The 113,903-nt window shown below is 68.2% G+C and carries 106 protein-coding genes and 2 tRNA genes (1 of these 108 only partly in view); 51 read left to right on the forward strand and 57 right to left on the reverse strand.

The genetic code is table 11. From position 1 onward, the window contains the following. Together BLU81_RS32675 and BLU81_RS32680 are read right to left on the reverse strand one after the other, a co-directional pair. A protein-coding gene (locus tag BLU81_RS32675; RefSeq protein ID WP_092549987.1) for a hypothetical protein crosses the window boundary here: on the reverse strand, positions 1 to 299 show its start. Its footprint begins 430 nt before the window's first position; 299 of the gene's 729 nt are visible here — the first part of the coding sequence; its start codon is at positions 297 to 299; its stop codon lies beyond the left edge, outside the window. Positions 300 to 398: 99 nt separating this feature from the next. Next, positions 399 to 1,589: a hypothetical protein gene (locus BLU81_RS32680; RefSeq protein ID WP_157751867.1), complete on the reverse strand. Its 1,191-nt coding sequence runs from the start codon at positions 1,587 to 1,589 to the stop codon at positions 399 to 401. Positions 1,590 to 2,028: 439 nt separating this feature from the next. On the opposite strand from BLU81_RS32680, the gene BLU81_RS48715 reads away from it, so the two are divergent. Then, complete coding sequence (locus BLU81_RS48715; RefSeq protein WP_172890661.1) at positions 2,029 to 2,205, forward strand: hypothetical protein; 177 nt, start codon at positions 2,029 to 2,031, stop codon at positions 2,203 to 2,205. A gap of 46 nt (positions 2,206 to 2,251) precedes the next feature. Here the strand turns inward: BLU81_RS48715 and clpB are convergent, their stop codons facing one another. Then, positions 2,252 to 4,837, reverse strand: a complete 2,586-nt coding sequence (gene clpB / locus BLU81_RS32685) for an ATP-dependent chaperone ClpB (protein WP_092549993.1) — start codon at positions 4,835 to 4,837, stop codon at positions 2,252 to 2,254. A gap of 86 nt (positions 4,838 to 4,923) precedes the next feature. Here clpB and BLU81_RS32690 point away from each other — a divergent pair, with 86 nt between their 5' ends. The 4 genes from BLU81_RS32690 to BLU81_RS32705 all read left to right on the forward strand — a co-directional run bounded on the left by BLU81_RS32690 (position 4,924) and on the right by BLU81_RS32705 (position 8,490). Next, positions 4,924 to 6,150, forward strand: a complete 1,227-nt coding sequence (locus BLU81_RS32690) for a sugar efflux transporter (protein WP_231953614.1) — start codon at positions 4,924 to 4,926, stop codon at positions 6,148 to 6,150. A gap of 10 nt (positions 6,151 to 6,160) precedes the next feature. After that, positions 6,161 to 6,655: a cation:proton antiporter regulatory subunit gene (locus BLU81_RS32695; protein ID WP_092549996.1), complete on the forward strand. Its 495-nt coding sequence runs from the start codon at positions 6,161 to 6,163 to the stop codon at positions 6,653 to 6,655. Between the two features lie 65 nt (positions 6,656 to 6,720). Further along, a complete protein-coding gene (locus BLU81_RS32700) occupies positions 6,721 to 7,860 on the forward strand; it encodes a cation:proton antiporter (RefSeq protein ID WP_231954852.1) in 1,140 nt (379 codons plus the stop codon). A 183-nt stretch (positions 7,861 to 8,043) separates the two neighbouring features. Beyond that, the gene (locus tag BLU81_RS32705; RefSeq protein ID WP_092550002.1) at positions 8,044 to 8,490 is read left to right on the forward strand and encodes a hypothetical protein; all 447 of its coding nucleotides are present in this window, start codon (positions 8,044 to 8,046) and stop codon (positions 8,488 to 8,490) included. 73 nt (positions 8,491 to 8,563) lie between these two features. Here BLU81_RS32705 and BLU81_RS32710 read toward each other — a convergent pair whose 3' ends face one another. The 4 genes from BLU81_RS32710 to dnaK all read right to left on the reverse strand — a co-directional run bounded on the left by BLU81_RS32710 (position 8,564) and on the right by dnaK (position 12,773). Continuing rightward, complete coding sequence (locus tag BLU81_RS32710; RefSeq protein WP_092550005.1) at positions 8,564 to 9,004, reverse strand: heat shock protein transcriptional repressor HspR; 441 nt, start codon at positions 9,002 to 9,004, stop codon at positions 8,564 to 8,566. 20 nt (positions 9,005 to 9,024) lie between these two features. Continuing rightward, positions 9,025 to 10,221: a molecular chaperone DnaJ gene (gene dnaJ, locus BLU81_RS32715; RefSeq protein WP_092550008.1), complete on the reverse strand. Its 1,197-nt coding sequence runs from the start codon at positions 10,219 to 10,221 to the stop codon at positions 9,025 to 9,027. Between the two features lie 72 nt (positions 10,222 to 10,293). After that, entirely contained in the window at positions 10,294 to 10,920 is a 627-nt protein-coding gene (grpE, locus tag BLU81_RS32720; protein WP_092550011.1) for a nucleotide exchange factor GrpE, read from the reverse strand. Next, entirely contained in the window at positions 10,917 to 12,773 is a 1,857-nt protein-coding gene (gene dnaK, locus BLU81_RS32725; RefSeq protein ID WP_092550014.1) for a molecular chaperone DnaK, read from the reverse strand. Before dnaK ends, grpE begins: the two co-directional genes overlap by 4 nt. Before the next feature lie 213 nt (positions 12,774 to 12,986). Here dnaK and BLU81_RS32730 point away from each other — a divergent pair, with 213 nt between their 5' ends. The 3 genes from BLU81_RS32730 to BLU81_RS32740 are packed head-to-tail and all read left to right on the forward strand — an operon-like array spanning position 12,987 to position 17,743. Then, a complete protein-coding gene (locus BLU81_RS32730; RefSeq protein ID WP_373873313.1) occupies positions 12,987 to 14,846 on the forward strand; it encodes an ABC transporter in 1,860 nt (619 codons plus the stop codon). Continuing rightward, on the forward strand, positions 14,843 to 16,507 hold the full coding sequence (locus tag BLU81_RS32735; protein WP_092550017.1) for a GTPase: 1,665 nt from the start codon (positions 14,843 to 14,845) through the stop codon (positions 16,505 to 16,507). Before BLU81_RS32730 ends, BLU81_RS32735 begins: the two co-directional genes overlap by 4 nt. Before the next feature lie 33 nt (positions 16,508 to 16,540). Beyond that, positions 16,541 to 17,743 carry a hypothetical protein gene (locus BLU81_RS32740; protein ID WP_092550020.1) on the forward strand — a complete coding sequence of 401 codons (1,203 nt, stop codon included), beginning with the start codon at positions 16,541 to 16,543 and terminating at the stop codon, positions 17,741 to 17,743. A gap of 70 nt (positions 17,744 to 17,813) precedes the next feature. Here BLU81_RS32740 and BLU81_RS32745 read toward each other — a convergent pair whose 3' ends face one another. Next, positions 17,814 to 19,175 carry a hypothetical protein gene (locus BLU81_RS32745; RefSeq protein WP_092550023.1) on the reverse strand — a complete coding sequence of 454 codons (1,362 nt, stop codon included), beginning with the start codon at positions 19,173 to 19,175 and terminating at the stop codon, positions 17,814 to 17,816. Between the two features lie 400 nt (positions 19,176 to 19,575). Here BLU81_RS32745 and pdhA point away from each other — a divergent pair, with 400 nt between their 5' ends. The 8 genes from pdhA to BLU81_RS32790 all read left to right on the forward strand — a co-directional run bounded on the left by pdhA (position 19,576) and on the right by BLU81_RS32790 (position 31,294). After that, positions 19,576 to 20,715, forward strand: coding sequence for a pyruvate dehydrogenase (acetyl-transferring) E1 component subunit alpha (gene pdhA, locus BLU81_RS32750; RefSeq protein ID WP_092550026.1), 1,140 nt, complete (start codon positions 19,576 to 19,578; stop codon positions 20,713 to 20,715). Continuing rightward, the gene (locus BLU81_RS32755; RefSeq protein ID WP_092550029.1) at positions 20,715 to 21,686 is read left to right on the forward strand and encodes an alpha-ketoacid dehydrogenase subunit beta; all 972 of its coding nucleotides are present in this window, start codon (positions 20,715 to 20,717) and stop codon (positions 21,684 to 21,686) included. Before pdhA ends, BLU81_RS32755 begins: the two co-directional genes overlap by 1 nt. A 5-nt stretch (positions 21,687 to 21,691) precedes the next feature. Beyond that, the gene (locus BLU81_RS32760; protein WP_092557971.1) at positions 21,692 to 23,092 is read left to right on the forward strand and encodes a dihydrolipoamide acetyltransferase family protein; all 1,401 of its coding nucleotides are present in this window, start codon (positions 21,692 to 21,694) and stop codon (positions 23,090 to 23,092) included. 196 nt (positions 23,093 to 23,288) lie between these two features. Then, entirely contained in the window at positions 23,289 to 23,441 is a 153-nt protein-coding gene (locus BLU81_RS49325; protein WP_172890662.1) for a hypothetical protein, read from the forward strand. Positions 23,442 to 23,765: 324 nt separating this feature from the next. After that, positions 23,766 to 27,983, forward strand: a complete 4,218-nt coding sequence (locus tag BLU81_RS48720) for an LppU/SCO3897 family protein (protein ID WP_157751869.1) — start codon at positions 23,766 to 23,768, stop codon at positions 27,981 to 27,983. 89 nt (positions 27,984 to 28,072) lie between these two features. Continuing rightward, complete coding sequence (locus BLU81_RS32780) at positions 28,073 to 29,869, forward strand: NHL domain-containing thioredoxin family protein (protein WP_092550041.1); 1,797 nt, start codon at positions 28,073 to 28,075, stop codon at positions 29,867 to 29,869. 26 nt (positions 29,870 to 29,895) lie between these two features. Beyond that, positions 29,896 to 30,471, forward strand: coding sequence for an RNA polymerase sigma factor (locus tag BLU81_RS32785; protein ID WP_092550044.1), 576 nt, complete (start codon positions 29,896 to 29,898; stop codon positions 30,469 to 30,471). Further along, positions 30,464 to 31,294: a CU044_5270 family protein gene (locus tag BLU81_RS32790; RefSeq protein WP_092550047.1), complete on the forward strand. Its 831-nt coding sequence runs from the start codon at positions 30,464 to 30,466 to the stop codon at positions 31,292 to 31,294. The genes BLU81_RS32785 and BLU81_RS32790 overlap by 8 nt, the downstream gene beginning before the upstream one ends. Here the strand turns inward: BLU81_RS32790 and BLU81_RS32795 are convergent. Genes BLU81_RS32795 through BLU81_RS32805 form a run of 3 tightly spaced genes read right to left on the reverse strand, consistent with a single transcriptional unit; the run spans position 31,282 to position 33,459 of the window. After that, positions 31,282 to 32,025 carry a LamB/YcsF family protein gene (locus tag BLU81_RS32795; protein ID WP_092557973.1) on the reverse strand — a complete coding sequence of 248 codons (744 nt, stop codon included), beginning with the start codon at positions 32,023 to 32,025 and terminating at the stop codon, positions 31,282 to 31,284. The genes BLU81_RS32790 and BLU81_RS32795 overlap by 13 nt on opposite strands. After that, entirely contained in the window at positions 32,021 to 32,956 is a 936-nt protein-coding gene (locus BLU81_RS32800) for a 5-oxoprolinase subunit C family protein (RefSeq protein WP_092550050.1), read from the reverse strand. Before BLU81_RS32800 ends, BLU81_RS32795 begins: the two co-directional genes overlap by 5 nt. After that, on the reverse strand, positions 32,854 to 33,459 hold the full coding sequence (locus BLU81_RS32805; RefSeq protein ID WP_092550053.1) for a 5-oxoprolinase subunit B family protein: 606 nt from the start codon (positions 33,457 to 33,459) through the stop codon (positions 32,854 to 32,856). The genes BLU81_RS32800 and BLU81_RS32805 overlap by 103 nt, the downstream gene beginning before the upstream one ends. A gap of 78 nt (positions 33,460 to 33,537) precedes the next feature. Between BLU81_RS32805 and trhA the strand changes: the two genes are divergently transcribed. Continuing rightward, positions 33,538 to 34,215, forward strand: coding sequence for a PAQR family membrane homeostasis protein TrhA (trhA, locus tag BLU81_RS32810; protein WP_092550056.1), 678 nt, complete (start codon positions 33,538 to 33,540; stop codon positions 34,213 to 34,215). A gap of 57 nt (positions 34,216 to 34,272) precedes the next feature. Here the strand turns inward: trhA and BLU81_RS32815 are convergent, their stop codons facing one another. After that, positions 34,273 to 34,551 carry a DUF6458 family protein gene (locus BLU81_RS32815; RefSeq protein ID WP_092550059.1) on the reverse strand — a complete coding sequence of 93 codons (279 nt, stop codon included), beginning with the start codon at positions 34,549 to 34,551 and terminating at the stop codon, positions 34,273 to 34,275. 115 nt (positions 34,552 to 34,666) lie between these two features. Between BLU81_RS32815 and BLU81_RS32820 the strand changes: the two genes are divergently transcribed. Then, positions 34,667 to 35,185, forward strand: a complete 519-nt coding sequence (locus BLU81_RS32820; RefSeq protein WP_092550062.1) for a SixA phosphatase family protein — start codon at positions 34,667 to 34,669, stop codon at positions 35,183 to 35,185. Positions 35,186 to 35,301: 116 nt separating this feature from the next. Here BLU81_RS32820 and BLU81_RS32825 read toward each other — a convergent pair whose 3' ends face one another. Beyond that, positions 35,302 to 37,158: an acyl-CoA dehydrogenase gene (locus tag BLU81_RS32825; protein WP_092550065.1), complete on the reverse strand. Its 1,857-nt coding sequence runs from the start codon at positions 37,156 to 37,158 to the stop codon at positions 35,302 to 35,304. Positions 37,159 to 37,405: 247 nt separating this feature from the next. Between BLU81_RS32825 and BLU81_RS48725 the strand changes: the two genes are divergently transcribed. Continuing rightward, a complete protein-coding gene (locus tag BLU81_RS48725; RefSeq protein ID WP_157751870.1) occupies positions 37,406 to 37,570 on the forward strand; it encodes a hypothetical protein in 165 nt (54 codons plus the stop codon). Here BLU81_RS48725 and BLU81_RS32830 read toward each other — a convergent pair. Continuing rightward, positions 37,567 to 38,706, reverse strand: coding sequence for a PP2C family protein-serine/threonine phosphatase (locus BLU81_RS32830; protein ID WP_092550068.1), 1,140 nt, complete (start codon positions 38,704 to 38,706; stop codon positions 37,567 to 37,569). The two genes, BLU81_RS48725 and BLU81_RS32830, sit on opposite strands and share 4 nt — an antisense overlap. A 140-nt stretch (positions 38,707 to 38,846) precedes the next feature. On the opposite strand from BLU81_RS32830, the gene BLU81_RS32835 reads away from it, so the two are divergent. Continuing rightward, complete coding sequence (locus BLU81_RS32835; RefSeq protein ID WP_092550071.1) at positions 38,847 to 39,392, forward strand: phosphoribosyltransferase family protein; 546 nt, start codon at positions 38,847 to 38,849, stop codon at positions 39,390 to 39,392. Here the strand turns inward: BLU81_RS32835 and BLU81_RS32840 are convergent. Continuing rightward, positions 39,389 to 39,691, reverse strand: coding sequence for a YciI family protein (locus BLU81_RS32840; RefSeq protein WP_092550073.1), 303 nt, complete (start codon positions 39,689 to 39,691; stop codon positions 39,389 to 39,391). The genes BLU81_RS32835 and BLU81_RS32840 overlap by 4 nt on opposite strands. A gap of 260 nt (positions 39,692 to 39,951) precedes the next feature. Between BLU81_RS32840 and BLU81_RS32845 the strand changes: the two genes are divergently transcribed. Further along, positions 39,952 to 40,425 carry a YcxB family protein gene (locus BLU81_RS32845; RefSeq protein ID WP_092557975.1) on the forward strand — a complete coding sequence of 158 codons (474 nt, stop codon included), beginning with the start codon at positions 39,952 to 39,954 and terminating at the stop codon, positions 40,423 to 40,425. A gap of 36 nt (positions 40,426 to 40,461) precedes the next feature. Here the strand turns inward: BLU81_RS32845 and dcd are convergent, their stop codons facing one another. Beyond that, complete coding sequence (dcd, locus tag BLU81_RS32850; RefSeq protein WP_092550076.1) at positions 40,462 to 41,040, reverse strand: dCTP deaminase; 579 nt, start codon at positions 41,038 to 41,040, stop codon at positions 40,462 to 40,464. A gap of 86 nt (positions 41,041 to 41,126) precedes the next feature. Between dcd and BLU81_RS32855 the strand changes: the two genes are divergently transcribed. Then, positions 41,127 to 41,633 carry a pyridoxamine 5'-phosphate oxidase family protein gene (locus BLU81_RS32855; protein WP_157751871.1) on the forward strand — a complete coding sequence of 169 codons (507 nt, stop codon included), beginning with the start codon at positions 41,127 to 41,129 and terminating at the stop codon, positions 41,631 to 41,633. Between the two features lie 10 nt (positions 41,634 to 41,643). On the opposite strand, the gene BLU81_RS32860 is transcribed toward BLU81_RS32855, so the two are convergent. Beyond that, positions 41,644 to 42,855, reverse strand: coding sequence for a helix-turn-helix domain-containing protein (locus BLU81_RS32860; protein WP_092550079.1), 1,212 nt, complete (start codon positions 42,853 to 42,855; stop codon positions 41,644 to 41,646). Between the two features lie 250 nt (positions 42,856 to 43,105). On the opposite strand from BLU81_RS32860, the gene BLU81_RS32865 reads away from it, so the two are divergent. The 3 genes from BLU81_RS32865 (at position 43,106) to BLU81_RS32875 (ending at position 45,242) form a co-directional block, all read left to right on the forward strand. Next, on the forward strand, positions 43,106 to 43,441 hold the full coding sequence (locus BLU81_RS32865) for an excisionase family DNA-binding protein (RefSeq protein WP_231953616.1): 336 nt from the start codon (positions 43,106 to 43,108) through the stop codon (positions 43,439 to 43,441). A 4-nt stretch (positions 43,442 to 43,445) separates the two neighbouring features. Continuing rightward, positions 43,446 to 44,003 carry a PIN domain-containing protein gene (locus tag BLU81_RS32870; protein WP_092550082.1) on the forward strand — a complete coding sequence of 186 codons (558 nt, stop codon included), beginning with the start codon at positions 43,446 to 43,448 and terminating at the stop codon, positions 44,001 to 44,003. Positions 44,004 to 44,264: 261 nt separating this feature from the next. Then, a complete protein-coding gene (locus tag BLU81_RS32875; RefSeq protein ID WP_157751872.1) occupies positions 44,265 to 45,242 on the forward strand; it encodes a hypothetical protein in 978 nt (325 codons plus the stop codon). An 80-nt stretch (positions 45,243 to 45,322) separates the two neighbouring features. Here BLU81_RS32875 and BLU81_RS32880 read toward each other — a convergent pair. From BLU81_RS32880 to BLU81_RS32905, 6 genes are all read right to left on the reverse strand, one after another. Further along, positions 45,323 to 45,396, reverse strand: a tRNA-Gly gene (locus tag BLU81_RS32880). A gap of 171 nt (positions 45,397 to 45,567) precedes the next feature. Continuing rightward, positions 45,568 to 46,578: a LamG-like jellyroll fold domain-containing protein gene (locus tag BLU81_RS32885; RefSeq protein ID WP_092550088.1), complete on the reverse strand. Its 1,011-nt coding sequence runs from the start codon at positions 46,576 to 46,578 to the stop codon at positions 45,568 to 45,570. A 127-nt stretch (positions 46,579 to 46,705) separates the two neighbouring features. Continuing rightward, positions 46,706 to 47,737, reverse strand: coding sequence for a hemolysin family protein (locus tag BLU81_RS32890; RefSeq protein ID WP_092550091.1), 1,032 nt, complete (start codon positions 47,735 to 47,737; stop codon positions 46,706 to 46,708). After that, positions 47,730 to 49,064 (reverse strand): hemolysin family protein, encoded by a 1,335-nt coding sequence (locus BLU81_RS32895; protein ID WP_092550094.1) that lies wholly within the window; start codon positions 49,062 to 49,064, stop codon positions 47,730 to 47,732. The genes BLU81_RS32890 and BLU81_RS32895 overlap by 8 nt, the downstream gene beginning before the upstream one ends. Before the next feature lie 90 nt (positions 49,065 to 49,154). Beyond that, positions 49,155 to 51,299, reverse strand: a complete 2,145-nt coding sequence (locus BLU81_RS32900; protein ID WP_092550097.1) for a (Fe-S)-binding protein — start codon at positions 51,297 to 51,299, stop codon at positions 49,155 to 49,157. 145 nt (positions 51,300 to 51,444) lie between these two features. Beyond that, the gene (locus tag BLU81_RS32905; protein ID WP_092550100.1) at positions 51,445 to 51,708 is read right to left on the reverse strand and encodes a cell division protein CrgA; all 264 of its coding nucleotides are present in this window, start codon (positions 51,706 to 51,708) and stop codon (positions 51,445 to 51,447) included. A gap of 174 nt (positions 51,709 to 51,882) precedes the next feature. On the opposite strand from BLU81_RS32905, the gene BLU81_RS32910 reads away from it, so the two are divergent. The 4 genes from BLU81_RS32910 to BLU81_RS32930 all read left to right on the forward strand — a co-directional run bounded on the left by BLU81_RS32910 (position 51,883) and on the right by BLU81_RS32930 (position 55,446). Continuing rightward, positions 51,883 to 52,671: a DUF881 domain-containing protein gene (locus BLU81_RS32910; RefSeq protein ID WP_092550103.1), complete on the forward strand. Its 789-nt coding sequence runs from the start codon at positions 51,883 to 51,885 to the stop codon at positions 52,669 to 52,671. A gap of 1,099 nt (positions 52,672 to 53,770) precedes the next feature. Next, a complete protein-coding gene (locus tag BLU81_RS32920) occupies positions 53,771 to 54,523 on the forward strand; it encodes a class E sortase (RefSeq protein WP_092550110.1) in 753 nt (250 codons plus the stop codon). Between the two features lie 4 nt (positions 54,524 to 54,527). After that, a complete protein-coding gene (locus tag BLU81_RS32925; RefSeq protein ID WP_092550113.1) occupies positions 54,528 to 54,791 on the forward strand; it encodes a hypothetical protein in 264 nt (87 codons plus the stop codon). 4 nt (positions 54,792 to 54,795) lie between these two features. Further along, positions 54,796 to 55,446 carry an aminodeoxychorismate/anthranilate synthase component II gene (locus tag BLU81_RS32930; RefSeq protein ID WP_092550116.1) on the forward strand — a complete coding sequence of 217 codons (651 nt, stop codon included), beginning with the start codon at positions 54,796 to 54,798 and terminating at the stop codon, positions 55,444 to 55,446. Positions 55,447 to 55,500: 54 nt separating this feature from the next. Here BLU81_RS32930 and pknB read toward each other — a convergent pair whose 3' ends face one another. The 7 genes from pknB to BLU81_RS32965 are packed head-to-tail and all read right to left on the reverse strand — an operon-like array spanning position 55,501 to position 64,310. Beyond that, a complete protein-coding gene (gene pknB, locus BLU81_RS32935; protein ID WP_092550119.1) occupies positions 55,501 to 57,288 on the reverse strand; it encodes a Stk1 family PASTA domain-containing Ser/Thr kinase in 1,788 nt (595 codons plus the stop codon). Next, positions 57,285 to 58,637 (reverse strand): serine/threonine-protein kinase, encoded by a 1,353-nt coding sequence (locus BLU81_RS32940; protein ID WP_092550122.1) that lies wholly within the window; start codon positions 58,635 to 58,637, stop codon positions 57,285 to 57,287. Before BLU81_RS32940 ends, pknB begins: the two co-directional genes overlap by 4 nt. Before the next feature lies 1 nt (position 58,638). After that, entirely contained in the window at positions 58,639 to 60,135 is a 1,497-nt protein-coding gene (locus tag BLU81_RS32945; RefSeq protein WP_092550125.1) for a peptidoglycan D,D-transpeptidase FtsI family protein, read from the reverse strand. Next, entirely contained in the window at positions 60,132 to 61,640 is a 1,509-nt protein-coding gene (locus BLU81_RS32950; RefSeq protein ID WP_092550128.1) for an FtsW/RodA/SpoVE family cell cycle protein, read from the reverse strand. Before BLU81_RS32950 ends, BLU81_RS32945 begins: the two co-directional genes overlap by 4 nt. A 29-nt stretch (positions 61,641 to 61,669) precedes the next feature. Beyond that, entirely contained in the window at positions 61,670 to 63,037 is a 1,368-nt protein-coding gene (locus BLU81_RS32955; protein ID WP_092550131.1) for a PP2C family protein-serine/threonine phosphatase, read from the reverse strand. Further along, positions 63,034 to 63,516: an FHA domain-containing protein FhaB/FipA gene (locus BLU81_RS32960; RefSeq protein WP_092550134.1), complete on the reverse strand. Its 483-nt coding sequence runs from the start codon at positions 63,514 to 63,516 to the stop codon at positions 63,034 to 63,036. Before BLU81_RS32960 ends, BLU81_RS32955 begins: the two co-directional genes overlap by 4 nt. A 5-nt stretch (positions 63,517 to 63,521) precedes the next feature. Continuing rightward, the gene (locus BLU81_RS32965; protein ID WP_092557979.1) at positions 63,522 to 64,310 is read right to left on the reverse strand and encodes an FhaA domain-containing protein; all 789 of its coding nucleotides are present in this window, start codon (positions 64,308 to 64,310) and stop codon (positions 63,522 to 63,524) included. Positions 64,311 to 64,541: 231 nt separating this feature from the next. Here BLU81_RS32965 and BLU81_RS32970 point away from each other — a divergent pair. From BLU81_RS32970 to BLU81_RS32980, 3 genes are all read left to right on the forward strand, one after another. Continuing rightward, positions 64,542 to 64,624 (forward strand) — tRNA-Leu (locus BLU81_RS32970). 344 nt (positions 64,625 to 64,968) lie between these two features. Continuing rightward, the gene (locus tag BLU81_RS32975) at positions 64,969 to 65,793 is read left to right on the forward strand and encodes a WecB/TagA/CpsF family glycosyltransferase (protein ID WP_092550137.1); all 825 of its coding nucleotides are present in this window, start codon (positions 64,969 to 64,971) and stop codon (positions 65,791 to 65,793) included. 142 nt (positions 65,794 to 65,935) lie between these two features. Then, positions 65,936 to 66,550, forward strand: coding sequence for a hypothetical protein (locus BLU81_RS32980; RefSeq protein WP_092550140.1), 615 nt, complete (start codon positions 65,936 to 65,938; stop codon positions 66,548 to 66,550). 162 nt (positions 66,551 to 66,712) lie between these two features. Here BLU81_RS32980 and BLU81_RS32985 read toward each other — a convergent pair whose 3' ends face one another. The 3 genes from BLU81_RS32985 to BLU81_RS32995 all read right to left on the reverse strand — a co-directional run bounded on the left by BLU81_RS32985 (position 66,713) and on the right by BLU81_RS32995 (position 68,386). Beyond that, entirely contained in the window at positions 66,713 to 67,156 is a 444-nt protein-coding gene (locus tag BLU81_RS32985; RefSeq protein ID WP_092550143.1) for a hypothetical protein, read from the reverse strand. 163 nt (positions 67,157 to 67,319) lie between these two features. Continuing rightward, entirely contained in the window at positions 67,320 to 67,538 is a 219-nt protein-coding gene (locus BLU81_RS32990; RefSeq protein ID WP_373873314.1) for a DUF397 domain-containing protein, read from the reverse strand. Continuing rightward, positions 67,508 to 68,386, reverse strand: coding sequence for a helix-turn-helix domain-containing protein (locus tag BLU81_RS32995; protein WP_092550149.1), 879 nt, complete (start codon positions 68,384 to 68,386; stop codon positions 67,508 to 67,510). The genes BLU81_RS32990 and BLU81_RS32995 overlap by 31 nt, the downstream gene beginning before the upstream one ends. Positions 68,387 to 68,748: 362 nt before the next feature. On the opposite strand from BLU81_RS32995, the gene BLU81_RS33000 reads away from it, so the two are divergent. Then, positions 68,749 to 69,078: a hypothetical protein gene (locus tag BLU81_RS33000; RefSeq protein WP_092550152.1), complete on the forward strand. Its 330-nt coding sequence runs from the start codon at positions 68,749 to 68,751 to the stop codon at positions 69,076 to 69,078. 7 nt (positions 69,079 to 69,085) lie between these two features. On the opposite strand, the gene BLU81_RS33005 is transcribed toward BLU81_RS33000, so the two are convergent. Further along, the gene (locus BLU81_RS33005) at positions 69,086 to 69,757 is read right to left on the reverse strand and encodes a Stk1 family PASTA domain-containing Ser/Thr kinase (RefSeq protein ID WP_157751873.1); all 672 of its coding nucleotides are present in this window, start codon (positions 69,755 to 69,757) and stop codon (positions 69,086 to 69,088) included. A gap of 137 nt (positions 69,758 to 69,894) precedes the next feature. On the opposite strand from BLU81_RS33005, the gene BLU81_RS33010 reads away from it, so the two are divergent. Continuing rightward, entirely contained in the window at positions 69,895 to 71,160 is a 1,266-nt protein-coding gene (locus BLU81_RS33010) for a Hansenula MRAKII killer toxin-resistant protein 1 (protein WP_092550158.1), read from the forward strand. A 9-nt stretch (positions 71,161 to 71,169) separates the two neighbouring features. On the opposite strand, the gene BLU81_RS33015 is transcribed toward BLU81_RS33010, so the two are convergent. Both BLU81_RS33015 and BLU81_RS33020 read right to left on the reverse strand, forming a co-directional pair. After that, positions 71,170 to 72,642 carry a glutamate--cysteine ligase family protein gene (locus tag BLU81_RS33015; RefSeq protein ID WP_092550161.1) on the reverse strand — a complete coding sequence of 491 codons (1,473 nt, stop codon included), beginning with the start codon at positions 72,640 to 72,642 and terminating at the stop codon, positions 71,170 to 71,172. A 169-nt stretch (positions 72,643 to 72,811) separates the two neighbouring features. Further along, a complete protein-coding gene (locus BLU81_RS33020) occupies positions 72,812 to 73,384 on the reverse strand; it encodes a YceI family protein (protein ID WP_092550164.1) in 573 nt (190 codons plus the stop codon). Positions 73,385 to 73,486: 102 nt separating this feature from the next. On the opposite strand from BLU81_RS33020, the gene BLU81_RS33025 reads away from it, so the two are divergent. After that, entirely contained in the window at positions 73,487 to 73,972 is a 486-nt protein-coding gene (locus tag BLU81_RS33025; protein ID WP_172890663.1) for a MarR family winged helix-turn-helix transcriptional regulator, read from the forward strand. A 91-nt stretch (positions 73,973 to 74,063) separates the two neighbouring features. Here the strand turns inward: BLU81_RS33025 and BLU81_RS33030 are convergent, their stop codons facing one another. From BLU81_RS33030 to BLU81_RS33100, 14 genes are all read right to left on the reverse strand, one after another. Further along, complete coding sequence (locus BLU81_RS33030) at positions 74,064 to 75,221, reverse strand: acyl-CoA dehydrogenase family protein (protein ID WP_092550167.1); 1,158 nt, start codon at positions 75,219 to 75,221, stop codon at positions 74,064 to 74,066. A gap of 12 nt (positions 75,222 to 75,233) precedes the next feature. Then, positions 75,234 to 76,757: an acyl-CoA carboxylase subunit beta gene (locus BLU81_RS33035; protein WP_092550170.1), complete on the reverse strand. Its 1,524-nt coding sequence runs from the start codon at positions 76,755 to 76,757 to the stop codon at positions 75,234 to 75,236. A gap of 116 nt (positions 76,758 to 76,873) precedes the next feature. Further along, positions 76,874 to 78,223, reverse strand: a complete 1,350-nt coding sequence (locus tag BLU81_RS33040; RefSeq protein ID WP_092550173.1) for a hypothetical protein — start codon at positions 78,221 to 78,223, stop codon at positions 76,874 to 76,876. Positions 78,224 to 78,862: 639 nt separating this feature from the next. After that, a complete protein-coding gene (locus BLU81_RS33050; protein ID WP_092550180.1) occupies positions 78,863 to 79,738 on the reverse strand; it encodes a hydroxymethylglutaryl-CoA lyase in 876 nt (291 codons plus the stop codon). Continuing rightward, positions 79,735 to 81,063, reverse strand: a complete 1,329-nt coding sequence (locus tag BLU81_RS33055) for an acetyl-CoA carboxylase biotin carboxylase subunit (RefSeq protein ID WP_092550182.1) — start codon at positions 81,061 to 81,063, stop codon at positions 79,735 to 79,737. The genes BLU81_RS33050 and BLU81_RS33055 overlap by 4 nt, the downstream gene beginning before the upstream one ends. Positions 81,064 to 81,167: 104 nt before the next feature. Continuing rightward, positions 81,168 to 81,773: a TetR/AcrR family transcriptional regulator gene (locus BLU81_RS33060; RefSeq protein ID WP_092550185.1), complete on the reverse strand. Its 606-nt coding sequence runs from the start codon at positions 81,771 to 81,773 to the stop codon at positions 81,168 to 81,170. A gap of 32 nt (positions 81,774 to 81,805) precedes the next feature. Next, entirely contained in the window at positions 81,806 to 84,625 is a 2,820-nt protein-coding gene (locus BLU81_RS33065) for a tetratricopeptide repeat protein (RefSeq protein WP_092550188.1), read from the reverse strand. Then, entirely contained in the window at positions 84,622 to 86,376 is a 1,755-nt protein-coding gene (locus BLU81_RS33070) for an HSP90 family protein (RefSeq protein WP_092557983.1), read from the reverse strand. The genes BLU81_RS33065 and BLU81_RS33070 overlap by 4 nt, the downstream gene beginning before the upstream one ends. A 167-nt stretch (positions 86,377 to 86,543) precedes the next feature. Next, positions 86,544 to 87,200, reverse strand: a complete 657-nt coding sequence (locus BLU81_RS33075; RefSeq protein ID WP_157751874.1) for a hypothetical protein — start codon at positions 87,198 to 87,200, stop codon at positions 86,544 to 86,546. Further along, on the reverse strand, positions 87,197 to 88,672 hold the full coding sequence (locus tag BLU81_RS33080; protein ID WP_092550193.1) for a hypothetical protein: 1,476 nt from the start codon (positions 88,670 to 88,672) through the stop codon (positions 87,197 to 87,199). The genes BLU81_RS33075 and BLU81_RS33080 overlap by 4 nt, the downstream gene beginning before the upstream one ends. Then, positions 88,669 to 89,529, reverse strand: a complete 861-nt coding sequence (locus tag BLU81_RS33085) for an ABC transporter ATP-binding protein (RefSeq protein ID WP_092550196.1) — start codon at positions 89,527 to 89,529, stop codon at positions 88,669 to 88,671. The genes BLU81_RS33080 and BLU81_RS33085 overlap by 4 nt, the downstream gene beginning before the upstream one ends. Then, on the reverse strand, positions 89,526 to 90,362 hold the full coding sequence (locus tag BLU81_RS33090; protein ID WP_092550199.1) for a hypothetical protein: 837 nt from the start codon (positions 90,360 to 90,362) through the stop codon (positions 89,526 to 89,528). Before BLU81_RS33090 ends, BLU81_RS33085 begins: the two co-directional genes overlap by 4 nt. A gap of 43 nt (positions 90,363 to 90,405) precedes the next feature. Next, on the reverse strand, positions 90,406 to 90,960 hold the full coding sequence (locus tag BLU81_RS33095) for an RNA polymerase sigma factor (protein WP_197686010.1): 555 nt from the start codon (positions 90,958 to 90,960) through the stop codon (positions 90,406 to 90,408). A 104-nt stretch (positions 90,961 to 91,064) separates the two neighbouring features. After that, the gene (locus BLU81_RS33100; protein ID WP_092550205.1) at positions 91,065 to 91,964 is read right to left on the reverse strand and encodes a sulfurtransferase; all 900 of its coding nucleotides are present in this window, start codon (positions 91,962 to 91,964) and stop codon (positions 91,065 to 91,067) included. 109 nt (positions 91,965 to 92,073) lie between these two features. Between BLU81_RS33100 and BLU81_RS33105 the strand changes: the two genes are divergently transcribed. Genes BLU81_RS33105 through BLU81_RS33120 form a run of 4 tightly spaced genes read left to right on the forward strand, consistent with a single transcriptional unit; the run spans position 92,074 to position 95,382 of the window. After that, complete coding sequence (locus BLU81_RS33105) at positions 92,074 to 93,807, forward strand: proline--tRNA ligase (RefSeq protein ID WP_092550208.1); 1,734 nt, start codon at positions 92,074 to 92,076, stop codon at positions 93,805 to 93,807. Positions 93,808 to 93,840: 33 nt separating this feature from the next. After that, positions 93,841 to 94,233 carry a CBS domain-containing protein gene (locus BLU81_RS33110; protein ID WP_092550211.1) on the forward strand — a complete coding sequence of 131 codons (393 nt, stop codon included), beginning with the start codon at positions 93,841 to 93,843 and terminating at the stop codon, positions 94,231 to 94,233. 41 nt (positions 94,234 to 94,274) lie between these two features. Beyond that, on the forward strand, positions 94,275 to 94,706 hold the full coding sequence (locus BLU81_RS33115; RefSeq protein WP_092550214.1) for a SufE family protein: 432 nt from the start codon (positions 94,275 to 94,277) through the stop codon (positions 94,704 to 94,706). A 34-nt stretch (positions 94,707 to 94,740) separates the two neighbouring features. Next, positions 94,741 to 95,382, forward strand: coding sequence for a DsbA family oxidoreductase (locus tag BLU81_RS33120; protein ID WP_092550217.1), 642 nt, complete (start codon positions 94,741 to 94,743; stop codon positions 95,380 to 95,382). A gap of 29 nt (positions 95,383 to 95,411) precedes the next feature. On the opposite strand, the gene BLU81_RS33125 is transcribed toward BLU81_RS33120, so the two are convergent. Further along, positions 95,412 to 95,963 (reverse strand): YbaK/EbsC family protein, encoded by a 552-nt coding sequence (locus tag BLU81_RS33125; RefSeq protein WP_092557985.1) that lies wholly within the window; start codon positions 95,961 to 95,963, stop codon positions 95,412 to 95,414. A gap of 495 nt (positions 95,964 to 96,458) precedes the next feature. Between BLU81_RS33125 and BLU81_RS33130 the strand changes: the two genes are divergently transcribed. Next, on the forward strand, positions 96,459 to 96,998 hold the full coding sequence (locus BLU81_RS33130) for a hypothetical protein (RefSeq protein ID WP_092550220.1): 540 nt from the start codon (positions 96,459 to 96,461) through the stop codon (positions 96,996 to 96,998). 66 nt (positions 96,999 to 97,064) lie between these two features. On the opposite strand, the gene BLU81_RS50980 is transcribed toward BLU81_RS33130, so the two are convergent. Together BLU81_RS50980 and BLU81_RS33140 are read right to left on the reverse strand one after the other, a co-directional pair. Then, a complete protein-coding gene (locus BLU81_RS50980) occupies positions 97,065 to 97,814 on the reverse strand; it encodes an NUDIX domain-containing protein (RefSeq protein WP_231953617.1) in 750 nt (249 codons plus the stop codon). Between the two features lie 93 nt (positions 97,815 to 97,907). Next, a complete protein-coding gene (locus BLU81_RS33140; RefSeq protein ID WP_092550223.1) occupies positions 97,908 to 98,576 on the reverse strand; it encodes a DUF6461 domain-containing protein in 669 nt (222 codons plus the stop codon). A gap of 779 nt (positions 98,577 to 99,355) precedes the next feature. On the opposite strand from BLU81_RS33140, the gene BLU81_RS33145 reads away from it, so the two are divergent. Beyond that, positions 99,356 to 102,412, forward strand: coding sequence for a tetratricopeptide repeat protein (locus BLU81_RS33145; RefSeq protein ID WP_092550226.1), 3,057 nt, complete (start codon positions 99,356 to 99,358; stop codon positions 102,410 to 102,412). Between the two features lie 250 nt (positions 102,413 to 102,662). Here the strand turns inward: BLU81_RS33145 and BLU81_RS33150 are convergent, their stop codons facing one another. Continuing rightward, positions 102,663 to 102,962 (reverse strand): hypothetical protein, encoded by a 300-nt coding sequence (locus BLU81_RS33150; protein WP_092550229.1) that lies wholly within the window; start codon positions 102,960 to 102,962, stop codon positions 102,663 to 102,665. Positions 102,963 to 103,738: 776 nt separating this feature from the next. Between BLU81_RS33150 and BLU81_RS48730 the strand changes: the two genes are divergently transcribed. After that, positions 103,739 to 104,941 (forward strand): hypothetical protein, encoded by a 1,203-nt coding sequence (locus BLU81_RS48730; RefSeq protein ID WP_157751875.1) that lies wholly within the window; start codon positions 103,739 to 103,741, stop codon positions 104,939 to 104,941. 68 nt (positions 104,942 to 105,009) lie between these two features. Here the strand turns inward: BLU81_RS48730 and BLU81_RS33155 are convergent, their stop codons facing one another. From BLU81_RS33155 to BLU81_RS33165, 3 genes are read right to left on the reverse strand one after another with little or no spacing between them, the layout of a single operon-like run. Further along, the gene (locus BLU81_RS33155) at positions 105,010 to 105,834 is read right to left on the reverse strand and encodes a phosphotransferase (protein WP_092550232.1); all 825 of its coding nucleotides are present in this window, start codon (positions 105,832 to 105,834) and stop codon (positions 105,010 to 105,012) included. Continuing rightward, a complete protein-coding gene (locus tag BLU81_RS33160; RefSeq protein ID WP_092550236.1) occupies positions 105,831 to 106,535 on the reverse strand; it encodes an HAD family hydrolase in 705 nt (234 codons plus the stop codon). The genes BLU81_RS33155 and BLU81_RS33160 overlap by 4 nt, the downstream gene beginning before the upstream one ends. Beyond that, entirely contained in the window at positions 106,532 to 107,398 is an 867-nt protein-coding gene (locus BLU81_RS33165; protein ID WP_172890664.1) for a winged helix-turn-helix domain-containing protein, read from the reverse strand. Before BLU81_RS33165 ends, BLU81_RS33160 begins: the two co-directional genes overlap by 4 nt. 261 nt (positions 107,399 to 107,659) lie before the next feature. Between BLU81_RS33165 and BLU81_RS33170 the strand changes: the two genes are divergently transcribed. From BLU81_RS33170 to BLU81_RS33210, 9 genes are all read left to right on the forward strand, one after another. Next, complete coding sequence (locus tag BLU81_RS33170; RefSeq protein WP_092550239.1) at positions 107,660 to 107,917, forward strand: hypothetical protein; 258 nt, start codon at positions 107,660 to 107,662, stop codon at positions 107,915 to 107,917. A 19-nt stretch (positions 107,918 to 107,936) separates the two neighbouring features. Further along, positions 107,937 to 108,224 (forward strand): hypothetical protein, encoded by a 288-nt coding sequence (locus BLU81_RS33175; RefSeq protein ID WP_092550242.1) that lies wholly within the window; start codon positions 107,937 to 107,939, stop codon positions 108,222 to 108,224. A gap of 5 nt (positions 108,225 to 108,229) precedes the next feature. Continuing rightward, positions 108,230 to 108,964, forward strand: a complete 735-nt coding sequence (locus tag BLU81_RS33180) for a GntR family transcriptional regulator (RefSeq protein WP_157751876.1) — start codon at positions 108,230 to 108,232, stop codon at positions 108,962 to 108,964. 88 nt (positions 108,965 to 109,052) lie between these two features. Further along, complete coding sequence (locus BLU81_RS33185) at positions 109,053 to 109,484, forward strand: hypothetical protein (RefSeq protein WP_092550249.1); 432 nt, start codon at positions 109,053 to 109,055, stop codon at positions 109,482 to 109,484. Between the two features lie 94 nt (positions 109,485 to 109,578). Further along, on the forward strand, positions 109,579 to 109,899 hold the full coding sequence (locus BLU81_RS33190; protein WP_157751877.1) for a hypothetical protein: 321 nt from the start codon (positions 109,579 to 109,581) through the stop codon (positions 109,897 to 109,899). Positions 109,900 to 109,901: 2 nt separating this feature from the next. Next, entirely contained in the window at positions 109,902 to 111,332 is a 1,431-nt protein-coding gene (locus tag BLU81_RS33195) for an FtsK/SpoIIIE domain-containing protein (RefSeq protein ID WP_092550255.1), read from the forward strand. Further along, positions 111,329 to 111,838: a DUF2637 domain-containing protein gene (locus BLU81_RS33200; protein ID WP_231953618.1), complete on the forward strand. Its 510-nt coding sequence runs from the start codon at positions 111,329 to 111,331 to the stop codon at positions 111,836 to 111,838. Before BLU81_RS33195 ends, BLU81_RS33200 begins: the two co-directional genes overlap by 4 nt. Beyond that, a complete protein-coding gene (locus BLU81_RS33205; RefSeq protein ID WP_092550258.1) occupies positions 111,835 to 113,613 on the forward strand; it encodes a replication initiator in 1,779 nt (592 codons plus the stop codon). The genes BLU81_RS33200 and BLU81_RS33205 overlap by 4 nt, the downstream gene beginning before the upstream one ends. After that, a complete protein-coding gene (locus BLU81_RS33210) occupies positions 113,610 to 113,831 on the forward strand; it encodes a helix-turn-helix domain-containing protein (RefSeq protein WP_092550260.1) in 222 nt (73 codons plus the stop codon). Before BLU81_RS33205 ends, BLU81_RS33210 begins: the two co-directional genes overlap by 4 nt. Positions 113,832 to 113,903 lie beyond the last annotated feature (72 nt).

A 113,903-nucleotide genomic window follows, 5' to 3' on the forward strand; every position in this document is an offset into this window, starting at 1 on the left:
CTACCCCGGCGCAGCGCGGCGCCGAGCACCACGAAAAGGGCGACGAAGAGCAGGGCCAGCACCGGAGCCAACGCTCCGACCAGCCAGATCACGGTGATGTAGTTCTCCGCCGCGCTCGAACCCGAGGTGGCGTCACGAAACCGGCTCACCACACCGGGAGTGACCGCGATCATGCTGATCGCATAGGTCAGGCCGGCGGCGGCCATGGCCCAGAGCAGGGCGACCGCGGTCGTCACGGCAGCCGGGCGGCCGGCAGTGGACGGCACCGCGACAGGCGTCGGCTGGACGGCGTACGACATCGATGGCTCCCGCGGGTTCGGCTGGCAAGAACCTATCGCGTACCGACCGATGAGGTGGCCGGACCGGTCCACCTCATCGGTGGACCGGTCCGAAATCGATCAGGCAGAACGCCCCGGCTCCCCGTCAGCGGACGGCGAGGCCGGCGGAGCGGCAGGCGGCGAGGCCGGCGGAGCGGCGGGCGGTGAGCCGGGCGACGAATCCGGCGGGGTGGGCGACGGGGCCGCCCACGGGTCACTGGCCGGCTCTGGAGAGAACGGCGCGGCTGGAGAGGACGGCACAGCAGGCGGGGCCGAGGTCGGGGCCGGCGGGGCGAACGGCGACGGAGTAGCCGGGAACGGCTCCTGCGGAGACGCCCACGGGTCGCTGGTCTGCTCGGACGACGGTGCCCACGGGTCGCTGGTCGGCTCCGGCGAGGAGGTCCCGGAGGAGGCCCCGGGGACGGGAGTACCGGCCTGACCCGGGTAGTGCGGCAGTCCCGGCGCGGGCTCGCCCGGCCGGCCGTACTGCTCAGGCGTGCCGAGGTGACTTGGCTGGCCCGGGTACGGCGGCGGGTAGGTCGGCTGGCCATAGGGACTCGGGTAGCCGGCCTGAGGCGCCGGATGACCGGCCTGGGCCGGGTAACCGGGCTGCCCCGTCGGGTAACCGGGGTATCCGGCCTGAGGGGCGGAGTAACCAGGCTGTCCAGACTGAGGCGCCGGATAGCCGGGCTGTCCAGGCTGAGGCGCCGGGTAACCACCCTGCGGCGTCGGATAACCGGGCTGCATCGGGTAACCGGGCTGGCCGGGATACTGCGGGTAGGGCATCGCCGGGTTCCACGCCACCGGACGGCGGAACCACACGTTCGAGGCCGGCAGCGCCAGCAGGATGAGCGCGCCGACCAGAGCCAGGACGATCACCACGGAGATGCCGGTGCTGGCGGATTCGTACCAGCCGGGAAGGGAACTGGCGAGTTGCGCGTCGATCTGTTCCTGGCTGAGGCCACCGGAGTCGGCCCCGCCGGCCAGGGTCCCGGCCGCCGTGCCACCCAGGCCGATCGAGTTGCAGCACAGGCCGAGCCCACCGAAGACCCAGGTGGTGACCCGTGACCCGTTCTTGCCGAGGTTGTTGAAGACGGCCAGCACGACGAGCACGATCGCGATCAGCGCGTAGATGATCGCGGTACCGGCCAGCACGAAGCCGATGACCGATTCCAGATCGCTGCCGAGTTCTTCGGCGTCGGCCGATCCCTGGTACGCGTCGGCGACCGCGCCCCTGATCGACAGCACTGTCACCGCGCTCACGAGCTGCATGGCGGCGACCACGAATAACAAGATCGATGAGAAAGTCACCGTCATCGGCCGGCTCGGGGCCGAGTCGGGGACCTGATATGTCGGTACGGTCACAGTGCCCTCCATTGGATCAATTCACGGTATCCGCCGGACGCCAGATCCCGCGACCGAGCCTCACGGTCGGCGACGATGTGGAAACATCGGGCAGCGATGACCCCAAATGACCGCAAAACGTCGCCCGTTCGGGTGGCGCCACGCTGGACGGCGGCCCCTAAACTTCGATACGTGGCGCCTACCTGGAAGCAGCTAGCTCCAGAGGCACGCCGTGCCCGCACGAGTCGCCCGCCCCGCGCACACGGATCCGGGGCCGAGGCAGACCGGCAGACGGCGCCACTCCGATTGCGCAGGCCGCGTGACCACACCGCGGCCGCCACAGACCTGACAAGGACCGGTGAGTCCCATGCCCCACGCCGACACGCTCGACGTCTTGCACCATGACGACACCAGGACGCGCTTCACCGACGTCCGGTACGAACTCCACCGCAACGGCATCAGAATCTGGTCCGCGGAAGGCGAGCACGCTTTCACGGACGTCCTGATGACACAGGCTTACCTGCAGCGGGAGTCGGACAAGTAAGAAAAAAAAGGGGGGCCGAGAGGCCCCCCTTTTTCATGAGCGAAAGTCAGCGCCGGAAGACCGTCAGGCCGTCCTTGGTGTCCCGCAGGTCGGCCACCACCGTGTCGCCGTCCTGGATCTCACCGCCGAGCAGCGCCTTGGCCAGCAGGTCACCGATCGACGACTGGATCAGCCGGCGCAACGGCCGGGCGCCATAGATCGGGTCGTAACCGTGCTCGCCCAGCCACCCCACCGCGGCCGGGGCAACCTCCAGGACCAGCCGCCGCTCGGCGAGCCGGCTCCGCAGCCGGGCCAGCTGGATGTCGACGATCGCGGTCAGGTCGCCCTTGGTGAGAGCGTGGAAGACCACGATGTCGTCGAGCCGGTTCAGGAACTCGGGTTTGAAGTGCGCCCGGACCGCGGCCAGCACCTCGTCGTGACGCTCCTCGTCACTCATCGTGAAATCGGCGGTCGACGAGCCCAGGTTCGACGTGAGCACCAGGATCGCGTTCCGGAAGTCGACCGTCCGGCCCTGTCCGTCGGTGAGCCGCCCGTCGTCGAGCACCTGCAGCAGCACGTCGAAGACGTCCGGGTGGGCTTTCTCCACCTCGTCGAGAAGCACCACGCTGTACGGCCGGCGGCGCACCGCCTCGGTGAGCTGGCCGCCCTCCTCGTAGCCGACGTAACCGGGCGGGGCACCGACCAGGCGGGACACCGAGTGTTTCTCGCCGTACTCGCTCATGTCGATGCGGACCATCGCCCGCTCGTCGTCGAAGAGGAACCCGGCCAGGGCTTTCACTAGCTCGGTCTTGCCGACACCGGTCGGGCCGAGGAAGAGGAAGCTGCCGGTCGGCCGGTCCGGGTCGGCGATGCCCGCACGGGCCCGGCGGACCGCGCCGGAGACCGCGGCGATCGCCTCGCGCTGGCCGATCACCTTGGCCGCCAGGGATTCCTCCATGCGCAGCAGCTTGGTGGTCTCGCCCTCCATCATCCGGCCGGCCGGGATCCCGGTCCACGAGGAGACGACCTCGGCGATGTCGTCGGCGCCCACCTCTTCCTTGACCATCGGCGGCTCGGCGTGCTCCTCCTCGGTCTCGGAGGCTGCCTCGATCTCCTTCTCCAGCGCCGGGATCACCTCGTAGAGCAGGCGGGAGGCTTGAAGCAGGTCGCCGTCGCGCTGGGCCCGCTCCTGGCCCGCCCGCGCCTCGTCGAGCTGTTTCTTCAGCTCACCGACCCGGTTCAGCCCGCCGCGCTCGCGCTCCCATCGGGCGTTGAGCGCGGTCAGCTCCTCCTCGCGGTCGGCCAGGTCGGCGATCAGGCGCTCCAGCCGGGCCCGGGACGCCGGGTCGGTCTCCTTCTCCAGAGCGAGCCGCTCCACCCGCATCCGGTCGACCTGACGCTGGAGCTGGTCCAGCTCGACCGGGCGGGAGTCGATCTCCATGCGCAGCCGGGAGGCGGCCTCGTCGATCAGGTCGATCGCCTTGTCCGGCAGGAAACGGTCACTGATGTAGCGGTCGGAGAGACTGGCCGCCGCGACCAGCGCCGCGTCGGTGATCTGCACCCGGTGGTGGGCCTCGTAACGGCCCTTGAGCCCGCGCAGGATGCCGATGGTGTCCTCGACCGTCGGCTCGCCGACGACAACCGGCTGGAAACGCCGCTCCAGGGCCGGGTCCTTCTCGATGTGCTCGCGGTACTCGTCCAGCGTCGTCGCGCCGACCATCCGCAGCTCACCGCGGGCCAGCATCGGCTTGAGCATGTTGCCGGCGTCCATCGAGCCCTCGCCCTTGCCGGCGCCGACGACCGTGTGCAACTCGTCGAGGAACGTCACGACCTGCCCGTTGGAGCCGCGGATCTCCTCCAGCACGCTCTTGAGCCGCTCCTCGAACTGGCCGCGGTACTGTGCGCCGGCGACCATCGCGCCGAGGTCGAGCGAGACCAGTTTCTTGTCGCGCAGCGTCTCCGGCACGTCGCCGGCCACGATCCGCTGGGCCAGTCCTTCGACGATCGCGGTCTTGCCGACACCGGGTTCACCGATCAGGACCGGATTGTTCTTGGTACGCCGGGAGAGGACCTGCACCACGCGGCGGATCTCGGCGTCCCGTCCGATCACCGGGTCGATCTTGCCGTCCCGGGCCAGGGCGGTGAGGTCGACGCTGTACTTCTCCAGGGCCTTGTAGGTCTGCTCGGGATCGGCGTTGGTGACCCGCCGCTCCCCGCCGCGGACCTGCGGGAACGCGCCGACCAGCGCCTCCTCGGTGGCGCCGGCGTCGGTCAGCACCGCCGAGACCGCGCCGCCCACCCGGGCCAGGCCGGCCAGGAGGTGCTCGGTCGACACATACTCATCGCCGAGCGGCTTGGCGATGAGGTCGGCCGAGCCGATCGCGTTGACGAACTCGCGGGACAGACTCGGCTCGGCGGTGCTGGCGCCGCGTGCGGAGGGCAGTTGCTCGATCGCGCGGACCGCGGCGCGGCGGATGTCGGCCGGGTTGGCGCCGACCGCGCGCAGCAGCGCGGTGGCGGTGGAGCCGCCGGTGTCGAGCAGCGACTGAAGCATGTGCCAGGGCTCGACCGTGGCGTGCCCACGGCGGCCGGCGTCGGCGACCGCGGAGGTGATCACTTCGCGGCTCTTGGTGGTCAAGCGTTCGGTACTCATGGACTCCCCTGCAGCCAACCCGACAGACTTGAGCGTAGCGCGCTCAACTTTACCGCGTCGCGTCGAGCCGCCGTAACGTACGCATCGTGAAGGTGTTCTCCGCCTCGTCCCGTCGCCTTCTTCCTCTCAGCCTGGTCTTTCTCACCTCCGGTGTGGCGACCGCGGTGGTCGGGCCGTTCCTCGGGCTGTTCCTCAGCACCGCGGTGCACGCCGATCCGATCCAGACCACGGTCTTCATGGTCGTCGCGGCGCTCTCCGGTGTCACGGTGTCGTCGTACATCGGCCGGATCTCCGACCGCTGGCCGATCCGGCGCACGCTGCTGATCGCCGCCGCGCTGGCCGGCTTCGCGTCCAGCGGCCTGACCGCCGTCATCAGGGACTACTGGATCCTGCTCGCGGTCACCGCGACTGTCACCGCCGCCGCCGGAGCGCTTTACCCCCAATCTTTTGCGTACGCCCGGCAGGTCCTGCAACATGACGACCCGAAACGGGCGGCCATGGGGATCAGCACGCTGCGCACCGTCTTCTCGGTCGCCTGGGTGGGTGGCCCGTCGCTCGCGGCGTTCCTGCTGGACGTCGGCGACTTCCGCCACGTCTACGGCGCGGCCGCGATCCTCTACCTGGCCGCCGCCCTGGGTATCGCCCGGTTCCTGCCCGCGCTCGACACTCCGGCCGAGCCCCGGAAGACGCCCACCGCGGAGAAGGCGGAGCGGGTGCCCCAGGTCCTCTGGGTGATCCTGTCCGGCTTCGCCCTGCTCCAGACCACGATGAACCTGAATGGCCAGGCCCTGCCGCTGTACCTCGGCACCGAACTGAACGGCACGATCCGCGACGCCGGCCTGATCTTCGGGTTGTGCGCGTTCCTGGAGATCCCGCTGATGCTCGGCTTCGGCATGCTCTCCAGCCGGATCCCGCTGCGCCCGATCATCCTGGCCGGCACCGTCTGTTCGGTGGCCTACTACTCGGTCGCCGCCACCGCGTCCTCGGTGTGGGTGCTGGCCGTGGGCCAGATCCTCAACGCGATCTTCATCGCCGCGACGTCCGGCCTCGGCATCTCCTACGTGCAGGACATGATGCCGCGCTCGCCGGGCCGGGCCACCACGCTGTTCACCAACTGCTTCCCGATCGGGCTGGTGATGGCCGCCCCGCTCTTCGGGCTCGCCCAGGAGTACGGCTTCCGGCTCGCCTTCGCCATCAACCTGGGTCTCAGCGTGCTCGGCCTGCTGCTGTTGATCGTGGCCCGGCCCCGGGTGACGGCGCCGAATCCAGCACTTCGTCCGGTTGCCGACGTGACAGGACCGACTGAGGGCTAACGTAGAGATCGTGCGCGTACGGGTGGAACGAACTCCTCTGCCGGGTATCGGCGTCCGCCATGACCTGGTGACCTCGTCAGGCCGGACCGTCGGGGTGGTGTCCCATCGCAACGGCCGCCGTGACCTGGTGCTCTACGACGTGGACGACCCGGACTCCAGTCTGGCCTCCATCCCGCTCACCGACGACGAGGCGGAGGCCCTGGCCGACGTGCTCGGCGCCTCGCTGATGCTGGGACAGCTCGCGGGTCTGCGCCAGCAGGCGGCGGGGCTGCTGACCGAGCAGATCGCGCTGCCCGCTGGTTCCCCGTTCGTGGGCCGGCTTCTGGGCGACACCCAGGCACGCAGCCGCACCACGTCCTCCATCGTGGCCGTGCTCCGCGAGCGGGAGGTGATCGCGTCGCCTGGGCCGGAGTTCCGGTTCGACGCGAACGACGTGGTGGTGGCGGTCGGTACCCGCCAGGGCCTGGACGGCGTCACCGCCATCCTGGCCGGCGACGACGGCTGAGTGCCGTGCAACACCACACGACGATCCTGCTCATCGAGATCGGCGCGCTCCTGTTCGGCCTCGGCATGCTCGGTCGCCTGGGCCGGCGTTTCGGCCTGTCGCCGATCCCGCTCTATCTGCTGGCCGGCCTGGCGTTCGGTCAGGGCGGCCTGATCCCGCTGTCGGCCAGCGAGGAGTTCATCGCGATCGGCGCCCAGATCGGCGTGATCCTGCTCCTGGTGATGCTGGGCCTGGAGTACTCCGCTGACGAACTGGTCGGCAACCTGCGGGCGGCGGCTCCGGCCGGTCTCATCGACATGCTGCTCAACGCCTTGCCGGGGGCCGCGTTCGCGCTGCTGCTCGGCTGGGACTGGAAAGCCGCGCTGGTGCTGGCCGGCATCACCTGGGTGTCGTCGTCCGGGGTGATCGCGAAGGTGCTCGGCGACCTGGGCCGGGTCGGTAACCGGGAGACTCCGGTGATCCTGTCGGTGCTGGTCATCGAGGACCTGGCGATGGCCTTCTACCTGCCGCTGGTAACCGCGGTGCTGGCCGGGCTCGGGCTGGCCAGTGGGCTCAGCACGCTGAGCGTCGCGGTGGTCACGGTGGTCGCGGTCCTGGTCGTGGCGATCCGGTACGGCGGTGAGATCAGCCGGTTCATCTCGGTGAAGGACCCCGAGGCGCTGCTGCTCAGTGTGCTGGGCCTGACGTTGTTCATCGCCGGGGTGGCCGGTGAGCTGAAGGTCTCCGAGGCGGTCGGCGCGTTCCTGGTCGGCATCGCGATCTCCGGGCCGGTGGCGCATCACGCCACGCAGATCCTGTCCCCGCTGCGGGACCTCTTCGCCGCGGTGTTCTTCGTCTTCTTCGGACTCTCCACCAACCCGTCCGACATGGCGAAGGTCATCCTGCCGGCCCTCGCCCTGGCCGTGCTGACCATGTCGACCAAGGTGCTGACCGGCTATCTGGCGGCCCGCCGAGCGGGGATCGCGCTGCCCGGCCGGTGGCGGACCGGGCTGGCCCTGATGCCGCGTGGCGAGTTCTCCGTGGTCATCGCGGGCATCGCGGTGGCCTACGGAGTGGACGCCCGGCTGGCTCCGCTGGCCGCAGCCTACGTGCTGATCACGGTGGTCACCGGTCCGTTGCTGGCCCGTTTGACCGACTATGCCTGGTTCAAGAAACTGTTGCGGAAACGCATAGCGGCGCAGAAACCGCTAGCAGCCCTGGAGTGACCTGTGTCTCGGCCGAAAACGCCCTAAGTTACTGTCAAGTATCTGAATGTGAAGCCTTGACACTTCCGCCGCCGCACCCCGCACGCTAACGTTGCGCGGCGACGACTCTGAGTATTGGGACGTTCGACACCATGGCCGGCGGGTTACGCCAGCCGTGACGCGAACGGTGAGTGAGGCGGCGGCGTGAGCGTGCGTGAAGCTACATTCCTCGGTTTCGGTAATCCTGTCGATCCACGGCCTGACGAGCTTCAGGCCTGGGCATACAGCCCCGACACGGTGCCGATGAACAGCATGCCGAAAGACTGGGATCTGCTGATCTCCGGCGACGTGCTCGGCCCGACCTTGTTCGAACTGGCCATGGACCGGCAGTGCCCGGCCCGCCGGTTCGCGCAGCACTGCATGTACATCTATGCCGCGGACGGGGTGCGGCAGAACGCGAGTGGGCAGCGAAAGCGCCGGCTCAAGAAGTTCGTCGAGCGTGCCGAACAGGTCGGCGACGAACCGATGCAGATCTGGGCGCACAACTGCCGGGTTCTGATGACCCGGCCGGAGCTCCTCGAGCATCACGATTGGATGGAGGGCGGCCTGGTGCGTTACCCACGCAAACTGGGCCTGTTCAACCGGCGCTGATTGCTTTACGTAACCATAGGATCACTACAAGCAGTAACGGCGGCCCTTCCGAGAGAGGGGCCGCCGTTATTCTCTATCGTTCCGGGGGTCGCCGGGGACGCCAGACGACCAGAGCCGTCGAATGGTTCTCCTGACGGACCAGATCGCGACCCGAGTACGGGTTCATCGACTCGATCCGGGCGGCCCGGTCGTACGCCGCCTGTAGTTCTTGTTCCAGTTCGGCCACCCGCTGCTGCAGATCGCCGACCAACTGCTCCAGGCCGATGATGCGTTTGATCCCGGCCAGGTTGACACCGTCATCCTGGCTGAGTTTCTGCACCTCACGGAGCAACGCCACGTCACGCTCGCTGTACCTCCGGCCGCCGCCGCCGGCCCGGCCGGGCTGAACCAGCCCGAGCCGGTCGTACTGCCGGAGGGTCTGCGGATGCATCCCGGCGAGCCGTGCGGCCACCGAGATGATCAGAACCTTCGCGTCGGAGGCCTGCTCGACCGAGATGCTGATCTCTTCATACATGTGCCACCTCCCGTGAGGGTCTAACCAGCTCGGCGCAGACGCTCGTCGAGCCGGTCCCGCGCGGGCGGCGGGGTGAGCTTGGCGAAGTTCTCCAGAGCATCCTTGGCCTCGCCGGAGACCCCGCTGGGGATCTGCACCTCGACCGTGACGATCAGGTCGCCGGCCTGGCCTTCCTTACGGAGCACGCCCTTGCCCCGGGCCCGCAGTTTCCGGCCGCTCGGCGTGCCGGGTGGCACCCGCAGCGTGACCGGACCGTCCAGGGTGGGCACTTTCAGATCGGTGCCGAGCACAGCCTCGGCGATGGTGATCGGAACGACCAGGGTGAGATCGTCGCCGTTGCGCCCGAACAGTTCGTCGGGACGGACTTTGACCTGCACGTACAGGTCGCCGGCCGCACCACCGCGGTCACCCGGCTCGCCCCGGCCGCTGAGCCGGATCCGCTGCCCGTCGGCGACACCCGCCGGGAACCGGACGTTGATCGTGCGGGTCTTGGTGACCCCGCCGGACCCACGGCACTCCGGGCACTTCTCGTCCACGATGCTGCCCGAACCCTGACAGTCCCGGCACGGCTCGGAGAAGCTGAACGACCCCTGGTTGCTGGAGATCAGGCCGGTCCCGTGGCATTTCGAGCAGGACCGGGGTGTGGTCCCCGGCTTGGCCCCGCTGCCCCGGCAGGTGTCACAGGCACCGGGTGTCCGCAGGGTCAGCGGCAGGGTGGTGCCCTGCACGGCCTGCGAGAAGTCGAGAGTCACCTCGGTCTCCACGTCACGCCCACGCTGTGGCCCACGACGAGCCGGGCCACCACCGGGCTGGCCCTGGCCGCCGGAGAAGATCGAACTGAAGATGTCGGAGAAGCCGCTGCCGCCGAACCTCCGGTCGGCACCCGCCGCTCCGGCCGCCCCGGAGAACCCGCCGAAGAGGTCCGACGGGTCGAACTGGGTGCCGCCGGGCCCCCGGGCCCCGCGCCGGAACGCGCCGGAGCCGAACAGGGAGCGCATCTCGTCGTACTCTTTGCGCTTCTTGTCGTCGGCGAGCACGTCGTACGCCTCGGAAGCGGCCTTGAACTTCTCTTCCGCTTCCTTGTTGTCCGGGTTGCGGTCGGGATGCAGATCGCGGGCGAGCTTCCGGTACGCCTTCTTGATCTCGTCGGGGGTGGCAGACCTGTTCACACCGAGCAGGGCGTAGAAGTCCTTCTCGAGCCAGTCCTTCGAGCTCATCTCAGTCCACCTCCTCGACTTGGCGACGTCCCGCCCGCCGGCGAACCGGCGAGCGGGACACGATCACTGATTTCACTCCGGGTCGGCGACCGCGACCAACGCCGCGCGGAGCATCCGCTCGCCCAGCGTGTAGCCCCGGCGCATCACCTCGACGCAGGTCGGCTCGGTGACGTCCGCGGACGTCAGGTGCGCGACCGCCTCGTGCCGGTTCGGATCGAAGGGGTCACCCTTCTCGCCGAACGCCACCAGGCCCAGCTTGCCGGTCACCGCGGTGAGCTGCTCAGCCACCGAAGCGAACGGTCCGACCAGGTCACCGTGCTCACGGGCCCGATCGATGTCGTCCAGGACCGGGAGCAGGTCGGTGAGGACCTTGCCGGTCGTCTGCTCGGCCGCCGCACCCCGGTCGCGGTCGACCCGCTTGCGGTAGTTGGCGTACTCCGCGGACACCCGCTGGAGGTCGTGGGTCCGCTCGTTGAGCTCGCCCCGCAACGTCTCCAACTCGGCGCTGACGCCGGGCTTGGGCTCCTCAGCCGGTACGGCCTCGTCGGTCTCGTCCGGAGCGCGATGCGCACCGGCCCGTTTGGCCGCCTTCAGCTCCTGCTCGTCGGCGGTGGTCTCCTCGGCCGGCTCGTCGATCTCGCCCTGGATGACTTCCCGCTCGGCCGCCTGACCGTCGATCTCGTCGTCCTTGGCAGTCACTTCTTGTCGTCCTCCACGATCTCGGCGTCGACCACGTCGTCGCCGCCGGCCGCCGGGCCGGTGGTGCCGGCGCCGGTGGTGCCGCCGGGAGCGCCACCCGCGGCGGCCTGCGAGGCCTCACCCTGCGAGTAGAGCAGCGAACCGGCCTCCTGAGAGACCTGGGACAGCCGCTCGTGGGCCGACTTGATCTTCTCGATGTCGGTGCCGCCGAGCGCACCGCGCAGCTCGCCGAGCGCTTCACCGATCTTGGTCTTGTTCTCTTCGGGGAGCTTGTCGCCGCTCTCCGCCAGGAACTTCTCGGTCTGCCACTGGAGCTGCTCGGCCAGGTTGCGCGACTCGGCGTCCTCGCGGCGCTTCTTGTCGTCGTCCGCGTGGTCCTGGGCGTCGCGCATCATCCGCTCGATGTCGTCCTTCGGCAGCGCGGAGCCGCCGGTGATCGTCATCTTCTGCTCCTTGCCGGTGCCCAGGTCCTTGGCGGACACGTGCACGATGCCGTTCGCGTCGATGTCGAAGGAGACCTCGATCTGCGGAACGCCACGCGGGGCCGGCGCGATACCACTGAGCTCGAAGGTGCCGAGCTTCTTGTTGTTCGACGCCATCTCACGCTCGCCCTGGTACACCTGGATCAGCACGGACGGCTGGTTGTCGTCAGCCGTGGTGTAGACCTCGGAGCGGTGCGCCGGGATGGTGGTGTTGCGCTCCACCAGCTTGTGCATGATGCCGCCCTTGGTCTCGATGCCCAGCGACAGCGGGGTGACATCGAGCAGCAGGACGTCCTTGACCTCGCCCTTGAGCACGCCGGCCTGGAGCGCGGCGCCGACGGCGACGACCTCGTCCGGGTTGACGCCCTTGTTCGGCTCGCGGCCGATCAGGCTGTTCACCAGATCGGTGACGGCGGGCATCCGGGTCGAACCGCCGACCAGGATGACGTGGTCGATCGAGGCGAGCTTGACGTCGGCGTCGCGGATCGCGGCCTCGAACGGGCCCTTGCAACGGTCCAGCAGGTCCTGCGTCATCCGCTGGAACTCGGCGCGGCTCAGCGACGTGTCCAGGTGCAGCGGGCCGTTCGCCCCGGCGGTGATGTACGGCAGGTTGATGCTGGTGGTGGTCGCCGCGGACAGCTCGATCTTGGCCTTCTCGGCCGCCTCGCGCAGACGCTGGAGCGCCATCTTGTCCTGGGAGAGGTCGATGCCGTGCTCGCCGCGGAAGGTCTTGACCAGGTGGTCGATGATCCGCTGGTCCCAGTCGTCGCCGCCCAGGAGGTTGTCACCGGAGGTCGACTTGACCTCGATGACACCCTCGCCGAGCTCGAGCAGCGAGACGTCGAAGGTGCCGCCACCGAGGTCGAAGACCAGGACGGTCTGCTCCTTGGTGCCCTTGTCCAGGCCGTAGGCCAGGGCGGCCGCGGTGGGCTCGTTGACGATGCGCAGGACGTTCAGCCCGGCGATCTCACCGGCCTCCTTGGTCGCGGTGCGCTGCGCGTCGTTGAAGTACGCCGGGACGGTGATGACCGCGTCGGTGATCTGCTCGCCCAGGTACGCCTCGGCGTCCCGCTTGAGCTTCATCAGCACCCGCGCGGAGATCTCCTGCGGGGTGTACTGCTTACCGTCGATGTCGATGGACCAGCCGGTGCCGATCTCCCGCTTGACCGAACGGATCGTCCGGTCCGGGTTGGTCACCGCCTGTCGCTTGGCGACCTCGCCCACCAGCACCTCGCCGTTGCGGGCGAAGGCGACGATCGACGGGGTCGTCCGTGAGCCCTCCGCATTGGCGATTACGGTGGGCTCGCCTCCTTCCAGAACGCTGACGCAGGAGTTCGTGGTGCCGAGGTCGATGCCGACCGCACGTGCCATGGTGTTCCTCGCTTCTTTACTGCTTGGGTTCACATGATTACCAAGGTTGAGTGGAACCGACTCAATGATGCCACGGTGCCACGCATCGTCAAATCCAAGTTGAGTCAGACGGGCGCAAGTCGGCGCTCGGAAGCGGCACCGGCACATACCTGTCAGGTCACGGCATTCCCGGACCCGGTTGTCCTGGATGCATAGATCGTGCACGCTTGACCCGTGACGACGAACGGAGACGCGGTCGGTCCGTCGGCCCAATCCGCCGTCCCCGCCGCATCAGATGAGAAACAGCAGGTGAAGGCGGTCATAGACCCATCAGATCGTACGGGTGGCGGTCAGGTTCGTCCGGCGAACCTGGAAGTCCCGCCCCAGCTGGGACGCCTCGCGACCGGGCTCGATCGCCTGCGGGCGGCGCTCGGTGCTGTGTCGTACCCGTTGGAGTTGCCTTCCGCGGTCGAGGCCCGGCGGGTCGGCTCAGCTTTGACCGCACAACTCGACGACTACCTTCTGCCACGCCTGGCCCGGCTCGACGCCCCGCTGCTGGTGGTGGTCGGCGGTTCCACCGGCGCCGGCAAGTCGACACTGGTCAACAGCCTGGTGCAGGCCCCGGTGAGCACCGCCGGTGTGCTGCGCCCCACAACCCGGTCGCCGGTCCTGGTGACCCACCCGGACGATGTGCAGTGGTTCGGGCGTGGTGGGCTGCTGCCCGGCCTGACCCGCACCGGCGAGTCGAGCAACGCCCCGGACGCGCTCCAGGTGATCGCCACCCCGACGATCGGTCCCGGGCTGGCCCTGCTGGACGCGCCGGACATCGACTCGGTGGTCGACCACAACCGCAAACTCGCCGCCCAACTCCTGGCCGCGGCGGACCTCTGGTTGTTCGTCACCACCGCCGCGCGATACGCCGACGCCGTCCCGTGGGAGCTGCTGACCACCGCCCGGCTGCGCGGCACCGTGATCGCCCTGGTTCTGGACCGGGTGCCGCCGGACGCCGTCAGTGACATCGCCGCCCACCTGGGCGAGATGCTGACCGCCAACGAGCTGGGTGCGGCGCCGCTGTTCGTGCTGCCGGAGACCGGGCTCGACCAGCGCGGTCTGCTCCCGGACTCGGCGGTCGGCCCGATGCGGGTCTGGTTCGCCCAGCTCGCCGGCGACGCGAACGCCCGGTTCACGGTGGTCCGGCAGACCCTGAACGGCGCTCTCGCCGCGCTCACCCCGGCGGCCGAAGGACTGGCTGACGCCGTCGACGACCAGATCCGCACGGCGCGGGCGCTGGACGAGCGGGTCGAGGCCGCCTACCGGACCGCGCGGCGCGTCACCGAGGACGGCCTGCGCGACGGCCGGCTGCTGCGCGGCGAGGTGCTGGCCCGCTGGCAGGAGTTCGTCGGCACCGGTGACCTGGTGCGCGGCCTCGAATCTCGGATCGGGCACCTGCGGGACAAGCTGGTCTCGGCGGTCAGCGGACGGCCCACGTCGAGCCAGAACCTGCGGGTCGCCATGGAGTCCCAGCTGGTCACGCTGATGCGCGGGGTCGCGGCCGACGCCGCCGAGCAGGCGTTCGGGGCCTGGCAGGCGCACCCGGCCGGGGAAGCCCTGCTGAAACCGGATCTCCAGCACGCCTCCGCCGACCTGCCGCAGCGCGCCGACCGGCTGGTCCGCGACTGGCAGCAGTGGGTCCTGGAGCTGGTCCGCACCGAGGCAGGCGACAAGCGGGCGGTGGCTCGCGGCGCCGCCTACGCGGTGAACGGGGCCGGGCTCGCTGTCATGATCACGGTGTTCACCACGACAGCCTTCATCCCCACCGGCCTGGAGGTCGCGGCCGGGGCCGGCACCGCGGTCGCCGGGCAGAAGGTGCTCGAAGCCGTCTTCGGCGACCAGGCCATCCGGACGCTCGCCGCCCGGGCCCGGGCCGAACTGCTGACCCGGGTGGAGCAGCTGCTCGCCGCCGAGGCGGCCCGGTTCACCGAGCTGACCGAGGTGGTGCATCTCGAGACGGCACGGAGCACACTGCTGCGGGAGAGCGCCGCCGAGGTGGAGAAAGCCAGAGAGGAACTTGCTTTGACCGGGTCGGGGTCATGAACGTGGCACAGAAGGTTCGTAACGACCAGATCGACACCGACGACCTGACCCGCCGGCTGGAGGCGTTGTCCCGGTTCCTGCGGGTCGTCGATCCGTACCTGCCGGACGGCGAACTGGTCTCGGCGCACACCCTGGTGGAGCGGGCCAGCGGCCGGCTCACGCTGTCCCTGGACCACACTGTGGTGGCGCTCGCCGGCAGCACCGGCAGCGGCAAGTCGAGTTTGTTCAACGCGCTGGCCCGGTTCAAGCTCTCGCCGGTCGGGGTGCGCCGCCCCACCACCGGCAACGCGCACGCCGTGGTCTGGGGGCCGCTCGAACCCGCGAACCGCCTGCTCGACTGGGTCGGGGTGCTGCCCCGGCAGCGGTTCGTCCGGGAAAGCGCGCTGGACGGCGACGACGAGGCCTCGCTGCGCGGGCTGGTCCTGCTCGACCTGCCCGACTTCGACTCGATCGAGCGTGGCCACCAGCTCGAAGTGGACCGGCTGCTCGGCCTGGTCGACCAGATCGTCTGGGTGGTCGACCCGCAGAAATACGGCGACCGGGTCCTGCACCAGGCCTACCTCTCCCAGTTCGCCACCCACTCCGGCGTCACGATCGTGGTGCTGAACCAGGCCGACCGGCTCAGCCCCGCCGACACCGAGCTGGTGGTCGCCGATCTGACCCGGCTCCTCGGCGAGGACGGGCTCGACGAGACTCCGGTGATCGCCTCGTCGGCGAAACAGCCCGGCATGCTCAGTGAGCTGCGGTCCGCACTGGAGGACACGGTCGCCAACCGGCAGGCGGCCCTGCGCCGGCTGGCCGCCGACCTGGACGTGATCGGCGAAGAGCTGGGCGTGATGATCGGCCCGCCAGCCGCCGAGGACGAGGTGGACCGGACGACCGTCCGGCAGCTGTGCGACTCGCTGTCCGCGTCGGCCGGGGTGCCCGGGGTGGCGGACGCGACTGCCGGGGCGTACCGGCACCGGGCTTCGGCGGCCACCGGCTGGCCGCTGCTGCGCGGGCTGCGGAGACTGCGCCCGGACCCGCTGCGCAAGCTGCACCTGGCCGAGCCGGTCAAGACCGACTCGGTCTCCACCGATGTCGTACCGCGCACCTCCGTGCCGGCCGCCGACGCCGCGCAGAAGTCGGCGGTGGGCCTCTCGGTCCGGGCGGTCGCGGCCCGCGCAGCGGCACCACTGCCGGAGGTCTGGGCGCCCGCGTTGAACAGCGCGGCCCGATCACGGGCCGCCGATCTACCGGACGCGCTGGACCGGGCGGTCGCGCAGACCGACCTGGGCCTGGAGAAACCGCCGATGTGGTGGCGGGCCGTCGGGGTGCTGCAGTGGGTGCTGCTGGCGGCCGCCGGAGTGGGCCTCGGCTGGCTGATTCTCGGGTACGCGCTGGCCGCCCTCGGGCTGCCGGAGATCGACGGGGTGCAGGTGGGCTCGGTTCCACTGCCGACGCTGCTCCTGCTCGCCGGACTCGCCGGCGGGCTGCTGTTGTGGCTGCTGCTGCGGCCGATCATCGAGGCCGGCGCGCGCCGGGCCCGGCGCCGGGCCGAGCAGCGCCTGCGATCGGCGATCACCGAGGTCGGGCGGGGGCACGTGGTCGCACCGGTGCGCGACGTTCTCAATGCGTACGCCCAGGCGAGGGAAGCGCTCGGAGTCGTGCGCTCGGAGTAGTTCATGTGGCGGCCGCGGGCGTAGGCTCGCGGCATGCCCGCACCCCGGACCGCGTACGACGCCGTGCTGCACGCAGCCCGCGATGTCACGAAACTGGGCTGCGCGCTCGATGCCGAGATGCTCGGCACCGCGCTGCTCGGCAGTGTCTACTCGGTCGCCGAGGAGGATCGCGCCGAGGCCGTCCGTGACTTCGTGGGGCGTTTCCTGACCACAACCACCGATCCGGACAGCGCGGCCGCCGCCACCATCCGCGAGGTCTTCGCCACCCTGGTGCCCGACGCGGAGGGTGCGGCCCTGGTCGGCCACGACACGCAGGCACCGTCCTGGGTGACCCAGCTAGGCCGGGTCCGCCCCACCGGCTGCTGGGCGTACGGGGACATTTACGGCGACCAGACCTCCTACCTGGTCACCTTCGCCTACGACGACACCACCGCCGGCGGCCCGGAACACGCGGTCGTGGCCCTGGTCGATCACAACATCGGCATCACCAAGGACGTCTTCGTCGCCACTTCGGCCGGCACCCTGCTCACTCAGGTGCGGCAGATCTGCGCCTCCGACGAGCTGACCTGGTTCCGCAGTGAGGACCCGGGGCGGCTGCGCGACGAGGTCGGGCGGCACCTCCTGGTGACCGACGAGCTGGGTGATCTGCCGGCGGACGGTTCGCTGTCCACTGACCGGGCACTGGCCACCGCCCGGCTCGCCCTGCTGCCGGCGGTGACCACGCCGCCGCTCGCCGAGCCGGCTGGGCCCACCGGCGGTGACCTGCTGCGGGACTTCCTGACCTCACCGGAGGCGACCCGGTTCGAGCTGCCGACCGGCCCGGCGACGTCACCCGATGTCGCGTCGATGGACTTCTGCATGAGTCTGGTGTTCGACCACGCGGCGAGCCTGCCCGGTGCCGACCCGTTGCGCTGGAGTCCCGCGGTGGCCGGACTGTTCCTGCTGGACTGGGTGCACCGGCGGGCGGTGCTCGACCTGGACGACGCGGCCATGATGCCCCGGGTGGCACGAGCCTGGTCGGCGTACACCTCCCGTCGCCGTGCCCTGCCCGCCGCCGCGGTCGAGGAGGTCGAGACGGCGATGGAGGAGCTGGTGCCGGAGTTCGCCCGCCTCTACACGACGGGTGAGCGCCGCAGCCCCGCCACGGCGGCGGTGGCCCAGCTGATCTCCGAGGGTGTCGACCCGAACGACAGCGCCGCCATCGACGCGTGGCTGGAAGCCAACCGCGAGGACTAGCACGAGTTGCGTGGTGACTCGGGGTGCGAATCGAACCCCGACTCAGCACGCTGGAAAGGCACCGCGGGGACTAGCGCCGGTTGGTGTGGTGGTCCTCGACCGGGTCGGCGTGGTGCCGGCCCACCCGGGAACTGCGGTCGCGGGAGGACGTCTCGGGATAGTTGCTGTTCTCGGCTCGGTGCTGTCCGCGATAGGGGCGGTTGCCGAGCCGGTTCTCCTCGGTGTTCGAGTCGGCGAGCAGACGGCGGACCACGTTGAGGTCGCCGCCGGAGTAGTTCTGTTCGAGCACCCGGGACGAGCGGATGTTGTTCGGACGTTCGGTCACGGCTGACCTCCGGCTGGATCGGGTCCGGTCGGTGGACCGGCGCTCGTGGGTTTTCTCGCAGGCGTGTCCGCGGGGACGGTCGGACGGCGTCGGCTCGGGTTCGCGGTAGTGATGCGGTTTTCCCCGTGGATCAAAACCGGGATCCGGTACGGGGTGATCGGAATCGGACCGGTCGTCATTGCGATCATCGGAACGCGGCTGCTCGTGATGATCGGGTTCGCCGGGTGACCGTGGCGGATCAGGAACGGACAGGACGGCACTTCGGCGGGCCGGTGCCACGCGCCGTTCCTCGGGGACGGCCGGCAGGTCCGGTACCTCGGAAAGGTGATCCGGGGTCTTCACCACGGCACGAGGCTGTTCGCGTCGCGGCCGGGCCGGCTCGACAACGGACGGCGGCGGCCCGGGCCCGTCAGCCGTCGAGGACCGGCCGGTCGTCGAGGAACGGCCGGTCGTCGAGGAACGGCCGGTCGAGGACGAGCCGCCGGTCGAAGACGAGCCGTCAGTCGAGGACGAACCGCCGGTCGACGAGGAACCGTCAGTTGAAGACGATCCATCGGCTGATGACCGGTCGCCGGTTGCGGAAGGCCCGGCGGGCGGGGACGAGTCCGGGGTCGATGGCGGGCCGGTCGGTGAACGGAACGGTGAGCCGTCCGGCCGGGTGCCCGGTGTCGAGGCGGGGTTGCTCCCGTCGTACCCACCCGGCTGTTGATCTGGTAGCCCGGGGCCGGACGAACCGAGGGGCGCGCGGGAACCCGGTGGGGTCGCGGACATCGGCGGCGGCAACGGTGTCGGCAGCACCGGCCTGGTGGAGGGCGGCGACACCGGCCCGGTGAAAGCAGACGAGGGCGGCGCCACCGGTCCGGTCGCGGGCGGCGGGAGGAACGGCACGTCCATCGCCCCGGTCCGGTCCTGCCCGGTGATCTCCCGCGACCCGGCGGTGATCACCGCGAGCGTCGGCAGGGAGGCGAGGCCGACCAGGAGCGCGACCATCAGCACGTATCGCCGGGTCGGGCCGGAGAAGCCGAGGTCTTCGCGATACACCCCGTTCAGGCGCCTGCGCAGCACCTTGGGCGGCGGCGCGAAGTCGTCGTCGGGCAGCTGCGGCACGCGGGTGTCCCCCCAGTGACAAAGATCGACTTGGATCTGTTCCGGTCACTGGGAAGAAACGACCGATGGGTCGTCCGGGCGCGGTGTGGTGGGGCTATTCGTACCAAAGTGATGGCATGAATACCCTTAAAACGGACAAATACTCTTGACGATGCGTCAGCAGAAAATCTCTCTTTGCTATGTGATCACGCTCACTCTCTCTGTCAGGATGGGATCGACGGCATCGCCGCTGTCGCCTTTTGCCTACCAGCAAGGTCAAGCGGCCCGTCCCGGCACCGATAGTCACCGTGCCGGAGCTGCCGCGCAGTCGGCCCCACCCGGGCCGGGCGCGGTTTTCCGCAGGTCAGCCGCGCGACCGGGCAACACCCGACGCGGGCGCACGAGGAAACAGGAGACACGGATGGCGAAAGGCGAGAGCGTTGCCGGGACCGACATACCGGCCGGCGGCTTCGTCCAACTGCTGACCCCCGACGGCGAGCGTGTCGACAGCGTGACCACCGCTGACGGGACGACGTACTCGGTCGACTTCACCGATGAGGAGTACCGCGAGCTCTACCGCGACCTGGTCACCATCCGCAGGCTCGACACCGAGGCGGTCGCTCTGCAACGGCAGGGTGAACTGGGCATCTGGGCCAGTCTGCTCGGTCAGGAGGCGGCTCAGGTCGGTTCCGGGCGGGCGCTGCGGCCCCAGGACATGGCGTTCCCCACCTACCGCGAGCACGGGGTCCTCTACTGCCGCGGGATCGACCCGATCATGCCGTTCGGGCTCTTCCGCGGCGTCGACCAGGGCGGCTGGGATCCCCAGGAGTTCCGGTTCAACCAGTACACGATCGTCATCGGCTCACAGACACTGCACGCGACCGGCTACGCCATGGGCGTCACGATGGACGGCAAGACCGGCTCCCTCGACGGCGAGGCCGTGATCGCCTACTTCGGGGACGGCGCGACCAGCCAGGGTGAGGTCAACGAGGCGTTCGTCTGGTCCGGCGTCTTCAACGCGCCGATCGTCTTCTTCTGCCAGAACAACCAGTACGCGATCTCCGAACCCCTCGAACGCCAGACCCGGGTCCCGCTCTACCAGCGGGCCGGCGGCTACGGCTTCCCCGGCATCCGGGTCGACGGCAACGACGTGCTGGCCAGCTACGCCGTCACCCGGCAGGCACTGGACAACGCGCGCACCGGTCAAGGGCCGACGTTGATCGAGGCCTACACGTACCGGATGGGTGCGCACACCAGCTCCGACGACCCGACCCGTTACCGCATCGCGAGCGAGGTCGAGTCGTGGAAGGCCAAGGACCCGATCAGCCGGCTCCGGGCGTTCCTCAGCAAACAGAAGATCGCCAAGAAGGACTTCTTCACCGAGGTCGACGACGAGGCCACCACCAAGGCCCTCGATCTGCGCGAACGGGTGCTGGCGATGCCGGACCCACAACCGGTGACGCTCTTCGACAACGTCTATCCGAACGGCTCGCCCGAACTCGACACCCAGCGCGCCGCGTTCACCGAGTACCAGGCCTCTTTCGAGGGGAGCGGGCACTGATGATCACTCTGGGTAAGGCAATCAACCACGGGCTCCGGCGCGCGTTGGAGGACGACCCCAAGGTCGTGATCATGGGAGAGGACGTCGGCAAGCTCGGCGGCGTCTTCCGGATCACCGACGGCCTGCAGAAGGACTTCGGCGAGAACCGGGTCATCGACACGCCACTGGCCGAAGCCGGCATCGTCGGCACCGCGGTCGGGCTGGCGATCCGCGGGTACCGGCCGGTCTGCGAGATCCAGTTCGACGGGTTCGTCTTCCCGGCGTACAACCAGATCGTCGCCCAGGTCGCGAAGATGCATTACCGCTCCCAGGGCAAGGTGCGGCTGCCGATCGTCATCCGGATCCCCTTCGGCGGCGGCATCGGAGCGGTCGAGCACCACTCCGAGTCGCCCGAGGCCTACTTCGCGCACACGCCCGGTCTCAAGGTCGTGAGCTGCTCGAACCCGGCCGACGCGTACTCGATGATCCAGCAGGCTATCGCCTCGGACGACCCGGTGATCTTCTTCGAGCCGAAACGCCGGTACTGGGAGAAGGGTGAGGTCGACCTCGACCTTGCGCCGTCCTTCCCGCTGCACTCGGCCCGGATCGCCCGGCCCGGGTCGGCGGCGACGCTGCTCGCCTACGGCCCGATGGTCCGGGTCGCGCTCGACGCCGCCGCCGCGGCTGCCGAGGACGGCCGGGAACTGGAGGTCATCGACCTGCGCTCGCTCTCCCCGATCGACTATCCGGTGATCTTCGAGTCGGTCCGGCGGACCGGGCGCGCGGTCGTCGTGCACGAGGCCCCTGGCAACGTCGGCCTCGGTGCCGAGATCGCCGCCCGGATCAGCGAGGAGTGCTTCTACTCACTGGAGGCACCGGTGCTGCGGGTGACCGGCTACGACACCCCGTACCCGGCGGCCCGGGTGGAAGAGGAGTACCTCCCCGATCTGGACCGGGTCCTGGACGCCGTCGACCGTTCGTTCGGCTGGTGACGGCGATGTCCCGGATCAAGGAGTTCAACCTGCCCGACCTCGGTGAGGGGCTGACCGAGGGCGAGATCCTGGCCTGGCTCGTCAAAGTCGGCGACACCATCGAACTGAACCAGCCGATCGTCGAGGTGGAGACGGCCAAGGCCGCCGTCGAGATCCCGGCGAAATGGGGTGGCGTGGTCACCCGGATCTTCCACGAGGCCGGGACGGTGTGCGAGGTCGGCAAGCCGATCATCGCCATCGACACCGACCCATCCTCGGCTACTCCTTCTACTCCCGCTGCCACTGCTTCTTCTTCCGCGCCTCCTTCTTCCGCGCCCGATCCGGATTCCGGCGGCGAGGTCGAGGCCGGGCTGATCGGTGGACCGGCGCCGGGCGGTCGCACGGCGGTCCTCGTCGGTTACGGTCCGCGCACCACGAGCGCAAAACGACGACCCCGCGCTGGTACGGGTATCGCAAACGGTCCCGCCCCGGACGTCATCACTCCGGTTTCCGCAGCCCCGGCTGTGGCTTCCGTCGTGCCGGCTGTTCGGGTGGGGCCGGTGCTGGCCAAGCCGCCGGTTCGCAAGCTCGCCCGGGACCTGGGTGTGGATCTCGCCACGGTTGACGGGACCGGGCCGATGGGGTCGGTGACGCGTGACGATCTGCAACGGGCGGCTGCTCCGGTCGTACCGGAAACCGCTCGGGAAGCCTTTGACCCGGAGTCTCGGGAACGGCGCATCCCGGTCAAAGGGGTGCGGAAGCTCACCGCGGCGAACATGGTGGCGTCGGCGTTCACCGCGCCGCACGTCACCGAGTTCCTGACCGTGGACGTGACCCGGTCGATGAAGGCTCTGGAGAAGCTGAAGGCGCGGCCCGAGTTCGCCGAGACCCGGGTCTCACCTTTACTACTGGTGGCGAAAGCGGTGCTGTTGGCGACCGCGCGGCACCCGATGGTCAACTCGACGTGGTCAGGTGGCACCGGCGAGATCGTGGTCAAGGACTACGTGAACCTCGGTATCGCCGCCGCCACCGAGCGCGGATTGATCGTCCCGAACGTCAAGGACGCCGCCCGTCTCAGTCTGCGGGAACTCGCCGAAGCTCTGAACACTCTCGTCCGGGTCGCCAAGTCGGGGAAGACGCCACCGGCGGACATGACCGGCGGCACGCTCTCGATCACGAACGTGGGCGTGTTCGGCATCGACTCCGGCACACCGATCCTGCCGCCGGGCGAGTCGGCGATTCTGGCGTTCGGCGCGATCCGCCCGATGCCCTGGGTGCACAAGAACCGGATCAAGTCTCGTCAGGTCACCACCCTGGGGCTCTCCTTCGACCATCGGATCATCGACGGCGAGTTGGGCTCCCGATTCCTGCGGGACATCGGCACGTTCCTGGAGGACCCGGAAGGAGCACTCCTCAGCTGGACCTAAGGTCTTTCGGTCACATCATCGAGAGACCTTCGATCCTTAGGTACATGACCCAGCTCACCCCCTAATTCGGTGGCCGCGTCCCGTTGGTCGATGCATAATGGAGTCAACAACGGGACGCGCGCCGAGGGAACCGCCACAAGCGGCCGGCGACGCTCGTCAAAGCGAAACCGGCTACCGCCGGAGGAATGAGCACGTCATGAGCACCGCCCGGACCATGATCGACCGCTTCCGTCAGCGTCGGATCATCAGCCGCGACAACCGCGCCATCAACCGCGCGCTCGCCGGCGCTCCGACTCAGGCGATGCGTGACGAGATCGCCGTCATCGCCCAGCGGCGCTGGATCTCCTGACCCGCGCCCGCTCTACCTCTCGAAACGGCCCGCCCGGGTGACCTGGGCGGGCCGTTTCGTGTCAAATCACACTTTCGAAGATCGAGCCATCGTCCCTCCGGGGCGTATACCGGGATTCCTACCGCCGCAACCGCCCGGTACCGTGGGCACGGTCCCCGATCCGGCTCTGCCGGTCGGCCCGGGAAACCGGGGCCATCGGCGGCGACAGCACTTCGGCCCCCGGCACGGCGGGGTTGAAAAGCTGGCACGGCCCAACGGCGGAAGGTCGCCGCTGGGGTCGCGTCCGTGCAAAGCTGGCACGGCCGCATCGATGAGGAGGCGCATATGACGTCCGAGGGGCAGCACGCCGGTCAGCCGGCCGAGGCCACGTCGGGCGGACCCACGTCGAGCGGGTTCCCGCACGACCCCGAGGGTCAGCGGCCCGACCAGCGCACAGCCGGCCGGGCATCGGCTCCGCCTCCCGCTGAGGGCTTCGCCAACTCCTACGGGCCACCGCCGGCCAGTGCTCCCGGTGGGGGCTCGCCGTTCGTGGTTCCCGCAGTCTCCACCTTCGGTGCGGGTCCCAACCCCACCGGCGGGACGTCGTACGGGTCCGCACGTGTGCCACAGCCCGAGAGCGAACTGCCGCAGCGGAACGCCTCGCCGTACGGGTCGGTGGCCCCCGAGGCCTCGCCGTACGGCACGGTCGCGCCCGCACCCGGCCAGCCCGGCACACCACCTCCGCCGTACGGTTCGGCACCCCCGGCCCCTTCCGGGGCCGCCTGGGCGCCAGCCGGTTCCGACCCGGCCGCGACGCCCTCGCCTGGCTTCCCGCCGCCGCCCGCCGGTTTCCAGCCCGCCGCTGGCTTCCCGGCGCCCGCCGGTTCCCCGGCATCCGCTGGATTCCCGCCGTCCGCTGGATTCCCGCCGTCCGCGGGTTTCCCGGCGCCCTCGCCGCAAGGTTCCACCGATTCGGCATCGCCGTTCGGCGCCTCCGGTCTGCCCGCTCGCACACCGCAGTCCGCGGCCGATCCGGCTGCTTCGCCGTTCGGAGCCGCCGGCCTGCCCACTCGCACACCACCGGCTTCGGACAGCCCGTCCAGCTTCGCGGCGCCGAAACCCGGTGGGCTACCCACCCGTAAGCCCGGCGCCACCGCGCCCGAGGACGGCGGTCTCGGCCGTTCCTTCTCCGCCTTCGGTGACCAGGCGGTGCGGGTCCCCGGCGCCAGCCTCTCCGACCTGCCTGACGGTTCCGCGGGCCAGAGCGGCTTCACCGCCGGTCCCGCACAGAACAGCTGGATGCAGCAGAACGCCCGGCCCGCCGAGCCCGCCGCCGATGCCTCGCGCCCGGCCGCCGACTCGTTCCCGTCCCGGCGCGGCGACGGCGGCGGATTCCCGCTGCGCGCCCCCGCCGGCCCCGGCACCGATCCGTCCGACTCCCCGTCCGGCCCGGGGTCCAGCTCGCAGCCCGCCTTCGGATCCAGCCCGCAGCCTGGTTTCGGGCCCAACTCGCAGCAGGGCCTGGGGTCCGGGTCCCAAGGCCTCGGATCCGGCGCACAGGGGCTCGCGCCCGGTTCGCAGGGCCCCGGAGCCGGGACGCAGGCTGGCCTGGACCTGCCTATTCGTAGCCAGCAGCCGTTCGGCACATCGCCGTTCGCGTCCTCCGCGCCCGCCAGTCCCTCCGCGGCCGCCGGTTTCCCCGCGCCCGCTGGTGAGGAGCAGCCGCCCGCGACTGCCGCCGGTTACCCGCAGCGTGTCCCGGGGGCGGCTCTCGCCTCGGGCGGAAGCCTGTCGTCCAATACGCCCGCCGCAGGCGACCCGCTGTCGGGCTCGTCACCGTTCGGCGGCGCGTCTCCGGCCAGCAGCACGCCCGGCACCTCACCGTTCAGCGGATCCACCGGATCCGCCTCGGTCAGCGGCGCACCCAGCGCTTCGCCGTTCGGCCCGGCCGGGTCCTCGCCGGTCAGCGGTTCCCCGGGCGCCTCGCCGTTCGGCGGGTCCGCTTCGGTCAGCGGCGTGCCCGGCGGATCGACCTTCGGCTCCGCCGGGTCGTCCCCGGTCAGCGGCACGCCCGGAAACTCGCCCTATGGCGCATCCGCCTCAGTCAGCGGCACGCCCGGGTCCACGCCGTTCGGCGCGGCCGGGTCGTCCCCGGTCAGTGGTTCCCCGGAGAACTCACCGTTCGGCGGGTCTTCCCCGTCCAGCGGTTCTTCGGGAGCGTCGCCGTTCGGCGGATCCACCGGATCCGCTTCGGTCAGCGGTGCACCCGGGTCCTCGCAGTTCGGCGAGTCGGCTGGTTCCTCGCCCTACGGCGCCCCGGCGAGTTCCTCGCAGTTCGAAGACTCGGCAGGTTCCCCGCAGTTCGGAGAGTCGGCCGGCTCTTCGCAGTTCGGGGACCCGGCTGGATCTTCGCCGTATGGTTCCGTCAGCTCCTCGCAGTTCGGGGACTCGGCAGGTGCTTCGCCATACGGTGCCGCCGCTAGCTCCCCGCAGTTCGGAGACCCCGCCGACGCCTCGCCGTACGGTGCGGTCGCCGGCTCCTCACCGTTCGGAGAATCGGTGGACTCCTCGTCATACGGTGCTACCGCCAACTCCTCGCCATACGGGGAATCGGGTGGATCCGGTTCCTTCGGGGCTGCCGCTGGTGACGCACGGGGTCCGTTGGCTGCCGCCGATCAGTCCGGCGCCGACAGCCGTGGCTCGGCCGATCCGCAGGGCGCTTCGTCGGTTCCGCAGCCGCGTGAACCCGGCGCGCCGCGTGAACCCGGCGCCAAGCCCGCCGTCGGCTCAGCCCGTCCGGTGACGGCCAGTGCCTCGGTGCCCGGCCGGGTCAGTCCGAGTGAGGCGGCCGAGATGCCGCCGCCGCCCGCCGCCGCGCCGCAGGCCCGGGTCTACGGTCGTCCGGCCGCGTCCACTCCCGACAAACCGGAGGACGACTCAGCCGGTTCCTCCCGGTCCGGCGAGGTTCCGTCCGGCGGGTTCGCCGTTCCGTTCGGCGGCCAGCCGGGTGAGAACCCGTCAAGCCTGCCCCAGCGCGGCTCGGCTTCAGTCGGCAGCTTCGGATCACCGCAGGGTGACTCCGGGTTCGGCGCGCAGCACGAAGCCCCCTCAGGTGGCTTCGGCTCCCCGCAGCATGATGGTGTTTTCGGAGCACCGCAGCATGATGGTGGATTCGGAGCACCGCAGAACGACGGTGGATTCGGAACGCCGCAGAACGACGGTGGATTCGGAACGCCGCAGGGTGATGGTGCTTTCGGGGCACCGCAGAGTGAGAACCCGTCCGGCGGTTTCGGCCTGCCGCAGCGTGGTCAGGCTCAGTCCGGCGGTCCGGGCGAGCCCGGCTTCGGGCCTCGTGGTGAGAGCCCGTCCGGCGGTTTCGGATCGCCCCAGAACACCGGATCGCCCCAGAACGATGGCGGTTTCGGAGCACCGCAGGGCGGCAACTACGGAACGCCGCAGAACGACGGTGGCTTCGGAACATCGCAGGGTGATGGTGGTTTCGGGGCGCCGCAGGGTGATGGTGCTTTCCGAGGGCCGCAGCACGGCGAGAACAGCTTCGGGGCACCGCAGGGCGAGAACTCGTCCGGCGGGTTCGGGCTGCCGCAGCGGAACGCCGATGGTGAGCCGCAGTCCGGTGGGTTCCCGGCCGCGCCGGAGACTCCCGGGTTCGGTGGCTTCTCGCCAGCCGGTGAGGGAGTGGCTCCGCAGTCGCCGGCTCGGGCGACCGCCCGTGCGACCGCGAGCGCCCGAGTGACGCCGCCGGAGGTTCCGGGTGCCGGTTCGCCGTTCGCGATGCCGGGTTCCCCGCAGTTCCCGGGTCCGGGCGCGAGCGCCATGCCGGGTTCGCCGTTCTCCGGTTCGGGTTCGGCCATGCCGGGTTCGCCGCAGTTCCCGGGTTCGGCGCCGCCGTTCGGTTCCGGTGACCAGGCTGGTTCGCCGTTCGGCGGTCCGGCTGACTCGCCGTTCGGTGCGCAGGCCGGCCCGCCGTTCGATGCGGGCCGTGGTGCTCAGGCGGACCACTACAACGAGCACACCACCGATGTCTCGGGCCGCGGCGACTCGCCGTACGTCCCGTTGCCCGCGTTGTCGCCGATGCCCGGTGAACAGCCCAGCGGCGGGATCTACCCGGGTGGTCCGGCGGCTCGCGCCACGGTGACCCCGCCCGGTCCGGAGGACACCACGAGCTGGCCCGGCCCGGCTGACGAGCAGGGCAAGTTCGACCAGTTCAAGGCGGACACCCCGGCACCGGCCCCGTCTGCGAAGACGAACGTGCGAACGATTCCGGCGGCTCTGGCCGTGGCGCTCGGCGCGTTCGTCCTGCTGGCGGTGGTGTTCGGACTGGTCTTCCTGATCTCGGGTGAGGACGAGTTCAATGTGGCGCAGGGTGACTGTGTGAAGCGCAGCGGCACCACACCGGTGGTGGCGCCGTGCACTGAGCCGGACACGTTCCAGGTCACCAACATCGTTACGGCCAAGGACCAGTGCGGTGACGCCACCCAGCCGTACATCGTGATCCCGAAGGACAGCGGTGACCAGGTGCTCTGTCTGAAGAAGAACGGCTGACCGCGAGCGTCGGCACAAAGCAGTGAACCAGGTCCCGCTCGGGTGAGCCGGGGCCTGGTTCGTTCATACGGGTAGGGCACGATGGCGGGATGGAATTTCGCGTGCGTGCGCCCGAACTCAAGGGTCGCGGTTGGCTGAACACCGGCGGTAAGGCTCTCACTCTGGCCGATCTGCGCGGAAAGATCCTGCTCCTGGATTTCTGGACGTTCTGTTGCATCAATTGCCTGCACGTCCTGGACGAGCTTCGCCCGCTGGAGGAGAAGTACGGCGACGCGCTCGTCGTGATCGGCGTGCACTCGCCGAAGTTCGAGCACGAGCGTGACCCGAAGGCGTTGGCCGCCGCGGTGGAGCGGTACGGCGTGCATCACCCGGTGGTCGACGACGGCGACATGCACCTGTGGGAGCAGTACGCCGCGAAGGCCTGGCCGACGCTGGCCGTGGTCGATCCGGAAGGCTATCTGGTCTCCTCGATGGCGGGTGAGGGGCACGCCGAAGGCCTGTCCCGGCTGATCGACGAGCTGATCATCAAGCATGAGGCGAGCGGCACCCTGCACCGCGGCGACGGCCCGTATGTGCCCCCGCCCGCCGCCGAGGGTCTGCTGCATTTCCCGGGCAAGGCGATCGAGCTGGCCGACGGCAATCTGCTGGTCTCCGACTCGGCCCGGCACTCGGTGGTGGAGTTGTCGCCCGATGGGGCGACCCTGGTGCGGCGGTTCGGTGGCCCGGAGCGGGGCGTGCCGTTCAGCGAGCCGCAGGGCATGGCGCTGCTGCCGCCGGCGGTGGCGTCGACGGCCGGCTACGACGTGGTGATCGCGGACACGGTCAACCACCAGCTCCGGGCGATCAATCTGATGTCCGGCGAGATCACTCTGGTCGCGGGTTCGGGACGGCCGTGGCGTTCGACGGTCGACGATCACGCACACGACGCCTTGGCCGCGGATCTGTCATCGCCGTGGGATGTGGCCTGGTTCGACGACAAGGTCGTGATCGCGATGGCCGGCATCCACCAGCTGTGGTGGTTCGACCCGATCAAGCGCACGGTGGGCGTCTACGCCGGTACGACGGTGGAGGCGCTACGGGACGGCCCGATCCCGGACGTGTGGATGGCCCAGCCGTCCGGCCTGTCGGTCAGCGCTGATCAGAAACGGCTGTGGATCGCCGACAGTGAGACGTCGGCGCTGCGCTATGTCGAGGCCGGCGTGATGCATACCGCAGTCGGTCAGGGACTGTTCGATTTCGGTCACGTGGATGGTCCGGCTGCCGAGGCGTTGTTCCAGCACCCGCTCGGTGTGGCCGCTCTGGCGGACGGTTCGGTTCTGGTGGCGGACACGTACAACGGCGCGGTTCGTCGTTTCGATCCGGAGTCGGGCGAGGTGTCCACGGTGGATTCCGGACTGGCCGAGCCGAGCGACGTTCTGGTGACTCAGAACCAGGTGATCGTGGTGGAGTCGGCCGCGCACCGGCTGACCCGGCTGGCACCCGGCGCGGTCAAGACGGTGACCGGGGAACGGCACAAGACGGAGCGCCCGCCGTCGCACCTGGCTCCGGGCGAGGTGACCCTGGACGTGATCTTCACGCCGGCGCCGGGGCAGAAGCTGGACAGCCAGTTCGGTTCGCCGGTGCGGCTGACCGTGTCGGCGTCGCCGGCCGAGCTGCTGCTGGACGGCGCCGGCGTCACCACTGACCTGACGCGCAAGATCACCCTCAACCCGGACGTACCCAAGGGGGTCTTGCAGGTTGTCGCGCAGGCCGCGACGTGTGACGTGGACGCCGAGTTCGGTGCCTGTCATCTGACCCGGCAGGACTGGGGTGTGCCGATCGTGATCGACCCGGCCGGCCCGCAGCGCCTACCGTTGATCTTGCGAGGGGTGGACACCGCGAACTGATATCCGTCGAGTGACGGATAAGGGGCATGGACGACACAGACGACCCGGATGACGCCGCGTTGATCCGCAAGGACTTCGCGGCGTTGTTCGACCGGCACGCCCCGCACATCCACCGCTATCTGGCTCGTCGTCTCGGTGACCAGTCGGCTGACGATCTGGTCGCCGAGACGTTCCTGACCGCGTTCCGTCGCCGGGCCTCGTTCCGGGCCGATCAGCGGGACGCCCGCCCGTGGCTCTACGGGATCGCCACGAATCTGGTGGCCCAGCATCGCCGGGACGAGGTCCGCCGGCTGCGCCTGCACCGGGCGGTACCGCCGGAGCAGGACACGGCTTGTCACGCCGACCGGGTGGCCGCCGACGTCACCGCCGCGGCGCTGCGTAACACCCTCACCGAGGCTCTGGCCGATCTCGCCGACGGCGACCGCGACGTGCTGTTGCTCCTCGTGCAGGAGGAGCTGACGTATGAGCAGGTCGGGGCGGCACTCGACATTCCGGTGGGCACGGTCCGGTCCCGGATGCATCGGGCCCGTGTCCAGCTTCGCGCCGCGCTCGGCGGCAGCAACCCGTTGATCAGCACCGATGTGGAGGTTCACCATGGATGAGATCACGCTGGTCCGGGACCTGGGCGAGGAGACCGCACTGCCGTCGTCGCAGCGCCTGGCCGCGTCGCGGATGACGCTGATGTCCGAAGTCGCACCTGTCGCGAAAAAGAGTCGCCGGTGGGCCGCTCTGCTGACGGCTGCCGCTGCGGCCGTCGTGGCGGCGGTGGCGATCCCCCAGGTCGTGACGACGCCGGCCGCCCAGCCCGCACCCCCGGCGGCGAGCGCGCCGGAAATGACTCCGGTAGCGGCCTTCCTGAACGCGGCGGCGACCACCGCGGCGAAGGAGAAGGACGTCGTCCCGCGCGGCGATCAGTACCTCTACCTGCGATTTGTCGAGTTCGACGGCACTCTCAACGAGGCCTGGTTGTCGATCGACGGCCAACACGACAGCAAGGGCCGCGGCGAAGACGGCGATTACCACGTCTTCCGGGGTGAACCGATCCCGCGCTACCTGCCGGACATGCCCACCGACCCGGCGGCGATGTCCGTCTGGATCAAGAAGTACGTCAAGGACCGGACCGGGGCGGACCATCTCGACGCCATCAACAAGTTCATCGGCGTCCTCCCCACCACCGTCTGGATGCGGCCGGCCCAGCGGGCGGCGTTCTACCGCGCGATCGGCCTGATCGACGGGAACCGCCTGGTAGAGGGCGCGCAGGACTCCCGCGGCCGGACCGGCGTCGGCGTGGCCTGGGTCAGTCCGGGCACGACCGAGGAACGTGTCCTCTGGGTCTTCGACGAGAAGTCCCACACGCTGCTCGGCACCAAGGATTCCAGCCTCGATCGGATCGCTCTGGTGGACCGGATCGATCAGAAGGGCTGAACCGCCAGGTGGGCGGCGAGTCCCGCCCGCACCGCGCGGGCCAGGTCGACCGCGCCGGGAGTGTCGCCGTGCACGCAGATCGACCGGACCGGGCAGGGCGTGACGGTGCCGTCGACGGCGATCACCTCGCCGTCGACGGCCATCCGCACCACCCGGGTGACCACCTCGTCCACGTCGTGCACGATCGCGTCCGGCTGGTTGCGTGGCACGAGACGGCCGTCGGCCAGGTAGCCGCGGTCGGCGAAGCCCTCGCCGACCACGGAGAGCCCGGCTTCGACGGCCCGGGCGGCCAGCACCGATCCGGGCTGACAGAGCACCGGCAGCGCGGCGTCGTAGGCGAGCACGGCGTCGATCACCGCGGACGACTGGACCACGTCGACGGCGGCGGTGTTGTAGAGGGCGCCGTGCGGTTTGACGTACCGCACCCGGTCTCCGGCGGCCTTGCAGAACGCTTCCAGGGCGCCGATCTGGTACAGGATGTCGTCGCGTAGCTCGTTACGGTCGTAGTCGATCCGCCGCCGCCCGAACCCGGCCAGATCGCGGTAGCCGACCTGGGCGCCGACCGCGACGCCCTTCTCGGCGGCGAGGCGGCACACCCGGTACATCGTGGACGGGTCGCCGGCGTGGAAGCCGCAGGCCACGTTCGCCGAGGTCACCACGTCGAGCAGGGCGTCGTCGTCGCCGAGGCGCCAGGCGCCGAAGCCTTCACCGAGGTCGGCGTTCAGGTCAATCGAGCTCACGGAATCTCACCGTAGTCCCCGGCCGGGCCTGGGCAAGGGGCGTCACGTCGCCGACCACGCCGATCACCGGGTAACCGCCGGTGGTGGGGTGATCGGCGAGGAAGATGATCGGCTGCCCGTCGGCCGGCACCTGCACCGCGCCGAGCACCACTCCTTCGGAGGGCAGTTCGCCGGCCTTGGCGCGGGTCAAGGCGGTGCCGGCCAGCCGGGTGCCGATCCGGTTGCTCAACGGACTGATTTCGTACGGGGTACCGAACAGCCCCGTCCGATCGAACCAATCGTCACGTGGCCCGAGCCGCAGTCCGAGTACCAGCTCACCGGTGACCCGCGCCGGCTCGCCCACGATCGGGGCGCCGGTGACCGTTCCGACCGGGAGGACGGCCCCGTCGGTGAGCCGGTCCGGTCCCAGCCCGGACAGGGTGTCGGTGGAGCGGCTGCCCAGCACCGGTTCGACGGTGATGCCCCCGGCGACGGCTAGGTAGGACCGCACACCCCGGGTGGCCCGCTTGACGTCGACGATCCCACCGGCCGGGACTTCGAAAAGCTGGTATCCGCGCAGCCGCTCGACCGGCCGGCCGTTGACGTCGACATCGGCGACCGCACCGGTGACCGCCACCAGGGCCGCTGACGCGAACCGCAGCGTGCAGCCGAGCAGCGTGGTCTCCAGCCCGGCCGCGTCGTCAGGGTTGCCGACGAACCGGTTGGCGAGTCGCAGGGCGGGCATGTCCAGGGCGCCGGAGCGGGGTACGCCCAGGTGCGCCCAGCCGGGCCGGCCGAGGTCCTGCACGGTGGTGAGTGGCCCGGCCCGCAACACGGTGATCACGTGGTCACCAGCTGGACCCGGGTGCCGGGGGTGAGAAGGGCGGGCTGCTCCCGTCGTACGTCGAAAAGGGTTTGATCGGTCCTGCCCACCAACCGCCATCCGCCCGGCGACGCAGTGGGGTAGATGCCCGCCCAGCCGCCGGCGAGTGCGACCGATCCGGCCGGCACGCGAGGCCGCGGAGCGTCGAGCCGGGGCACCGCCCACTCATCCGGAAAACCTCGCAGATAGGCGAAACCGGGCGCGAAGCCGGAGAAGGCGACAGTGAGCCGGGTCTCGACCAGTCGCTGCACCGCCTCGTCCCGGGTGACATGCCACAGACCGGCGACGGAGTCCAGATCAGCGCCGTCGAAGACCGTCGGGATCTCCACGATCCGGCCGTCGGCACGGTGCTCGCCCGGGGCTGGCTCCCAGGCCGCCAGAAGGGCTTCCGTGCCCGGCGCGACTCCGTCGAGGAGCACGGTCCGGGCTCCCGGGACGATTTCCACCGCCTGCAGCTCGCCCGCCGCACGACGGCGCCACAGCTCGGCACGCCAATCTTCCACCCGATCCGCGTCGGGGCACTCGATCAGTAGCCCCCAGGCCCCCACCCGTCGTATCTTCATGAGGAAATCATCCGGTGGAGTCAACCGTATCCGCCGTCACTACCCACTAGTAACCTACGGTGCCGTAACCTGGAATGCGTGACGACCTCAGCCCCGTTCCGGATGAAGCCGACCGACCTCGGCAAGCCGCGACTACGCGGCCGGTTGCATCAGTACGCGTTCTTCGTAGCCCTAGTCTGCGGCGTCGTGCTCAGCTCGATCGCCCTGAGCCGGCCAGGCATCTCACCGTTTCTCAGCTGTCTGATCTACAGCGTCACGGTGTGCGGCCTGTTCGGCACCAGCGCCCTCTATCACCGCAGGGTGTGGAGCGAGCGTGGCTACCAGATCATGCGTCGCGCCGACCACTCGATGATCTTCATCTTCATCGCCGGCAGCTACACGCCCTTCTGCGTGCTGCTGCTCGAAGGCACCCAGCAGTTCGTGCTGCTCGTCCTCGTCTGGGGCGGCGCCCTCGGCGGGGTGGCCCTGAAGATGATCTGGCCACACCTGCCCCGCTGGGTGGGCGCACCGCTCTACGTCGCGCTCGGCTGGGTGGCCGTCGCGATCATCCCCGAAGTGCTGCACGTCGGCGGCGTGACCTGCCTGGTGCTGCTGCTCGTCGGCGGCGCGATCTACACGATCGGTGCGGTCTTCTATGCGCTGCGCCGGCCCAACCCCTGGCCGACCGTCTTCGGTCACCACGAGTTCTTCCACGCCTGCACACTGGTCGCGGCGATCTGCCACCACATCGCCGTCTACTTCGCTCTGTACGCCTAGCTCCACACATGACTGCGGGCCCCCTGGATTCCCAGGGGGCCCGCAGTCATGTGTGGGTCAGGAGTACGCCGGGGGAGGCGGCGGCGGGACGTCGTCGCGACGAACCTCGCGGTACTCGGTGGTGTAACCGGCTCCGGCAGCCGGCTGCTGCGACCGGGTCACCACGGTGCGGCGACGGTTGCTCCAGAACACCAGTGTGATCACGAGACCGGCGAAACCGGCCAGCATGAGAATCCAGCCGATCACACCGATGTCCAGGCCACTGATGTCCGCCTCTACAGCGAACGCCAGGATCGCGCCCAGAGCGATCAGGAAAATGCTCGCGCCGATGCCCATCGGACCCTCCTTGGGTGGGTGTCCGCTCGGCCGGGCGCCGATCGCTCGACCGTGATGAATGCGTCGATCGAGCGTTACCCGCCCGTACCGAATCCCAATCAGGCAAGCTGTCCCGATGACCACGCGGACGCTGATTCTGCTGCGCCATGCCAAGGCGGAGATCCCCGGTGACTTCGACGACTACGACCGCGCCCTCAGCGAGCGCGGCAACGCTGACGCGGACGCGGCCGGCTCCTGGTTGTCCGACGAGCGCCTGCACCCCGACCTGGTGATCTGTTCCCCCGCCAAGCGCACCCGGCAGACCTGGCAGGGCGTCGCCATCGCCCTGGGGCAGGGCCCGGCCGCCCGCCCGGCACCCGAGGTGCACTACGAGGACTCGATGTACCTGGGCCGGGGCGGCGAGGTCTTCGAGCTCCTGAAGGCGGTTCCGGATACGGCGCGCACCGTCCTGGTGGTCGGCCACAACCCGACGATGTCCGAAGTGTCCGCCCTGCTACTGCCGGACGAGCAGTACACCGGCACGGTCCTGGAGATGAAGACCTCCGGCCTGGCCGTCCATACCGGCGAGAAACCGTGGTCGTCGGTGGAACCGGGCTCGATGCGCCTGATCCGGTCCCACACCGCGCGAGGCTGAACCCTACTTCCGGTACCAGGTCCGAGCGTCACGTGCACTGTCCACCGACGAGGGCCCGGCAGACGTCGTTGTCCGCCGAGCCCTCGTCAGTTTTCAGGAGAGTGGGAAAAGTCTGGTCAGAACGCGTCCTCGTCCAGGTCCATCAGGTCGAGGGTGGTGTTCTCGATGATCCGGCGGTCGGAACCGATCCGGGGCAGGATCTCGCGGGTGAAGAAGCGGGCCGCGGCCACCTTGCCGGTGTAGAACTTCTTGTCCGCGTCGGAGACCTCGCCGTTCAGGGCGTTGAGGGCCACCTCGGCCTGACGCAGCAGCAGCCAGGCGAGGACCACGTCGCCGAAGGCGAGCAGGATCCGGCGCGAGCTCAGGCCGATCTTGTAGAGCTCGCGGGCCTCGCCGTTCTGCACCGCACCGAGCCAGCCCAGAGTGACGGTGAGGATACTCTGCATCTCACCGAGGGCCTTGCCGAGGGCGAGCCGCTCGTCCTTGAGCTGACCGTTGCCGGCCTCGCTCTCGATGAAGCCCTGGATCTCGGCGGCGATCGTGCCGAGCGTGCGGCCGCCGTCCTTGACGATCTTGCGGAAGATCAGGTCGAGGCTCTGGATCGCGGTCGTGCCCTCGTACAGGGTGTCGATCTTCGCGTCCCGGACGTACTGCTCCAGCGGGTAGTCCTGCAGGAAGCCGGAGCCACCGAAGGTCTGCAGCGACTCGGCGCCGAGCAACTCGTACGCCCGCTCGGATCCGACGCCCTTGACCAGCGGAAGCAGGAAGTCGTTGATCTGGCTCGCCGCCCGGGCGGTCTTCTCGTCACCGGCGGCCTGCGCGATGGCGATCTTGTCCTGCCAGGTGGCCGTGTAGATGACCAGGGCACGGAGGGCCTCGGCGTACGACTTCTGGAGCATCAGCGAGCGGCGTACGTCCGGGTGGTGGGTGATCGTCACCCGCGGCGCGGCCTTGTCGGTGTTCTGCACCAGGTCGGCGCCCTGGACACGGTTCTTCGCGTACTCCAGCGCGTTCAGGTAACCGCTGGACAGCGTCGCGATCGCCTTGGTGCCGACCATCATCCGGGCGTTCTCGATGATCATGAACATCTGCCGGATACCCTGGTGCACCTCGCCGAGCAGCCAGCCCTTGGCCGGGGTGCCGTGCTCACCGAAGGTCATCTCACACGTGTTGGAGACCTTGATGCCCATCTTGTGCTCGACGTTGGTGGCGTAGACGCCGTTGCGCTCGCCGAGGTCACCGGTGGCCGGGTCGAAGTGGTACTTCGGCACGATGAACAGCGACAGGCCCTTGGTGCCAGGGCCACCCACACCTTCGACGCCCACCGGGCGGGCCAGCACGTAGTGGATGATGTTGTCGCTCAGGTCGTGCTCACCCGAGGTGATGAAGCGCTTGACGCCTTCGATGTGCCACGAACCGTCGGCCTGCGGGATGGCGCGCGCCCGGCCGGCACCGACGTCCGAGCCGGCGTCCGGCTCGGTGAGGACCATGGTCGAGCCCCACTGCTTCTCGACGAAGAGCTTGGCCCATTCCTTCTGCTCGTCGGTGCCCTCGATCCAGGTCACGTGCGCGAAGGACGGACCGGACGAATACATCCAGATCGGGGCGTTGGCACCCAGGATCTGCTCGGCGACGGCCCAGACCAGGCTCCGCGGCGCCGGCGTGCCACCGAGGCCGGACGGCAGGTCGAGCCGCCAGAACTCGGAGGCCATGAAGGTCTCGTAGGACTTCTTGAACGACTCCGGCAGCGGCGCGGTGTGCGTCGCGGGGTCGAAGACCGGTGGGTTGCGGTCGGCATCGGCATAGCTCGCGGCGAGGTCCTCGCGGGCCAGCCGGTCGACCTCCGCGAGCACGTCGCGGGCGGACTCCAGGTCGAACTCGTCGAACGGCGCCTGGCCGAGTGACTTCTCCGCTCCGAAGACCTCGAACAGGTTGAACTGGAGGTCCCGAAGGTTGCTCTTGTAATGCGTCATGGTGCTTGGCCCCGCTCTCCCGGACGCGAGTTACCCGTCAGTAACCCCACTGTATTACTGATCGGTAGGTACCGACAACCCGGGCAGGGTTTACCGATCGGCCCACCAGGACGGGGCGGTTGTCCGTCCGATCAGATGGCGGCCGGGACAGCCGTTCGGCCATTTGCGTACTTCGACACGCAGGCGGCGTATCGCGGGCCCGCACTGGTCGTTTCACCGGATAGACAGCCACGAACAGGGGGATGCCATGTTCGCCACGATCAAAAGCCTGATCCCGGAGCCCCGACAGGCGAACCAGCCGCGCAACTACGTCGGGCGGCACCGTCAGCCCGACCAGATGCCAGCCGCTCCGGCACCGGCTTCGCCGACCGGACCGGTCGCACCCGAGCCGCAGGACAACGCGGCGGCCTAACTACCGGCCGCACCGACTTCCCAGCTCGGCACCGAGACGGCAGTGCCGCCGTCCGGTCCGGCGTACTCCAGCAGGACCAGTGCGATGTCGTCCTCGAGACGGCCGTACACCCAATCCACCAGCGCCGTCTCCAGCGACGCCAGCCCATCGCCGACCGTGCCGTGGCCCAGCAGGCGCCACGCGCGGTCGGCGGTCGGGAAGAACTCGCCCTCCCGGCGCGCCTCACCCAGGCCATCGGTGAAGAGCAGCAGCCGGTCCCCCGGCTCCAGCCGCTCGACCCGGGCCTTCACCTCCGGCATGAAACCCAGCGGGGGAGCCGGCGCCGGCGGCTCCAGCGGGATGACCTGGCCCCGGCGCAGCAGCAACGGGGCCGGGTGTCCACAGTTGACGATGGTCAGAGTGCCGCCGCGCTCCTCGACCAGGGCCGCCGTCACGAAGTCCTCGTCGCCGACACTGCGGGCCACCGCCCGGTCCAGGTCCTGCACGATGGTCCGCAGATCGGCCCGCTCGTACGCCACATGCCGGTACGACCCCAGCACGATGCTCGCCAGCCGGACCGCGTCCAGGCCCTTGCCCCGGACGTCCCCGATGATGATCCGCACCCCGTACGGCGTGTCCAGCGCCTCGTAGAGGTCACCACCGATGTCGGCCGCCGCGGTCGCCGAGATGTAGCGCCCGGAGATCGCCAGCGCGCCCACCTGCGGCCCGATCGGCCGCAGCACCGCCTGCTGAGCCACCGCCGCCAGCTTCAACAACTCGGCGATCCGGTCGGCCTGCCGCTCCCGGATCGTGGCACCGGCCGCCGCCACACCCGTCGCCAGCACGATGCCCATCAGATTGACCAGGCCGACCATGCCACTCGGGGTGCCCGCGATCCCCACGCCGCTCTGGGTGCCCGCGATCCCCACGAAGATCGCGCCGACCACTGTCGCGAGCACACCCGATGCCAGCACCAGCTGCCACACCGCGAAGACCGCGGCCAGGAACGGCACCGCCGCGAGCAGCCCGACGAAGTCCGCCTGCGGCCGTTCGGCCGACTCCACGGCGGACACGACGGCGAGCAGCACGAGAGCCGCGCCGACGCCGGCGCGGTTCCCAGGGCTCAGCGGGCGTCGCCCCGCCAGGAAAGTAGACATGGTTCGCCGACCAGCATGCCCGATCAGACGCGCGTCGGGTATCAACTTGACCCGTAGGCTGAGCAGGTTCTGACCTGCCGGAGGTACCGGTGTCATTCGGTCGGTCCAACAAGGGCGACAGCCGGTGACAGGATGTCTGCGTGACCGACGATCTCCGTGATCTTCTCCGAACGGCCTTCCACTGGACCGACCTCGGCCCCGGAAGCGATTACCTAGTCAGCGATCGCTCCGGTTGGTGGCGTGATCCACGGATCCTCGACGGACTCGGCCCTGCCCTGGCTGACCTCTTCGCGGCCGAGAAGCCGACCGTCGTCGTCGCGCCCGAGGTCACCGGATTCATGGTCGGGCCCCTGGTGGCGCGAGCCCTCGGGGTGGGTTTCGTCGAGGCGTACCGGGCCGGTGCCCGCCGGGCCATCGCCGAACCGATGATCTGGATCGACATCCCCACCGACCACCGCGGCGACGTCCAGCGCCTCGGCATCCGGGAGAAACTGGTCGGCCCCGGCGACCGTGTCCTAGTCGTCGACGACTGGGCGGCCACCGGGGCTCAGGCCCGCGGGCTGCGAGAACTTCTAGGTTCGCGGTACGTGGGAGCCGCGGTCATCGTCGACGAATGCCCACCCGGGGTTTCCGCCGAACTGTCCATCCGCAGCCTGCTGACCGGAGTGGACCTGGACCCGGCCTAGTTTTTCCGGGTGCGCTGGTAACCGGCCAGCGCACCACGGGCCGGGTGCCAGCCGATGGCGGCGTAAGTGGCCAGACCCCGCTGCACGTACGGGTCCTCGGCGATCAGCTCCTGAGCCTCAGCCTCGGTGTCGACGTCCAACAGGATGATGCCGCCGGTCGGCGGGTCGATCCGCCCGGCGGTGACCGAATAGCCGGCCTCCTCCAGCCCGGCGAGGTAGCTCAGGTGGTCCGCCCGAGCAGCGTCCACCTCGTCAAGCGGCTTCAGGTACGTCGAAATCATCAGATACACGCCGACCATCGTAGATCCGCCGCCTACGCGGCCTCAGCCTTCGGCCGAAAGCTGAGGCTCAGGTCGACGTCGAACGCCCGTGCCGGGCTCGGACATGCGCCGATCACGCAGCTCCACCCAAGTCATGGCATCGATGGCATGACTTGAAATCGACGATCCCGGTGACCCGATCGGGTGAGGGTGGTGCGGACGTTTGCCGGGGTGGTGACGATGGCGATCCGGCCGTCCGGCCGGTGTCGATCCGCCCTGTTCAGGGCTACTTTTCCGGGGTGCAGATCCAGATCACCGCGGTTCCCGACGCGGCGCTGAACGCGGCCGCCACCCGGCACGGCCTGCGGCGCCCGGTGCTGGTCGCCCGGCTCGGCGGCTGGGGACTGCTGCTGTTCGCGGTGCTGTCGCTGGCCGTCACCGGCACCCTCGACGCGGTGCTGCTGGCCGGCGGCGCGGTGCTCGCCGTGGCCGTCCCGGTGCTCCTGATCAACCACACCGCCCGTGGGCTGCGCGCCGGACGGCCGACGACCTACGAGTTCAGCGAGGGCGGTATCGCCAGCGCCGACACCGAGAGCCGTCATGCGTACACCTGGCGGGCTGTCCGTTCCGTCGAGGAACTCTCCGGCCAGCTGCTCTTCCGGCTCGGTGGCGCCCGCCTGCTGCCGGTGCCGACGGCCGGGCTCAGCCCCGCCCAGATCGAGCAGGTCCTCGGCACCGCCTCCGCGCAAGGCCTGCCCGTCCGGCGCAAATAAGGCAGATTCCACCGATTGGCGTACGTCCAGGCAAGGTCAGGTGGTCGGCCAGGTCCGGAAGTTCTGCGCCGACCGGCTCGGCGTCGGGCCACGCTGGTTCTGATAGCGGGAGCCGTAGACACTCGACCCGTAGGCGTGCTCGGCCGGGCTGGACAGCCGGAAGACGCACAGCTGACCGATCTTCATCCCCGGCCAGAGCTTGATCGGCAGATTGGCCACGTTGGAGAGTTCCAGCGTGACGTGCCCCGAGAAGCCCGGGTCGATGAAGCCGGCCGTCGAATGGGTGAGCAGTCCGAGCCGTCCCAGGCTGCTCTTTCCCTCCAGGCGCGCGGCCAGCTCCTGTCCGAGAGTGACCACCTCAAGCGTCGACGCCAGGACGAACTCGCCCGGATGCAACACGAACGGCTGACCATCCTCGACCTCGAGCGGGGCAGTCAGGTCGTCCTGCTGCTCGGCCGGGTCGATGTGCGTGTAGAGGTGGTTGTTGAAGACCCGGAAGAACCGATCCAGGCGAACGTCGACGCTGGACGGCTGCATCAACGTCGGCTCGAACGGATCCAGGGCGAAGCCACCGGATTTGATCTCGGAGACCAGGTCCCGGTCGGAGAGCAGCATCGGATCACCATACCGACCTGACACCGACCTGCCCGAATCGGCGTGTTCAGTGGCCGACTAGAACGTATGTTCGATAGACTTCCCCCATGGCTTCCTGGTCCGATTTCGCCGCCGCCGAGCCGGCGCTCGCCGACGGCATCCGTGCGCTCCTGCAGCAGTACGGCCCCGGCATGGGCTACCTCGCGACGATCCGCCCCGACGGCGGCCCACGAGTGCATCCGGTGTCGCCGGTCTTCACCGAGACCGGCCTCTACTGCTTCATCGTCGACTCTCCGAAGCGCCGCGACCTGGAACGTGACGGGCGGTATGCACTGCACGCCTACCCGCCGGAGGACAACGACGACGAGGCCGGCCTGACCGGTCGCGCCGTCCCGGTCCGCGACCCACGGACCATCGCTCACCTGGCCGGCACCCTGCATGCCTCGCCCGACGTCGACTGGTGCCTCTTCGAGCTGACCATCGAGACGGCGATGCTCCGCCACCACGGCCCGGCCGGCGCCCTTCCGCTGGCGGCGACCCCGTTCGTCCCCGCCTACGCCCGCACCTGGCGGGCCCCACGCCGCACCCGCCGCCCACTGGCGGTCGCCAGCTGACCCAGCGGCGTCAGTGGCTGGTGACCCGCATGCGTTCGCACAGCCCGCGCAGTTCGGAGCCACCGGCCTGACGACGGGAGCGGTCGAGCAGCGCCCGAGTGGTCTCCGCCAGCTCCAGGGAGGTGCGTACGTGCTGTGGCGCGATCCGCTCCGCAGTGAGCAGGAACCGGATCGACTCCCGGTCCCGGCCACCGATGCGGGCCAGGGCACGAGCCGTGTCGGCGTAGTAGAAGACCTGCCGGACACCTGCCGGGATCGCCGCCGGATCGGTTCGGCGGGCGATCTCCATGACCCGGGCCGGGTCGCCGTCGTCGACTTCGATGCTCATCTGCCAGATGTCCACGTTGGTGGGCCCGAAGTACATCCGCATCGTGTCGGTCTCCCCGGTCCGGCAGGCCAGCACGGCCGCCTCGGTCAGCCAGTCCCGGCTGTCGTCGAGGCGCTTCCGGCAGCGGCTGGCCAGGGCGGCCACCAGGTACAACGTACCGAGAATCTCAGGTCCTCCGGGCCTGCCGAGATGCCGGCTCAGGTCGTCCGCGGCCCGCTCGGCCAGAGTCTGCCCCCGCTGGTAGGAACCGCAGGCGACAGCCGCGCGGGCCAGCGCGTAAGCCGCGTGCCCGCGCAGCACCGGATCGTCCAGGGCGTCCGCCGCGTCCCGGCACCGTTCGGCGCCGAGCCAGGCGTCCGCGGGATGCCCCAGATGCCGCAGAGCCGTGGAGGCCATCGAGGTCGCGTCGCAGAGCAGCCGCAACGCCTCGGCGTGATCCGGCCCCGCCGTCTCGGTGTGCAGGTCACGCAGCAGCCCCGGAAGCAGGCGTGCGGCCCCGGCGTAATCACAGACCCGATACAGCGCTTCCGCCAGGGCGACGCTGCGCCGCAGCTCGGCCATCGGCGGCGCGACTCCGTCCGGCGGATCGGTGAGGTCGATGTCGATCAGTGCCCGGCGCAGCCCGAGCACCCCCGCCCGCGCCGCCGCAGTGGCCCGATCCGGCGCCGGCACGTCACTGCCCGCCAGGTCAGCCGGCGCACATTCCAGCGCCCCCGCGATGTCCGACAGCATGAACCGGTTGTCGGCCGCCTGCAGCCCCCGTTCGATCCGGCTCCAGGTGGCGTGCGAAACCCCGGCCCGGCTGGCCGCATACCGAACACTCCACCCACGCAGCAGCCGCCGAGCCCGAATCCGCTCACCAACACCCGGATCAGCACTCCGTCGTGGGTTCATGGGCCCGACGGTAATCCTTCGATTCCAGAGAGTGGTCCATCCCCGTACCACCACGACCCCGTTCCACACCCACACCACCTGTTGCGATTGCTGCGTTGGTTGCGGATAATTCGTTTACCGTGAGGAGGTGGAGATGTCGGTAACGAGCCAGGTCAAACCGGATGCCGAGACGATCGCAGTTGCGGCGGAGGCACTACCGCGAGTGCAGAGGTACCTCCGCACTCACCCACAAGGCCCTGCAACCGTGCGAGTGGTCGACGACGGCGAAGGAGACGAGCTCATCGTCCCGCGCGGCGCCGTCGAACTGCTCGCCCGAGTATTGGCGCACATGGCGAATGGCCACAGCGTCTCGGTTGTACCCGAACATGCCGAGCTCACCACCCAACAGGCAGCCGATCTGCTGAATGTGTCGAGGCCCTACCTGATCGGCCTTCTGGAATCGGGCGAGATCGAGTTCCGTAAAGTCGGCACCCATCGCCGCGTGCTGGCCGGCTCCCTGATGGACTACAAACACCGGGATGACCTGAGACGTCGGGGAGCCGCGGACGAACTCGCCCAGCTGGCGCAGGACTTGGATCTGAGCTGACGCCGTGGCCTTCGTCGTCATGTATGACGCCAGCGTGCTCTACCCCAGCACCCTGCGAGATCTACTCATCCGGATCGCCCAGTCCGGTCTGGTGCAAGCCAAATGGACCGAGGAAATCCTCGACGAGATGTTCGCAGCCCTGCGGCGGCAGCGTCCTGATCTCGATCCCGAACGACTGGACCGTACTCGCTCGATGATGGGCACCGCTGTCCGCGATTGGAAGGTCAGCGGCTACTCAGCCCTCATCGAAGTTCTCAAGTTGCCGGACCCAGACGACCGACATGTACTCGCCGCAGCGATCAAAGCGAAAGCCCAGGTCATCGTCACGGCGAACTTGCGCGACTTCCCTGCTGCGACCCTGCATGAATGGGATATCGATCCCAAATCGCCTGACGAATTCGTCCGTGACCAGATCAGTCTGGACCGGAGCAGGGTCTACGCGTCGGTCCAGCAGATCGCCGACTCATGGAAGCGGCCACTCGGCACCATCGAGGATGTACTGGAAAGACTCGAACGCTCCGGCTTGGCAATCAGCGTCGCAGAGCTACGAGCCAGGCCATGACCCTGCCAAACACCGAGAACGAAACGACAACGCAAGCCGACTGGCCAAACTCTGCCGCGACGTGAGGGTCACGCGCACCAACCGGTGACGCGGGTCTGCACTTCCACGACCTATGCCACACGGGCCCTCGGCCCGCCGAAGTCGAGGGCAGATGTGCGGCCGTCGCCCTGCCGGAGGCGGCCCTACCCCCAGCTGATGACGCGTTGATGGCCCCGCCGATGCTCGCGAATCCGGTTGCCGGGTAACCGATGATGGTCGCTGATGACGACAACACGAGGCGAAAGCGATCAGGCCAGTCTTCAGCGGCGGCTGGAGGTATTGAAGCTGCCGGTTGTGCCACTGAAACGCCATGGATTTCTGGCACCCTCAGGCCGCGCGAACACGGAGCGCGAGCCCGAGGCGGTCGGCGTGGGGCCCGATGGCACGGCGTTCGCCGTCTGGTCACACCGGATGGATTCCCGACGCAAGCAGGTGACCTGGCATCTCGGTGGCAAGGGGATCCGGACGGTCGGTGCCATCGATGTGCAGACAGACCTTCGCGTGTCGTTCGTGCAACCGCTCCCAGAGGGGCGGGTCCTGTTGGCGGCGGCTCGCGCCGGGCGTGGCGAGATCAACGGTGAGGTATGGACACGCGACGGCAGTCTGGAGTCCCAAGGCCACCTCGGTGATGCCATCGAGGAACTGCAGACGACGCCGTCCGGCAAAGTATGGGCCGGATATTTCGATGAGGGAGTGTTAGGTGGAAGAGGGCCAGAGGGACACGGCCTTGCCCGGTTCAACCAAGACCTGACCGTCGACTGGCTCTACCCGCACGATGCCGGGCTTCCCTACATCTCTGACTGCTACACGCTCAACCTGCACGGTGAAACTGCCCACTTCTGCCCTTACACCGACTTCCATATCCAGTCAGCGTCAGGTGACCAGGTTACAGATTGCGGAGAGTCTCCCTACCAGTCCGCGCACAACATGCTGGTCAGTGGCACAGACCGAGCTCTTCTAGCAGGCTGGGGCTCCGAGTACGACGTCGTGACGCTGCTGCGCATTGGCCGAGACGGCGTGCGCCGCATCGGCGGGCAGTGCCGCCTCGTGCTACCCGATGGCATCGAAGCACAACGCCTCCGTTACACCTGCCGGAGCGCTGACCTGCACGCCTTCGCCCGAGGCACTTGGTACCGCACCAACATGGACGAGTTACAGGCTGTTGCGCTGAGCGCAGTATCGGACGCGGAGATCGAGTGACGGCCCATCCCTGGTTCAGGATGGCCTAGAACGACGGAAGCCCTGGTCGGACCATCGGTCCTGACCAGGGCTTCCGCACGTGGAGCGGGTGACGGGAATCGAACCCGCGCTGTCAGCTTGGGAAGCTGATGTTCTGCCATTGAACTACACCCGCAAGAAGCCTCACTGTACCCGATTATCCGTCGCCGCGACGGCAGGCCCCCGGGGGTGAACGTCGGCATGGTGCGACTGTCAGGGGACCTGGGGCGGCATGCGGATGGTTCGTTCCGGGTGGCTGGCTGGCTTTCGCGCTGCTCGCCGAGGGCAACCGGCAACCAGAGCCGGGTTACGGCTTTCGTTTCGGGGTGTGGTGGGCCGCTCGCTTGTCCGGGCCCGCGGCCGAGCGACGCGGTGACACCGACGAACCGGGAAGGGACGGCTGGGGGTCGCCGATGGTGATGAAGACGTCGTCGACGGCTCCGGCGAACTGGTCGTTGCCGGGGGCTGGGCCTTTGCCGCCGACGCGTAAGGGTTCGGCGTTGGCGATGGAGAGTTGTTCGGGGATGGGTACCCAGGCTCGGGGGATGCCGTCGACGTACATGCTGAGGCGGTCGGCGGTTCGGCGGCATTCCAGGTGGTGCCAGGTGCCGTCGGCCACGTCGATCCAAGGTTCGGCTCGGTAGATGCGGGCCCGCTGGCCGGCTATCACGCAGCTCGGGTGGCCCTGCCGGTGGTCGACCTGGAGTTTGAACTGGCTGACGCCGCCGACGGAGTAGCCCTTCTGCAGCACGTTGGCGCCGTCGGCCAGGTCGTCGTGGGTCATCCGGATCGAGGCGCCGTAGCGGAGTGCCCGGCTTCCGGGGTTGAGGCTGTCGTCGCGGAGTCCTTCGAGGATGGCCCGGGGGCAGTCCTTTTCTCTCGGAAGGGTGCACCGGTCGGGATAGGCGACGGCAAGACCAGACCCTTGCGGTACGAGCCGGAGCGCGCCTCCGTTCTGCCCGAGGGGCCGCAGTTCGTGGCCGCCGGCGGCTGCGGCGATCGGGCGTTCCACGCCGCCGTCGAAGTCGTAGTGGACGGCGAACGGCCCGGTGGCGGTCCGGATCCGCCCGGGTGGCAGTGGTGCCGAGAAGGCGGCGACGTTGTCGAGGAATCCCGGCCGGGCCCGGATCACGGGGAGCGCCGGGACGGTCGCCGCAGCCGGGAAGCTGCGGGTGTCGGCGGGGAAGGCCGGGTGGCTGCGGGCGACGGTGGGCACCGCGGCCGACGGGGTGCGGTTCAACAGGAGCGTGACCGCGGCCAGCACGATGGCCGACGACAGGACGCCTAGCGGTACGACGAGCCGCCGAGAGTGAAACATGGGGCTATTGTCCCGATTACCACGGGCAGACCGAACCGAAACTCCGAACGGCGACAGAAGCACCCGTACGAGTTCGGCCGAACCGCCGACTCCGAATTGGGGTGACGGACCGGTGGGGTGACAGACATCACCGCACCCGAGCCACCTGATGAGCCGGTTCGCCGATCACCGCGTGCAGCACGTCGTCCAGTGTGATCACGCCGAGTGGCCGCCGCCCGTCGCTGACGAGCACGATGTGCAGCCGGTCGCGGCGCATGGTCAGCAGCAGGTCGGCCAGGCTCCGGTCGGGCGAGACCACCGCCAGCGGACGGATCACCTCGGCCGGCACCGGGAGACGGCGCTGTGCTCCCGCGTACCCAAGAATGTCCTTGATGTGAATGAAGCCCAGCACGCGCCGGGTGTCGCGCTGGACCACCGGGAACCGGGAGCGGCCGCTGCGTGTCGCCACCGCCTCCAGCGTCGCCGGTGACACGTCGGCGGCCACCGTGGTCACCCGGGACCAGGGCAGCAGCGTGTCGGCGGCGGTGCGGTTGCTGAGTCCGAGAGCAGCGTGGATGCGTGCGTACTGTTCCGAGCCGAGCAGGCCCTCGGTGCGCGCCTGCGTGACCATGCCGGCCAGCTCCTCGGCGGTGAAGACCGTCTTGACCGCGTCGGTGGTCTCGATGCTCCAGATCTTCAGGATCAGCCGGGAGAGGAAGCGCATCGTGTTGAGCAGCGGTTTCGTCGCGATGCAGAAGGCCAGCATGAACGGGCCGAGGACCAGCGCGGACCGTTCCGGGCCGGCCAGGGTGATGTTCTTCGGCACCATCTCGCCGATGACCGTGTGCAGGAAGGTCACGATCATCAGGGCCACGACGAAGGAGATCGGGTGCGCCGCGTTGTCCGGCAGGCCGATCGCCTGGAACGGGCCTTCCAGCAGGTGCGCCACGGTCGGTTCGGCGATCGCGCCGAGCACCAGCGTGCAGATCGTGATGCCGAGCTGGGCTCCGGCGATCATCAGCGGGATCTGGCTCATCGCCGACAGCGCCCAGCGGGCCGCCTGCGAGGTCTCGGCGAGCGGTTCCAGGGCGGTCCGCCGGGACGCGATCAGGGCGAACTCACCACCGACAAAAAGACCGTTACCGATCAGCAGTACGGCGACGAACACCAGCTCACTCATCGGACGGCTCCGGCGGCGCGACGACGCGCACCTGTTCGATGCGGTGCCGGTCGACTTCCATCACGGTGAATTCCCACCCGTGTTCCTCCAGCGATTCCCCGGCGACCGGGATGTGTCCGAGGCGGGCGAGCAGGAAACCGGCGAGCGTCTCGTACGGGCCCTCCGGCAGGCGGAAACCGGTCTGCTCGTGGATCTCGTCCTCCCGCAGCAGCCCGTCGACCAGGAACGTCTTCTCGCCACCGGGTGCCGTCAGCTCCTGGGTGCCGGTCTCGCCGAGGTCGGTGTCGTACTCGTCGGTGATCTCCCCGACCAACTCCTCGACCAGGTCCTCGGTGGTGACCACACCGTCGGTGCCGCCGTACTCGTCGACCACGATGGCCAGATCGGCACCGGCCGCACGCAGCACTTCGAGCACCTTGTCCAGGGTGAGGCTCTCCGGCACGTACACCGGCTCCTTGGCCAGGGCGGACACCCGGGTGGCGGCCCGGCGCTCGGGTGGCACGCCGAGGGCGTCGTTCACGCCGACGACTCCGGTGACCACGTCGAGGGTGTTCTCGTACACCGGAAATCGGGTGTGCCCGGTCTCCCGCGCCACCGTGATCAGGTCGGCGACGCTCGCAGTGGTCTTGAGAGCGACCACGTCGACCCGAGGGGTCATCGCCTTGGCCGCGCGTTTCTCGCCGAACCGGATGGTCCGGCGCAGCAGGATGGCGGTCTCGGTGGGCAGCGCGCCGGCCGAGGCGCTGATCGCGGCGAGCAGGCCGAGTTCCTCCGGCGAACGGGCGCTGGCCAGCTCCTCCTGCGGCTCGATGCCGAGGCGGCGAACCAGCCAGTTCGCGGTGCCGTTGAGCGCCGCGATCAGCCATTTGAAGACGATCGAGAAGCCACGCAGTGGGGCGGCCGTGCGCAGGGCGATACCCATCGGGCGGGCCAGTGCCGCGTTCTTCGGCACCAGCTCACCGAAGAGCATCGACACCAGGGTCGCCACCACCAGGGCGATCACGTGCGTCAGAGTCTCGGTGGAGGAACCGGCGATCGGCTCCACCAGCGGCTCGAAGATTTTGGAGAGGGCCGGTTCGGCCAGGTAACCGGTGAGCAACGCGGTCAGAGTGATGCCGAGCTGTGCCCCGGAGAGCTGAAACGAGAGTTCCTGGAGTGCGGTCCGAACCCGGCGCGCCTGACGATCACCCGCTTTGGCTCTTTTGTCGATCTCCACGCGATCGACGGTCACCAAACCGAACTCGGCCGCAACGAAAAACGCGTTGCCCACCGTGAGCAGCGCAAACGCCACCAACGGGAGCACCGCGGTCAGGAACAGCCCGTCCATGATCGGTTCACCTCGGACCTCATTGTGCCGGACCGGAGCCGTTCATGAAAAAGGCCGGTCGCCAATGCGACCGGCCTCTCACAGGTGATTTCAGACGTCTTGCTTGAGCGAGCGGAGCAGAACGGTGGCCACGTCGACCACTTCGACCTCGTCCTGCTTACCCTTTCCGGTCACGCCGTCACCGATCATCGTGTAGCAGAACGGGCAGCCCACGGCGATCGTCTTCGCACCGGTGGCCAGGGCCTCCTCGGTACGTTCGACGTTGATCCGCTTGCCGATCTTCTCCTCCATCCACATCCGGGCGCCACCGGCACCGCAGCAGAAGGAACGCTCCTGGTTACGCGGCATCTCGACGAGGTTCGCCGCTTCACCGAGAACCTCGCGAGGCGCGTCGAAGACCCGGTTGTGCCGGCCCAGGTAGCAGGGGTCGTGGTAGGTGACGTCGCCCTCGATCGGCTGGACCGGGGTGAGCTTGCCCTCCTTGACCAGGTGTGCCAGCAGCTGGGTGTGGTGGACCACCTCGACCTTGAGTCCGAGCTGCTCGTACTCGTTGCCGAGGGTGTTGAAGCAGTGCGGGCAGGTGGCGACGATCCGCTTCACCTTCTGGTCGCCGAACGCCTCGGTCAGCGTCTCCACGTTCTGCTGGGCCAGCATCTGGAAGATGAACTCGTTGCCGATCCGCCGCGCCGGGTCACCGGTGCAGGTCTCGCCCTCACCGAGGATCGCGTAGTTGACCCCGGCCTCGTGCAGCAGCGTGGCCACCGCGCGGGTGGTCTTCTTGGCCCGGTCCTCGAACGCACCGGCGCAGCCGACCCAGAAGAGGTAATCGAATTCGGTCTCGCCGACCCGGGGCACCTCGAAGTCCAGACCCTTGGTCCAGTCCTCCCGGGTGTTCTGCGGCGCGCCCCACGGGTTGCCCTTGTTCTCCAGGTTGCGCAGCATCACGCCGGCCTCGGAGGGGAAACTCGACTCGATCAGCACCTGGTAGCGACGCATGTCGACGATGTGGTCGATGTGCTCGATGTCGACCGGGCACTGCTCGACGCAGGCGCCACAGGTGGTGCAGGACCAGAGCACGTCCGGGTCGATGATGCCGTTCTCGTCGACGCCGCCGATCAGCGGGCGGTTGCCCTCGGCGAGCGCGAGGACGTCCATGTGCGCGAGCTGGGCCTCGGTGGCCTTCTCCTCGCCCATCAGGTCCTTGCCGCCTCCGGCGAGAAGATAAGGAGCTTTGGCGTACGCATTGTCGCGCAGCGAAAGGATCATCAGCTTCGGTGAGAGCGGCTTGGCCGTGTTCCACGCCGGGCACTGCGACTGGCAGCGGCCGCACTCGGTGCAGGTGGAGAAGTCGAGCAGCCCCTTCCAGGTGAACTGTTCGACCTGACTGACGCCGAACTGGTCCTTCTCCGGGTCGGCTTCCTCGAAGTCGAGCGGCTTGCCGTTGCTCATCATCGGCTTGAGCGCGCCGAGACCGGAACCGGCCGGCTTCTCCGGGCTGGTCTTGAAGTAGATGTTGAAGAACGCCAGGAAGCGGTGCCAGGCGACACCCATCGTCGGGTTCAGCGAGATGGTGATCAGCCAGCTCATCGAGATCAGGATCTTGATGAGCGCCATCCAGGTGGCGCCGTCCTCCCAGGCCGGCAACGCGGAGCCGATGGCGTGGCTGAGCGGGGTGGCCCAGAGCGGGTACTCGAAGTGGTCGGTGGCGACCTTGAAGCCCCGGATCAGGAACCCGAAGATCAGGACGCCGACGATGATCGCCTCGACGAAGTACGCCTGCCACATGGTCGAGCCGAGGAACCTGCTCCGTTTCACGGCGCCCGGCTTCTGCCGCTGGCGGACGAAGACCAGGTAGAGGATGCCGACCGTGCCGAGGATCCCGATCCACTCGGTGACCAGGCCGAAGACCACCCAGTGCCCGATGATCGGCAAGCCCAGTTTCGGGCTCACCACCTCGAAGTAGGCCTCCAGCACCAGCGACGACAGGATGACGAACGAGACCATCACCAACCAGTGGGCCGCGCCGATCGCGCTCCACTTGAGCATCCTGGTGTGACCGACGGTCTCCACCAGCATGGTCTTGGTGCGGGTCTTCGGGTCGGTGAACCGGGCCGGGTCCGGCTGGCCCTGGCGGATCACCGCGGTGATGGTCATCACGGCGCGGACCGCCAGGTAAACGGCCACCACCGTGATTACCCCCGCTAAGGCGGTGGCGACTATCTGCGCGTAGCCCATCTGCGTTGTGCCTCCTCGGTCGGCGGTGCGCCAACCCATGTTACTCATGAGTAATAGACGGGCAAGCGCCCCACGCCGAAAGCGCACCCCATGTAGAGCCGGGGTGCGCTAATTTTCGGAGATTTTCACGTGTACGCGGGGCGTTTCAGCGCCAGCGCGACAACAACCCCAGAGACGCGACCATGCAGCCGAAGCCCACCGCCAGGTTCCAGTAACGCCAGCTCTCCACCGGCCACTGCTGGGACGAAAGGTAGTAGACGACCAACCAAGCGATCCCGATGACGATCAGCGACACCGCGGTGACCGGCAGCCAGAGCGGACTCGGCTTGTTGGACGCACCCTTGACCGCCGGGCTGATGTCCGACGGCGGGGTGTAGACCTTCTTCTTGCGAACCTGAGACTTCGGCACGGTCTTCTCCTGAGGGCAACAAGTGGTGAACAACCCACCGCTGAGCGGCTCCGGAAGTCCCGAATGCTGCCCGTGGCGAATACTGTTCGCCCGCTAGCGTAGTCAAGGCGGTACGCAGACAGGCACCCGCCGGGGAGAGAAAATACCCCGAGCGTCTGTTCTCGAGGGGGCTGAGTGGCTTTTTTAAGGGGCGGCGACGTTGTTCTTCGGCGTGTCGCACGCGTTCTGCGGCCGCCGCACGACACCCGGCGATCGGTCTGGTCGGCCGGGGTTCCGCTGATCGCGCTCGCTGCCGGGCTGCTGTTCACCACGTCAGCGACCACGGCGGACGGTACGACCCTGCGTGACGACCGGCGCCCGCAGTTGACCCAGTTGATCGCCGAGAAACGTAAACGCCTGGCGGTCAGCGAGCACCAGGCCGCCGATCTGCTGACCGAGGTGGACCGGGAGACGACACGTCTGGCCGAACTGGACCCGCCGGCCCAGAGTCAGGCCAACGCGCTGCGCCGGTCCGCGGGCTTCTCGAAACTCACCGGTCCGGGGGTGACCGTCACTCTCAACGACTCACCCAGACGTGGCTCGGATTTCATCGACAACGCTCCGGACAATGACGACCTGGTGGTGCATCAGGGTGACGTTCAGGCCGTGGTGAACGCACTCTGGGCTGGTGGAGCCGAAGCCATGACGATCATGGATGTCCGGGTGATCTCCACGAGCGCGGTACGCTGTGTCGGCAATACCCTGCTCCTGCACGGTCAAGTCTTCTCACCCCCCTTCAAGATCACCGCGATCGGCGAACCCACAGCCATGAGTCGTGCGTTGGAGTCGGCAGAGGGAGTCAGGCAGTTCCGGGAAGCCGTGACCGACTTCGGGCTCGGTTACACGGAAAAGGTGGAGAAGAACGTGACAGTGCAGGCGTACGACGGATCGACCGACCTCCGTTCGGCGCAGGCAGCCCAGTGACGGCCCCGTCCGGCTCGGGCCGCCACCGCGCCCCGGACAGCGACGCGCTGACCGCCCAGACCGCCTACATCCCGCGTCTGACCGACGCGTCCCCTGACGGCGTCCCCGGCGGGCCGCTCACCCCCGCGACCGGCCTCGGCAGCAACGCCGATCCCGGATCGAGCCAACACCCCGCCGGGCCGAACCAGCACTCTGCAGCGTTGAGCCAGCACACCGCCGGGTTGAGCCCGCACCCCGCCGGGCCGGGCCAACAGCCCGCAGGGTCGAACCAGCACCCCGCCGGACAGCAGGCCCCCGTAGCGAACCTGAGCGCCCCGATCACTGCTGCGCACCACTCGGGTACGGATCAGCGAGCCGCGCCGCCCAGCGAGCCGCTGAGCCCCGCTTACGGCGGCTCCACGACGGCGTGGGCTCCGGCCGGCGACCAGAAGCCCGCGTGGGCCCAGCCCACCAGTCCCGTGTGGGCCACGCCGGGACCCGCGGCCGCGCAGCCCCCGATCGCGCAGCCCTCGATCGCGCAGCCCTCGATCGCGCAGCCCTCGATCGCGCAGCCCCCGATCGCGCAGCCCCCGATCGCGCAGCCCACGGCCGCGCAGCCTCAAATCTCACAGCCCTCGGTCATGCAGCACCCGGTGCAGGCTCAATTGGCGCATGCCCCGGCCATGCAGCCCTCAGTGCAGCCTCCGCTAGCGCAGCCCTCAGCCGCGCATCACCTGGCCACGCAGCTTCTGGCCACACTGCCGGCCACCGCGCAGCCCCAGGCTGCGCAACCCCAGAGCGCGCAGCCCCAGCCCCAGCCGCAGCCCGCGCAGGCAACACCGGCTGTCCCGGCCTGGGCGGCTGAACCGAACCGGGATCCGAGCCCCACCACGATCATCCGGACCATCGACGCCCCGACCGGCATCCTGCCCACCCTGCCCGCCGCCGACCCGGCCAGAAAGGCCACGCCGGGAAGCGCCGCCCAGGCCGCTCGGGAGGCGGCCGGTCCCGACGCCGTCCTAGGCGCGGCGCCGGTCGCCCCCGCCGCCCGGGCGCCCGCCCGGTCGCTCCGCCCGAGCCGGACACCGACGAAGCGGAGCCGGGCAAACGTGGCGAGCGCGTGGTCAAGCTGCGGCCGGAGCAGACCGACGAGGGTTACAAGAGCGTCTACTCCGAGCTGACCCGCCCGACCATCGGCTCCCGGCTGCGCACCGGCATTCGCACCTCCGGCGAGCTGATGATCACTTTCGGTCTGGTGGTGCTGCTCTTCGCGGGCTACCAGGTCTTCGGCAACTCGGCCGCGGTCGACGCCGAGCAGGATCATCTCGGCTCCGAACTGGACCAGGCCTGGGCCGACCCGAGCCCGGCAGCGACCGCCCCGACCAAGAAGGGCCCGGCCGCGCCCGGCGCCGACCTGGTCGGCCGCCTCTACATCCCGAAGCTGGACAAGAAGTGGGTGGTCGTCGACGGCGTCACGCCCGACGACATCCGCTACGCCCCGGGCCACTACCCGGACACCGCGAAGCCCGGCCAGATCGGCAACTTCTCGGTCGCCGGCCACCGGGTCCGGAAGATCTTCTGGCGGCTGGACGAGCTCAAGGACGGCGACGTCATCGGCGTCGAGACCCGCGACAGCTGGTACGTCTACCACGTCTACCAGCAGGAAGTCGTGAAGCCGTATCAGGTCGAGGTGGTCGCCGCGGTCCCCGGCAAGCCCAAGGCCAAGCCCACCAAAGCGGTGCTCACCCTGACCACCTGCAACCCGAAGTTCAACAACTACGAGCGTCTGATCATCCACGCCGAGCTGGTCGAGACGGTCCCGCGGGACCAGACCAAGGCGGATGCCGGCATGCCGGCCGAGATGAAGGCGTGACCGGATGTACGCGTGGATCTGGCGCAAGTTGCCGGGCGGTCTCTGGGGGAAGGTGACCTGCTCGCTCGTACTGCTCACGGCCATCGGCTCGCTGCTGTGGTACGTCGTCTTCCCGTGGGCCACTCCGTTCCTGCCGTTCGACGACGTCCAGGTCGAGGCCGGCACCGGACAGGACGCCGACACCACCATCCCCGGCGACGAGGGTCCCGACGAAGACCTTCCTTACAGCACCGAATCCAATCAGCCGAACCCCTTCTCCAGCAGGTGACGACGTGCGCGTTCTGGTGATCGACAACTACGACTCATTCGTGTTCAACCTGGTCCAGTACCTCGGCCAGCTCGGCGCGGAGTGCGAGGTCCGGCGCAACGACGAGATCACCGTGGACGAGGTCGGCGGCTTCGGCGCGGCGGGCATTCTGCTGTCGCCGGGTCCGGGCGAGCCGACCCGAGCCGGGATCATGATGGATGTGATCAAGGCGTACGCCGGAAAGCTCCCGATGTTCGGTGTCTGCCTGGGTCACCAGGCGATCGGAGCGGCCTTCGGAGCCACCGTGAACCGAGCTCCGGAACTGCTGCACGGCAAGACCTCCGAGGTGCACCACAAGGGCACCGGCGTACTGGCCGGGCTGCCCGACCCGTTCACCGCGACCCGCTACCACTCGCTCGCCGTGGTGCCGGAGACGCTGCCCGCCGAGATCGAGGTGACCGGCACCACCGAATCCGGCGTGGTCATGGCGATGCGGCACCGGACGCTCCCGATCGAGGGCGTCCAGTTCCACCCCGAGTCGGTACTGACCGAAGGCGGACACACCATGCTGGCGAACTGGCTGGCGTCGTGCGGTCTCCCGTCCGCCCTGGAGAAGGCCCCGGCTCTCGCCGCCGAGGTGGAGATCCGCCGCCGCTCGGCTTTCGCCACCGCGTGAACGCATGAAAAAGGCCGGTGCCCCGACGGGCACCGGCCTTCACTGTTTCGGTGGTCAGGGGTTCTCTTCCCCGCCGCCCTCGCCGTCGCCGGTTCCGGTCGACTCCGAGGTGCTCGGGTCCGGGTTGGGCTGTTGCTCCTCGATGACCTGGATGGTCACCGTGCTGCCCTTCTTGACCTTCTTGTCCTTCACCGGGCTCTGATCCAGAACCGTGCCCGGCTCACCGTCGGCCTGCACCAGCACGACGTTGGCGATCAGACCACGCTCGTTGAGCACTGCCTCCGCCGCCGATTGGGACCGGCCCTTGAGATCCGGCACCTCGACCAGGTTGTTGTTCGAGTACCGGACGGTGATCGTGGTGCCGGGCGGCACCTTCTCACCCGCGCTCTCGACTTCGATGACCTGGTTCTTGGGCTGGATACTGTCGACCTCGCGAGGGTCCACCTTGAGACCGAGGCCCTCCAGCGTCGCCTTGACGGCGTTGAAACTGCCGCCCCTCAGGTCGCTGGGGACCGGGACCTCTTCCGGCTTGGTGCAGATCGTGTAGGTGACCGGGTCGGTGAGCTGCACGGTCGCGCCCTGATCGGGGTTCTGCTTGCTGACCGTGTTGTTGCAGTCCTCGCCGGTCTCCGGGTCCGTCGCGTTGAAGTTGGTGAACTTCAGCCGCGTCAACTCGGCCACCGCGTCCTTGTTCGACAGGCCTTCCAGTTTGGGCATCGCCACCGGGACCGGCTCGTTGGCGGTGTTGGTCCCGGAGTCGGCCTTGCGGTTCATCGCCAGGGCCACGCCCAGAACCACCACGACGAGCACCGCCAGGCCAGCCACCACGGCCATCACCCACGAGGACCGGCTCTCCGGCTTCTGCTGGACGCCACCGGGATAGCCGCCCTGGACCGGGCGCTGCATGGTGGTGGCGCCCTGCGGCTGCCACTGTTGCGGGCCGCCGTTCAGCGCCATCGTCTCGGCCTGGCTCATCACCGGGGTGGCCATGACCGGGCGCCCGGAGACGGCACGCAACGCGTCGGCGCGCATCTCCTGGGCGCTCTGGTAACGGTTGAGCGGGTTCTTCGAGAGCGCCTTCAACGCCATCGCGTCGATCTCCGGCGGCAGGTCGCGGACGATCGAGCTCGGCGGTTTCGGCTCCTCCCGAACGTGCTGGTAGGCGACGCTGACCGGGCTGTCACCGACGAACGGCGGATGCCCGACGACCAGTTCGAAGAGGACACAACCGGCCGCGTACACATCGGAGCGGGCGTCGACCGACTCGCCGCGGGCCTGCTCGGGGGAGAGATATTGTGCGGTGCCGATGACCGCGCTGGTCTGGGTCATCGTGGTGGCACCGCTGGCCAGGGCCCGGGCGATGCCGAAGTCCATCACCTTGACCTGGCCGCTCTGCGTGATCATCACGTTGCCGGGCTTGATGTCCCGGTGGATGATCCCGTGCCGGTGGCTGAACTCCAGAGCCGCGCAGATATCAGCGATGATCTCCAGCGCCCGGCGTGGCTGCAGACGCTGCTCCTGGGCGAGAAGCTCCTTGAGGGTCTGCCCGTTGACGAACTCCATCACGATGAACGGATGTTTCTCGCCGGCGGCCGAGATCTCCTCGCCGGTGTCGTAGACGGCGACGATCGCGGGGTGGTTCAGCGCCGCGGAGTTCTGCGCCTCGCGACGGAACCGCTCCTGGAAGGTGGCGTCACGGGCCAGATCGGTGCGCAGCATCTTGATCGCAACGTCCCGGCCCAGGCGCAGATCACGACCCTTGTGCACCTCTGCCATGCCGCCGTAGCCGAGCAGCTCGCCGACCTGATACCTGCCACCGAGCAGGCGGGCCTGAGCCGTCATAACGTCTGTCGTCCTTCGTTAGGTCGGAACCGACCGAGCTGGGCATCGGCCTTCTTTAGACGGTACGACGCCACCGACATTCGGTCAGCAACCACGCCCGAGCGGAGAATAGCCTCAGAGCTGCTGTGATAACCCAGCGTGCTGCCTGAGACGGTATTGCCGTTGCCGGTTCGTAACAGGAAAGAGATGACTCCCGCGCAGAGCAGCACCAGCAGTGCCAGCACCACAGCGAGGACGACCAGCACCTGGCGTCCGAAAGTGCTCTCCGGTTTGGCAGCGGCCGGGTGGTAGGGGTTGGCAGGTGGAGCCGACTGCGGCCGGTACGGCGGCGGGGCCGGCGAGATGGGTTGAGCCATCGGTGGCGGGGTCGGCACCGAAGCCGCGCCCCGGGCACCCGACACCGGCCGCGGAACCGCGGCTCGGGCCGCACCTGACATCGGACCGCCGGACTGCGGGCGGTTCGGCGGGGCGCTGATCGGACGCGGGTTCTGTGCCGGCGGCTGCTGCGGTGCGACCGGCTGCTGCGCGGTCGTCAGTGAGGACGCCGCCTGCCGGGCCACCGCAGCCATCGCCGAGGCGCTGGGCCAGCGGGTCGTCGGGTCCTTGGCCATCGCGCGTTCCACGATGGCGCGAACCGCGGGCGGGATGTCGCCGGGAAGCGGGCGCGGGGTCTCCCGCACGTGCTTCATGGCGATCTCGATCGGGGTGGCACCGTCGAACGGACGGTGGCCGGAGAGGCACTGGTAGGCGACGACACCGAGGGCGTACACATCGGAGGCCGCGGTGGCCACGTCGCCGGCGGCCTGCTCGGGCGAGATGTACGACGCCGTGCCGAGCACCGCGCCGGCCACCGTGAGCTGGCCCACCAGTGCCGAGCGGGCGATGCCGAAGTCGGTCAGGACCAGGGTGCCGTTCGGCCGTACCAGCAAGTTTCCGGGTTTGACGTCCCGGTGCACGATGCCGTTGCCGTGCGCGGCCTGAAGCGCGTCGGCGGCCTGGGCCACCAGCGCCATGGTCCGCGCCGGGGTGAGCCGGCCCACCCGGCTCAGTGTCCGGGAGAGAGCGTCACCCTCGACGTACTCCATCACCAGGAAGGCGATCGACTGGTCGCTGCCGTAGTCGTAGACGTCCACGACGCCCGGGTGGTTGATGGTGGCCATGGTCCGGGCCTCACCGCGGAACCGCTCGGCGAAGCCCGGCTCGTCGAGCAGGGCGGGCAACAGGATCTTGACCGCGACGGTCCGGCCCAGCACATCGTCGATGCCCTTCCAGACATCGCCCATGCCGCCCCCGGCGATCCGCTCTTCCAAGCGGTATCGCCCACCGAGCGTGACCCCCGGGCGGATCATGTCAGTTCCCTCCCTGCGCGGCCGTGGCCTTCATGATGAGCCCGGCGATGCGGGCAGCCTCGGCGCTGGCACGACCACCGGGCACGTTCTCCAGCATGACGCACACCGCGGAGACGGCCTTGCCGTCCTTGTAGGCGAAACCGATGAACCAACCGTGCGGGTCGCCGTCCGCGACGTTCTGGGCGGTACCGGTCTTGCCGCCGACCTCGAAACCGTCGATCTTGGCGCTCTTGCCGGTGCCGTTCTCGACGACGCTGACCATCATCTCGCGCAACCCATCGGCCACCGTCGAGTTGATCGGCTGGCGCAGCGTCTTGGGACCGGCCGTGTAGATCGTCCCGCGGTTCGAGTCGAGCTGCTGCTGCACCAGGTAGGGCCGCATCTGCTTGCCCTCGTTGGCCACCGTGGCGGCGATCATCGCACCCTGCATCGGCGTCATCCGGACGTCCCGCTGACCGATCGACGACTGGGCCAGCGCGGCCTTGTCGACGCTGCCGTCCTTGTTGGAGATGGTGCCGGTCCGGCTGGCCGCCACCGTCAGGCCCTTGCCGCTGTCCAGGTCGCCGACCTTGAGCGTCTCGTCCTCGAAGCCGAAGTCCTTGGCCTTGTCGAGCACCACGTCGCGGCCCAGCTTCACACCGAGCTTGGAGTACGCGGTGTTGCAACTCGTGGTCAGCGCGTCCTTGAGGTTGGTCTGGCTACCGGGGCACACCTCGTCCTCGGAGTTGCGGATCGTCGCGCCGCCCTCCTGGTAGGTGTTGCCGGCCGGGATGCTGCTGTCGAGGCTGTAGCCGTTCTCCAGTGCCGCCGCCGAGACGATGACCTTGAAGAGCGAGCCGGGCGGCAGGGTGTTCGCGACGGCCCGGTTCAGCAGAGGCTGGCTCTTGTCCGAGTTCAGCTCGTTGTACGCCTCACCGGCTGCCTTCGTGTCGTGGCTGGCCAGCGGGTTCGGGTCGTAACTCGGGAACGAGACCATGGCCTGGACCGCGCCGGTGGCCGGGTTGATGGCGACCGCCGCTCCCTTGGTGGCGCCGCGCTCGTTGTTCTTCAGCTCTTTCCAGGCGACTTCCTGCGCACGCGGGATCAGCGACAACACGATGTTGCCGCCGGTGGCGGTGTCACCGGTGAACATCTCGCTGAGCCGGTCCGCGAAGAGCTTGTCGCTGGCGCCGGAGAGGATGTCGTTCTCGGCCGACTCGATGCCGACCGCCAGACCACTGAGCGGCTTGTACCCGAGGACCGGGGCGTAGACCTCTTTCTTCGGGTAGACCCGCTGGTACTTCAGTTCGCCACCGGTGTCGATGTTCTCGGCCAGGGGGACACCACCGGCCTCGATCACCCCGCGGGGACGCTCGTACTCGGCGATCTGGACGCGCTGGTTACGCCCGTCGGTGCGGTATTCGTCGGCCTTGTACGCCTGGACCCAGTTCAGCTTCGCGAAAATCGCGCCGAACAGGACCATGATGACCACACCAGAGCGTCGGAGCGGACCGTTCACGGCTTGATCACCTCCGTCATGGCGCCGTGCAGTTGGGTGGGTGCTTTCTTGGGTGCCCCGCCGGGCCGGTCGGCCACCACGTTCCCCGGTCGCCGGGCCGCGTCGGAGATCCGCAACAGCATGGCGATCAACAGCCAGTTCGCCATCAGTGACGAACCACCGGAGGACAGGAACGGGGTGGTCTGGCCGGTCAGCGGGATCAGCCCGGTGATGCCACCGAGGATGACGAAGATCTGCAGGCCGAGGGTGAAGGCGAGACCACCGGCGACGAGCTTGCCGAACGAGTCCCGGACCGCCAGGGCGGCGTGCAGGCCACGCTCCACGATCAGCAGGTAGATCACCAGCAGCGCGGCCAGGCCGAAGAGGCCGATCTCCTCACCGAGACCGGCGAAGATGAAGTCGTTGCGCACCTCGGGCACCCGGCCCGGCGAGCCCGCGCCCGGTCCGGTGCCGAACATGCCGCCGGTGCCGAGCCCGAACAGGCCCTGAACGAGCTGGTAGCTGCTGCCACCCTCCCGCTCGTAGTTCGCCTGGGAGAACGGGTCGAGCCACACCGCGGCGCGGTCATAGAAGTTCGCGAACGGGCCGCCGACCACACTGCCCAGCAGGTACGCCACGTAGACGCCGCCGAAGAACAGCAGCAGACCGATGATCAGCCAACTGGACCGCTCGGTCGCCACGTAGAGCGTGACGATGAAGAGCCCGAAGTAGAGCAGTGCGGTGCCGAGGTCCTTCTCGAAGACCAGGACCAGAAGGCTGAACAGCCACACCGTCAGAACCGGGCCCAGGTCCCGGCCGCGCGGGAAGTCGATCCCGAGGAACCGGTGGCTGGCCAGGGACAGCACTTCGCGCTTGCGGACCAGGTAGTACGCGAAGAACGAGACCAGTGCGATCTTGGCGAACTCACCCGGCTGGATGGAGAACGCCCCGCCGAACTTGATCCACAGCTTGGCGCCGTTCACCTCGGAGTACTTCGCGGGCAGCACGGCCGGGATCATCATCAGCACGATGCCGATCAGGCCGAGCGTGTACGCGTACCGCGTGATGGCCTTGTGGTCCCGCAGAACCAGCAGCAGCACCGCGGCCAGCACCAGCGACAGCAGCGTCCAGGCGAGCTGTCGCCCGCTGGTGTCGGCGAAGAACCCCGGCACCGGCAGATCCCTGGACAGCGCCCGGGCGATGTCCAGGCGGCGCAGGAACGCCACTCCGATGCCGTTGATCAGCGCCACCGACGGCAGCAGCACCGGGTCGGAGTAGGGCGCCGTGAACCGGACGACGATATGCAGACCGAGGAACAGGACGCCGATCAGCGCGGCCGGGACCCAGAAGTTCGCATTGATCTTGTCGAACTGGTTCGCCTCGACAGTCGCCCCGAAAGCGGCGACTAGGCCCATGGCGAACACCAGCAGCCCGAGTTCAGCGTTACGGCGCGTCTTCCAGCCCCGGATACGCGACATCTCGCCCGTGGAGGCGGGCGCGGGAGCCGGTATGGCGGGCGCGGTCAAGAATTATCCCCAGACGTGTAGGCCGATACTCAGTCGACGGTCCGGCACCCGACCGGGTCGACCGTCGGCGGAGCACTTTCCGAGGCGCCGTCAGCCGGCGCCGAGACGCTGGCACTACGGTTCGGAGCCGCGGTTGGACTGGCCGAGGCGCTGGCCGGCGGCGTGGTGCCGGCGGGAGCGCAGATCGGCTTGAGGTTCGGGTTGGACGGCTCGTCCTTGGTCAGGTCGGTCAGCGTGGTGCGAGCCGCCGCCTGATCCGTGGCGTGGATGCCCTGCTTGACCCGCTCCTGCGCGACCGTGGTCAGGTCGTCGAGTCGGACCTGGCTGGTCTCGCTCACCGTCGACAGGTCCAGGCCGGCGACTTGACCGGGCACGCCCTGGAAGATGGCGAGCTGCCCCTGTTCGGTCGCACCGACGTAGTACTGACCCTGGGTGTACCGCCAGCCGGCCCACAGGCCGCCGCCGAGCACACCGAGCAGGAGCAGCACCAGCAGGGTGTTCCGCACCGGGTGACCGGCCGGCTCGGCCTCACGCTCGTAACCGTTCGACGGCTCCGGCTGGGCCGGGCGTGGCGGCTTGAGCGCGGCGGCACGGGCCGCCGAGGTCGAACTGTCCGCGATGGTGGTGTTGCCACGGTCCAACGAGGCCGCGCCACCCACGATCGGGGCCTGCTCGACGATGCCGTCGACAGCGTCGGCGATGATCACGGTGATGTTGTCCGGACCGCCGCCGCGCAACGCGAGTTGCACCAGCCGCTCGACACACGCCTGCGGGTCGGTCAGATCGCGCATCGTCTGCCCGATCGTCTCGCCGCTGACCACACCGGACAGGCCGTCACTACAGATCAGGTACCGGTCGCCCAGGAGCACTTGGCGAACCGAGTACTCCGGGTCGATGTCGCGGCCGTCCAGCGCCCGGGTGAGCAGCGACCGCTGTGGGTGGCTGCTCGCCTCCTCCAGGGTGACCCGGCCCTCGTCGACCAGCATCTGGACGTACGTGTCGTCCTTGGTGATCTGGGCGAACTCGCCCTTGCGCAGCAGGTACGCCCGGGAGTCCCCGATGTGCACCATGCCGAACTTGCTGCCGGAGAAGAGGACCGCGGTCAGCGTGGTCCCCATCCCCTCGAGTTGAGGGTTGGCGTCGACGGTGTCCCGCAGTTGCTGATTTGCGGTCCCGACGGCGTGCCGCAAGGCATCGACCATGGCGTCACCAGGGACGTCGTCGTCGAGTGGCGCCATCGCGGCGATGACGATGTTGGACGCGACGTCACCAGCGGCCATGCCGCCCATGCCGTCCGCGACAGCGAGAAGTCGCGGCCCGGCGTAGACGGAGTCCTGGTTCAGGTCTCGGATCAGACCGCGGTCGCTCTGGGCGGCATAGCGCAGGGTCAGGGTCATGGCCGTAACTCGAGAGAAGTGCGCCCGATCCGAATCGGAACGCCAAGGGGGACTGGAGTGGGTCCGGAGACCTTACCGCGATCAAGGTAAGTGCCGTTGGTCGAGCCGAGGTCCTCGACGAACCACTGGCCCTCGCGGGGAACCAACCGGGCATGCCGGGCGGACGCGAAGTCGTCGGTGATGACAAGCGTCGAATCCTCGGCGCGGCCGATCGAGATCGGAGCCTCACCGAGAGTGATTCGAGTGCCGGCCAAGTTACCGGCAGTCACGACAAGTTGCCGTGCCGCCTTACCGCGCTTCACCTTCGCGGGCCGGCCCTGGAGCACCGCGCCACCCACCCCCCGAGGGCTGGCGACGATGCTCTTGGGCCGGTTGCTCGCGAAGAGGTCCCGCCGGATCACTCCGACCACTGTGAACACGAAGATCCACAGCAGGATGAGGAACCCGAACCGGGCGACGGTGAGGACGAATTCGGGCAAGGCCGCTAGCCGTCCACTCGGAAGGTGAGTGTGGTCGTCCCCAACTGGATCATGTCGCCCGGATTGAGAGCGACGGCGGACACCCGCTGGCCGTTGACCATGGTGCCGTTCGTCGATCCCAGATCGGTCAGCACGACCTGGTTGCCGTCGTAGTCCAGCCGGGCGTGCCGGCGGGAGATGCCGACGTCGGGCAGGCGCAGGTTCGCCTGATCACCGCGGCCGATCACGGTCGAGCCCATCTGCAGCGGGTAGGTCCGGCCATCGCCGGAGACCAGGCCCACGCTGCGCGGACCGCCATGATGCTGTTGTTGCTGATAACCGCCACCCTGCTGGTCGTAGGGCGAATACTGCGGGCCGGCGTCATAAGCCGGCTGCTGCACCGGGGCGACCTCGCCACCGGTGTAGACCTCGGCCGTGACCCGGAACATCCCGGTGTCCAGACCGTCGCCGCGCTCGATCTCGACGATGACATCGCCGTAGACGGTCCAGGCCTGCTCACCGATGAACTCGGCCTGGGACTGCGCCAGCTCCTGCGCCAGCGCGGCAGCGTACGGCGCCAGACGACTGTGGTCGTAAGGCGACAGATCAATCACATAGCGGTTCGGCACGAGGGTGCGGCCACCGGCGAGAATGGCCTTGTGTGCCTCGGCCTCCCGCTGCATGGCATTCAGAATCTCCACAGGGTGAACGACACCCTTGAAGACCTTCGCGAAGGCCCCCTCGACCAGGCCTTCCAATCGCTTCTCAAAGCGCTGCAGCACGCTCACCGGCTCCTCCTCGGGTTCCGAGGACATGATGGTATCCGGCGACCGCTTGCGCATCCTTAGTGCAAGAGCTGCCGGCACTTCTGACCCTCGTATGGCGCCCCATGACGCCGTGCTAGTGTTTCCTCCGTCGCGGGGCGATACAAACTCGCTTAGTGACGTGCGACAGCGTAGTCTGTCGCAGCCAGTAACAAGAAGCAGGCCCAACCCGCCTGGTTCAGCCGAAAAGATCAGATGTATGATCTTGGAAGCAAGTCACATGGGGATGTGGCGGAATGGCAGACGCGCACGGTTCAGGTCCGTGTGTCCGAAAGGACGTGGGGGTTCAACTCCCCCCATCCCCACGAGAGTGAATGGGCGACCTCTGTCCGCGGAAAGCGCGGACCGGCGGTCGCCCTCGTCATATCTACTCCGTAGGCCGAGCCCCCGGAAACCCCGCATCACGGTGGGCCCGGTTCGAGGTTCCGTCGCGGTTCACTCCGATGGGCGCGGCTGCGATTTGGTTACGCTTCACTGCGGTGGGTGCGGATCGCCTGGATGTCGCGGTTTTCACGATCAACACCCCTGCGGGTGGTACAGGGGTGAGCTTGCGTACTCAAAGAATGCCGCGGGGGCGTCAACTTTCGGGTGAAGGTTCGGGGAGCGTTATGCTCGCCGCCTCAATCGGCTTTCAGGGTGGGGTGCGGTCGTGACTGCGACTGGTGCTGGTGTTCGGCAGGGCAAACACAACGTTCTCGGCGTGCTCGTCGACGCCACGGACTATGCGACTGCCACTGCGCAGATCATCGAGGCTGCTCGTGAGCAGCGCGGATTCGCCGTCACCGCGCTGGCCGTGCACGGGGTGATGACCGGGGTCGAGGATCCAGCTCACAACGCCCGCCTCAACTCTTTCGACCTGGTCACTCCGGACGGCCAGCCGGTTCGCTGGGCGCTGAACGTGTTGCACCGGGCCGGCCTGACCGATCGGGTGTACGGGCCCTCGCTGACCCTGAAAGTGGTCGAGCAGGCCGCCGCCGAGGGTCTGCCGATTTATCTGTACGGTTCGACCGATCCCGTCCTGGAGCGGCTTGTTCCGGCTCTTCAGGGGATGTTCCCGGCTCTGAAGATCGCCGGGGTGGAGGCTTCGAAGTTCCGGAGGTCACAGCCGGGTGAGCCGGAGGCCATCGCCGATCGCATCAAGGCCTCCGGGGCCCGGATCGTGCTGGTGGGCCTGGGCTGCCCGCGGCAGGAGATCTTCACTTACGCGATGCGCCCGCTGCTGGACATGCCGCTGCTGGCCGTCGGCGCCGCCTTCGACTACCACGCCGGCCTGCTGAAGAACCCGCCCGCGTGGATGCAGAAGTACGCCCTCGAGTGGCTGTGGCGTCTCGGCCTGGAGCCGAAGCGGCTGTGGAAGCGTTACATCCTGCTGAACCCGGCCTATCTGAGCCGGCTGGGCGCGCAGAAGCTCGGTCTGTGGAAGGCGACCCCGCCGGCCCCGGCCACCGAGCCGGTGCGTGAGTTCGCGGTCTGATCTTTTTCCGACACTGCGGCACAGATCACTTCTAGTCAGCCAGGATGTCCACATTCTGCAATGGAGTGATCACTCTCAGCCGCCGGTAACCCCTACGGGTTGACGTTCCGGGCATAACCCGGTTTCGAAGCTTGCGTTAACGGTGAACGCTGTCGATGTGGACACCGCTGTGGACGTCATCATGATCGGCACGCTCGCCGCGGCCTGGCTCGCTGCCGGGCTGCTCTCCGACGCTCTGCCCACCGCCCGCACCGCGCACCAGCTCCGCCGCCGAGCCGGGCTGGTGACCGCACTGATCATCGCGGGTCTCGCGGTGTTCATCGCGGTGCCCCTCGTCGCGACCATGCTGCCGGGTGTCCAGGCCGCCCCGACTGCGGCCCTGCTGCCGGCGATCCCCGGTCTTCTCGTGGTCGCCGCGACCGTGCGCCGCCTCGGACGGGTCCGGCGCGGCGCGGGGGCCTTCACCACCGCGCCGCTCACCCCGATTCCGCCGGGCCTGCGGGCCGCTGCGGCCCATCCGCTGTTGGCCGCGCCGTTGCAGGTCACCGGTCTGGCCGCGCTGGTCGGCCTGCCGATCGCGGCCGGCCTGGTGACGCTGCCGGCCGGCGAGTCGACCGGGGTGGCGGGTTTCGCCGTTCTCGGGATCGCACTGGCGATCGCCGGGATCGGTGTCCGGGCGGCGTTGCGCCACAACCGGCTGGCCCCGCTGGTGCTGGCGACGATCGACCGGGAGCGAGTCCCGGCAGGCGTGCGTTGACACCCGGTTTCCACCTCGTTTGAGACGAGGCGGCAGACCGTAAAACCTCGCGTAAGACGAGGCAGATCGTGAAACAAACTGGCTGTAAACCCGGCAGACCGTAAAGCGCGGCTACCGTGGAGTCCGGCGGAAGCCTGACCGAACGTCGAAGCCTGGTGGGACCTAGTGCCGGCGGGCCTCCTGCTGGTAAAGAAGCTCCAAAATGGACCGGGTCGCCTCGAACCAGCGGTCCAGCCAGTCCGACGGCGGCAAGGTGCCACGGGCCGGGAGTTCCATCAGCAGCCCGCGCAACAGCGGATGATCGGCCATCGACTGGCCGGACGAGCCGCTGTCGCTCCAACTGCTGCTGGAGCTGAAGGAATCACTCAGGCCCTGCATGTCCAGGGAGGGGAGCTTCGCGGCCCGGTCCAGCGGGCTGCTCGGCTCGAGGCTGCTGTGCGACCGTCCCGGCGACCGGGTCGGCAGGCCTGACGTGGAGCGGACCAGTTCGCCGTCGGTGCTGTCCAGCGCGTCGCGCCGGCCCTGCCGGTACGCACTCACACCGCCGCTGAACCGATCCTGCGCCGTCGGCGAACCGTTGCTGAGATTGTCGGAACCAATCGTCATCTGCCTGCCTTGCCTCGTTCGGTGATGTGTCCCGGCCCACAGCGCAGTCCGGTCCGCGCTTGGACTCTTCAACGAGGCGATCCCGGTCCAGCGACGGAAAAACGGGCAAATAGCAACGACCGGCCCGGGCGATCATGTCGCCGGACCGGCCGTACCTACGTTCTCAGAGGTCGAACTCGCCGTCCTTGGCACCACCCACGAACGCGTCCCATTCGGCGGCTGTGAAGATCAGCGCCGCGCCGGCGGGGTTCTTCGAGTCCCGTACCGCGATCGCCTCCCCGACAAACGCCACCTCGACACAGTTGTCGCAGTTGGGGCCACTGCGCGTGCTCTTGAACCACTGGGCCCGGTTCAGGTCGACCCGGAGGCCCTTCGCCTCGATTTCCACAATGGCTCCTCTACCAGCATCTCGATCATCTCGATGGAATCCTCCGGATCAAGGGCGGCAGCCCGGATGATGTCGAAGACCTCGCGGTACTTGCGGAGTTCGTCGTCCTTCTCCAGGAAGAGACCGCCAGCCGCGTTCTCGGTGAAGACCACGGCGGGATCTATGTCCGGGAAGTCGAGAATCGTGAACGTGCCGTCCATGGCGGCGTGTGCGCCGACCTCGAACGGCAGGATCTGGAGAGTCACATTCGGCAACCGCGCGGCCTCGACCAGATGTCGAAGCTGGTCACGCATGATCGCGTCACCGCCGACGGGGCGACTCACCACCGCTTCATCGAGCACCACCCAAAGATCTATTGGATCGTCCTGAATCAACAACGACTGGCGTTGCATGCGGACGCGGACCCGATGCGCGATTCTCTGATCGGTGTCATCCCATCGGGCGGATCCAATGAGAGCCAGGGCGTATTCCTCACTCTGCAACAGACCGGGAATCACTTGCTGTTCGTACGCCTGAATTGATCTAGCTTCAGCTTCGAAGCCGACATAAGTGCTGTTCAGGACGGTGGAGAACGGATGCCACCAGCCTTTCTGACGGGCGTCTCGCGATATTTCTACTAGTTCGCCCGCTATGTCAGGATTCACACCATAAATGGCCAACATGTCACTTACGTCAACAGGGCTGGCACTGGTATGTCCGGTTTCGATGCGGGATATCTTCGATGGCGAACAACCAAGTCGTTCCGCCACCACGTCGATGGTCACGCCGGCCGCCTCACGATGTCTGCGCAGTTCCACACCGAGGCGGCGTCGACGGAGGGTGGGGCTGCGGCGTCGATTCACCGATCCAGTCTCCCGGCGCGATCATGATCGTTCAAGCACAGTGGATGATCACGCAGGATCACGGAAGCGTGACATGCAACTTGCATCGACGACACTGGTGGTGCAATCTTTCCGTATGGCCAGCGTCACTTAATGTTCTTGAGCGGCTTGGCCAGAAGTGGTTAATTAGTGCCAAAACGACGTCCATCACGGGGCGCCGAGCCATCGGAGGTCCTTCATGGACTTCCGCCCCGACACGGGTGGGGCTGTTCGGCGGCAGTGACGTTCCGCAACCTCCTTCGATGGTCATATCCGTCGGGGGGTTGAAAAAGTGCAGTCAGGCGGCAAACTGATGCACTTGTCACCAAAGTCCACAATCCCACATGAGTCTCAGGGCAGGAGATGACGTGGTCCTACCTCGGTCCGGTGATGTAATCCACGTGACGAAGGCGGCAAGCGTCCAATTCGCGTCACCAATGTTGTTCCGGGTCATTCGCGTGCACGACTGGCCGACCTATGAAGGATGGGTCTGGCTGGACGGCTACGAACTGAACTCGGCCGGTGACGCGGTCGAACGCCGATCCATCTTCGTACAGGTCAACGGCCTGCGGCCGGTCGGAAAGGCGCCCGATCCGCGGGCACGCAACGGCCGGCAGCCCGCCACACGTCCGGGAGTCGTTCCGACCCGGACGGTTCGCGCCACCAACCGCTAGCGACTGATCAGCCGGGACTGCTGGCAGACGGCACGACCGACGGCGAAGAGCCGTCCTGCGCGGCGGCCACGATGAGGGTGATGCGAGTGTCCGACGGCACTTGCTGGCCCTCCTCCGGGTCGCAGGCGATCACCGTGTCCGGTTCGGCATCGCTCTCCCGGCGGATCACCCGCCACCCCAGACCGGTACGCGACAGAGCCGCCTGCGCGTCCGCGAGGGGCATCCCACGTAATGCGGGCACGGTCACCTCAGCATCGGCCGGATCGGTCGTCGCCGGGGTGGCCGGTGTCTCGACCTGCTGAGCCGGCGGGGTGGTGTTCCCGGGATCGGCTCGCCCTGTCGTGATGCGGACAGCGGTCGGTGTGGCCGTGGGTGGTTCGGTGTCCTCACCGGCACTCTGCACGATCACCGCGACACCGAACCCGAGCAGACTCAGCAGCACCACCGCGACCGTGCCGACAGCGATCGGCGCCCACCAACGACCAGCCGGCTCGACCGCGGCCGGATCGGCCCAGCCGCTCTCCTCCTCGTAGGGATCGCGACGGACAGCGCCGTACGGCCGGACCCCGGCCCGGCCGGTCCACACGTCCCGATCCGCGGCGTCAGGCCCCGGGTGACCACCCGGTTCAGGGCTTTCGTCCACAGCGTCCGGCCGCTCCGGATCGCGCTCCTCGGGCATCTCCGGTTCCTTCCGCTGGCAGGTGTCGGCAGCGTCAACGTAACTGATCCTGTCGGTCGGTTGGTGTTCCCACCAGCGGAAAGCGATCGGAGACGACCATTTCCCAGACATCGTCACCGGCAAGTACAGTGCCCGGCATGGCCGATAAGGGCTTGACTACACAGGCCACCACCGCCGCTGGAATCGCAGCCGGGACTGGCGCAGCGCAGCTGGGTCTGGGCTACGGGCTCGGCGTGATCGCCTGGCCGGTGACCGCGGCCGAGACGGACGGCACCTGGCTGGGCAGCCTCGGCTGGGCCGCCTGGATCACCGCGAGCGCGACCGTGCTCGGCGCGGTCGTCGCCGGGCGGATGCGCGCCGAACGACCCGGTCGCTGGCGAGTGCTGTGGCGATTCGTGCTCTCCCTGGCTTCGGCTCTGGGCGGGCTGGTGTCGCTGATCCTGGTCGCGTTGCCGGCCCGGTCGGCGGTGCGTGCCGACACTCTCTCCCCGCAACTCGTGGCCGGGGGCTACGCACTGGCGGGTCTGATCGCCGGTCTGATGGTCGCGTTCTGGGCGGTGTCGTCCGGGCCGGTCGCGGCCAACCTGATCGGGACCGCGCTCTGGTTGTGGGCGCTGGCCATCGCCGGCGTGGTCGCCGAGCTGGCCAGTGGCCGGGACTTCGCCACCTATCTGACGAGCTGGCAGTTCGCCGAGTCGGTGAACCCGGTGCAGTACGGCGGGATCTACTGGCCCAGTGCGGTGCTGACCCTGGCGGCCGCGTTTGTCATCGGCATGGTCGCGGCCGGGCCGGCGGCACTGCGCAACGACGTGGGCCTGGGTACGGCGATCTCCGGATCGGTCGGGCCGCTGCTGGTGGCGTTCTCGTTCCTGGCGCTGGCTCCACAGTTGACCGAGACGCTGGGCCCGCTCCAATCGGCGTACCTGATCGCGCCGTACGCGGTTCTCGCCGGCCTGGGCGGCTCCGCGCTGACCGTGGCCCTCGCGAAGAGCCGTCCGGTGCGCGAACCGGCAAGAGCGCTGCCCGCGCCCCCGAAGGCGACGAGCCGAGCAAGCGCTCCGGAAAAGCCACCGGCAGCCGCCCCGGCAAAGCCGCAGGCCACCGTCCAGGGCAAACCACCGGCCACCGCCCAGGTCCCCCCTCAGGGAAAACTGCCGGCAGCCGCCCCGGTGCCGTCCGTGCCGAAACCGATGAACTCACCGCCGGTCGCACCCAAACCGGTGAGCCCGCCGCCGACCGCGCCCAAACCGGTGTCGTCCGGTCCGAGGCCGGCGCCGGCCGCACCAAAGGCTCCGGTGAAGCGCAAGAACGGCAACGGCGAGCCCGCCCCTAGGTCGACGATCACCCCGCCACCGGCGAAACCGACGGTGGCCCGAATCAACCAGGACGATCCGAAGAAGTAGGTGGTCCGGCTAGAAGACCGGCCAAGTGTGCACCGGCTCGTTGGTGCGCTGAAGTTCCACGTACCGCTGGGTCATCTCGCGCAGTGCGGCGGCCCGGTCCCGGCCCCGCCCCTCGGCGGCCCGGACCGCGGCCGTCTGCCAGGTAGCCCCGTTGCGCCGGGTCCGGCAGCGGTCCTCGATGATCCCGAGCAGCCGGTCCCGCTGGGCCGGATGCACCCCGAACCGGTCGAGCCCGGCGTGGGCCAGCGGCAGCAGCACTTCGCGGACCAGTTCGGTGGCCGGTGTCGCAGCCCGGCCGGGCCAGGTCAGCCGGGCTTCGATGCCTTCGCGGGCCCCGGCCCGGAAGTTGGCTTCGGCGTCGGCGAACTCCAGATCGTGCCAGAGCCGCGGTTCGTCGGCGAGCCGGCCGATCAGTCCGAAGTAGAACGCCGCGTTGGCGAGCGTGTCGGCGACGGTCGGGCCGGATGGCAGGACCCGGTTCTCGACACGCAGGTGCGGCCGACCACCGGCGACGTCGTAAACGGGACGATTCCACCGGTAGACGGTGCCGTTGTGCAGTCTCAACTCGGACAACCGGGGGATTCCTCCGGCTTCGCGAACGGCAACCGGGTCTTCGTCGCTGAGTTCCGGCAGCAGCGGCGGGAAGTAACGGAGGTTCTCCTCGTACAGGTCGAGGATCGAGTCGATCCAGCGATCCCCGAACCAGACCCGGGGGCGCACGCCCTGGGCGCTGAACTCGGCCGGCCGGGCGTCGGTGGCCTGTTCGAAGAACGGGATCCGGGTCTCCGCCCAGAGCTGCCGCCCATAGAGGAACGGGGCGTTCGCACCGAGGGCGAGCTGCACCCCGGCGATGGCCTGGGAGGCGTTCCAGTAGCGCGCGAAGTCGTCCGGCGCGACCTGGAGGTGAAATTGCGCACTCGTGCAGGCGCCTTCGGGGGCGATGGTGTCGCTGCTGATCACCAGTCGCTCGGTGCCCTGGATGTCGATCCGGAAGTCGTCGCCGCGAGCGCCCACGATCTCGGCGTCCAGGGCCCGGAACCGTTCGTTGTCGGTGAGGCTGTCCAGCACCAGGTGTTCGGGGGTGAGGGTGGGCAGCATCCCGATCATCGCGAGCCGGCTCTCGTCCTTGTGCGCGCATTCGGCGGCGGCACGCAGGCAGTCCAGGATCTCGTCCTCGAAGTCGCCGAGCCCGGTTCCGGCGAGCCGGCGGGGTGGCACGTTGAGTTCGATGTTGAACCGGCCCAGTTCGGGCTGGAACCGGGGGTCACCGAGGTCGGCGAGGATCTCGATGTTGCGCATGACCGGTCCGCCCTCGGCGTCGACCAGGTTGATCTCGATCTCCAAGCCGGCGCTCGGGTCAGCGGTTTCGAACGGCTCGGACCTCAACATCTCGGACAGCACGTCGAGGCAGCGGCGCACCCTCTCCCGGAACTGGACCCGGTCGTGCGGTGTGAAGACGGCGGTCACCAACTCTTTGCCCATGTGCCCCTCCGGGGACGACGGGGACGAAACGGACGTCGATCACCGCTCTGTGAACGGACGCTTGCGCTCGGTCAACCCTGCCATCCCGGACCGGGGATCGCCAGAGATCATGCGAAAGGCGCCACCCCGGAAGCCGGGACGGCGCCTTTCGCAGGCCACAGAGGACTTGTCAGCCCTGCTGGAGGATGGCTTCACCCTCGATCTCGATCTTGACCTTCTTGCCGATCATCACGCCACCGGTCTCCAGGGCCATGTTGTAGGTCAGGCCCCAGTCCTCCCGGTCGATCTCGGTGTGCGCGCTGAAGCCGAAGAGGTGCTGCCCGTACGGGCTGGTGGTGGCACCCTCGAACTCGACGACCAGCTCGACCGGCTTGGTCACGCCCTTGATCGTCAGCTCACCGTTGAGCACGAACTCGGCACCCGCGTGCGACTTCACACCGGTGCTGCGGTACTCGATGGTCGGGTACTTCTCGGCCTCGAAGAAGTCGCCGGTGCGGAGGTGGCCGTCGCGGTCGACGTTGCCCGTCTCGACGCTCGCGGTCTTGATGGAGGCGGTCACCGAGGAGTCGAGCGGGTTCTCACCGACGACGACAGTGGCGCTGGCCTCAGCGAACTGGCCACGAACCTTGCTGACCATGAGGTGCTTGACGCTGAACCCGACCCGCTTGTGCGCCGCGTCCAGCTCGTAGGTGCCGGCGGCGGGGATCTGAAGACCTTCGAACTCACGGGTGCTGACGGTCATGACGCTTGCCTTCTCTCGAAGCTCTGTGGGGATGCTTGTCTGACGGAGCAACTATATGCGCAGCAATATTCCTCTTGTCAAGTGCCTGCTAGTGTTGACCACGTGAACACGGACCTGGACGACCCACGCCTCACCGCAGTCGGACTGCTGGCCGAGACCTACACCGGATTGATGAACCGCTTTGCCGCCCAGTTCGAGGAGCACCACCTCTCCCAGGTGGAGTTCGAGGTGCTGATGCGCCTGGCCCGCTCGCCCGGCAATCGGTTGCGGATGACCGATCTGGCCGGCCAGACCACCCTCTCCACCAGCGGCGTCACCCGCGTCGTCGACCGGATGGAGCGCACCGGCCTGGTCCGGCGGGAGGCGTGCCCGAGTGATCGGCGCAGTTCTTACGCGGTGATCACCGATGTCGGCACGCAGCGCCTCGACGAGGTTCTGCCGGGGCATCTGGAGCTGGTCCAGAGGTGGTATGTCGGGTTGCTCCCCGCCGACCGGCTGACGGAGTTGCTGGACTCGCTGCGCATCGTCCGCGACGCGGTCAACCCTTGCGCGGCTGCGGGCAGCGCGGAGACCGCACTGCCCGCCTGATCTCAGAACCTTTCAAAAGATCAAGACCCGGCTTGGGTACGAGGGACGAGCGCCCGCTCCGATCGTACCGCCGCAAGGGTTTTGATCTGGGTCAAAGCCCGAGACCCCGGGCGATGAGCATGCGCTGCACCTCGGAAGTGCCCTCGCCGACTTCGAGGATCTTCGCGTCCCGATAGAAGCGGCCGACAGCGGACTCGTTCATGAAGCCGTAGCCGCCGTGGACCTGAGTCGCCCACCTGCTGTTCTCCATCGCGGCGTTGCTGGCGTTCAGTTTGGCGATCGCCGCATACCGCTTGAAATCATCGCCGGCCAGCATCCGCGAGGCCGCGTCGTAGTAGCCGAGCCGGGCCACGTGTGCCCGCAGATCCATGTCGGCGATCAGGAACTGGACGGCCTGGTGGCCGCTGATCGGCTTGCCGAAAGCGGTGCGATTGCGGGCGTATGTCACCGACTCGTCGACACACCCCTGGGCCAGGCCGACCGAGAGCGCCGCGATGGCGATCCGCCCCTCGTCCAGGATCCGCAGGAACTGCGCAAGCCCACGGCCGCGCGCACCGAGCAAATTCGCGGCGGGCACCCGGACGTCGTCGAAGAACAGTTCGTGGGTGTCCGAAGCGCACCAGCCGACCTTGGAGTAACCGGGCGCCACGGTGAAGCCGGGAGTGCCGGACGGGACGATGATCGTCGACAACTCCTTGCTGCCGTCCTCATGCACGCCGGTCGCCGCCATCACCGTGACCAGGCAGGTGAGGTCGGTGCCGGAGTTGGTGATGAAGGCCTTCGTCCCGTTGATCACCCATTCGCCGGTGCGCTCGTCGAGGACCGCGCGGGTGGTGGTGCCGCCCGCGTCCGAACCGGTGCCGGGCTCGGTCAGACCGAAAGCGGCAAGTGCCTCACCGGTGGTCAGCCGAGGCAGCCAGCGTTCCTTCTGCTCAGCAGTGCCGTACCGGAAGATCGGCATGGCGCCGAGCGAGACCGCGGCCTCCAGCGTGACGGCGACCGAACTGTCCACCCGGGCCAGCTCCTCCAGGGCCAGGCAGAGCGCGAAATAGTCGCCGCCCATCCCACCGAACTCTTCCGGGAACGGGAGTCCGAAAAGGCCCATCTTGCCCATCTGGCGGACGATCTCGTACGGGAACGTCTTCTTCTCGTAATGCTCGGCGATCACCGGCGCGACCTGCTCCTGAGCGAACTGCCGCACGCTGACCCGCAACTCCTCGTGCTCGTCTCCGAGCCGGAAGTCGACCATGACTACCTCTCTCTAAACCGGAGTTACCCCATGCCTACGCCGCGAGAACGAACGGTCCTTGTCCCGGGCGGCGAGGAAGCGCCGGACCAGTTCGGCCCGTAGATCCGCCGGTTCGACCACGGCGTCCACCACGAGTTCGCTGGCCAGGCGCATGATGTCGATGTCGCGCTCGTACTCGGCACGGCGCTCGGTGACAAAGGCGGCCCGTTCTTCCGGGTCCTCGATCGCCGCGATCTTGTTGGCGTAGACCGCGTTCACCGCCGCCTCCGCCCCCATCACCGCGATCTTCGCGGTGGGCAGGGCGATGGTGGCGTCCGGCTCGAAACCGGGGCCGGCCATCGCATACAAACCGGCGCCGTATGCCTTGCGCACCACCACACAGATCTTCGGCACGGTCGCCTCGGAGATCGCGGTGATCATCTTGGCGCCGTGCCGGATGATGCCCTGCCGCTCGACCGCGGTGCCGACCATGAAACCGGGCACGTCGGTAAGGAACAGCAGCGGTACGTTGAAAGCGTCACAGAGTTGCACGAAACGGCTCGCTTTGTCGGCCGAGTCGACGAAGAGCACGCCGCCCTTGAACATCGAGTTGTTGCCGACGATACCGATCACCTCGCCGTTCATGCGGGCGAATCCGACTGTCAGCTCCCGGGCCCACAGAGCCCAGATCTCGAAGTAGGAGTTCTCGTCGACCAGGCCTTTCACGTACCGCCGCATGTCGAAGGCCTGGCGCTCGCTGGCCGGGACCAGACCGCCGAGATCGATCTTCGAGGGGTTGGCGGCAGCCGCCGCCGGAGGCCGTTTCGTCCAGTTGGACGGCAGGTAGGACAGGTAGGTCCGGACCACGTCGAGGGCCTCGCGCTCGGACTTGCAGAGGAAGTGCCCGACGCCGGACTCCTTGCAGTGCACCTGGGCGCCACCCATCGCCTCCAGGGTGGTCTTCTCCCCGGTGACCATCTCGACCATCCGGTCGGAGCCCAGATACATACTCGCGTTGCCGTCGACCATGGCGACCACGTCGCAGAACGCCGGAATGTAGGCCCCGCCCGCCGCCGACGGCCCGAACAGCGCGCAGACCTGGGGAATCGCCCCGGACGCCTTGACCTGGGTGTGGAAGATCTTGCCCGCGCCGCGCCGGCCCGGGAAGAGGTCGACCTGGTCGGTGATCCGGGCGCCGGCCGAGTCGACCAGGTAGACCATCGGGACGCCGAGCTGGTAGGCGCGCTCGATGATCCGGATGATCTTCTCGACCGTCCGGGCGCCCCAGGAACCGGCCTTGACCGTGGAGTCGTTGGCCATCACGCAGACGTCGCGGCCGTCGATCCGGGCGGATCCGGTGATCACGCCGTCGGCGGGCAGCCCGTCGGCGAGACTGTTGGCGTAGAGGCCGTCCTCGACGAAGGAACCCTCGTCGACCAGCAGCGCGATCCGCTCACGAGCAAAGAGCTTGCCCTTGGCGGCGTTGGCGGCGTGATAACGCTCCGCACCGCCGGCCAGCACACGCTTGCGCACTCCGGCCAGCGTCTCGCCGTCCATGGCACTCCTTAACGCTCGTTAGACTTAACGAACGTTAGGGTATCTCACAGAGTGATACACCGGCAACGCCGAACGGGAGCCCCCTGAGGAACTCCCGCTCGGTCTCACCGAATACTTCAGCGCACAGCGTTCAGCAGGATCTTCTCGGCACTACGGCCGCCGACCTTGGTGTTGCCGTTCGCGTCGCCGGCCGGAGTGGCGTAACCGTCGTCCGGGGTCTCGGCGACGTTGCCGCGGTTGCCACCGTTCTTGTAACCGGCGTCGTCCACGTCCTGGTCGCCGTAGCCGTCCGGGTTGCCGCGGACCGGGTTGTCGTCCTTGGCGATGGTCTTGCCGGGCTTCTTCTTGTCGCAGTCCTTGTTGTGGTCCTTGTCGTCACACTTGCCGGGGTTGCCCTTACCAGGGCCCTTGCCAGGGTTGCCCTTGCCGGGGTTGCCCTTGCCGCCGCCGTTGTCGCCGGGGTTGCCGTAAGCACCGCCGGGGGTGCCACCGTTGTTGCCGGTGCTGGGGTTGCCACCATTGGCGTAGCCGCCGTTGTTGCCGCCGCCGTTGTTGGCCGGGGCCGGGTTGCCGTAGCCGCCGCCGTTGTTGGCCGGCGCCGGGTTGCCGTAGCCGCCGCCGTTGTTGGCCGGCGCCGGGTTGCCGTAAGCACCGCCGGGGTTGCCGCCGTTGGCGTAGCCGCCGCCGTTGGCGTAGCCGCCGCCGTTGGCGTAGCCACCCTGGGTGCCGCAGCCGCCGCCGTCGAGGAAGCCGATCGAGGTGCCGCAGCCGCCGCCACTGATGTAGCCGCCGCTGGTGTAGCCACTGGCCACGACGACGCCGTAGCTGTCGTCGTAACCGCCGCCGCAGCTGCCGTAGTCGTCGTAGTCGCCCACCACGCCGTAGAGGGTCGAGGCGCGGTAGACGTTCCAGTCACCGCAGTCGCTGCCGCCGATGACGTAACCCGGGGTGTAGACCGGGACGACCCGCTTGGCCCAGTGGGCCCGCTTGCGGTGGACGTAGCCGACGCTGTTCGAGCAGGTGCTGTAGGAGCTGATGTACGAGTTGCCGCAGCTGCTGTGGCCGAGAAGACCACCGAGGCCGCCGAAGCCCGGGAAGAACCCGCCGCCGCTCTCGACGCGCTTCTTGTCGTGCTTGAAGGCCCGGCTCTCGACCTGCTTCTTGCCGTGCTTGACGGTCCGGCTCTCAACCTGCTTCTTGACGGTCCGGCTCTCGAGCGGCCGATCGCCGATCTCGTTACCGCAGACGCCGGTCCCGGTCGCGGAACCGAGCAGACCGAGCGCGGTGTCGCACACGGTGGCCGGGACGTCGACCGGCATGGACACCGGGCTGCCGTCCAGAATGCCGAAGTTGCCGAAACTGGTCTGGCCGGTATCGGCCAGCGCGGCAGCGGACGGGGCGAGCAGCAGGGCTCCGGCCGCGAGGATACCGACACTCAGAGTCTTACGAACCCAAGTCTTCTTCATCAGAGAAGGGATGCCTTTCACAAATGGTCAATTCTGTTTATGAAGTTTTTCTTCCGACCCCGAATTCGGGCGCAATGGCTCCCCGGAGCTATTCCTCCAGCCTGAATTCGCTGGTGACAGCGCCTTCTCAAGGCGTCACGCTCAAGGCATCACGCGATTCGCCGCTCGTTCGCAAGCGGTTGAGGAATCGCGCGGTTCGGGCGCTTGACGACAGCGCCGGGCGGGGTCAGTCCGGTGAAACGATCGGGGCCGGGGCCTCCGGTTCGGAGGGACTCCGGTGGATCTTCGGTGCGGTCTCCGACGGCTGGTCAGCCGCTTTCAGGAGCACGCCGACCGCGGAGACGACAAAGGCACGCGGGGCACACCCCACGCGGCGCTCCGGTCGCCGCTCCGCCCCCTGGCTGTGGGACGGCATGTGCGAGGAGCCGCCGTGGGTGATCACGGAGCGGCTCGTCGTGCGCTCATCGCGCTCGACCCCCCAGCTCTTCACGATCACCCCTCGTCGTCAACGGCAGCCGATCCGTTCCTTTAGGCAGGAACACAGGCGCTATTGGCTGCTCGGTATTGGTAACGACGGGAGCGCGCGGAAAGTCACGCCGGCAATTCGGGAAATCGAACGCCGGAAAGAGTCACCGGAAATCACGCCAAGCGGGTGCGTGGCCCCGCCCGGAGAACACCGGACGGCAACCGGCGACCGATCAGGCGTTCCGCCAGGGCAGCCGCCTCGATAAGGCGGTCCAGGTCGATTCCGGTGTCGATGCCCATGTCGTGGAGCATGTGCACCACCTCCTCGGTGGCCACGTTGCCGGAGGCTCCCGGGGCATACGGGCAGCCGCCCAGACCGCCGGCGCTCGCGTCGAACTCGGAGACGCCCAGGTCCAGTGCGGTCAGGATGTTCGCGAGCCCCGTACCCCTGGTGTTGTGGAAGTGGAGCAGGTCCGGGCGTACCACCGACAGAAGATCTCGAACCCGCCGCGGCGTCGCCATGCCCGTCGTGTCGCCGAACGCGATGCGGTCCGCGCCGTCGGCGCGCACCCTGGCCACGATGCCCGCCACCCGATCCGGGTCGACGTCACCCTCGAACGGGCAGCCGAAACTGGTCGCGACGATCACCTCGAGAGTCGCGCCGGCCTCGTGCACCAACGGGATGAGCAGCGCGATGTCGTCCAGCGACTCCTCTGTGGAGCGATTGAGATTGCGCCGGTTGTGAGTGTCGCTCGCCGACACCACCACCTCGATCTCCCGAAACCCGGCGGCGAGCGCGCGCTGGGCACCCCGGGTGTTCGGGATCAGCGCGGAGTAACGCACATCCGGGTTGTGCCAGGACTTCGCCCAGACCTCGTCGGCGTCGGCCATCTGCGGAATCGCCCGGGGCGAAACGAAGGAGACCGCCTCGATCCGGCGCACCCCGGTCCCGCTCAGGGCGTCGAGCAGCTCGACCTTGGCAGCGGTGGCGATGGGCTCCTCGTTCTGGAGACCGTCTCGGGGCGCCACCTCACGGATGATCGCTTTCACCGCATCCGCCCGACGATGCCGGTGTCGTAGTCACCGGAGAGGAACTCCTCGTTCTCCAGCAACTCGGCGAAGAAGGGCAGGTTGTTCTTCGGGCCGGCGATAGCGAAGTCCCGCACCGCGGCACGGGCTCTGGCGATCACCTCGTCCCGGTCCGCGCCGAAGATGATCAGTTTCGCCATCAGCGAGTCGTAGTGCTGGCTGACCGTGGCGCCCTCGGCGTAACCGGAGTCGACGCGGACGCCCTCGCCGGACGGCTCGACCCAGGTGGTCACCTTGCCGGGGCCGGGGAAGAACCGTTTCGGGTCCTCCGCGTTGATCCGCAGTTCCAGCGCGTGACCGGTTTGGACACCGGGCACCTCGACGTCTTCTCCGGACGCGATCCGAAGCTGGGCCTCCACCAGGTCGATGCCGTGAATCAGCTCGGTGATCGGGTGCTCGACCTGCAGCCGGGTGTTCATCTCCAGGAAGAAGAACTCGCCGGTGGTGGGGTCGAGCAGGCACTCCACCGTGCCCGCGTTGCGGTAGCCGACCGCCGCACCGGCTTTCACCGCCGCCGCCTTCATCCGCTCGCGCAGCTCCGGGCTCACCGCGGGCGACGGGGCTTCCTCGGCCAGCTTCTGATTGCGGCGCTGCACCGAGCACTCCCGCTCGGAGAGGGCGATCACCCGGCCGTCCGCCAGGCCGAGGATCTGCACCTCCACGTGCCGCACCCGGGGGAAGTAGCGCTCGATCAGCACCGCGCCGTCACCGAACATCCGCTCGGCGAACGTGTGGACCTTCTCGTACTCCTTCGCCAGGCCCGCCGCGTCCTCGGCGACGGCCATGCCCATCCCGCCGCCGCCGGCCGCGGCCTTCACCATCACCGGGAAACCGATCCGCTCGGCCGTGGCCAGCGCGTCCTCGGCGCTGGCGGCCGGATCCGCGGATCCCGGCGCGACCGGCACACCGGCCGCTGCCATCAGATTCCGGGCGTTGATCTTGTCGCCCATCGCGGTGATCGCGTCGGCGCCGGGGCCGACCCAGACCAGACCATTGGCTTCGACCGTACGGGCGAAGTGGGCGTTTTCGCTCAAGAAGCCATATCCCGGGTGGATAGCCTGGGCGCCGGTCGACTTCGCGGCGGCCAGGATCGCCTCGACGTTGCGGTAACTCTCCGCCGGATTCGCCGGGCCGATGACCACCGCCTCGTCAGCCTCCCGGACGAACGGCATGTCTGCGTCCACATCCGCGTGGACCGCGATCGTCCGGATCCCCAGACGCTTGGCGGTCCGGATGATCCGGCGGGCGATCTCGCCCCGGTTCGCGACGAGCAGTGACTCGATCATGGCCCTCTTTCCGTCGGGGAGGATCGCCTCGTGGGCGTCGTTACTCCGTCCGCTTACTCCGTTTCACCGAACACGGCCTTGGGGGATCGCCCCTCGTCCAGTGTTCAGTGGCCGGTCAGTGCGTGGATCGTGGCGTCGCGCAGCAGGGCCGCCCGGCGCACCCGGTCGACCTCGCCACCGAGAAACGGCGTCGAGTTCATCAGGCCGAACGCGGCGTGGGCCAGCACCCTGGCCTCGGGGGCGGGCAGCTCCGGGCGCACCCGGGACAGCACACCGACCCATTCCTCGACGTACAGCCGCTGCAGTTTTCGGATCTGCCGGCGCGGATCCTCCGGAAGCCGGTCCAGCTCGTGCAGGTGCAGGGCGATCACCGCCGGGTTCGCCAAGGCGAACTCGACATGGAAGTCGATCAGGTCGGCGAGCGCCGCCTCCGCCTCGTCCGGATGCCGGGCGACCCGCTCCTTGCCACCCGCGAGCAGGCTCTCACTCACCGGGATCAAGGCGGCGACCAGCATCGCCTCTTTACCGGCGAAGTGGTGGTAGAGAGCCGGGCCGGTGACGCCGGCGGCGGAGCCGATGTCGTCCATCGACACACCGTGATATCCGCGGGAGGCGAACAGGCCCACCGCGATTTCCAGAATCTCGTCGCGGCGTGACCGCCGCCTCGGAGCCGGCGGAGTGGACCGGTGCCGCTGATCTACCGTCGTCACCTCGCAACTGTAACCCGGCGTCAAGTCGGGGCTTAACGGCCGTTCAGTCGAGTTACCGTCTCCTCATACAGGTCAACAGCCCGCTCCCGGGCCGGCGCGTCCGGGCCCAGCCGCTTCACCAGCACGCTCAGCAACCGCTCGGCCTCCACCGCTCCGCCCGAATGCAGCAGCGCCTCGGCCAGCATGCACTCCACCCGGTCGGCCTCGTCATCCGACCCGATCTCCCGCAGCCGCTCCGGCGCGCCCCGCAGATGCGGCACCGCCTCGGCATGACGACCCCGGCGCAGATAGAGATTGCCGATCTCAAAAGCGAAGATCGAGCGACTCCACCGTACGCCCGGCTGCTCTGCCACCTCGGCGGGCAACTCCTCGAACCGCCGCATGGCCAGCTGGATGACCTCCTCCGCCTCGGGCACCTCGTCGGCGTAGTTCAACGCCATCAGACGGCGGCGCAGCACCCGCAACTCGGCGACCAGTTCGCCGGCCTCGTACAGCGACTCGGCGGCGGCCCGAAAGGTCAACGCCGCCTCACTGTCCCGGTCCAGGTCGTAGAGAAGCTGACCAGCCTGCTCACCGACCTTCCCCCGACCGGCCGGGACGTCCGCCAGACTCTCGATCAGCGTCCGGTAGATGCCCAGCGCCCGATCGTTGTCACCGAGACTCCGGTAGACGGCGGCGAGCAGGAACCGGGTTTCGGCGAGCGGTTCCGGATAGTCCAGCCGCTCGAAACCGAGCAGCGCCTCCTCACCCACCTCGGCCGCCTCCGCCAGATGATCGGCCTGGTAGTAGGCCTGCGCCAGGTCCTGCCGGGCGAAGACACCGGCCTCCTCGCCGGACTCGGTCCCGGCCAGGATGACGACCGCCTCGACAAAATCGTCGATCGCCTCCTCCGCTCGGTCCAGTCGCATCAATGCACGGCCCCGGTTGATTCGGGCGGCCAGCGCCGGGCCGGGCAGACCCGACGCCAGCGTCTCGCCGAACGCGATCACCGCTTCCTCGGTGTCCTCGGTGAGCTGGCCGACCACCACTGCCGCTTCGGCACTACGGTGCACCGGGCCGTGCGTGCGGTAGAACTCCCAGGCCTGCCTGGCTGCCTCGACCGCCTCGTCGCCACGGTCGTCCATCGCCCGGTTATGGGCCCGGACCATCGCGTGATAGGCCTGCCGTCGCTGGTCACCGGTCTCCTCGGCGAACCGGTCCGCCCGGTCGCCGGCGTCGTTGGCCTCCTCCAGCCGGTTCAGCAGCCGGAACATCTGCGACAACCGGATCCAGGCGCTCGCCCGGCTCGCCGCGTCACCGTGCTCGTCGTGGTGGGCCACGTTCGCCTCCACCACCGCCAGCAGCTCGGGTGTCGGCTCGTCGTCGCGCGCCCGCAGCACCGCGAGCCGAGCCCGCATCATGCCGGCTTCACCGGCGTCACCGGCCTCGGCGAACAACTCGGCGGACCGTTCCCAGGCGGCCACCGTCTCCTCGGACTCGTCGTCAGGTAGTAGGAAGCCACGCAGCGACCACAGCCGGGCGGCGATCGTCACTTCGCCCCGCGCAGCTTCTCCCTGCGCTTTTCTTCCCTGCTCCGGGAATCTGGACTCGAAGGCTGCCAGGACCGTCCGGGCCGCGTCGTCGCGGTCGTCCTGGTGGTAGCGCTCAGCCAGATCGAGCAGCTCAGCAGCGGTGGCGGTGTCATCCACCGAGACCACCGGCTCCGGTTTCTGATCCGGCGCCTTCTCGACGCTCGGCTGCGTCATCCGGCGGACCGTGGCGGCGAGCGGAACCTCAACACCGAACGGCTCGACGTTCATCAACTCGGTGACCACCGCGGTCTGGTGTCCGGTGCCGTTGCGGGCGTCGAACCGGGCGGCCACCTCCAGGACGAACACCTCCAACTCCCCGCCCAGCCCGGCAGCGGTGATGTCCGGCCGATCCGACCGGCGGATCAGGGAGTCACCATGGCCCAGCTCGGTGAGCCGGCGCAGCAGCACCACCGCACCCGCGGCGAAATGCATCGCCGTGGCCGGTGACGGCGCACGATCCAGCCAGTCGAGGTGCCGCTGCAGAATCTCCAGGCCCCGATGCTCGTTCCCGGTCCGCGCGCAGAACCGGATGTGCCCGCCGATCTCCCACAGGTCCGCCAGATTGTTGCGTTCGAGCAGGTAGGAACGCCGGTGTGCATCAGCGGACTCCTGCAGACGGCCGGTCTTCAAGTAGACGGTCATCAGCTCGCCGAGGATGTTCTGCGGCTGCTCCGAACAGGGCAGGTCACCGGCGAGCACCGGCCCCGCCAGCTCGGCGGCCTCCTCGTACCGCTCGGCCGCCACCAGATGCCGGACCAGCGTCGTCGGGTCGCAGCCGGCACAGTCCGACAGCCTGTTACGAGGCGCGGCCTGCCACTTCTTGAACCACGACTCCGCTGCCTCCTGGTCGCCGACATGCCGGGCGATCAGATAGCGGTGCTTATAAACCGGCTGAAGACCGTGGCCGGACTCCCGGTAACGGCGCTCCATGTCGTCTAGGACCGCCCGAGTGCGCGCCAGCGGCACTTCGGGAAAAGCCGTCAGGGAACTGACCATGTTCTTGAACAGCCACAGCAGGCTGTGTTTCCACCGCTCGTGGTACGGCCCCGGGTTGCGGTCGAAATCGGACACGCACCACGAGAAGGCGGGGAACGCCTTCACCGGCTCGCCGCCATAGGCATAGGAGGTCGTGGCGAACAGCCGACTGTAGAACTTCAACTCGGCGTCATCGGTCGTGTCGACGTGCCGCAGCACCTGCTCGACGATCGCGGTCCGGGCGGACCCGTACGGCAGGTTGTCCGCCTCGCCGAGGAGATCCCACAGCTCCTGCGCGGTCTTCATCGGGATTCCTCCCCCGGCACGGCCCGGTCCAGCAGACCCAGGAACGAGGTGGTCAGCAGAGCCGCGTCGGACGGGCGGATCGGATGATGACCGAGCAGCAGAGCCTGACCGTAGAGCGACTCGACAGCGAGCCCCGCCAACTCGTCGTCGCCGAGCGCGGTCACCCGCCGGATCAGCGGATTGCGGTGGTTGAGAACCAGCTGCGGGCGCTCCGACGGAACCGTCCGGGACAACGCGTCGAGCACGCCACCCCACAGGTCGTCGGCTTGATCCCGGCTCGCCGTGAACTCGTCCTGGAACGCCGCCTCCCGGCTCACCAGATAGAGGGCGGGCAGCGTGACCGGGTCGAAGACCCGCACCACCACCTCACAGCCCAGCCGGTCCAGACGCCGCTGGGCGGCCGCCAGGAACGGGCGCAACCGTAGCTCGGTCTCAGTGTCCACGGCGGTGAACCGGGTGGTCAGATCGGTCGGGTCGAGCCGCTCGGCACGCACCTCCGGATCGACCAGGGCCAGCCGCTGGATCAGCTCGGCGTCATAGACGTAACCACCGTTGATCAGGCCCACGTCCTGCGCCGCGGCCACTGCGGCGAGCTGGCGGAACTCGTCTGCGGTCGACGCGTACCGCAGGACACCGTGCCGGGCCCGGAACTCGGAGAGCGTGACCTCACCCATGTTGGTCTGCATCGGGTACCACTGCTCGACCAGCCGCAACATCTCGTCGTCGTGCAGGGCCAGCGCCTTCACCCCGAGATGGTGAATGCTCAGGAACGCGGCCAGGCGTCGCGGATCGGTCGTGGAGAGCCGCACCAGCCAGCCCCGGAGCTGATCGGCGATCGCATCCCGGGTCTCGGCGAGCAGGCCGTCGTCGTACAGAGCCTCGCGGCTCGCGGTCGGGCGCAGCTCGGTGCTGTCGACCACACAGCGGGCGAAGAACGCCCACTCCGGCAGCAGGCCTTCGATGCTCTCGGAGAGCAGCATCCGCTTCAGGTAGACCCGGTGCCCGCCGCGGGTGGCCGGGTTGACCGGGGTGGGCAGCACGAACGCGGCACCGGTCAGACCGGCCGCCGGCACGTCCAGCTCGATCACGTCGAACGGGCGGAAACCCAGCGTCCGCTCGGCGTAGGCGAGACGGGACTCGGGCGGCAGGTTCCAGGGCAGGGTGCCGACGGTGACCTTGCGGTCGTCGACCATCACCCTGGCCGGGAGTAGAGCGCCGTACGTCCCGGCGAGCTCGGCCGTGGTCTCGGCGGTCAGGTAGTGCTCGGCACCACGGCGAGGAATCAGGATGACTGTGGTGCCCGGCTCACGCTCGTCGCCCGGGCGCACGTCGTAACGCCCGTCGGAGTAACCGGTCCAGAGCACCGGCGCGGCGCCTTCACGGCGGGTGTGCACCCGGATCTCGTCGGCGACCAGGAAACAGGAGAGCAGACCGATACCGAACTGCCCGAGGAACTCATGCCGGGCGAACCCCAGCTCGTCCCGTTTCGAACTACGGCCGATGGTGGCCAGCAACTCGTGCACCTGCGCCTCGGTCAGCCCGATGCCGTTGTCGTCGATCCGCAGCGTGCCGTCCCCACTGCTGTCGGACGACGTTATCGTCACCACGCCCTCATGCTCCGGCCCGACCGCTGTGATCGCGTCTACAGCGTTCTGCAACAGCTCACGGACGTACACGCGGGGGCTCGCGTAAAGGTGGTGGCTGAGCAGATCGACGATGCCCCGCAGGTCGACCTGGAACGTGTTGCTCACGCGCGGCACGGTACCGCCTACCACTGACAATTTCCGACCGATACGGCACTCCGCGCCACACCAATCGCAATCCGGCACCGCCCCACACAAAGAAGAACCACTGACCGCGACGGCCCCTGTTGAATCGGCTTCCTCTACTCGATCCACCGTCGCGATCAGCGGCCCGGCTAAGGGTGAAGTGGCCGGCGTGCAGCGTGCCGGGCACCGATCGACCGGGCTGGCGTCTCCCGGTTGGCCAGCAGAAGGGTGGCCAGGATCAACACCAGCGCGAACGGCCAGCACCACTGGGCCGCAGTCCAGCCGTTGGAGACCGGAATCGGCCACGGCGAACTCTGGTCGGAGAAGAACAGGGTCCCGACCAGGACGACGCCCTGAACCGTCGGCCCGAACAGCACTCCAGTGGCCTCCGGCCGGTAGCGGGCACCGACCGCGGCAGCGGCAACCGGCAGCAACCCGCACACGGCAGCCTGGAGGATCACGAAACCGGCCGGCCAGGTCTCCCCCACTCCCCCCGTGCTCCGGACTCCGACATAGATCAGGCCCCAGACCAGCATCGCCGGAACAAGCAGGATCGCCAGCCGCAACCACTGCCTCCGCCATCGCGCCACCGGAGTGATCACGGTGGCGGCCATCAGATCCGGCAGGGCGAACCCGGCAGCCGCACCGAGAACCGCCGCTGCCAGCCGCAACCCGATCACTGTCATCCCGAGCTGCGATTCCGCCTGCAACACCGGAACCTGCACAAGAAGCGCCAGTAACACCGCCACCGCAAAGGGCCACCACGGCACTGCCCGCGTCAGATGTGCGGCGAGCAGTCTGGTCACGGGCAGACCCCGCGCTCAGGATTGAAGAGCTGGCCATCCTGAGGCGTCTCCGGCTCGACCGGGATCGGTGGTGGCGTGATCGTCACGCCGAGCCCGGCCAGTGCGGATGCCGACGGATCGAGGACCTCGATCCAGTGCTCGGCAAGGTACCGCGACACCTCCTCGCGGGGTTTCGCCAGCAGCGTCTCGGCAGCCTGCGTCTCGGCCTGCCCATAGCGAATCCGGGGCACAGCCAGGTCTTTTTCAGGTGTGGCCAGCGCGAGCAGCCACATGGCTACCACGGTGCGATGCTGCCCCGCACCGTCACAACTGACCCACCGCCCGGCATCAGTGCGCCGGAGGATCCCCACCGAAGTGGCTACGTAGTCACGGACCATCCGCTCCCGGGAGTCCTCGGCCCAGACACCCATTCGGCCCCAGGTATCCCCGATGATCATTTCCGGATGACCGGGTGTCATCGGTTCCCCGTCGAACGAGTTGGCGATCTGCCGGACCGACGGCCGGTCCGCGGCCGCTGGCAGCAACTCGGCAGCAGGCTCGACCGCCTCCCGCCAATGCTCGATCCAATCCCCGAACCCGGGGAGCGCGCAGTAGCGCACCCCCTCATATGTCCGGCAGTCCAGCTTTTCGGGAGCGACGGCCAGCACGCTCACGCGTGAATCGATGACGTCGGGGACACCGTCGGCCTCCCGCTGTACAGCGAAACCGGCGAACAACACGGCCACGACGGCGACCACCGCCGAAGTCTTCGGAACCGCAGGCCGACACACCGCCGCGATCGCCACCGCCAGCAATCCCAGAAGGTAGAGCAGGTGCCACCCGAACGGATAGACCATGCCGAAGTCCAGCATGTCGAAGGGAACCGGGAAGAGATGGTTCTGGATCCGGCCCATTTCCATACCGGCGGCCAACAGGATGAAGAGCACGACGACCAGCGCGACCATGGTCAGCGGGCCGACCGCAACACCGGGCAGTAGCCGGCCGACCGCCACCCCGATGGCGGCTCCGATAGCCGGAATGACGGTCGCGATCAAGGCCGCCCACGGATCGAACTGCCCGACCGGCCAGGTCGGCAGTAACAGCAGCAAGGCTGCGAGGTAGACCACCGCTCCGGTGACCGCCGCAATCGGCACCGTCACCAGCAGGGCGAGGCTGCGCCGACCGGGATCGGCGGGCATGGTTCGGGTGGCCTCCTCGGCTCCGGCCCGATGATCCCGGCCGGCCGCGAGATGGGTGGCGAGCAGCAGGTTGGCCGCCAGGATCAGGGATCCCATGCCGATGTTCTCGTGGAAGGTCTCCCAGGTCGGCATCCTGGTCCAGGACCAGACGACACTCAGGGCGACGGACAGGATCAGCCCGATCCAGTAGTAGGGGCTGTGCCACATCCGCCGGGCCTCGGCTCGGGCCAGAGCCGCCGTCGCGACACCCGGGGCCGGCACGGGACGCTCGATCCGCTCCATCGTGACGGTCATCGGGCCGCCTCGGTGACCGCGGCTTTGCCGAGCAACATCAGATAGCCGTCCTCGATCGACGGCCGGGTGGCCTCGGCGCCGTCCGGTTGCTGTCCGACTGTCCGGTAGAGCCCGTCAGCGTTCCGCCAGTATGTGGTATTTCCTGTCGGTGGATCGTCGGAGAGCCACACCTGTCCCTCGGCCACCCCGGCCAGCTCACGTGGGCTGCCCTCGAAGATCATCCGGCCGCCGCTCATCACCACGACCCGCTCACAGAGCGCACCGACATCCTCAGTCTGGTGAGTGGAGAGCAGCACGGTCCGCCGCTCGCCGAGTCGCGAGATCAGTGCCCGGAACAGCATCCGTTGCTCGGGGTCGAGCCCGACGGTGGGTTCGTCGAGAATCACCAGGGCTGGGTCGCCGAGCAGCGCCTGAGCTAGGCCGAGCCGTTGTCGCATACCTCCGGAGAGTTTGCGCACCTTGGTTTTGGCACGGTCGGTGAGTTCGACCTCGCCGAGCACCCGCCGCACCTCGGCCCGCCGCTGTCGGGTCTCGGTGATCTCCTTCAGCACGGCGACGTAGTCGAGCAGGTCATACGCCGTGAAGTTCGGATACAACCCCGGGTTCTGCGGAAGGTAACCGATCCGGCGCCGGACCTCGGTCCGCTGCGCCGGCACGGCCGGGTCGAACCCGGACACCCGGATCGAACCGTCGTCCGGGGCGAGCGCGGTGGCCAAGCACCGCAGCAGGGTGCTCTTACCAGCACCGTTGGGACCGAGCAGCCCGGTCACACCGACACCGATCATCAGGTCGACAGAGTCGAGCGCGGTCCGTGAACCGTAGTGCTTGGACAGACCGCTGACGGTCACCGTGCTCATCGACTCTCCCCCAGGTCGAAGCGGCCGCGCCGCTGGAACAGAACGGCCGCGGCGACTACCGCCGTGGCGAGATAGGTGAACTGTGCGGGTGGCCCGAACACGGTCGACACAAAGATCTCCTGCTGGGCCTGATAGACCGCGAGGACTCCGATGAGCCAGAGGCCACCGAGCACACCGGCTGCCACCGGCAGGGACAGAGCCGTGGCCAGTGCCAGCGTCCCGGTGCAGAGCAGCAGGGCAGGCAGGAGCCAGCCGGCCGCCAGCCATCCCGAGCCGGGCAAGAGGAACCCGGCAACGGCGGTCATCACCGTCGCCACGCTGATGACCGAAATCGCCCGCCACAGCACCAGGGACGGGCCGGCTGACGGGGTGGTGCCGGTGATCTCGTGCATCGGATCGACCGCTGGGCCGTAGGCGCCGGAAACCGCGATCACCGGCAGGATCGGAGCCAGAATCAGGAACAGCCTGCTCGCCATCCCGTCGTCGCCGGCCCAGAACAGCAAGGACGCGGCAGCCGCGAGACCGAGGACGGCGAAGGTCGCCACCAGCCATGACCAACGCAGTGCCGGGGTGGCGGTGAGCAGACGGAACCGGTGCTCGGGCAGGCCGAACCGGGTGAGCAGTCGCTGTGCCGGGCCGGCTTTGGGCGCGTGGATGTCGTCGTAGACGACCGAGAAGTTGCCGGTCAGCCAGGTGATGTCGGCCGGGATCTCCCCCCGACAGGTGGCGCAGGCCAGCATGTGCGCCTCGACGGCCATGACCCGGCTCGGTTCGAGGACACCGTGCTCATACTGCTCGCGCAGCTCGGAATCGACATGCCATTCAGCAGTCATGCGGTGCCTCCTTGAACGTGCGGGCCGGATCCTCTCGGGCAGGTCATGTCAGGAGCTCCCGCAACCGGACGCGGGCGCGCATCAGCCGGGTCTTCACGGTGCCCTCGGGAATGCCGAACAGTTTCGCCGCCTCCCGCACGGTCAGACCGTCGAGCGCGGTGGCCTCGATCAGGCTGCGCAGCTCAGGGGAGAGCCGGTCGAGGGCAGGACCCAGGGCACCGTGCTCCACACCGAGCAGCACCAGCTCCTCAGCCGACGGTGTGGTGGAGACGTCATCGGACAGGTCAGCGGCGGGGTCGGTCAGCCAGCGGTTGGCAGGCCCTCGCAGCGCGGACACCAGACGGCGGACGGCGATGGTCCACAGCCAGGCCGCGGCGTCGGCGGTCCTCTCCTCGTACCGACAGGCTTCTTTCCAGACCGAGATAAACGTGTCCTGGATCGCGGCATCGACCACATCGGGATCGGAGCATCGCCGGCGCAGCCGGGCTCGCAACCAGCCGGCATGGCGGTGATGCAGCAGCCGCAGCGCCGCGGTCTGCTCCGCGGCGACGGCACGCAACAGCTCGGCATCGCTGCTCTGCTCGTTGACCGGAGGCACCGGTCTCTGTTTTCTCCGTCGCACATCTGGTCTATCGCTGCCGGGCCTCGATTTGGTTCACACAAAAAATTGGCGCTGCCTTTCGGCAGCGCCACCAGGGAGGTTCAGCTCAGTCCGCCGGGCTCCGTGCCCTTGGCGATCGGTGCCCGGACCAGGTTTCCCCACTCCGTCCAGGAGCCGTCGTAGTTACGGACCTGCGGATAACCGAGCAGGTGCCGCAGGACGAACCAGGTGTGGCTGGACCGCTCACCGATCCGGCAGTAGGCGATGATGTCGTCGGCCGACTCAAGGCCCAGTTCGTCCTGGTAGATCTTGATGAGTTCGTCGTGCGCTTTGAACGAACCGTCCTCGTTCGCCGCGGATTTCCACGGTTTGCTCACCGCGCCCGGGATGTGCCCGCCGCGCAGTGCGCCCTCCTGTGGATAAGCCGCCATGTGGGTCAGCTCGCCCGTGTACTCCTGGGGTGAGCGCACGTCGACCAGCGACCGCCCACTGGAGATGTGGCCCATCACCTGGTCCCGGAAGGCCCGGATCTCCGCGTCGTTACGAACCGGAGCCGGGTAGTCGGCGGCCGGACGGACCGTCTTCTCCCTGGTCAGTGTGCGACCCTCAGCCGCCCACTTCTGCCGGCCGCCGTCGAGCAGCCGCACGTCGCGATGCCCGAAGAGACTGAAGACCCAGAGGGCGTACGCCGCCCACCAGTTGAAGTTGTCGCCGTAGAAGACGATCGTGTCGTCACGGCCGATGCCCTTGGCCGCGCACAGTGCCGCGAATGCCGCCGGATCGAGATAGTCCCGGCTGATCTGGTCGTTCAGCTCCAGATGCCAGTCGACCTTGACCGCGCCGGGGATGTGGCCGGTGTCATAGAGCAGCACGTCCTCGTCCGACTCGACGACGACCAGGCCGGGAGTTTCCAGATTCGCGGCGAGCCACTCGGTGGTGACCAGTTTGTCGGGATGCGCGTACGCCTGTAGCGCCTGCGCCGGATCACTCGGAACGGACATGCCGACAACGCTAGCGCTAATCACTGCCGGTGCGGGGCCAGTGATGGGCGCATCGCCCGCCTGTGGATAACCGAGTGAATTCGTCGGGCCCGGTGCCTAAGCTCGCCCCATGTTGCTTCGGATGTCCACCTTGCTGCTCAAGACCCTGCGTGAGGAGCCGGCGGACGCGGAGGTGCCGAGTCACCGCCTCCTCGTGCGTGCCGGGTTCATCCGCCGCGCCGCGCCGGGCGGCTACACCATGCTCCCGCTCGGCAAGCTGGTCCTCGACCGGATCACCGCGGTCATCCAGGAGGAGATGTTCACCGCCGGCGGGCAGGAGGTCGCGTTCCCGGCCCTGCTGCCCCGCGAGCCTTACGAAGTGAGCAACCGCTGGACGGAGTATGGGGACCTTCTCCTCACCCTCAAGGACCGTCGTGGTGCCGACCATCTGCTCGCCCCCACACACGAGGAGATGTTCACCCTGCTCGTGCAGGACATGACCGGGTCGTACCGCGATTTCCCGCTGTTGCTCTTCCAGTTCCAGACGAAGTTCCGCGACGAGGCACGGCCCCGTGGTGGCCTGCTTCGCGGCCGCGAGTTCCTGATGAAGGACGCCTACTCCTTCGACCTCTCCGAGGCCGGACTGACCGAGGTGTACGGCCGGATGCGCGCCAGTTACCAGCGGATCTTCACCCGGATCGGCCTGGAGCACACCATCGTCTCGGCCACGTCGGGTGCGATGGGCGGCTCGGCGTCCGAGGAGTTCCTGGCCGTCGCCGAGGTCGGGGAGGACACCTTCGTCGGCTGCACCGCCTGTGACCACGCCGCCAACACGGAGGCCGTGATCACCTCGGTTCCGGCTGCGGTCACGACCACGACGCCTTCGATGGAGGTGCACGACACCCCGGAGACTCCGACGATCGCCTCCCTTGTCGAGCTGGCCAACGAGCAGCGGCTGGGTGGGCGCGACGACTGGTCGGCCGCGGACACCCTGAAGAACGTGGTGGTCACCGTGCACCACCCCGGCCGTGAGTCGGAGCTGCTGGCGATCGGTGTGCCCGGTGACCGCGAGGTCGACATGAAACGCCTGGAGGCCGCCCTGTCCCCGGCTACCGCGACTCTCTTCGACGACTTCGGCTCACACCCCGATCTGGTCAAGGGCTATCTCGGCCCACAGGGCCTCAAGATCCGCTACCTCGCCGATCCACGGGTCGCCCCGGGAACAGGCTGGCTGACCGGTGCCAACAAGCCGGGCCGGCACGCGACGAACGTGGTGGCCGGTCGCGACTTCACTCCCGACGGCACGATCGAGGCCGCCGAGGTGCGGGCCGGTGACCCGTGCGCGGCCTGCGGCGAGGGCACGCTGACGATGCGCCGGGGCATCGAGATCGGACACATCTTCCAACTCGGGCGGCGCTACACGGACGCGTTCAAGGTCGACGTGCTCGGTTCCGACGGCAAACCGGTCCGGCCGACCATGGGCTCGTACGGCATCGGCGTCTCCCGTGCGGTCGCCGCCATCGCCGAGCAGCATCACGACGACCGTGGTCTGGTCTGGCCGGCCTCCGTCGCGCCCGCTGACGTGCACATCGTCGCCGCCGGTAAGGACGGTCAGGTCGAGGCGGCTCTCCAGCTCGGCGCCGCCCTGTCCCGGGCCGGAGTGCGGGTCCTCGTCGACGACCGGCCCAACGTTTCGGCCGGGGTCAAGTTCACCGATGCCGAGCTGATCGGCATCCCACGGGCGGTCGTGGTCGGGCGCCGGCTCGCCGAGGGATGGGTCGAGGTCCGTGATCGCCGGAGTCAGGAGCGAAAGGATGTCCCACTTGTGGACGTGGCGGGTGTAATCACGGCGGACGTCGGGTAACGAGTGAGGCGACAGCGCTGGAGAGGCGGAAGCATGGTCAGGCTGGTCGCTGACGCAATGACCCGGCAGGTTGTATACCTGCCGGCGGACACCCCACTGGACGAGGCCGCTCAGGCCATGCGAGACCAGGGCATCGGCGACGTGGTCGTCACCGAGGGCCCCACCTTGGCCGGCATCGTGACCGACCGGGACATCGTGATCCGCGCGATTGCCGAGCATCACGCGCCATCCACCACCATGCTCGGTTCGATCGCCACCCGCGAGCTGCTGATGGTCGAGCAGAGCGCCACGGTGGAGGAGGCTGTGCGGGCGATGCGGGATCGTGGCGTACGACGCCTGCTGGTCTGCGACGCGGACCGCAACCTGGTCGGCATCCTCAGCCTGAGTGACATCGCTTTGCTCCCCACTTCCTCGGCCGCCGCCTGACCACGGCGGGCGGCGGAATGGGCTCCGCGTAGGGTCGAAGTGTGAGTGACATGCCGCCGAAACTGGCCGAGATCGTCGACGAGTTCGCCTCCGCCCCACGGGACGTGGTGCTGGAGATGCTGCTCGAGTTCTCTGACGCCGTGCCGCCTCTGCCCGCCGATCTGGCCGGGCATGAGGGCATGGAGCAGGTTCCGGAGTGCCAGACCCAGTTCTTCCTGAAGGCGATCGTGCAGCCGGACGGCAGTGTGGTGACCCACTTCGACTGCCCGCCGGAGGCGCCGACCACGCGTGCCTTCGCCGGCATCCTGGCGGAGGGCTTGGCCGGTGCGTCCGCGGCGGAGATCCTGGCCGTGCCGGCCGATCTCTATGCCCGGATGGGCCTGTCCCAGGCGCTCAGCCCGCTTCGGGTGCGCGGCGGGACGGCGGTTCTGGCACGCCTCAAGCGTCAGGTCGCCGAGCAGACAGCTGCCTGAAGCTGAGCAGGACAATCCCCCAAGACGGAGTGACGTGGATATTCAGGTCTGGTCCGATGTGATCTGCCCGTGGTGCTACATCGGCAAACGCCGTCTCGAACGAGCACTGGAGTCCTTCGGCGGCACGGTGACGGTCACCTACCGCGCCTACCAGCTGGACACCTCGCCAGTGCACCAGCCGTTGCCGATCAAAGAGGCCATGGCCGCCAAGTTCGGCGGGGCGGCTCGTGCGGACGAGATGTTCGCGCAGGTGACCGCTATCGGTGCGGGCGAGGGTCTGGCCCTGGACTTCGATCGGGCGATCGCGGCCAACACCCTCGCCGCGCACCGGTTGATCGCCTGGGCCGCGACACACGGCCGACAGACGGACATGCTGGACGCGCTGCAGAGGGCGCACTTCACCGACGGTGTCGACCTCGGCTCGCTGCCGGTGCTCGCCACGGTCGCCGAGTCGATCGGCCTGCCCGCCGCGGAGGCGCTGGCCTACCTGGAGTCGGAGGCCGGCACCAACGCGGTCCGCACCGACATCGAGGAAGCTCGCGCGCTCGGGATCAGTAGCGTCCCGACGTTCGTGATCGACGGGAAGTACGCCCTGTCCGGCGCCCAGGAGTCGACCACGCTGCTGTCAGCCCTTGAGGAGATCGTGCGCCGCGAGGACGCCCACGCCGGCCAATGATGTTTCACGTGAAACATCATCGACTCCGGTCAGGACACCTCGCGGGCCAGCCCTTCGAGCACTACCGCGTTCGGTAGCGCACCGAGAGCCGGGCCGGCAATAGCGATCTTGCTGTGCCGGACACCCGAGCCGACGATCACGTGCGGGGTGGCCACCACCCGGGAGTCGACCAGGATCGGCCAGTCCACCGGCAGGCCGATCGGGGTGATGCCGCCGTATTCCATTCCGGTCAGCGAAACCGCGTCGTCCATCGGCGCGAAGCTCGCCTTGCGCACATCGAGCTGTCGCCGGACCACACCGTTGACGTCGGCCCGAGTAGTGGCGAGCACGATGCAGGCGGCGTACTTCGTGAGCCCGCCCCGGCTACCAGCGACGATCACACAGTTGGCGGACTCAGCCAGGGTCACCCCGTACGCGGCGCAGAACGCGGCCGTATCCGCCAGCGTCGGATCGATCGGCGCCACCAGCACCTGATCGGCATCGATCGGCCCCTCCACCGGCCACACGGCCAGAGCCTTGGCCACCGGAGGCGCAAGCAGGTCCGGACGTGACTGAGCGGATTCGGTCTGCAGGCTTCCCATCATGTCGCCCATCCTCGCCCAGCCCGGCGACATCGGCACATCCACCAACGGGTGGTCCAGCCCTTGAACCCCAGCCGAACCCCAACCCACAGACCCCAGCCCACAGAACACCGCCCCGCAACATCAGACCGCGGCCAGAGCCAGCGACGGACACCCGGATACCCGGAAAGCAGGGCTGACCGAAAGGCGGAGAGGCCGGGCAATGGATAGCGAGCCGACTGGGCTCCTGCTTACCAAAAGCGGGACGCCCGACGGGACAGGCATCAGTCAGCGGTCGCCGTCCGTCCGCCGGGTGGAAGACGACCGGACGGGAAGCGACCGGACGGAGAGCCGCATCCCCTGGGCGGCCAGCCCGACACTGAATGCTCGCGCGCTGCGGACGGTCTGGTCGGCAGTAGACCCGGAAAGGAGCAGACGCGGCCAACCCGGCGGGCGTGAACCGAGGCATCGGCAAAGTCCTCAGTTCCAGCATGAAAATGCCGACCGTCAGAAGTTGTGAGAGATCGTCGGCAAGCACGCATCGGGACCGTCAGTGGTCTCGCGCTACTGGCTGGCGCCACAGCCCTTGTCGCCGTTGCCGGTGGCCATCATTCGATCTTCGCGACTCTGCTGCTGATTCTGCTCGCCATCGTGATGTCGCACGCTCTGGTGGTCGAGATCCAGCGTCAGGCCCGGCGCATGTCACAGACCGTCTGGTACCGCACCGACACCGCGAACACCGTGCTCCTCGGGTGCTGGGCAATGATCGCCGCCGCCATCACCAACGTGTCGATCGTGTCGCTGCAAGTCCGAGCGCTCACCGCGGTCCTGGCCATCGGGTATGCCGCAGCCTGTGCCTACTTCGTCGTGGAACGCCGCCGGGCTGTCGCCGAACCGTTCCGGCCGTCGCCGGTGCCCCTGGCAGAGATGCCCGGAGTCGTCCTGGCAGAGATACCCGGGGTCACCTTGGCGGAGATGCCCGCTGCGGCCCCGCTGGTGGAGAGCGTGATCGAGGCGGGCCGAGAAGTGGTGCCGGACTCGGCCCCGTCGTCCTGATCACCGGCTCCGAACCACCAGGGTTTACCACCGGCTTCTGACGACCCTGCTTCGGGCCACCAGGGTTTACCCACCCGCCTTCTGACGACCCTGCTTCGGGCCACCTGGAACCTGACCGGCCCGGCCCTGACCAGCCCGGGTCTGTCGAGGCAGAGCGGAATCGGGCCGAGCCTGACGTGGTAGAACCGAATCGGCCCGAGTCTGTCGAGGCAAAGCCGAATCGGGCCGAGTCTGACGGGACGGAACCGGATCCGGCCGCCGTCGACCAGGATGCCCCTCGCCAGGAAGCGCCGGTCCAGGCCGTCGCTGACCGGGCGCTGCCTGATCGGGTAGCGCCCGACCGGGTGCTAGCTGACCGGACGGCAACTGACCGGACGGCGACTGGGTGGGTGGTGACTGGTTCGGTTGGCCCTGGGCTGGCAGGGTCGGCAGGACCACCATCAACGGCGGCACCGCCACGCCGCTCGTCTCGATCGGCAGCTCGGGGACCGGCAACCAGTCGATGCCGAGTTGCTCCGGACCGAAGCCGTCATCACGCCCGAGCCGCGGCTCCCCGTCGGCGACGGTGACCGTGAACACCGACGTCATGCCGGACGGGTAGGGCATCTCCAGCACGTAGCGGGCATCGCTGACGACCAGACCGGTCTCGTCGAACACCTCACGCCGCAGAGCCTCCTCGGCCGTCTCACCGGGGCGCAGGCCGCCACCAGGAAGCGTCCACCACTCACCGCCACCGGACCGCCGGCTGCGCTCGTGCACCATCAGCACTCGCCCGTCCCGCACGATCACGGCGGCCGCCCGTCTTCGCTCGTCCACGCTCTGCAGGCTAACCGCATGAACTGTGCCTCGCAGAGTTCCTTCATTCCTCTGTGGATAACCCGTCCACCTGAAGAACGGGCATATCCGGACCTACACCTGCGGAACGGTGACCAGCAGATACGTCCGTTCCTTCAACAGATCCAAAGTCAACGGAACGCCGGTACGGGCGGCGAGGAACGACAGCCCCGGCCCAGTGGGCTCGCTCACGTTCGTACCGCCGCCAATACCTGCCGCGACCAACTCGGACCGGAACCCGCCCGCATCGCTGCCAACGGCCGTCTCCGGCGCCGAGGTGTCCAGGTCGAGAGCCAGCCCTCCGTCACGGAACACCATGAGACGGCCAGGACCACCACCCCCGCCCCGGTACGCCACCACCTCACCGCCCTCAGCCGAAAGCGGCCCGACAATATCCGGGGTGACGCCGAGTGTCCCGTTGTCCTCGACGATCACGGACCAGTCGCCGAGTCGGGCAATCCCGATGAAGTACCGGCTCCGGGCGCCGGCCTCGCCATCCCCGGGCCCGACGACCCGATGCCACTCGACCCGTTGCAGTTCTTCCCCACCGAGCCGTTCGATCAGCTCGTACGGCTTGATGTCACGGACCATGGTGAAGCAGAACCCGCTGGTGAGGTCCGCACTCCGGGCCGGCCAGCCGAGATCCGGCGACGGCCCCACGGACGGCAGAGGATCCGCCGAACCCGGCGAACCACAGCCGGCCATCGAGGCCAGGGTCAGGAACAGGACGGCGCGACGTCTCACCAGCCCAGTAGATCAAAAATCGCCCCCCGGGGCCGCCCCCGGCACGATCAGAACCACGGCCACCCTGATCGAAGCCTCGACAGCCAGCCTGCAGCCACACAAACAACGCCGCCCGGTGATCCGGACGGCGTTGTTGGAGGTGGAGCCCAGGGGACTTGAACCCCAAATCCAAGATCATGAATTGACGTACGACCAAATCACCCCCTGAGCTGGCGTTCCTTTAGATCATCTTCTAACTTCTGACACTGCTTTACAGGCTCACATGGTCCCGATGTGGTCCGGTTGATCTTGCGGGGCGGCCAGCCTTGGGTCGAGCAGGCGACCGCACCACGTGCCATCAGGACCACCTTTTCCGGTGGCAAGCCGCGAAGCGGCGCGGCAGCGATCGCCGGAACCGCAGCCTCCGGTGACCCACGGGAGTGATCGTCACGGCCGCAACCAATACGGAGGCGCCCGAACTGTGCATTACGAGACCAAACGAGATCGTTGATCTAGCTGCGCGAACGTCCGCTGAGCTGCGAAAACGCTTGTCAAGATCTGACAGCGTTCCGCTGCCTCTGCGGACTTCGTGCGGACTGAATGCGGACTACTCGATCTTGAGGCACGACATCCTGACGCGCTCACCGGCGGCAGCAGCGGTCGGCAACCATCCACACCACCGCGACCACCATATTCGGTGGCAAGCCGCGAAGCGGCGCGGCAGTGATTGCAGGGTTTGATGCGTTCACCGCATTGATGACCTTGGTAACTTGTTGATTACTTTCGGTACGGTAGTGCGCATGCTGGCGGGCGGCTGGGCGCGGATGCGGCGGTATGGATTGTGGTCCGGTGCGCCGGCGGTGGTGGCTGGTGCGGCGGGGTGGGCTGCGCTGGCGGATAACAAGCAAGGGTGGACGGTAGTGGCTGCCGCGGTGGCAGGGGCGGTGGGCGCGTTCTGCCCCACGGTGGCGGATCGGGTTGCGGCGCGGCGGGAGCGACGGCTGGCGGCGGCTGCCCGGAAGGCCGATGTCGTGGTGAAACCGGTGTCGGTGACGTGGTTGTTGCGTCCGGACCAGCGAGTGGTCCCGTTCTTTGGCCGCGGCTGGCTGCTGGCGGAATTGCAGACGTGGGCCACCGATCAGGGTGTGGATGTGGCGGCGGTGCGGCTGCTGACGGGCGCGGGCGGTGTGGGTAAGACCCGGCTGGCTCAGGAACTGGAGCAACGGCTTGCCGGGTGGCGGTGTGAGTGGATCAGCCCGCACGAAGAGGAGCAGACTGCTCGCCTGGTCGCTGCGGGAGAGTTCCCGCTACGGTCGTTGCTGGTCATCGATTATGCCGAGGCGCGGGACCGGGCGGGGCTGGCGCAGTTGTTGTGCGCTGTGCAGACCGCGGATCGGGTGCGGATCGTGTTGCTGGCCCGGACCGCGGGGCTGTGGTGGGAGACGTTGTCGATGGCGTTCTCGCAGCAGGCTGCCTTGGTGGACTCGCTGACCAGTGCCAACGATGTGGTGGTGCATGTCGCGGCACGAGTTGACGACGTGCATGATCCGGCGACGATCGTGGCCGAGGCGGTCACGGCGTTCGCGTCGCGGCTGGGTCGTCCGGTGCCTGAGCTGGCCGGAGCACCAGGGTGGCCGGCGGATACGCCGGTGCTGCGGTTGCATGCCGATGCGTTGGTGACGGTGTTGGAGGGTGCGCATCGGCAGGGCCGCTATGACGTGCTGGTCGAGGTTCTTAAGCATGAGTCGCGGTACTGGATGCACACCGCCAGGCGGTCGCGGCTTCTTGGTGAGGTCGATGATCCAGCGAATGCGGTGTTGCTGGAGCAGGTAGCCGGGATCGCTGCGCTGCTCGGTGCGGAGTCTGCCGCTGAGGTGGAGCAGGTCGTGCGGCGGGTGCCGCTGCTGGCAGGCGCTGAGGATGACCGGCTGGCGCGGTTCGGGTCGTGGCTGGCTGGGCTGTATCCCCGGGGCGAGGCAGGGTTGGGGGTGGTGCAGCCGGACTTGTTGGCGGAGACGCTGGCCGCGCGGGTGATAGATAGGTGTGGGCCTGTCGACCGGGCGCGGGTCTTTGCAGATCTGACTGTGGCGCAGGCGGTGCGGGCGTTGACGGTGCTCGGCCGCGCTCGGATTCATTACGCTGGCGCGGATGCGTTGATCGACGCGGCGCTCGGGGTGGACGTGGCGTGTATGGCGGAGGCCGTCGTCCACGTGGGTGTGCAGTTTCCGGGGGTGTTTACGTCCCGGATGGTGGATCGGCTGGCGTCTGCAGAGGTCGATCATCGGTGGGCGTGTGAGGTAGCCGGGCGGGTGCCGTATCCGTCGCTGGAGCTGCGTTGGCTTGCCTTGGAGTTGACGTCACGGATTGTGGCAGGTTTTCCTGCTGACGCTCCGAAAACCGATCGGGCCCACTGGGCGACTTGGCATGCCCTCCGGCTGGCGGAGGTCGGGCGCCGGGCAGAAGCACTCACCGCCATCCAGGAAGCCGTCGACCTGCGCCGGGAACTGACCGCCCTCAACCGCGACGCCTACCTACCCGACCTGGCCATGTCGGTGAACAACCTGGCCGCCGATCTGGCGGAGGCCGGACGCCGGGCAGAAGCACTCACCGCCAGCCAGGAAGCCGTCGACCTGCGCCGGGAACTGACCGCCCTCAACCGCGACGCCTACCTACCCGACCTGGCCATGTCGGTGAACAACCACGCCGTCCAGCTGGCGGACGCCGGGCGCCGGGCAGAAGCACTCACCGCCATCCAGGAAGCCGTCGACCTCTACCGGGAACTGACCGCCCTCAACCGCGACGCCTACCTACCCAACCTGGCCACGTCGGTGAACAACCACGCCCTCCGGCTGGCGGACGCCGGACGCCGGGCAGAAGCACTCACCGCCAGCCAGGAAGCCGTCGACCTGCGCCGGGAACTGACCGCCCTCAACCGCGACGCCTACCTACCCGACCTGGCCATGTCGGTGAACAACCACGCCCTCCGGCTGGCGGAGGCCGGACGCCGGGCAGAAGCACTCACCGCCAGCCAGGAAGCCGTCGACCTGCGCCGGGAACTGACCGCCCTCAACCGCGACGCCTACCTACCCGACCTGGCCATGTCGGTGAACAACCACGCCCTCCGGCTGGCGGACGCCGGACGCCGGGCAGAAGCACTCACCGCCAGCCAGGAAGCCGTCGACCTCTACCGGAAACTGACCGCCCTCAACCGCGACGCCTACCTACCCAACCTGGCCACGTCGGTGAACAACCACGCCCTCCGGCTGGCGGACGCCGGACGCCGGGCAGAAGCACTCACCGCCAGCCAGGAAGCCGTCGACCTGCGCCGGGAACTGACCGCCCTCAACCGCGACGCCTACCTACCCGACCTGGCCATGTCGGTGAACAACCACGCCCTCCGGCTGGCGGAGGCCGGACGCCGGGCAGAAGCACTCACCGCCATCCAGGAAGCCGTCGACCTCTACCGGAAACTGACCGCCCTCAACCGCGACGCCTACCTACCCAACCTGGCCACGTCGGTGAACAACCACGCCCTCCGGCTGGCGGACGCCGGACGCCGGGCAGAAGCACTCACCGCCAGCCAGGAAGCCGTCGACCTGCGCCGGGAACTGACCGCCCTCAACCGCGACGTCTACCTACCCAACCTGGCCGCCTCCCTGTGGAACGTGGGTTTCGTGGCTCTTGAAGTCGACAGCGTCACCTCTGAGGTCATCGCACTGACAGCAGAAGGCGTCGGATACTTCGAAACCCTCGCCGCCGCGGAACCTGAAGCGTTCGCTGAGCGCCACCAAGCGGCAGTTGAGACCCTCACTCGACTGCAGCATGCCCTGGACGCAAACGAACCGACGAACACCTGAACTGGGTGTCCCGACGCCGCGGGATCAAGTCGCCACGACGAAGGATGGCCGGCGCGCTGGCCGATGCCGGGCGTAGCCCGCCAGCAGGCCGAGCGCGTCCGGCCACGCCGCGCTTGCGCGGCGCCTTGATACAGAACAGGCAAATTCAGCAGTACAACGTCAGCGAGCCGTGTCGTGTCCCGGCTGATGCTTGACAGTCGCGTCCCACCAGATGCTTGACATGATCACCATCCGGGCGAGTTCATGGCGCCTACCGTGTGCGAGTGGCGTCGGTGATCGGTACTCGGCTGCCGTGAATCGTGAGGACGGCACGGTTGCCCAGGGGCTTCGCCAGGTTCAGCGTTGCCGTACGGGTCCGACCCTCCAGGGTGCAGATGCCGCTGTAGCCGTTCGACTGCTTCAACACGATAACCACCACTGCCTTGTCCGACTCGACGGACTCGGCGGCGTAGTCGGCGCCGCATGACGTCGTCACCCGCCCTCGTGATCCGGTGAACGTGACCATCATGCGGGTGTCCTGCGCATCCACGGTGCCGGCGTCGATGGACAAGCCATAGGTCGTAGCGTCGGGATCTTCAGCGGATGCGCGAACAAGCAGGGACCTGCGACGGCAATGTGGCCATCTCCTGGTCGTGGCGAGTCAACGACGTTCTTGCCTGCTAGCGCAGCTCGTCCCAGCTTTCCACCCTTGGCCAGGCCGGAAGTGCTGCCGTCGAACTCCACGCGGTCGGAGTCGCAGGCCGTGATCAGCACTAGCACGGCCTCCAACGCGGCTGACCATGACCGCGCAGCCATCACGGCACCTCCTCGGCACGTTCGGCGTCCCAGTTCGCCCAGCAGTGGCGCACTCTGATGCGAGCGCCGGTGCGGCGCCCGCTGACCTGACGATCACAGACGGTAGCGCACTTGACAACTATCTAGGCCGATCGATAGGCATCTGGTGGGACTAGACAAATGCCGATGATCCACTTCTTAAATCGCTTGTCGGGCCGCAAGCCCGACTACCGACATACTTTCGACTATTAAGCACAGTAGCCCTGACAGGATAGAATCTAACGGATTTGTTTACGCAAGCACCCGAAACGAAGGGAAATCATGTTTGAGATTTGCGTAGCTATCACCTTCTTCACAGTAGTTCCTTTTACGGTCACATCTCTGGCATATTCCTCAGCTATTAAGATTCAAAGGCGCGCGGGTAGATTCTCGCCGAGAACACCGGCATTGGTTCGAAAATTTCAATTAGCCAATCCCGCGCGACTTTGGATTCACCAATCATCCGGATATCTGATGCCACGCAGCGGAAGGAGCGGCCCAACGATCACCATCTTGCGCAAGAATTTCAAGCTGCGATTTCCTTATGATGCCGTACGGTGGGTATACGAAGCGACTCCAACCCCATCAGCCGATTTGGTCTATGAGAATTTCGGAAGACTGGCAATTCCTAGCCTCACAGGATTTGCCTATGGCGCGGGTACGCTTAGCGCTCCAATACCGGTGCTATACATAATAAATAACATTGTCACCGATCAGAAAACATCCTTAACCGGCCTGGCTGGGATTTTGATTCCAACAGTAATATCGGGCGGCCTGATAGGGATGACCTTCCTTCTGGCCATATCGTCCACCATCCTGCGACTACCTAGCATCTATAGCCTTCGTCGCATAGCTAAATACGGTAGACTCTTGCCGCCAGACAGCGTCATAACCGTTGCCGCACGACTAGCGACGATCGAGTTCCTATTTATCTTTATCCTCCTAGGCGGATTTTCTCCACTTCTTTATCTTTCGATTCTGGATCCGCTTTCAAAATTTAGCGGACTATACGGAGCTCGGCTCCATGAATACGATGCCAGACTAGTTTGGCTATCGCTAGCAACACTAGTTGCAGTTTCATGTTCCATAGCTCGCTGGAACATCCATCGCCGTAGCGGCGCACCCTTGGCGCTCAAGGCAACACTCATATATTTGCACCTGACAGAGGGAAATACGACCGAGGAGGCGGGGTTCTGGGGGCCAACCGCAGATCCCATCGGCAAGAACCGAGCCGCGCTTACCCAGTTAGCTGATCGCCTAGAAGTCTACGCCAACTGGCTACCGCAGATCTCAGCACGCGAAGTTGTCAGTAATCCCATGGCGCTGGTGACACGCGGGGCAACACGATCAATACGCACTTTCGTGCGTGGACGAACCTCATTGGAGATAGGCAGCAGTAGAGAAATCGATCAAGTTCTCCAAGAGCTTGCTGTCACCTTCTCAGGCCCACGAGATATAACGTTGGTCGGAAGACTCGCTGACCGACTTGAGGTATTCAATGAGGACGGAACACCCTCTGAAGAGCTTGCCACACCTGCTCCAGGGAGATTCGCTAAGGCTTTACAGAAGTCGTCGGCGAGACTGGAGGCGACTGAACGAAGAGTGCAGTCCTTTTCGAATCTTCTACCAATTGCCGTAATTGGAGGTGTAGTAATTCTCGCCATACGTGGCGACTGGGCAAAGATTGCAGACCTATTTGTTGGCTTACTAGGTTAGTAAATATCCACTAAAAACGATTGCAGACCTGCCCGACCAGGATTCGTTTAACCAACTTCAGGCAGCCATCAGACGCGCGCAGCGTCAGCGATCAGAATCCATGCATCGAGGCGTTCAGAGGTGGTTTGGACATGCTCGACAACCTGATCACGCAGACCGGAAATTTCATATCCAGCTTGAATTCTTATCATGATCACTGCTGCGTCATATGCATGTTCGCCTGTTACGCCACGAGGGTCGATGTACGCCCAGCCACGAGGCCCATCGGCGATTATATTTCCGCTGGATGCGTCACCGTGGCAAAGCGCCGGCGTATGGTCCAAGGAAAGATCCTCCAGGAGTGCGAGTGCAGTTCGTCGCTCACTGGCGGGGGCGATGGTAGTCCCGGGGCGAAGGTCAGTGAGTTGGTCGTCTTCGAGACGGTCGCGGAGCCAGTCAAAGATTGAGGACATACCAGGTCGGGGTGGTGGCTGGTCCCGAATTGCCGCCAGCGGTGCGAAGAGCGCTTGCAGATCGACGGTAGCCGGATCCACCTGGTTGAAGGGCGTTCCGGGAAAGACTCGGTCCATCACGGTCCAAGTCCCATGATCGGCAGCTACGGCTTCGTGGACTCGTGGGGCAGCACCAAGGTTGGCAAGTGCAGCGGCGACAGCGGCTTGGTCGGCTCCGTGTGGGTCGGGGCTGCTGCGGAACACGAGTGGGCCGTCTGGGGTGTCGATGGCTGTGACGAATCCGTAGCGGGCGGGCAGGACCTCGCGTGGGGTGGCCTGGTAACGCTCACAGAGGGCCTGGAACTCGGCTCCGACGTGTGTGGCCCAGGGATCGGCGATGTCGGGCCAGCGGCGGCGGATGTTGGCCAGTACCGCGGCTGGCACTGCGAATTGGTCGGTCATCGTGCTGGGTTGGCAGCGGTGTGGAGCGCGTTGGCTAGGTCGTGCATGGAATCGATCACGACGTCGGCTCCGGCATCAGTGAGGCGCTGGTGTTTGCCGGGCTTGTTGGCGTACCCGATGGTGGGGATGCCAGCGGCTCGGCCTGCCTCGATGTCGGTTACCGAGTCGCCGATGAAGGCCGTGCCGTTTCGGGCTGCTCCGGTGGCGGTGAGGCCCCGTTCCAGAAGGAACGGGTGGGGCTTGAGTAGGCGGGGGTCCATGCCGTCGAACCGCGCGGTGATCCCCTCGGCGTAGCGGATCAGATCGTGGTTCTGAAGGTATGCGCTGATGGCGTCGGTGGCGTTGTTGCTGACAATGGCGACTTGGCGGCCTGAAGCATGGGCGGCCTGAAGCACCTCTGCGGCGCCTGGTGTCGGTACGGCTGACTCGACCGCGGCGACCTCGGCGTCTCGGCAGGCTTGGGTGACTTCGTGGGTGAGGTGTTGGTCTTGGAGGCGGGCGACTGCGGTGAGGATCTGGAGTGGGTCCGCCGTCAGCTCGGCGATGGCCGACGGCAGTTCACCTGCGAAGTACCGGCGAATGACGGTGCGCAGTTCGTCGGCGACGGCTGCGGCCGGACGCCCGGCGAAGACGACGCAGATCGGGCCGTCGAAGTCGATCAGCAGGCACGATGACTCGTCGATCAGGTCGGCGAGGTTCATGGGGTGTACTCGTGGGCGATGGTGTCCCAGACGCTGTCGAACCAGGCGCGGGACTGCTGGACGAACTGGTCTCCGGCGTCGCCGTCGTCACCGCTGAGGGCGTAGTGGAACAGCGGGACATCCTTGCCCAGCACGTCGAAGATCGGTACGGCTTGCTTGTCGACAGAAACGGTGTTGCGGACGACGGGGTAGAAGCCGAAGAAGACCTCGTCGCGGTTGAGGATGTAGAGCTTCGACAGGACCGTGGTTCCGTACGCGCGGATCTCGGTCGTGGCGTTGCGGACCAAGCCCAGGGTGGCCAGCTCCCCCACTGACTCGATGATCGCCTCGGTGTGGCGGCGTGCGATCCGGGCAGCCCGTTCACGGACGGCAGGATCGTCCCCGGCCGGTTCCACGCGGGAGGGAATCACCGCGGGCTGTGTCAGGTCCGGTAGCAGGATGCGGATGGCGATCGACTCGGGTGTCAGGCGTCCGGCGCGGATCTTGTCCAAGGGTTCTTGGATGGCGGTGTGGAGGGTTTCGCTGGAGAAACCGGCGAAGTCGATGGTGATGTGGGGCTGCTCGAACGCGGCCTCGATGTGTGGGCGCAACCCGACCGGGCGATCGGTTTGGGCGCGGACGAAGGCGCCGCTGCCTTGGCGGCTGATGATGAGGCGGTCGTCGCGCAGGATGCGTAGGGCGGACTTGATGGTCTCGCGGGCTACGCCGTAGCGCTCGGCCAAGTCGTTCTGTGACGGCAGGCGTTCGCCGGGGGCGAAGCGGCGCGTCAGGATCGCTGCGCGCAGCACGTTGGCGATCTGCTGCGAAGCGGGACGGGCGTCGTCCGGCTCCAGGTCGTCGAGGTCGCGGGCTTCCACGTTCACAATCCACAGCTTAAGGCCTGGCTAGCCAGGTTAGACATGCCGAGACGTTGAGGGTTGCGTATATCTCCTGACAGCTTTACGGTCGATATGACTAGCCAAGCTAGTCAAATATGGCTCTCACTCGACTTCGGCCGGTGCAGTTCGGCATGACCGGCACTGTCAAGGAGGGCGACCGGCACCGAGGCGGGTCGGCTTCACGCCATCCCACACACCCATGGCCCGTCTCGGTGCCTCCCCCGTCGCTGCTGCGGAGGTCCCGTCATGCCCGAACCGCTCGACTTCGGCGGGCAGACACCGCCGATCGATCCGCCCGCCGGTTGCGTCAACCCGCTCGTGTGGCGGCTGGCCCGGCGCCTGTACGCCGATCATCAGCCGGGACCTGACGGCTGGTGCCTCAACTGCCGACCCGCCATCCTCTACCCCTGCGTCGCGCGCAGACTCGCCGACCTGGGACTCGCGACCGCCCTGAACTCGACGTCGGCCGGTCCGCACGTCACGAACAAGGGCCATCACTGGTGACCGGCCACGGTGCGGACCGGTGAGCGTCCTCGGGATCTCCATGCCACCGGATCTGCCGGTCCCTGCCGATCACCTCGTCGGCCGGATCGTGCACGTCCCGGCGGGCTCGTGCCGCTACCGCGACGGCGCCCTGGTCCTGCTCGTACGACGGGTGCGGCTCGACATCTCGCAGTGGTACGGCGGCCAGTGGGTCTGGCTGGAAGGCGACGAACTCAGCGGCAACGGGTTCCGACTGGCGTGGCGGCAAGCCCTGGTGCACGTGTCCGTCTGCGATCTGCGTGCCCTCGCTGGGCGACGGGCGACGTGACCGGGATGGCCAACGAACCCGGTGCGGCGAAGTACGCGCACATCGCCGACGCCTTGCAGGAGCGGATCATCCGTGGCACGTACCCGCTGGGCTCGATGTTGCCGAGTGAGGCGCAGTTGGTGCGGGAGTTCGGCGCGTCCCGCTCGACGGTGGTCCGGGCGCTGGAGTACCTGCGGCAGCTCGGCTATCTGGAGGGAGTGCAGGGCAAGGGCCGCGTCGTCCTCGGCAGTCCCCCGCGCCGGCGCCCGTCGCCGCCGCGCCGGGTGCATGAGGCGTTGCATCTGGCGGAGGTCGGCCACGGCACCGTGATCGGCGCGGGCCGGGCGCCGGCATCGCCGCGGATCGCGGCGGTTCTCGCGATTCCGGTCGGTGAGCCGGTGATCGCCCGCCAGCGGACCATGCACGGTGCCGGGGCCGAGTGGCTGACGCTCTCGACGGTCTACCTTCCGGCGGTCGCTGCGGTCGGCACCCGGTTCGCTGACGCCGGCCCTCTGCGTGAGGGCGTGCTGGAGCACCTTGAACGTCGCCGTCGACTCGTGGCGTCTGACGTTGTCGAGCGGCTGTCGGTGCGGCCAGCAACGATCCGCGAATCGACGATGCTCGTTGTGGATGCGGGTGTGTCCGTGTTGTCGAATCTGCTGGTCGTTCGCAACTCGGCCGCATTGCCGCTGCTAGTGGTCGACCTGATCGCCGCTCCACCGCCGCCAGGCATCGAGGAACTTTTTTCTCTTCGCTCCTAAATTTACTTGGCTAGCCATGCTGTCCATGTGCTAGCTTCGGTCCAACTTGGTTAGTCAAGTAACCAAGTTGGACAGAGGGAGATGCTCGGTGATTCCGAACTCGATCAAGGTCCCGGTCCCGTGGGACTACGTCGCGCCCCACGGCGCGCTCTGCCTCGGCGTTGAGCCGGCCACCGACTTCGACAAACGCGGACAGGGCGACGACCAGCTGCGCGACAAGGAGACCGGCGAACGGGTCTGGCTGGTCCGGCTGCTCGACCTCGACCCGGACGCCGGGAAGTTCGGCGGGTCGAAGGAGTTCAAGGTCAAGGTCGTCGCGGCACAGCAGCCGGTCCCGCCCACCTCGGCGGTGCCTGGCTACCCGCCGATGGTGGCGTTCACCGACGTGATGCTCACGCCGTACGTGGACTCGCAACGCTGCAAGGGCGCGGCCACCAAATGCCGCTCGCGGCTGGCCTGGTCGATCAAGGCCAGCAAGATGACCACGCCGGAGCAGACCAGCAGGCCGAAGGCCGCTTAGTTCTCATTCGCGTCCGGGAGCGGGGCCAACAACCGCCAAGAAGTTCTCCCCGCCCCGGCCGCTCCAACCGCCACCTGTGAAGGAGTGGGCTGTGATGCCCAAGGTAGTCGACGCTGCCCGCGTCACGACACCGAGCAACACCGTATGGCGTACCTGTGACCGCTGCTCCCGGCTTAAGCCGCTGCCCGACGGTGTCAACCGGTGCGACGACTGCACCGGCACCGACCGGCCGGCGGCCGTGGCCGACATGCACGCGGCCGGCTGGGACTACGCCAACCGGTACGCCGAACTCGTCGGCGCCATCGACGCGTGGGCCGAGCTGATCCCCGGCGTCAGTGACGCCGAACGCCTGGACAAGATCCGGCACCTGCTCAAGACCAGCAGCCCGCTGCAGCGCGACGGGGAGGCGAAGTAGCCATGCCGCTGATCAACATCATCCGGGGCGAGACCATCCCGATCGCCCCGCTCAACGTCCGTACCCCGGTCTTCAAGCTGCCGATCTGGGCGGTCGTCGTCTGGGAGACCATCAAAGCCCTGGCCTGGCTGGTCACCACCTACGCCCGGCACTGGTACGTGACACTGCCGGTCACCGGACTGGCCTGGCTCTACCTCGCGCACGGCTGGCAGTGGCTCGCCGGGCTGGTCGGCGGTGTGGCTGTCACGGCTACCGGGTGGGCGTTCGCGCATCGGCCGTCGTGGCTGCGGTTCGGCTGGTGGCCGGTCCTCGCCCGCATCCGGCGCCTGGTGTACCGGCGGCGGTGGATGGCCGCGATGGTCACCGCGAAACTGTCGATCGCCTACGACAAACGCACGATCATCCCGCAGATCCGCCGGGTACGCTGCCGCGCGGGCTGTGACGAAGTGCTGGTGCGGATGGTGACCGGCCAAATCCCCGACGACTTCGCCAAGGCCTCCGAACGGCTGGCGCACACGTTCGGGGTCCGGCAGGTCAAGGCCATGCCCGGCCCGACGTACGCAACCGTGGTCCTGGTCCTCATGCGCGGCGACACCCTCCACGACACCATCGGCCCGCTGCCGGTACCGGACCGGCCGGACTTCACCGCTCTACCCATCGGCGTCCAGGAAGACGGCGAAACCTACCGGCTGCGGCTGTTCGGCACGCAGGTCCTGATCGTCGGAGCGACCGGATCGGGCAAAGGTTCGGTGATCTGGTCCATCGTCCGGGCACTGTCCGGCGGGGTCGCGAAAGGCCTGGTCGAACTGTGGGGCCTCGACCCCAAAGGCGGCATGGAACTGGGGATCGGACGGCCGTTGTTCACCCGGTTCGCATCGAAGGACTTCGCCGAGATGGCAGCCATGATCGAGCAGGCCGCGGCCGTGGCCCAGCAACGCGCCGCCCGCCTGGCCGGACACACCCGCCAGCACCAGCCCACCCCGGACGAACCGTTGATCGTCCTGGTCATCGACGAACTGGCGAACCTGACCGCCTACCTCACCGAACGCCAACTCAAGGACCGGATCAAGGCTGCGCTCGGCATCGTGCTGACCCAAGGCCGCGCCGTCGGCGTCCACGTGGTCGCAGCGATTCAGGACCCGCGTAAGGAGGTGCTGCCCGCGCGAGGGCTGTTCCCGACCCGGATCGGGCTGCGGCTATCGGAACCGGCGGAGGTCGACATGGTCCTCGGCGACGGGATGCGCGACCGCGGAGCCCTCTGCGACCGCATCCCCCAGACCCAGCCCGGCATCGGCTACGTGACCTTGGAAGGCGACCCCACCCCGATGCGGGTCCGGTTGACCTACTGCGACGACGACACCGTGCGGGACATGGCCCATGAATACGGGCGCCTGCGCGTGGTCGACGGCGAAGCCGCGGGAGGTGCGGCGTGAAGCTGAGCACCGACCGGATCGAGGGCCTGACCCTCGCCGCCATCCTCACCACCGTCGCCGTGGCTGCCGGATGGGCCTCGTTCACCCACGTCCACGACTGGACCATGCGCCACGCCCCCACCGGCACCCCGGACGCGTTCGGCTGGGTCAACGCGGTCATCTCCGAACTCGTCCCGGTCGCGGCGCTGCTCACCATCAAACGGCGACGCCGGGCCGGTGCCCCGATCGGCTACCCACTGTTCCTGCTCATCGCCGCCGGCACGCTGTCATTGTCGGCACAGCTCGCCGTCGCCCAGCCCAGCCCTTCCGGGTGGCTGCTGTCGGCGGTGCCCGCGCTGGCGTTCATGGCCCTGGTCAAGCTCGTCTTCACCAGCACCCCGGCCCCGGAGCAACAGGCACCGGTCGACGATACCGAGGACACGCCTACTCCGGCCGTGCCGACAGCGCCGGTCCGGCCGCTGCCCCGGACCAACGGGGTGCCGGTCATCGGGCAGGTGACCCGATGACTACTGCACCTCTGGCGGCCCCGCCTCGGCCGGGCTCCCGCGCGGCCCGCCTCGCCAACCCTCGGGCCGTCGACGCGCTCAAAGACCTCGCCATCGACCACGGCGTCTGCATCCGACCGATCGCTCTCCGGCGGACCGACCTGGCCACCGGCAAGACCGAACTCGTCGACCTGCCCTGCGGCGCCACCCTCGAAGCCAAATGCCCGCCCTGCGCCAAACGAGCACGACGACTGCGGCAGGTCCAGATCCGCGAAGGCTGGCACCGCACCGACGAACCCCAACCCGGCCCGGCACCAGCCACACCCCGCCAGCGGGACCTGATCACCGCACGGGCACACCTGGAATTCGAACGAGCCGCACTCCAACTCACCGCGATGGACCCCAGCGACCGGGCGGCCGAACTGGAGCGCATCGACACGGCCATCGACGCGGTAGAGCAAGAGATCGCCGCCGAAGGCCTGCGCGGCAGCATCGCCCCGGGTCACTCCCGCACCGACGACCCGGACAGCGACGATGGACCGCGGCGGGTCCGGTCGACCAAACGGCGTCAGGACGTGCCCGACCTGCCCCGGCAGAAGATCGAGGCGCGCACGGTAGGCCGAACCTACGTGGGCTCGGATGGTGTCGAGCATCGGCCGTCGATGTGGCTGACCCTCACCCTGGACAGCTACGGCCCGGTCCACTCCATCCACGCCGGACGGCCGTGCTCCTGCCGCCGCTGGCACACCCAGGAAGACCCCCAACTCGGCACCCCGGTCGACCCAGCCCGGTACGACTACCGACGGGCCGCCTGGGACGCCGTCCACTTCCCTCGGCTCCTCGACCGCTACTGGCAGAACCTGCGCCGGGCCGTGGGCTGGAACGTCCAATACGCGGGCTGTGTCGAGCCCCAACGGCGTCTCGCCCCGCACGCCCACTTCGCCATCCGGGGCACCATCCCCCGCACCATGCTGGAGCTGGTCGCCAAGGCCACCTACCACCAGGTGTGGTGGCCGCCGGCCGACCGACTCCGCTACCCCATCGACCGACCACCCACCTGGGACACCAAAGGCGAGACCTGGGTCGACCCGGACACCGGACGGCCCCTGTCCACGTGGGATGAGGCCCTGGACGACCTCGACGACGACCCGGACGCCGAACCAGCACACCTCGTCCGCTTCGGCGCCCAAGTCAAGGCCAAGGGCGTCGACCCCGGCACCCGCGACGCGGAACGGACCATCGGCTACATCACCAAGTACGTGACCAAGTCCGCGGCCGACTGCCACACCACCACCAGCGACCCGCAACGCCAGCACCTCGACCGCCTCTGGCACGAACTCCGCGTCACCCCCTGCTCAGACCGGTGCTCGAACTGGCTGCTCTACGGCGTCCAGCCCAAGAAGGCCCACGGACGGCTCCGGCCCGGCCACTGCAAGGGACGCGTGCACCAGAAAGTGACCCTCGGCATCGGCGGACGCCGGGTTCTGGTCTCCCGCGACTGGTCCGGCAAGACCCTCGCCGACCACCGCGCCGACGCCCACGCCTGGGTCAAGGCCCTGCTCGGCGTCACCACGGAGGAACCGGAACCCGACGCTACGGAAAAGCCGGCGGTCGCCTGGGAGATGGCCCGACACGACGACCCCGACCTCCCGGCCCTCGAACACCGGCTCTTGCGGGCCATCTCCGAGCGCATCCACCGCCGCGGGCAGTTGAACGCAGCGCGACAGCGGGCCAGCGGCGATCCGCCGGGCGATGTCTCGGCAACTGCAACCAACGACACGGGGGAGACACGATGAGCAGGCACCTGACGGTGGTACCGAGCCCAGACAGCACACCTGACGGTCCGGACGAGCTGTGGTCCATCAACGATGCCGCCGCGTACCTGCGTATCCCTCCGGGCACGCTCTACCAGTGGCGCCACCGCCGGAAGGGTCCGCCGGCCTTCAAGGTCGGCAAGCACCTCCGCTACGACCCGGCCGCGGTCCGTGCCTGGGTGCTGGGGCAGGTGGCCTGACGTGGGCGTACACGATCTTTGGTATCTGTCCAAGAAGGACGAAAACAAAAAGAAGGTCAAATCGGGCAAGTA

This window comes from Actinoplanes derwentensis (assembly GCF_900104725.1).
Lineage (GTDB): Bacteria > Actinomycetota > Actinomycetes > Mycobacteriales > Micromonosporaceae > Actinoplanes > Actinoplanes derwentensis.

What these genes read in the sequence shown, in the direction of transcription:
- BLU81_RS32680 (WP_157751867.1), bottom strand. Translation starts at nt 1,589, where the DNA reads ATGCAGCTCGTGAGCGCGGTGACAGTGCTGTCGATCAGGGGCGCGGTC.
- BLU81_RS48715 (WP_172890661.1), top strand. Translation starts at nt 2,029, where the DNA reads ATGCCCCACGCCGACACGCTCGACGTCTTGCACCATGACGACACCAGG.
- clpB (WP_092549993.1), bottom strand. Translation starts at nt 4,837, where the DNA reads ATGAGTACCGAACGCTTGACCACCAAGAGCCGCGAAGTGATCACCTCC.
- BLU81_RS32700 (WP_231954852.1), top strand. Translation starts at nt 6,721, where the DNA reads ATGCTCGGTCGCCTGGGCCGGCGTTTCGGCCTGTCGCCGATCCCGCTC.
- BLU81_RS32710 (WP_092550005.1), bottom strand. Translation starts at nt 9,004, where the DNA reads ATGTATGAAGAGATCAGCATCTCGGTCGAGCAGGCCTCCGACGCGAAG.
- dnaJ (WP_092550008.1), bottom strand. Translation starts at nt 10,221, where the DNA reads ATGAGCTCGAAGGACTGGCTCGAGAAGGACTTCTACGCCCTGCTCGGT.
- dnaK (WP_092550014.1), bottom strand. Translation starts at nt 12,773, where the DNA reads ATGGCACGTGCGGTCGGCATCGACCTCGGCACCACGAACTCCTGCGTC.
- BLU81_RS32735 (WP_092550017.1), top strand. Translation starts at nt 14,843, where the DNA reads ATGAACGTGGCACAGAAGGTTCGTAACGACCAGATCGACACCGACGAC.
- BLU81_RS32740 (WP_092550020.1), top strand. Translation starts at nt 16,541, where the DNA reads ATGCCCGCACCCCGGACCGCGTACGACGCCGTGCTGCACGCAGCCCGC.
- pdhA (WP_092550026.1), top strand. Translation starts at nt 19,576, where the DNA reads ATGGCGAAAGGCGAGAGCGTTGCCGGGACCGACATACCGGCCGGCGGC.
- BLU81_RS32755 (WP_092550029.1), top strand. Translation starts at nt 20,715, where the DNA reads ATGATCACTCTGGGTAAGGCAATCAACCACGGGCTCCGGCGCGCGTTG.
- BLU81_RS32760 (WP_092557971.1), top strand. Translation starts at nt 21,692, where the DNA reads ATGTCCCGGATCAAGGAGTTCAACCTGCCCGACCTCGGTGAGGGGCTG.
- BLU81_RS49325 (WP_172890662.1), top strand. Translation starts at nt 23,289, where the DNA reads ATGAGCACCGCCCGGACCATGATCGACCGCTTCCGTCAGCGTCGGATC.
- BLU81_RS48720 (WP_157751869.1), top strand. Translation starts at nt 23,766, where the DNA reads ATGACGTCCGAGGGGCAGCACGCCGGTCAGCCGGCCGAGGCCACGTCG.
- BLU81_RS32780 (WP_092550041.1), top strand. Translation starts at nt 28,073, where the DNA reads ATGGAATTTCGCGTGCGTGCGCCCGAACTCAAGGGTCGCGGTTGGCTG.
- BLU81_RS32785 (WP_092550044.1), top strand. Translation starts at nt 29,896, where the DNA reads ATGGACGACACAGACGACCCGGATGACGCCGCGTTGATCCGCAAGGAC.
- BLU81_RS32790 (WP_092550047.1), top strand. Translation starts at nt 30,464, where the DNA reads ATGGATGAGATCACGCTGGTCCGGGACCTGGGCGAGGAGACCGCACTG.
- BLU81_RS32800 (WP_092550050.1), bottom strand. Translation starts at nt 32,956, where the DNA reads ATGGCGGTTGGTGGGCAGGACCGATCAAACCCTTTTCGACGTACGACG.
- BLU81_RS32805 (WP_092550053.1), bottom strand. Translation starts at nt 33,459, where the DNA reads ATGAAGATACGACGGGTGGGGGCCTGGGGGCTACTGATCGAGTGCCCC.
- BLU81_RS32815 (WP_092550059.1), bottom strand. Translation starts at nt 34,551, where the DNA reads ATGGGCATCGGCGCGAGCATTTTCCTGATCGCTCTGGGCGCGATCCTG.
- BLU81_RS32820 (WP_092550062.1), top strand. Translation starts at nt 34,667, where the DNA reads ATGACCACGCGGACGCTGATTCTGCTGCGCCATGCCAAGGCGGAGATC.
- BLU81_RS32825 (WP_092550065.1), bottom strand. Translation starts at nt 37,158, where the DNA reads ATGACGCATTACAAGAGCAACCTTCGGGACCTCCAGTTCAACCTGTTC.
- BLU81_RS48725 (WP_157751870.1), top strand. Translation starts at nt 37,406, where the DNA reads ATGTTCGCCACGATCAAAAGCCTGATCCCGGAGCCCCGACAGGCGAAC.
- BLU81_RS32830 (WP_092550068.1), bottom strand. Translation starts at nt 38,706, where the DNA reads ATGTCTACTTTCCTGGCGGGGCGACGCCCGCTGAGCCCTGGGAACCGC.
- BLU81_RS32840 (WP_092550073.1), bottom strand. Translation starts at nt 39,691, where the DNA reads ATGGTCGGCGTGTATCTGATGATTTCGACGTACCTGAAGCCGCTTGAC.
- dcd (WP_092550076.1), bottom strand. Translation starts at nt 41,040, where the DNA reads ATGCTGCTCTCCGACCGGGACCTGGTCTCCGAGATCAAATCCGGTGGC.
- BLU81_RS32855 (WP_157751871.1), top strand. Translation starts at nt 41,127, where the DNA reads ATGGCTTCCTGGTCCGATTTCGCCGCCGCCGAGCCGGCGCTCGCCGAC.
- BLU81_RS32860 (WP_092550079.1), bottom strand. Translation starts at nt 42,855, where the DNA reads ATGAACCCACGACGGAGTGCTGATCCGGGTGTTGGTGAGCGGATTCGG.
- BLU81_RS32875 (WP_157751872.1), top strand. Translation starts at nt 44,265, where the DNA reads ATGACGACAACACGAGGCGAAAGCGATCAGGCCAGTCTTCAGCGGCGG.
- BLU81_RS32885 (WP_092550088.1), bottom strand. Translation starts at nt 46,578, where the DNA reads ATGTTTCACTCTCGGCGGCTCGTCGTACCGCTAGGCGTCCTGTCGTCG.
- BLU81_RS32890 (WP_092550091.1), bottom strand. Translation starts at nt 47,737, where the DNA reads ATGAGTGAGCTGGTGTTCGTCGCCGTACTGCTGATCGGTAACGGTCTT.
- BLU81_RS32895 (WP_092550094.1), bottom strand. Translation starts at nt 49,064, where the DNA reads ATGGACGGGCTGTTCCTGACCGCGGTGCTCCCGTTGGTGGCGTTTGCG.
- BLU81_RS32900 (WP_092550097.1), bottom strand. Translation starts at nt 51,299, where the DNA reads ATGGGCTACGCGCAGATAGTCGCCACCGCCTTAGCGGGGGTAATCACG.
- BLU81_RS32925 (WP_092550113.1), top strand. Translation starts at nt 54,528, where the DNA reads ATGTACGCGTGGATCTGGCGCAAGTTGCCGGGCGGTCTCTGGGGGAAG.
- pknB (WP_092550119.1), bottom strand. Translation starts at nt 57,288, where the DNA reads ATGACGGCTCAGGCCCGCCTGCTCGGTGGCAGGTATCAGGTCGGCGAG.
- BLU81_RS32940 (WP_092550122.1), bottom strand. Translation starts at nt 58,637, where the DNA reads ATGATCCGCCCGGGGGTCACGCTCGGTGGGCGATACCGCTTGGAAGAG.
- BLU81_RS32955 (WP_092550131.1), bottom strand. Translation starts at nt 63,037, where the DNA reads ATGACCCTGACCCTGCGCTATGCCGCCCAGAGCGACCGCGGTCTGATC.
- BLU81_RS32965 (WP_092557979.1), bottom strand. Translation starts at nt 64,310, where the DNA reads ATGTCCTCGGAACCCGAGGAGGAGCCGGTGAGCGTGCTGCAGCGCTTT.
- BLU81_RS32985 (WP_092550143.1), bottom strand. Translation starts at nt 67,156, where the DNA reads ATGACGATTGGTTCCGACAATCTCAGCAACGGTTCGCCGACGGCGCAG.
- BLU81_RS33000 (WP_092550152.1), top strand. Translation starts at nt 68,749, where the DNA reads ATGAGTCTCAGGGCAGGAGATGACGTGGTCCTACCTCGGTCCGGTGAT.
- BLU81_RS33005 (WP_157751873.1), bottom strand. Translation starts at nt 69,757, where the DNA reads ATGCCCGAGGAGCGCGATCCGGAGCGGCCGGACGCTGTGGACGAAAGC.
- BLU81_RS33010 (WP_092550158.1), top strand. Translation starts at nt 69,895, where the DNA reads ATGGCCGATAAGGGCTTGACTACACAGGCCACCACCGCCGCTGGAATC.
- BLU81_RS33015 (WP_092550161.1), bottom strand. Translation starts at nt 72,642, where the DNA reads ATGGGCAAAGAGTTGGTGACCGCCGTCTTCACACCGCACGACCGGGTC.
- BLU81_RS33020 (WP_092550164.1), bottom strand. Translation starts at nt 73,384, where the DNA reads ATGACCGTCAGCACCCGTGAGTTCGAAGGTCTTCAGATCCCCGCCGCC.
- BLU81_RS33030 (WP_092550167.1), bottom strand. Translation starts at nt 75,221, where the DNA reads ATGGTCGACTTCCGGCTCGGAGACGAGCACGAGGAGTTGCGGGTCAGC.
- BLU81_RS33035 (WP_092550170.1), bottom strand. Translation starts at nt 76,757, where the DNA reads ATGGACGGCGAGACGCTGGCCGGAGTGCGCAAGCGTGTGCTGGCCGGC.
- BLU81_RS33040 (WP_092550173.1), bottom strand. Translation starts at nt 78,223, where the DNA reads ATGAAGAAGACTTGGGTTCGTAAGACTCTGAGTGTCGGTATCCTCGCG.
- BLU81_RS33055 (WP_092550182.1), bottom strand. Translation starts at nt 81,063, where the DNA reads ATGATCGAGTCACTGCTCGTCGCGAACCGGGGCGAGATCGCCCGCCGG.
- BLU81_RS33065 (WP_092550188.1), bottom strand. Translation starts at nt 84,625, where the DNA reads ATGAAGACCGCGCAGGAGCTGTGGGATCTCCTCGGCGAGGCGGACAAC.
- BLU81_RS33080 (WP_092550193.1), bottom strand. Translation starts at nt 88,672, where the DNA reads ATGACCGTCACGATGGAGCGGATCGAGCGTCCCGTGCCGGCCCCGGGT.
- BLU81_RS33085 (WP_092550196.1), bottom strand. Translation starts at nt 89,529, where the DNA reads ATGAGCACGGTGACCGTCAGCGGTCTGTCCAAGCACTACGGTTCACGG.
- BLU81_RS33090 (WP_092550199.1), bottom strand. Translation starts at nt 90,362, where the DNA reads ATGACTGCTGAATGGCATGTCGATTCCGAGCTGCGCGAGCAGTATGAG.
- BLU81_RS33100 (WP_092550205.1), bottom strand. Translation starts at nt 91,964, where the DNA reads ATGTCCGTTCCGAGTGATCCGGCGCAGGCGCTACAGGCGTACGCGCAT.
- BLU81_RS33105 (WP_092550208.1), top strand. Translation starts at nt 92,074, where the DNA reads ATGTTGCTTCGGATGTCCACCTTGCTGCTCAAGACCCTGCGTGAGGAG.
- BLU81_RS33110 (WP_092550211.1), top strand. Translation starts at nt 93,841, where the DNA reads ATGGTCAGGCTGGTCGCTGACGCAATGACCCGGCAGGTTGTATACCTG.
- BLU81_RS33125 (WP_092557985.1), bottom strand. Translation starts at nt 95,963, where the DNA reads ATGGGAAGCCTGCAGACCGAATCCGCTCAGTCACGTCCGGACCTGCTT.
- BLU81_RS33145 (WP_092550226.1), top strand. Translation starts at nt 99,356, where the DNA reads ATGCTGGCGGGCGGCTGGGCGCGGATGCGGCGGTATGGATTGTGGTCC.
- BLU81_RS33155 (WP_092550232.1), bottom strand. Translation starts at nt 105,834, where the DNA reads ATGACCGACCAATTCGCAGTGCCAGCCGCGGTACTGGCCAACATCCGC.
- BLU81_RS33160 (WP_092550236.1), bottom strand. Translation starts at nt 106,535, where the DNA reads ATGAACCTCGCCGACCTGATCGACGAGTCATCGTGCCTGCTGATCGAC.
- BLU81_RS33170 (WP_092550239.1), top strand. Translation starts at nt 107,660, where the DNA reads ATGCCCGAACCGCTCGACTTCGGCGGGCAGACACCGCCGATCGATCCG.
- BLU81_RS33180 (WP_157751876.1), top strand. Translation starts at nt 108,230, where the DNA reads ATGGCCAACGAACCCGGTGCGGCGAAGTACGCGCACATCGCCGACGCC.
- BLU81_RS33190 (WP_157751877.1), top strand. Translation starts at nt 109,579, where the DNA reads ATGCCCAAGGTAGTCGACGCTGCCCGCGTCACGACACCGAGCAACACC.
- BLU81_RS33195 (WP_092550255.1), top strand. Translation starts at nt 109,902, where the DNA reads ATGCCGCTGATCAACATCATCCGGGGCGAGACCATCCCGATCGCCCCG.
- BLU81_RS33205 (WP_092550258.1), top strand. Translation starts at nt 111,835, where the DNA reads ATGACTACTGCACCTCTGGCGGCCCCGCCTCGGCCGGGCTCCCGCGCG.
- BLU81_RS33210 (WP_092550260.1), top strand. Translation starts at nt 113,610, where the DNA reads ATGAGCAGGCACCTGACGGTGGTACCGAGCCCAGACAGCACACCTGAC.